General features: G+C 45.4%; 92 protein-coding genes, 6 tRNA genes, 1 rRNA gene and 1 riboswitch (1 of these 100 running past the window's edge). Of the genes, 84 read left to right on the plus strand and 15 right to left on the minus strand.

Annotated elements, in window-relative coordinates; translation table 11 throughout:
- Window positions 1-2 precede the first annotated feature (2 nt).
- From rrf to HQN88_RS29115, 8 genes are all read left to right on the plus strand, one after another.
- Window positions 3-119 (plus strand): 5S ribosomal RNA (gene rrf / locus HQN88_RS29080).
- Between the two features lie 55 nt (window positions 120-174).
- Window positions 175-251, plus strand: a tRNA-Ile gene (locus HQN88_RS29085).
- Window positions 252-296: 45 nt separating this feature from the next.
- A tRNA-Met gene (locus HQN88_RS29090) sits at window positions 297-370 on the plus strand.
- 11 nt (window positions 371-381) lie between these two features.
- Window positions 382-473 (plus strand) — tRNA-Ser (locus HQN88_RS29095).
- A gap of 16 nt (window positions 474-489) precedes the next feature.
- A tRNA-Thr gene (locus tag HQN88_RS29100) sits at window positions 490-565 on the plus strand.
- 78 nt (window positions 566-643) lie between these two features.
- Window positions 644-725, plus strand: a tRNA-Tyr gene (locus HQN88_RS29105).
- A 10-nt stretch (window positions 726-735) separates the two neighbouring features.
- Window positions 736-807 (plus strand) — tRNA-Gln (locus tag HQN88_RS29110).
- 419 nt (window positions 808-1,226) lie between these two features.
- Window positions 1,227-2,114: a cation diffusion facilitator family transporter gene (locus HQN88_RS29115; protein WP_274319107.1), complete on the plus strand. Its 888-nt coding sequence runs from the start codon at window positions 1,227-1,229 to the stop codon at window positions 2,112-2,114.
- A 113-nt stretch (window positions 2,115-2,227) separates the two neighbouring features.
- On the opposite strand, the gene HQN88_RS29120 is transcribed toward HQN88_RS29115, so the two are convergent.
- Window positions 2,228-3,079: an aldo/keto reductase gene (locus tag HQN88_RS29120; protein ID WP_173119095.1), complete on the minus strand. Its 852-nt coding sequence runs from the start codon at window positions 3,077-3,079 to the stop codon at window positions 2,228-2,230.
- 183 nt (window positions 3,080-3,262) lie between these two features.
- On the opposite strand from HQN88_RS29120, the gene HQN88_RS29125 reads away from it, so the two are divergent.
- From HQN88_RS29125 to HQN88_RS29165, 9 genes are all read left to right on the plus strand, one after another.
- The gene (locus tag HQN88_RS29125; protein ID WP_173119096.1) at window positions 3,263-4,198 is read left to right on the plus strand and encodes an AraC family transcriptional regulator; all 936 of its coding nucleotides are present in this window, start codon (window positions 3,263-3,265) and stop codon (window positions 4,196-4,198) included.
- A 122-nt stretch (window positions 4,199-4,320) separates the two neighbouring features.
- Window positions 4,321-4,653, plus strand: coding sequence for a carboxymuconolactone decarboxylase family protein (locus HQN88_RS29130; protein ID WP_173119097.1), 333 nt, complete (start codon window positions 4,321-4,323; stop codon window positions 4,651-4,653).
- A 27-nt stretch (window positions 4,654-4,680) separates the two neighbouring features.
- Window positions 4,681-5,682 (plus strand): aldo/keto reductase, encoded by a 1,002-nt coding sequence (locus tag HQN88_RS29135; RefSeq protein ID WP_173119098.1) that lies wholly within the window; start codon window positions 4,681-4,683, stop codon window positions 5,680-5,682.
- A gap of 101 nt (window positions 5,683-5,783) precedes the next feature.
- On the plus strand, window positions 5,784-6,308 hold the full coding sequence (locus HQN88_RS29140) for a DoxX family membrane protein (protein WP_173119099.1): 525 nt from the start codon (window positions 5,784-5,786) through the stop codon (window positions 6,306-6,308).
- A gap of 166 nt (window positions 6,309-6,474) precedes the next feature.
- Entirely contained in the window at window positions 6,475-7,080 is a 606-nt protein-coding gene (gene mobA / locus HQN88_RS29145; protein WP_173119100.1) for a molybdenum cofactor guanylyltransferase, read from the plus strand.
- 107 nt (window positions 7,081-7,187) lie between these two features.
- Window positions 7,188-7,343, plus strand: a complete 156-nt coding sequence (locus HQN88_RS29150; protein WP_173119101.1) for a cytochrome c oxidase subunit 2A — start codon at window positions 7,188-7,190, stop codon at window positions 7,341-7,343.
- A gap of 13 nt (window positions 7,344-7,356) precedes the next feature.
- Window positions 7,357-7,827, plus strand: a complete 471-nt coding sequence (locus tag HQN88_RS29155; protein ID WP_173119102.1) for a cytochrome c oxidase subunit II — start codon at window positions 7,357-7,359, stop codon at window positions 7,825-7,827.
- 29 nt (window positions 7,828-7,856) lie between these two features.
- Window positions 7,857-9,521 carry a cbb3-type cytochrome c oxidase subunit I gene (locus HQN88_RS29160; protein ID WP_274319103.1) on the plus strand — a complete coding sequence of 555 codons (1,665 nt, stop codon included), beginning with the start codon at window positions 7,857-7,859 and terminating at the stop codon, window positions 9,519-9,521.
- Window positions 9,522-9,566: 45 nt separating this feature from the next.
- The gene (locus HQN88_RS29165) at window positions 9,567-10,109 is read left to right on the plus strand and encodes a hemerythrin domain-containing protein (protein ID WP_173119103.1); all 543 of its coding nucleotides are present in this window, start codon (window positions 9,567-9,569) and stop codon (window positions 10,107-10,109) included.
- A gap of 27 nt (window positions 10,110-10,136) precedes the next feature.
- Here HQN88_RS29165 and HQN88_RS29170 read toward each other — a convergent pair whose 3' ends face one another.
- Window positions 10,137-10,850, minus strand: coding sequence for a Crp/Fnr family transcriptional regulator (locus HQN88_RS29170; RefSeq protein ID WP_173119104.1), 714 nt, complete (start codon window positions 10,848-10,850; stop codon window positions 10,137-10,139).
- A 268-nt stretch (window positions 10,851-11,118) separates the two neighbouring features.
- Between HQN88_RS29170 and HQN88_RS29175 the strand changes: the two genes are divergently transcribed.
- From HQN88_RS29175 to HQN88_RS29220, 10 genes are all read left to right on the plus strand, one after another.
- Window positions 11,119-11,577 carry a GAF domain-containing protein gene (locus tag HQN88_RS29175; protein ID WP_173119105.1) on the plus strand — a complete coding sequence of 153 codons (459 nt, stop codon included), beginning with the start codon at window positions 11,119-11,121 and terminating at the stop codon, window positions 11,575-11,577.
- 61 nt (window positions 11,578-11,638) lie between these two features.
- Window positions 11,639-12,316, plus strand: a complete 678-nt coding sequence (locus HQN88_RS29180; protein ID WP_274319101.1) for a response regulator — start codon at window positions 11,639-11,641, stop codon at window positions 12,314-12,316.
- The gene (locus HQN88_RS29185) at window positions 12,309-13,424 is read left to right on the plus strand and encodes a PAS domain-containing sensor histidine kinase (RefSeq protein ID WP_173119106.1); all 1,116 of its coding nucleotides are present in this window, start codon (window positions 12,309-12,311) and stop codon (window positions 13,422-13,424) included. The genes HQN88_RS29180 and HQN88_RS29185 overlap by 8 nt, the downstream gene beginning before the upstream one ends.
- 289 nt (window positions 13,425-13,713) lie before the next feature.
- Window positions 13,714-15,324 (plus strand): extracellular solute-binding protein, encoded by a 1,611-nt coding sequence (locus tag HQN88_RS29190; protein ID WP_173119107.1) that lies wholly within the window; start codon window positions 13,714-13,716, stop codon window positions 15,322-15,324.
- Window positions 15,325-15,475: 151 nt separating this feature from the next.
- Window positions 15,476-16,330: an ABC transporter permease gene (locus HQN88_RS29195; protein ID WP_173119108.1), complete on the plus strand. Its 855-nt coding sequence runs from the start codon at window positions 15,476-15,478 to the stop codon at window positions 16,328-16,330.
- Between the two features lie 84 nt (window positions 16,331-16,414).
- Window positions 16,415-17,212 (plus strand): carbohydrate ABC transporter permease, encoded by a 798-nt coding sequence (locus tag HQN88_RS29200; RefSeq protein WP_173119197.1) that lies wholly within the window; start codon window positions 16,415-16,417, stop codon window positions 17,210-17,212.
- A gap of 84 nt (window positions 17,213-17,296) precedes the next feature.
- Complete coding sequence (locus HQN88_RS29205) at window positions 17,297-19,090, plus strand: sensor histidine kinase (RefSeq protein WP_173119109.1); 1,794 nt, start codon at window positions 17,297-17,299, stop codon at window positions 19,088-19,090.
- Window positions 19,084-20,121 (plus strand): response regulator transcription factor, encoded by a 1,038-nt coding sequence (locus HQN88_RS29210; RefSeq protein WP_173119110.1) that lies wholly within the window; start codon window positions 19,084-19,086, stop codon window positions 20,119-20,121. Before HQN88_RS29205 ends, HQN88_RS29210 begins: the two co-directional genes overlap by 7 nt.
- A 165-nt stretch (window positions 20,122-20,286) precedes the next feature.
- Window positions 20,287-20,469 carry a hypothetical protein gene (locus HQN88_RS29215; RefSeq protein ID WP_173119111.1) on the plus strand — a complete coding sequence of 61 codons (183 nt, stop codon included), beginning with the start codon at window positions 20,287-20,289 and terminating at the stop codon, window positions 20,467-20,469.
- Window positions 20,466-21,737 (plus strand): methyl-accepting chemotaxis protein, encoded by a 1,272-nt coding sequence (locus tag HQN88_RS29220; RefSeq protein WP_173119112.1) that lies wholly within the window; start codon window positions 20,466-20,468, stop codon window positions 21,735-21,737. Before HQN88_RS29215 ends, HQN88_RS29220 begins: the two co-directional genes overlap by 4 nt.
- A 310-nt stretch (window positions 21,738-22,047) precedes the next feature.
- On the opposite strand, the gene HQN88_RS29225 is transcribed toward HQN88_RS29220, so the two are convergent.
- Window positions 22,048-23,127 (minus strand): stalk domain-containing protein, encoded by a 1,080-nt coding sequence (locus tag HQN88_RS29225; RefSeq protein ID WP_173119113.1) that lies wholly within the window; start codon window positions 23,125-23,127, stop codon window positions 22,048-22,050.
- A gap of 153 nt (window positions 23,128-23,280) precedes the next feature.
- Complete coding sequence (locus tag HQN88_RS29230; protein WP_173119114.1) at window positions 23,281-24,165, minus strand: helix-turn-helix transcriptional regulator; 885 nt, start codon at window positions 24,163-24,165, stop codon at window positions 23,281-23,283.
- A gap of 152 nt (window positions 24,166-24,317) precedes the next feature.
- Between HQN88_RS29230 and bglB the strand changes: the two genes are divergently transcribed.
- The 5 genes from bglB to HQN88_RS29255 all read left to right on the plus strand — a co-directional run bounded on the left by bglB (window position 24,318) and on the right by HQN88_RS29255 (window position 29,591).
- Window positions 24,318-25,382 carry a beta-galactosidase BglB gene (gene bglB, locus HQN88_RS29235; RefSeq protein ID WP_173119115.1) on the plus strand — a complete coding sequence of 355 codons (1,065 nt, stop codon included), beginning with the start codon at window positions 24,318-24,320 and terminating at the stop codon, window positions 25,380-25,382.
- A 127-nt stretch (window positions 25,383-25,509) separates the two neighbouring features.
- A complete protein-coding gene (locus HQN88_RS29240) occupies window positions 25,510-26,391 on the plus strand; it encodes an ROK family protein (protein ID WP_173119116.1) in 882 nt (293 codons plus the stop codon).
- A 410-nt stretch (window positions 26,392-26,801) separates the two neighbouring features.
- A riboswitch (cyclic di-AMP (ydaO/yuaA leader) is annotated at window positions 26,802-26,968 on the plus strand.
- A gap of 114 nt (window positions 26,969-27,082) precedes the next feature.
- A complete protein-coding gene (locus tag HQN88_RS29245; RefSeq protein WP_173119117.1) occupies window positions 27,083-27,967 on the plus strand; it encodes an ABC transporter ATP-binding protein in 885 nt (294 codons plus the stop codon).
- A gap of 6 nt (window positions 27,968-27,973) precedes the next feature.
- A complete protein-coding gene (locus HQN88_RS29250; protein WP_173119118.1) occupies window positions 27,974-28,771 on the plus strand; it encodes an ABC transporter permease subunit in 798 nt (265 codons plus the stop codon).
- 25 nt (window positions 28,772-28,796) lie between these two features.
- Window positions 28,797-29,591, plus strand: a complete 795-nt coding sequence (locus tag HQN88_RS29255) for an ABC transporter permease subunit (protein WP_173119119.1) — start codon at window positions 28,797-28,799, stop codon at window positions 29,589-29,591.
- Window positions 29,592-29,679: 88 nt separating this feature from the next.
- On the opposite strand, the gene HQN88_RS29260 is transcribed toward HQN88_RS29255, so the two are convergent.
- Together HQN88_RS29260 and HQN88_RS29265 are read right to left on the minus strand one after the other, a co-directional pair.
- A complete protein-coding gene (locus HQN88_RS29260) occupies window positions 29,680-31,830 on the minus strand; it encodes a 5'-nucleotidase C-terminal domain-containing protein (protein WP_173119120.1) in 2,151 nt (716 codons plus the stop codon).
- A gap of 361 nt (window positions 31,831-32,191) precedes the next feature.
- Entirely contained in the window at window positions 32,192-33,322 is a 1,131-nt protein-coding gene (locus HQN88_RS29265; protein ID WP_173119121.1) for a glycoside hydrolase family 88/105 protein, read from the minus strand.
- A gap of 151 nt (window positions 33,323-33,473) precedes the next feature.
- Here HQN88_RS29265 and HQN88_RS29270 point away from each other — a divergent pair, with 151 nt between their 5' ends.
- The 7 genes from HQN88_RS29270 (at window position 33,474) to HQN88_RS29300 (ending at window position 40,621) form a co-directional block, all read left to right on the plus strand.
- Window positions 33,474-34,310, plus strand: coding sequence for an AraC family transcriptional regulator (locus tag HQN88_RS29270; RefSeq protein WP_173119122.1), 837 nt, complete (start codon window positions 33,474-33,476; stop codon window positions 34,308-34,310).
- Between the two features lie 209 nt (window positions 34,311-34,519).
- A complete protein-coding gene (locus HQN88_RS29275) occupies window positions 34,520-35,890 on the plus strand; it encodes an ABC transporter substrate-binding protein (protein WP_173119123.1) in 1,371 nt (456 codons plus the stop codon).
- 77 nt (window positions 35,891-35,967) lie between these two features.
- Window positions 35,968-36,846 carry a carbohydrate ABC transporter permease gene (locus HQN88_RS29280; protein WP_173119124.1) on the plus strand — a complete coding sequence of 293 codons (879 nt, stop codon included), beginning with the start codon at window positions 35,968-35,970 and terminating at the stop codon, window positions 36,844-36,846.
- A complete protein-coding gene (locus HQN88_RS29285; RefSeq protein WP_173119125.1) occupies window positions 36,843-37,682 on the plus strand; it encodes a carbohydrate ABC transporter permease in 840 nt (279 codons plus the stop codon). Before HQN88_RS29280 ends, HQN88_RS29285 begins: the two co-directional genes overlap by 4 nt.
- A 44-nt stretch (window positions 37,683-37,726) precedes the next feature.
- On the plus strand, window positions 37,727-38,890 hold the full coding sequence (locus HQN88_RS29290) for a glycosyltransferase WbsX family protein (protein WP_173119126.1): 1,164 nt from the start codon (window positions 37,727-37,729) through the stop codon (window positions 38,888-38,890).
- 33 nt (window positions 38,891-38,923) lie between these two features.
- The gene (locus tag HQN88_RS29295; RefSeq protein ID WP_173119127.1) at window positions 38,924-39,886 is read left to right on the plus strand and encodes an AraC family transcriptional regulator; all 963 of its coding nucleotides are present in this window, start codon (window positions 38,924-38,926) and stop codon (window positions 39,884-39,886) included.
- 555 nt (window positions 39,887-40,441) lie between these two features.
- Complete coding sequence (locus HQN88_RS29300) at window positions 40,442-40,621, plus strand: aspartyl-phosphate phosphatase Spo0E family protein (RefSeq protein WP_173119128.1); 180 nt, start codon at window positions 40,442-40,444, stop codon at window positions 40,619-40,621.
- A gap of 2 nt (window positions 40,622-40,623) precedes the next feature.
- Here the strand turns inward: HQN88_RS29300 and HQN88_RS29305 are convergent, their stop codons facing one another.
- On the minus strand, window positions 40,624-40,938 hold the full coding sequence (locus HQN88_RS29305) for a hypothetical protein (protein ID WP_173119129.1): 315 nt from the start codon (window positions 40,936-40,938) through the stop codon (window positions 40,624-40,626).
- A gap of 279 nt (window positions 40,939-41,217) precedes the next feature.
- Between HQN88_RS29305 and HQN88_RS29310 the strand changes: the two genes are divergently transcribed.
- Window positions 41,218-41,859, plus strand: a complete 642-nt coding sequence (locus HQN88_RS29310; protein WP_173119130.1) for a DUF2306 domain-containing protein — start codon at window positions 41,218-41,220, stop codon at window positions 41,857-41,859.
- A 13-nt stretch (window positions 41,860-41,872) separates the two neighbouring features.
- Complete coding sequence (locus HQN88_RS29315; RefSeq protein WP_173119131.1) at window positions 41,873-42,889, plus strand: DJ-1/PfpI family protein; 1,017 nt, start codon at window positions 41,873-41,875, stop codon at window positions 42,887-42,889.
- Between the two features lie 23 nt (window positions 42,890-42,912).
- On the opposite strand, the gene HQN88_RS29320 is transcribed toward HQN88_RS29315, so the two are convergent.
- Window positions 42,913-43,506 (minus strand): TetR/AcrR family transcriptional regulator, encoded by a 594-nt coding sequence (locus HQN88_RS29320; protein WP_173119132.1) that lies wholly within the window; start codon window positions 43,504-43,506, stop codon window positions 42,913-42,915.
- Between the two features lie 454 nt (window positions 43,507-43,960).
- On the opposite strand from HQN88_RS29320, the gene HQN88_RS29325 reads away from it, so the two are divergent.
- The 12 genes from HQN88_RS29325 to HQN88_RS29380 all read left to right on the plus strand — a co-directional run bounded on the left by HQN88_RS29325 (window position 43,961) and on the right by HQN88_RS29380 (window position 59,921).
- Complete coding sequence (locus HQN88_RS29325; protein ID WP_246320518.1) at window positions 43,961-45,925, plus strand: ABC transporter substrate-binding protein; 1,965 nt, start codon at window positions 43,961-43,963, stop codon at window positions 45,923-45,925.
- Between the two features lie 90 nt (window positions 45,926-46,015).
- On the plus strand, window positions 46,016-47,014 hold the full coding sequence (locus HQN88_RS29330) for an ABC transporter permease (RefSeq protein ID WP_173119133.1): 999 nt from the start codon (window positions 46,016-46,018) through the stop codon (window positions 47,012-47,014).
- 2 nt (window positions 47,015-47,016) lie between these two features.
- The gene (locus tag HQN88_RS29335) at window positions 47,017-48,162 is read left to right on the plus strand and encodes an ABC transporter permease (RefSeq protein ID WP_173119134.1); all 1,146 of its coding nucleotides are present in this window, start codon (window positions 47,017-47,019) and stop codon (window positions 48,160-48,162) included.
- A 23-nt stretch (window positions 48,163-48,185) separates the two neighbouring features.
- Window positions 48,186-49,241 (plus strand): ABC transporter ATP-binding protein, encoded by a 1,056-nt coding sequence (locus HQN88_RS29340; protein ID WP_173119135.1) that lies wholly within the window; start codon window positions 48,186-48,188, stop codon window positions 49,239-49,241.
- Window positions 49,234-50,253, plus strand: coding sequence for an ABC transporter ATP-binding protein (locus HQN88_RS29345; RefSeq protein WP_173119136.1), 1,020 nt, complete (start codon window positions 49,234-49,236; stop codon window positions 50,251-50,253). Before HQN88_RS29340 ends, HQN88_RS29345 begins: the two co-directional genes overlap by 8 nt.
- Entirely contained in the window at window positions 50,246-50,815 is a 570-nt protein-coding gene (locus tag HQN88_RS29350; protein ID WP_246320519.1) for an HAD family hydrolase, read from the plus strand. Before HQN88_RS29345 ends, HQN88_RS29350 begins: the two co-directional genes overlap by 8 nt.
- 34 nt (window positions 50,816-50,849) lie before the next feature.
- The gene (locus HQN88_RS29355; protein WP_173119137.1) at window positions 50,850-51,899 is read left to right on the plus strand and encodes a LacI family DNA-binding transcriptional regulator; all 1,050 of its coding nucleotides are present in this window, start codon (window positions 50,850-50,852) and stop codon (window positions 51,897-51,899) included.
- A 10-nt stretch (window positions 51,900-51,909) separates the two neighbouring features.
- Entirely contained in the window at window positions 51,910-53,007 is a 1,098-nt protein-coding gene (locus HQN88_RS29360; RefSeq protein ID WP_173119138.1) for a Gfo/Idh/MocA family protein, read from the plus strand.
- Window positions 53,004-53,723 (plus strand): ThuA domain-containing protein, encoded by a 720-nt coding sequence (locus tag HQN88_RS29365; RefSeq protein WP_173119139.1) that lies wholly within the window; start codon window positions 53,004-53,006, stop codon window positions 53,721-53,723. Before HQN88_RS29360 ends, HQN88_RS29365 begins: the two co-directional genes overlap by 4 nt.
- A 117-nt stretch (window positions 53,724-53,840) precedes the next feature.
- Window positions 53,841-54,593 carry a glycerophosphodiester phosphodiesterase gene (locus HQN88_RS29370; protein ID WP_173119140.1) on the plus strand — a complete coding sequence of 251 codons (753 nt, stop codon included), beginning with the start codon at window positions 53,841-53,843 and terminating at the stop codon, window positions 54,591-54,593.
- Window positions 54,590-57,316, plus strand: coding sequence for an alpha-mannosidase (locus tag HQN88_RS29375; RefSeq protein ID WP_173119141.1), 2,727 nt, complete (start codon window positions 54,590-54,592; stop codon window positions 57,314-57,316). The genes HQN88_RS29370 and HQN88_RS29375 overlap by 4 nt, the downstream gene beginning before the upstream one ends.
- Before the next feature lie 28 nt (window positions 57,317-57,344).
- On the plus strand, window positions 57,345-59,921 hold the full coding sequence (locus HQN88_RS29380) for a DUF5054 domain-containing protein (RefSeq protein ID WP_173119142.1): 2,577 nt from the start codon (window positions 57,345-57,347) through the stop codon (window positions 59,919-59,921).
- A gap of 285 nt (window positions 59,922-60,206) precedes the next feature.
- Here the strand turns inward: HQN88_RS29380 and HQN88_RS29385 are convergent, their stop codons facing one another.
- Window positions 60,207-61,649 (minus strand): S-layer homology domain-containing protein, encoded by a 1,443-nt coding sequence (locus HQN88_RS29385; RefSeq protein ID WP_173119143.1) that lies wholly within the window; start codon window positions 61,647-61,649, stop codon window positions 60,207-60,209.
- A gap of 327 nt (window positions 61,650-61,976) precedes the next feature.
- Between HQN88_RS29385 and HQN88_RS29390 the strand changes: the two genes are divergently transcribed.
- The 8 genes from HQN88_RS29390 to HQN88_RS29425 all read left to right on the plus strand — a co-directional run bounded on the left by HQN88_RS29390 (window position 61,977) and on the right by HQN88_RS29425 (window position 75,320).
- The gene (locus HQN88_RS29390) at window positions 61,977-64,292 is read left to right on the plus strand and encodes a glycoside hydrolase family 95 protein (RefSeq protein WP_337995182.1); all 2,316 of its coding nucleotides are present in this window, start codon (window positions 61,977-61,979) and stop codon (window positions 64,290-64,292) included.
- Between the two features lie 131 nt (window positions 64,293-64,423).
- Window positions 64,424-66,724 carry a helix-turn-helix domain-containing protein gene (locus tag HQN88_RS29395; protein WP_173119144.1) on the plus strand — a complete coding sequence of 767 codons (2,301 nt, stop codon included), beginning with the start codon at window positions 64,424-64,426 and terminating at the stop codon, window positions 66,722-66,724.
- 679 nt (window positions 66,725-67,403) lie between these two features.
- Window positions 67,404-68,309, plus strand: coding sequence for an ABC transporter permease (locus tag HQN88_RS29400; RefSeq protein ID WP_173119201.1), 906 nt, complete (start codon window positions 67,404-67,406; stop codon window positions 68,307-68,309).
- A gap of 14 nt (window positions 68,310-68,323) precedes the next feature.
- A complete protein-coding gene (locus HQN88_RS29405; RefSeq protein ID WP_173119145.1) occupies window positions 68,324-69,220 on the plus strand; it encodes a carbohydrate ABC transporter permease in 897 nt (298 codons plus the stop codon).
- Window positions 69,221-69,334: 114 nt separating this feature from the next.
- Window positions 69,335-70,990, plus strand: coding sequence for an extracellular solute-binding protein (locus HQN88_RS29410; RefSeq protein WP_420794163.1), 1,656 nt, complete (start codon window positions 69,335-69,337; stop codon window positions 70,988-70,990).
- A 75-nt stretch (window positions 70,991-71,065) separates the two neighbouring features.
- Window positions 71,066-72,211: an SGNH/GDSL hydrolase family protein gene (locus HQN88_RS29415; RefSeq protein ID WP_173119146.1), complete on the plus strand. Its 1,146-nt coding sequence runs from the start codon at window positions 71,066-71,068 to the stop codon at window positions 72,209-72,211.
- A 430-nt stretch (window positions 72,212-72,641) separates the two neighbouring features.
- Window positions 72,642-73,922 (plus strand): MFS transporter, encoded by a 1,281-nt coding sequence (locus HQN88_RS29420; protein WP_173119147.1) that lies wholly within the window; start codon window positions 72,642-72,644, stop codon window positions 73,920-73,922.
- A gap of 171 nt (window positions 73,923-74,093) precedes the next feature.
- Window positions 74,094-75,320, plus strand: a complete 1,227-nt coding sequence (locus HQN88_RS29425; RefSeq protein ID WP_173119148.1) for an MFS transporter — start codon at window positions 74,094-74,096, stop codon at window positions 75,318-75,320.
- 1 nt (window position 75,321) lies between these two features.
- On the opposite strand, the gene HQN88_RS29430 is transcribed toward HQN88_RS29425, so the two are convergent.
- The gene (locus HQN88_RS29430) at window positions 75,322-77,052 is read right to left on the minus strand and encodes a hypothetical protein (RefSeq protein WP_173119149.1); all 1,731 of its coding nucleotides are present in this window, start codon (window positions 77,050-77,052) and stop codon (window positions 75,322-75,324) included.
- A 150-nt stretch (window positions 77,053-77,202) separates the two neighbouring features.
- Here HQN88_RS29430 and HQN88_RS29435 point away from each other — a divergent pair, with 150 nt between their 5' ends.
- Entirely contained in the window at window positions 77,203-77,967 is a 765-nt protein-coding gene (locus tag HQN88_RS29435) for an AraC family transcriptional regulator (RefSeq protein ID WP_173119150.1), read from the plus strand.
- Between the two features lie 45 nt (window positions 77,968-78,012).
- Complete coding sequence (locus HQN88_RS29440; protein WP_173119151.1) at window positions 78,013-78,813, plus strand: serine/threonine protein kinase; 801 nt, start codon at window positions 78,013-78,015, stop codon at window positions 78,811-78,813.
- A 276-nt stretch (window positions 78,814-79,089) separates the two neighbouring features.
- On the opposite strand, the gene HQN88_RS29445 is transcribed toward HQN88_RS29440, so the two are convergent.
- The 3 genes from HQN88_RS29445 to HQN88_RS29455 form a co-directional block, all read right to left on the minus strand.
- Window positions 79,090-79,944, minus strand: a complete 855-nt coding sequence (locus tag HQN88_RS29445) for an EcsC family protein (protein WP_173119152.1) — start codon at window positions 79,942-79,944, stop codon at window positions 79,090-79,092.
- Window positions 79,945-80,069: 125 nt separating this feature from the next.
- A complete protein-coding gene (locus HQN88_RS29450) occupies window positions 80,070-80,948 on the minus strand; it encodes a carbohydrate ABC transporter permease (protein ID WP_173119153.1) in 879 nt (292 codons plus the stop codon).
- A 26-nt stretch (window positions 80,949-80,974) separates the two neighbouring features.
- Window positions 80,975-81,925 (minus strand): ABC transporter permease, encoded by a 951-nt coding sequence (locus tag HQN88_RS29455; RefSeq protein ID WP_173119154.1) that lies wholly within the window; start codon window positions 81,923-81,925, stop codon window positions 80,975-80,977.
- A gap of 114 nt (window positions 81,926-82,039) precedes the next feature.
- Between HQN88_RS29455 and HQN88_RS29460 the strand changes: the two genes are divergently transcribed.
- The 11 genes from HQN88_RS29460 to HQN88_RS29510 all read left to right on the plus strand — a co-directional run bounded on the left by HQN88_RS29460 (window position 82,040) and on the right by HQN88_RS29510 (window position 101,157).
- Entirely contained in the window at window positions 82,040-83,752 is a 1,713-nt protein-coding gene (locus HQN88_RS29460) for a sensor histidine kinase (RefSeq protein ID WP_173119155.1), read from the plus strand.
- Between the two features lie 26 nt (window positions 83,753-83,778).
- Window positions 83,779-85,401, plus strand: coding sequence for a response regulator transcription factor (locus HQN88_RS29465; protein WP_173119156.1), 1,623 nt, complete (start codon window positions 83,779-83,781; stop codon window positions 85,399-85,401).
- Between the two features lie 105 nt (window positions 85,402-85,506).
- Complete coding sequence (locus HQN88_RS29470; RefSeq protein WP_173119157.1) at window positions 85,507-87,204, plus strand: type 2 periplasmic-binding domain-containing protein; 1,698 nt, start codon at window positions 85,507-85,509, stop codon at window positions 87,202-87,204.
- Window positions 87,205-87,705: 501 nt separating this feature from the next.
- On the plus strand, window positions 87,706-88,800 hold the full coding sequence (locus HQN88_RS29475; protein WP_173119158.1) for a peptidylprolyl isomerase: 1,095 nt from the start codon (window positions 87,706-87,708) through the stop codon (window positions 88,798-88,800).
- Window positions 88,801-88,931: 131 nt separating this feature from the next.
- On the plus strand, window positions 88,932-92,903 hold the full coding sequence (locus HQN88_RS29480; protein ID WP_173119159.1) for an Ig-like domain-containing protein: 3,972 nt from the start codon (window positions 88,932-88,934) through the stop codon (window positions 92,901-92,903).
- 217 nt (window positions 92,904-93,120) lie between these two features.
- Window positions 93,121-94,401, plus strand: coding sequence for an ABC transporter substrate-binding protein (locus tag HQN88_RS29485; protein ID WP_173119160.1), 1,281 nt, complete (start codon window positions 93,121-93,123; stop codon window positions 94,399-94,401).
- 80 nt (window positions 94,402-94,481) lie between these two features.
- Window positions 94,482-95,378, plus strand: coding sequence for a carbohydrate ABC transporter permease (locus HQN88_RS29490; RefSeq protein ID WP_216855873.1), 897 nt, complete (start codon window positions 94,482-94,484; stop codon window positions 95,376-95,378).
- A complete protein-coding gene (locus tag HQN88_RS29495) occupies window positions 95,375-96,220 on the plus strand; it encodes a carbohydrate ABC transporter permease (RefSeq protein ID WP_246320520.1) in 846 nt (281 codons plus the stop codon). Before HQN88_RS29490 ends, HQN88_RS29495 begins: the two co-directional genes overlap by 4 nt.
- A gap of 93 nt (window positions 96,221-96,313) precedes the next feature.
- On the plus strand, window positions 96,314-97,141 hold the full coding sequence (locus HQN88_RS29500; protein ID WP_173119161.1) for a response regulator transcription factor: 828 nt from the start codon (window positions 96,314-96,316) through the stop codon (window positions 97,139-97,141).
- On the plus strand, window positions 97,138-98,844 hold the full coding sequence (locus tag HQN88_RS38495; RefSeq protein ID WP_173119162.1) for a cache domain-containing sensor histidine kinase: 1,707 nt from the start codon (window positions 97,138-97,140) through the stop codon (window positions 98,842-98,844). The genes HQN88_RS29500 and HQN88_RS38495 overlap by 4 nt, the downstream gene beginning before the upstream one ends.
- 1,035 nt (window positions 98,845-99,879) lie before the next feature.
- A complete protein-coding gene (locus tag HQN88_RS29510; protein WP_216855874.1) occupies window positions 99,880-101,157 on the plus strand; it encodes a glycoside hydrolase family 16 protein in 1,278 nt (425 codons plus the stop codon).
- A 74-nt stretch (window positions 101,158-101,231) separates the two neighbouring features.
- On the opposite strand, the gene HQN88_RS29515 is transcribed toward HQN88_RS29510, so the two are convergent.
- Entirely contained in the window at window positions 101,232-101,681 is a 450-nt protein-coding gene (locus tag HQN88_RS29515) for a protein-tyrosine phosphatase family protein (RefSeq protein WP_173119163.1), read from the minus strand.
- A 202-nt stretch (window positions 101,682-101,883) separates the two neighbouring features.
- On the opposite strand from HQN88_RS29515, the gene HQN88_RS29520 reads away from it, so the two are divergent.
- From HQN88_RS29520 to HQN88_RS29555, 8 genes are all read left to right on the plus strand, one after another.
- Window positions 101,884-102,693 carry a substrate-binding periplasmic protein gene (locus tag HQN88_RS29520; protein ID WP_173119164.1) on the plus strand — a complete coding sequence of 270 codons (810 nt, stop codon included), beginning with the start codon at window positions 101,884-101,886 and terminating at the stop codon, window positions 102,691-102,693.
- A gap of 302 nt (window positions 102,694-102,995) precedes the next feature.
- Window positions 102,996-103,853: an SIS domain-containing protein gene (locus tag HQN88_RS29525; RefSeq protein ID WP_337995181.1), complete on the plus strand. Its 858-nt coding sequence runs from the start codon at window positions 102,996-102,998 to the stop codon at window positions 103,851-103,853.
- 85 nt (window positions 103,854-103,938) lie between these two features.
- On the plus strand, window positions 103,939-105,243 hold the full coding sequence (locus HQN88_RS29530) for an ABC transporter substrate-binding protein (protein WP_173119166.1): 1,305 nt from the start codon (window positions 103,939-103,941) through the stop codon (window positions 105,241-105,243).
- A 22-nt stretch (window positions 105,244-105,265) separates the two neighbouring features.
- Window positions 105,266-106,195, plus strand: a complete 930-nt coding sequence (locus tag HQN88_RS29535; RefSeq protein WP_068663982.1) for a carbohydrate ABC transporter permease — start codon at window positions 105,266-105,268, stop codon at window positions 106,193-106,195.
- A 15-nt stretch (window positions 106,196-106,210) separates the two neighbouring features.
- Entirely contained in the window at window positions 106,211-107,035 is an 825-nt protein-coding gene (locus HQN88_RS29540) for a carbohydrate ABC transporter permease (protein ID WP_173119167.1), read from the plus strand.
- A 46-nt stretch (window positions 107,036-107,081) separates the two neighbouring features.
- Window positions 107,082-107,996, plus strand: coding sequence for an N-acetylmuramic acid 6-phosphate etherase (gene murQ, locus HQN88_RS29545; RefSeq protein WP_173119168.1), 915 nt, complete (start codon window positions 107,082-107,084; stop codon window positions 107,994-107,996).
- Between the two features lie 212 nt (window positions 107,997-108,208).
- On the plus strand, window positions 108,209-109,480 hold the full coding sequence (locus HQN88_RS29550) for an FAD-binding protein (protein ID WP_173119206.1): 1,272 nt from the start codon (window positions 108,209-108,211) through the stop codon (window positions 109,478-109,480).
- A complete protein-coding gene (locus HQN88_RS29555) occupies window positions 109,480-110,139 on the plus strand; it encodes a hypothetical protein (RefSeq protein WP_173119169.1) in 660 nt (219 codons plus the stop codon). The genes HQN88_RS29550 and HQN88_RS29555 overlap by 1 nt, the downstream gene beginning before the upstream one ends.
- A gap of 422 nt (window positions 110,140-110,561) precedes the next feature.
- On the opposite strand, the gene HQN88_RS29560 is transcribed toward HQN88_RS29555, so the two are convergent.
- On the minus strand, window positions 110,562-112,898 hold the full coding sequence (locus HQN88_RS29560; RefSeq protein ID WP_173119170.1) for a beta-propeller domain-containing protein: 2,337 nt from the start codon (window positions 112,896-112,898) through the stop codon (window positions 110,562-110,564).
- A gap of 383 nt (window positions 112,899-113,281) precedes the next feature.
- Here HQN88_RS29560 and HQN88_RS29565 point away from each other — a divergent pair, with 383 nt between their 5' ends.
- On the plus strand, window positions 113,282-114,859 hold the full coding sequence (locus HQN88_RS29565; RefSeq protein ID WP_173119171.1) for a helix-turn-helix domain-containing protein: 1,578 nt from the start codon (window positions 113,282-113,284) through the stop codon (window positions 114,857-114,859).
- A gap of 112 nt (window positions 114,860-114,971) precedes the next feature.
- A protein-coding gene (locus tag HQN88_RS29570) for an ABC transporter substrate-binding protein (RefSeq protein WP_173119172.1) crosses the window boundary here: on the plus strand, window positions 114,972-115,343 show its 5' end (the start). It continues 588 nt past the right edge of the window; 372 of the gene's 960 nt are visible here — the first part of the coding sequence; it begins with the start codon at window positions 114,972-114,974; the stop codon falls past the right edge of the window.

The raw sequence follows: 115,343 nt of genomic DNA on the forward strand, positions 1-115,343 counted from the left end.
TGTTTGGTGATGATGGCGGAAGGGATCCACGCGTTCCCATCTCGAACACGACCGTTAAGCCTTCCAGCGTCGATGGTACTTGAACCGCAGGGTTCTGGGAGAGTAGAACGTTGCCAAGCAGAATACCCCTAGTGGGTATTTTTTTTGCCGCCTATCGATGAATTAATTGAATAGGGGCCCTTAGCTCAGCTGGTTAGAGCGCACCCCTGATAAGGGTGAGGTCGGTGGTTCGAGTCCACTAGGGCCCACCATATTTCTTTGGTAGAGCACTCGAATGAATATGATTTATATAATTTGGCGGCGTAGCTCAGCTGGCTAGAGCGTACGGTTCATACCCGTAAGGTCGGGGGTTCGAGCCCCTCTGCCGCTACTTATTAATATGGAGAGATACCCAAGTGGCTATAAGGGGACCCTCTGCTAAGGGGTTAGACTGCGTAAGTGGTGCGAGGGTTCGAATCCCTCTCTCTCCGCCATTGCTAAATCAAATAAGCCGTTGTAGCTCAACTGGTAGAGCAACTGACTTGTAATCAGTAGGTTGGGGGTTCAAGTCCTCTCGACGGCACCATAGTACTCAAAAAAGTGGAGTGAAGCTTTTGTAGCAACACGGATTACTTTTTCGGGGCTTGGTAAAGCTTTTTAACGTGGAGGCTTAGTGAAGTGGCTAAACACGGCAGACTGTAAATCTGCTCTCTTCGAGTTCGGTGGTTCGAATCCATCAGCCTCCATCTCTTACATTGGGGATTAGCCAAGCGGTAAGGCAACGGACTTTGACTCCGTCATGCCAAGGTTCAAATCCTTGATCCCCAGTTCCTTTCATGAATGAGTTCACCTAGATAGAGTACCCTTTTGATAAGTTGCGAATAATGAAGCCTTCGTAGAAGGCTTTTTTTTGATTCTTTCATGCAGTAGCCAGCAAACCCTTGCGTTTGCTGGCTTTTTGCACGTATATGATCATGTTAATCAGCGCGTGCGATTTGATTTTACAGCAAATTCAGACGTTTTCTCTGAATCGAGATGCGGAAGGGCATGGTTAAGGGGAAGCGTTCAAACGGGTTTTTAACTAAGATTTTTAAAGTAGAAAACTTGAATCATGCCTATACTTTTCACCTGATGCAAATTAGTTGATGGGAACCTACTATTAAGGACGTGGACAACACTGTTTCTCTAGACCCACACGTGTAGTGTCGAGTATGATTGTGTTCGACATGGATAGCGGGGTGGAAACAATAGAAAATTTATATGATGACATCAAGCAAGGTGAAAAGGGTGCTTGGTTAAGTATAATTGCTTATATATGCTTATCGGCCTTAAAATTAACCATAGGTTACATAACAAATTCCGAGGCGCTTTCCGCGGATGGTTTAAATAACGCTACAGACATTATCGCTTCAATTGCAGTTCTAGTAGGGTTAAAAATATCCCGAAAACCACCGGATAAAGACCACCGATACGGTCACTATCGGGCAGAAACGGTAGCGGCTTTAATCGCTTCTTTTATTATGTTTGCGGTAGGAATTCAAGTTCTCTATCAAGCATTCATTAAGTTTCGGACTCCGAATATCGAGTCTCCCGATATGGTTGCCGCATGGACGGCTGTTTTTTGCGCGATGGTTATGTACTTTGTATATGTATATAATGTTCGTCTTGCAAGGAGAATAAACAGTAAAGCGATGATGGCAGCAGCACAAGATAATCGATCGGATGCCTTTGTCAGTATGGGTGCCTTTGTTGGTATCGTTGGTTCACAATTTGGTTTACCTTGGATTGACACATTAACGGCTTTACTAGTTGGGGGTATTATTTGTAAAACAGCGTGGGATATTTTCCGAGATTCTACGCATGCCCTTACGGATGGGTTTGATGATGCTGAACTTCAAACTATTAAACAAACGATTCGTGCCGTCCCTGGGGTGGAGAAGGTCATTGATATCAAAGCCCGTATCCATGGTAACAATAAACTGGTCGATGTGACCATTGGTGTAGATCATGAGCTTAACGTAAGTGAAAGCCATGATATTACCGAGCATATTGAAAATAGAATGCATGAACTTCATAACATATCGTATGTGCATATTCACATAGAACCTTTCGAAGTATCAGGTAGTCGAAAATAATCTAGGTTTCAGTAGTTACAGATCTAAAGGGCTGCCGGATGGCAGCCCTTTACTATTCCCCGCTCTTTTGCCGTAAACAGAACCTGTCGATGATCTTTTGAAATTATCACATCTTAAATATCAAGTTTACGGTTGCCGATCCATTTCACCATTTCAGGATCGCGATGTGAAAAGAATAGGCTTTGTTTCGTATCTAACGTAGTTATCGACGCCATGTCCTCGTGGCTTAATTCAAAATCAAAAATGCTAAAGTTTTCGATGATTCTTTCTTTACGAACAGATTTGGGAATTACAACGACTTCTCTTTGTGTTAACCAACGTAGAACCACTTGAGCAACGGATTTCTTATGCTTTTCAGCTATGGATACCAAAAGCTCATTCTGGAATAAGTTATTTTTCTTTTCAGCAAAAGGCGCCCAGGATTCGATCTGAACATTATGTTCTTGCATGAATGTTGCATTGTCAATTTGTTGGTGGAAGGGATGCGTTTCAACCTGATTTACAGCAGGAACGATTTCATTATGAAGGATCAAATCAATGAGACGATCCTCATGGAAGTTACTAACGCCAATAGCGCGGACTTTTCCTTCACGATACAATTCCTCCATAGCGCGCCAAGAACCATGCACATCACCGAATGGCTGATGAATTAAATACAAATCCAAATAATCCAATTGCAATCTTTCCAGTGAATTCTTAAATGCTTGAAGTGTGCGCTCATAACCAGCATCTTGAACCCAAAGCTTCGTAGTAATGAATAATTCTTCTCTTGCCACGCCACTCCGCTTGATCGCATTGCCAACTGCTGCTTCATTAAGATAAGAGGCGGCTGTATCAATCAGTCGATAGCCCGCCATAATAGCGTCATAAACGCTTTGTTCACATTCACTTTGATCTGTCATCTGAAATACACCAAAACCGAGTATTGGCATCTCAACACCATTGTTCAAAATTACTTTGTGCATATATATTCCTCCATTTTAAGTGATGTCGTATTTCCCATATTTTCTTACTTATTATGCACCAGATGACAAAGAAACCGTTATCCCATTCATGCCAAATGTTTGCCTAATCCTCTCACAACGACTTATGTTACAGACAATTATGGATTATAATCAAATTATAAAAATAGGGACAAGGAGAATGTAATGTCTGAAACCATCACTAACCAGCAGAAGGAACTCGCCAAAATCATAGAGCACTTTGCACAAAAGGACGGTGTTCACCCCACGGCTATTCCTTCCTTATTTTTCATGCGTGTCTCGCATGCAGCTGGACAAACCCATGGTGTTTACAAGCCATCTTTTTGTATGGTAGTTCAAGGAGAGAAGGAAGTTTGGCTGGCCCAGGAACGGTTTAGGTACAGTCCTGCTGATTACCTTGTTGCATCCGTTCATTTACCCGTTACCGCACAAGTCACTGATGCCACTCCCGATGTTCCATACTTGGGTTTCAAACTTGAATTTACACCGAGTCAAATCTTAGAGCTTCTACATGATACTGAATTTCGTGTTGATCCCAAACAAACTCCGAAGCGAGCTATGTTTGTCAGCCAAATCGAATCATCTTTGTTAGATTCGGTCATTAGGTTGGCTCGTTTGCTGGATAGTCCGAAAGATATTCCGGTACTTGCTCCACTATTTACGAAGGAAATTCTGTATCGGGTGCTGCAAGGTCGGAATGGGATGATTCTAGAGCAGCTTGTCATGGAAGGAAGCTCAACCCATCAAATCAAAGTTGCTATTGAACAAGTCATGAACAACTATGACAACCCCTTACGAATTGAAGAACTTGCCGAAATAGCGAATATGAGTATTTCCTCGTTACATAGACACTTTAAAGAAATTACTGCAATGAGCCCACTTCAATTTCAAAAACAGATCCGATTGCAGGAAGCCAGGCGTCTATTATTAACAGAATTGGTGGATGCTTCTGAGGTTGCCTACCGGGTAGGTTACGAAAGTGCATCTCAATTTAGCCGCGAATATGCTCGCATGTTTGGTTATCCTCCCAAAGCAGACATGAAGCGATTGAAGGAAACCTACGACCAAGAACCCGTTAATACGGAGCAAGTAAATGTATAAGTATTCTTTCGAGTGAGAGAAATAGGCAAACATTTAAGATGATCAGGATATCGGTTTCTTTTTGATTCATTGCATAATTAAATTAAGCATGGTTGAGATCACAAGTGGAAGCAGGGGAATTCATGTCAGATTCTACAAAAGAATTAACGGTTGCACAGAAAAACTTCGGAGATTTTGCACCAAAGATTGTTGAATTAACCGATGATGTTTTATTCGGAGATATATGGAAGCGTGAAGAGCTTTCGCCGCGAGATCGCAGTTTAATAACAATATCTAGTTTAATTACTGGTGGAAATTCGCAACAATTGAAAAATCATTTAAACTTAGCGAAACAAAACGGTCTTACAGAAGAAGAACTAATCGAAGTTATGACTCACCTTGCTTTCTATGCAGGTTGGCCGAAGGCAATGTCCGCCCTGACGGTTGCAAAAGAAGTTTTCTCGATCGAAAAATAACTATAACGTGGGAAAGCGGTGCTTATTGTGGAAATTCGATCTTTAGGAAATTCAGGATTAAAAGTAACGAATCTCTGTCTGGGCACGATGACATTTGGCAATCAGGCAGACAAAAAAACCTCGTTCGAAATACTTGATAAGGCGTTCGACGCTGGAGTGAGTTTTATTGATACGGCAGATGTGTATCCCATTGGGAGGGCTTCTTATGATATCGCTGGTGCAACCGAGTCGATTATTGGGGAATGGCTAGAGCATAAACGAGACAAAGTGGTGTTAGCGTCGAAGTGTTTCGGTGCGATGGGGCCTGGTGCGAATGATCGTGGGTTGAGCAGGAAGCATATTATAACAGCCGTCGAAGAGAGCCTCCGTCGCCTAAAAACAGACTATCTTGACCTCTATCAAGCTCATCAATTTGACCCTAGCGTACCTATGGATGAAATTTTACGTGCGTTCGACGATCTCACCACGCAAGGCAAAGTTCGCTACGTAGGTGTATCCAATTGGCGAGCTTGGCAAGTGGCGAAAGCTAACGGAATTGCTGACAGAAAAAATTATGTACGTCTAGCGAGCATTCAGCCTCGCTACAATCTTTTGTTTCGAATGATTGAGGAAGACTTGGTTCCAATGGCCCTTGATGAGGGGCTTGGCATTATCAGTTACAACCCACTTGCGGGTGGCATGTTGACGGGCCGCTACAGGAATAATGCAAGTGTGGAAGAGGGCTCTCGTTTTGGACTCGGAAACAATGCGGGTTCTTTGTATCAGGAACGGTATTGGCAAGAGGCACAGTTTAGCGCAGTGGAAAAGTACCAGGCCTGGTGCCAAGAACGTAACTTTGATCCAGCAACGACGGCTGTGCGATGGGTTACACAGCAACCAGGAATCACTTCCGCTATCATAGGTGCGAGTCGCGCGGAGCAATTGGACGCGAGCCTGCGTGCTGCTGACATGGATAAGTTAACAGAACAGGAGCTAGCTTGGCTCGACGGGCTATGGTTTGCCTTACCTCGCAGGCGCGAATTTAGTTGAGTATTTATTATAAAGTTATGTGTTCAGAGTGACTTATCTCACATACACGCGATTTCCTTCGATCTATAATGAAATCATAAAGGACGAAGGAGTTGGTTGAAATGATGAAATGGGTAAGGGAAAATAATTACGCTGCAATACTTTTGACAATCATTCGTTTGTATGTTGGTTGGGAATGGATGATAGCTGGATGGCACAAAATCACAGGTGATAAAGCCTTCGACGCTGCAGGTTATCTGAAAGGAGCCATTGCAAAACCAGTTCTAGAAAGTGGTACGACGGATCTGGTTTATGCCAATTATGTGGCTTTCTTGAAAAATGTCGCGCTTCCGCATGTAGGATGGTTTAACGTGCTGGTTCCTTGGGGTGAGCTCTTGGTTGGTGTGGGGTTACTGCTTGGTGCTTTGACAACGGCAGCGATTTTCTTCGGCTTATTGATGAACTTCATGTATATGTTTGCTGGTACGGTTAGCTCGAATCCATGGTTAGTGCTCCTCGGGTTCATTATTATAGCAGCTGGGGCGAATGCAGGAAAATTTGGTGTGGATCATATGATTCTTCCTTACCTGCACAGATGGTTTGATAAGCTTTTAGAGGTATGCCATTTAAAAACGAAACTCAGATGAGGTCTGCCTCCCATGTAAAATTTTGATAAACCTATTCTTTTCTCTGTCGTTGAGAGGAAAATAGGTTTTTTTGTTGTGTATGGCGTGTGACATTTTTCACTTACAGATCATCTTTTTTGGGCTAGAGTGACAGGTACAGGATGTAGAAAAAGGAGAAGTGATGGGTATGCTTTCAGGAGTTATTTTAGCTGGTGGAGCAAACCGTCGAATGAACGGAGAACTGAAGGCATTGCTGCCATTTGGAGGGAAGCCGCTCATTGTCCGGCAGCTAGATTGTATGAGTGACATATGTGATGAATTGATTGTTGTAACCAATGATCCTAAGCCCTATCTAAACAAGGTAGACCGTTCGGTCCGAATTATTACGGATTTTTTCAGGGGACAGGGGTCCCTTGGCGGCATGCATGCCGCATTATCCCTAGCTAAACATGCTTCCGTCTGGGTCGTCGGGTGCGATATGCCCTTCATATCCAGCTCAGCTGCTCAATTGTTATGGCAAAGAAAACGAGATGGATTTGAATCCGTTGTCCCCTTGGTAGCAGGTAGCGTGCATCCCTTGCACGGCATTTATGATCGCGCTTGCGCGCCGCACATCGGACGTCTCTTACAACAAGGGCAAACCTCGGTTTCCGCACTGCTGAACCATGTTTTTTGGAGTGAGTTAGGGGATCATTTTTTGCTTGAAAATGGGATTGACTTGAGGTTTGTGTCTCAGATGAAGACCCCGGAGGACTACCAGATCATGAAGCACTTAGATACGCAGTGGAAGTAACGAATTATTCATGATTCTGATTGCCAATCGTGATAAAAGTCACTGTAAACGCAAGTTGATTTTCTTAAAATAAGTGCAAGACGTTTACATAGTAGGGGGTGATTGGTATGGATAGTCATCACAAGCATGCACAAGTATCTGACGGAACAGATCATAAACCAGAGCCTTCCTTGCTGGGTACGTTCGCCTCGGTGTTGTTAGTAGGACTCTTCTTAGTGATCAGTTGGGTCGCGGTATTTCTTCTATTTATATCTAGACAGTAAAGGGGACTCGCATATGCATATCCATAAACTCGAAAAAATCTGGCTAACCATTGGGATCGTCATGTTGTTTGTATTTCTAGGCGTGCTAGGGGTTTCCGCATTTGCCATAGGAGCCAAGCCGCCAAGTGCGCATCATCATCAGATTGATCCTGCCAAGGTGACAGAAACTGCGCCTTTCGATAAGCCAGGGCTCCATCCAATCGGCAACAATGTCTATGAGGCGGTCATGACGGCATTTACGTTCGGGTATGCACCAGACAAGATGGAGATTCCATTAGGTGCAACGATCAACTTTGTCGTGACAAGTCAAGATGTGGTACATGGCTTTGCTATCCCGGGTACGAACGTGAACATGATGATTGTTCCGGGTGAAGTTAGTCATGTCAGTCACACGTTTACGAAGCCAGGTGAGTATCTGATTCTGTGCAATGAATATTGCGGCGGTGCACACGAGTATATGAAAACAACGATTATTGTGAAGTAGTCTAGGTGTACAGAAAGGTGGAAGACAGCGTGATACGTGAACATAGCGAGAAGTTGGCTCCTAAATTTGATCTTAAAGATGGCAAACTGGTTGTCGCTCATGTCCTTGTGGCATTCATCGCGCTGCTCATCGGCGGTATTGCAGGACTTCTGCAGACCATGGTGAAAAGCGGGACGATTAAATTACCCTATAACATCGGCTATTACGAGCTGCTGACAGCTCACGGGGTGTTGATGGCCATCGTGTTTACAACGTATTTTATCATCGGCTTTATTTATTCTGGCGTCTCCTATACCCTTGGGGGCAAACTGCTTCCGGTGGTTCATCGTATGGGGTGGGCTGGATTTGCCCTCATGACTGCGGGGACCGCACTTGGTGTTGCGATGGTGTTAACGGGGAAGGCGAGCGTTCTATATACGTTCTATGCGCCAATGAAAGCATCCCCCTACTTTTATATCGGATTAGCCTTGCTTGTGGTAGGGAGCTGGATTAGTGGTTGGGGTATTTTCTATCAATATAAATATTGGAAAAGAACGCATGAAGGCAAGCTGTCGCCGCTATTTGCTTTTATGTCTGTCGTGACTTTTCTGATGTGGCAAATTGCCACCATCGGGGTTGCGGCAGAGGTATTGATTCAGTTAATTCCCTGGTCTTTCGGTTGGATAGAAACGATTAATGTGATGCTTAGCCGCACGTTGTTCTGGTACTTCGGTCATCCGTTGGTCTATTTCTGGCTAATGCCGGCGTATATGTGCTGGTATGTCATCATTCCCAAAATCATCGGAGGCAAAATTTACAGCGACGCACTCGCGCGACTTTCCTTCATTCTCTTATTACTATTCTCGATTCCGGTAGGCTTTCACCATCAATTAATGGAGCCAGGCATCAGCTCTTTTTGGAAATACTTGCAGGTCATCCTGACCTTTATGGTGGTTGTTCCATCGCTGATGACGGCATTCTCTTTATTTGCAACCTTTGAACTGAATGGTCGTGCGCTTGGGGCAAAAGGGTTATTTGGCTGGGTGAAAAAGCTGCCTTGGAAGGATGTGCGATTCTTCGCACCTTTTATGGGCATGCTCATTTTCATACCTGCTGGTGCAGGCGGATTAATTAATGCCAGTAATCAAATGAACGCGGTTGTACACAACACACTATGGGTAACCGGGCATTTTCACCTGACGGTGGCGACAAGTGTGGCACTTACGTTCTTCGGGATTACGTATTGGTTACTCCCAGCTGTTACTGGGCGTGTGTTAACGACCCGTATGCATACATTAGGGATCATTCAAACGATCATCTGGTGTGTGGGCATGTTCCTCATGTCAGGTGCTATGCATCTAGTCGGATTGTTCGGCGCACCAAGGCGGACCGCGTTCACGGACTATGAAGGAAGTGCAGCAGCAGCGGGCTGGGTGCCGTATTATGTGTTCATGGCGATTGGTGGAACGGTATTATTTATCGGTGTTCTGCTGATGATTTATAATGTCATAGCCCTGCTGTGTGCGCCAAAAGGGGAAACGGAGTATCCGATTGCCGAAGCGATGGAATCAGCTGAGGCAACACCAGCCTATTTGGATCGTTGGCGGATATGGATCACGGTATCGATTCTTTTAATCTTGTTTGCGTACACGATTCCGCTGATGGATATGATCGTGAATCCAGCTCCCGGTTCGAAAGGGTTTGTTACTTGGTAGGGAATAGGGGGGAGACCATCTCGAGGAGCAAAGGAGGGGATTTGTATGGCGATTAATTCCACAATGCCTATATCAGGGATCGCATCTTCAAATCCAGTGGAGCTTGAATATGCGACAGATCGGTTAGTGGCAGAGCATGAAGAATTGAGGAACAGACTGAGGGTAATAGAAGCGGGGGCGAAGGAAGTCATTCTTGTGGATGACCCCGTAAGGGGAATAGCGTTGGTTCAAGATCTCAGAAAACAGACTTCTTTATTTGTGAAGATGCTGGAGCGACATTCGGAATGGGAAGAGCATGACTTATTTCCGTTCCTGTCAGGCTACTTTCATCGTGAATCCGTGCCCTCTATTCTCCCTTCTTTTTGGGTACTTGAAAAAGATCATGAACTGGGTATGTCCTTTATCCAATCCTTTCAAGAAATGAGTAAGGAAGTAAGACCTGCCGCAGCCCAAAAGCAATTAGCCGAAGCAGCAGGCCATCTCGTGCAGGCATGCCTCATATTAAACGACCATTTGACCATGGAGGAACAGCTTGTTTTTCCTTTAGCTGAGAAAGTGCTGACAGATTTAGAATCCTTTTTTTCATAAAAAGAGGATTGTAGTAACTGAGTGGACTTACATGCGGCAAATTTCTACGGGGCAATTCTCGCAGTGGCAGATATCGCGGAGGTACGTCACATTCTTAATGACAATTTGCCCATGATCAAACTCTACGGCATTTTCCTTTTTCATCTCACTTAACATGCGATTAACGCTTTCCCGTGTTGCGCCGATCATATCAGCCATTTCGGAATTGTTTATTTTATAGTTAATGTGGATATGTTCACCCTCGGGTACACCATACGAATTACTTAACCGTATTAATAATGAACATAGCGCTCCGGGCTTGCCGTACATCATTAAATCGCGAAATTTCGTTTCTGTCATACGGTGCATAAGCCCCATCCATTTCATAAATTCAATAGCGAGGTCTCCATGCTGCCATAACAGGACCTCGAGATCTTTACGCTGAATGACACCAAATTCACAATCCTCGGTCACTTCGGCGCTGAAACTCTGCAAAGAGTTCTGAAACGGATCGATCTGACCGAATAAATCACCCGTTTGATGAAGATACAGAATGAAGCTTTTGCCATTTTCAGATAGCTTGGTAATCCGCACGCCGCCGTGAATAACGTAATACAAGCGATCTGCGAGATCGCCCTCTCTGAATAAGAAATCTCCCTTTGCTGCGTGTCTCCGATACATGATGCTTTGCAGTCTATCGAAATTTTCCTCAGAAAAGAAATTCATGATGCCTGTAGGTGTTCTTGCATCCTTCAAAACCATAGGGACCAACTCCTCGACGTTCGTTATTATCTCTATCATAACGTCTTTGGTTCATGTTGGTTATCGGGGGTTCACCTGATCTTTGAAGGAAATAATCCCTATCTTCTGTGAGGAAAATCACAGCAGGAATCAGGATTCCCCTAGCGATTTAGTAAGGAAATCCTGATAGGGAAATCAGGGTTTTCCCTGACTTACAAGACGGAAACAAACATTTACAATGATAAGCATGGAAATTGTGCACTGCTGCGTCAAAACGGAGGTGGCCCAAATGGCGATAGACGATGCAACTTTGTTAAGAGAGTTAGAACGATTGCGAAGCTTGACGTCATGCGATTTCGTGGCAATTGCGCCTCTTCATGAGCATGCGGCGCGAATCCGTTGGCAATATGTCATCGGCAACAGTAATCATCGTTATCAACAAATGGTAATCAAAAAAGGTCAGGGATTAGCTGGTTCTGCGCTGCGTTTAGGCAGATGTGTTAAGCTCGATGATACCTATCCTCAGCACCATCAAGAAAGACTCCATTGTCCGCTTATGCTTGCCGAGCAGTTGCAGGCTGCGGCTGTCTTTCCGCTCGTTCCTAATGCTAGCTCTCAGATCAAGGGATTGCTCTTCATCGGTAAAAGAGAACAAACCAGATTTGAACACGGCGAGTTGCTAGCGGTTCAAGAGAATATCGACACATTGGTGTCGTATCTTTCCGAGGTTGAGGCGGCTGTGGAGTAAGTCGGATAATTGACTTACGACCTGCGTGAGGTCACCCTTACAGGAACACATATATTTTGTTATGATGGGGGTAAAAGGGGGGAGTACGCTGAGAATTCTTGTAGTGGACGATCATGCTGTAGTTAGATCCGGCTTAATGATGCTGCTCCATGGTAAGCATAATATGGAAGTCATCGGGGAAGCAGCTGACGGTGAAGAGGGGATTGGGGCAGCTCAATTGCTGAAGCCGGATGTGGTCTTGATGGACCTGAACATGCCAGCTGGCATGGATGGGCTAACTGCGACGGCGGAACTGCGGCGATTAATGCCCGACTTGGCTATTCTGATATTAACGATGCATGACGATGATGAATACTTATTTAGAGCCATTCACGTTGGCGCTTCTGGATACATTTTAAAAAGTGCACCGCATGAGGAGTTATTGACAGCCATCCGCTCCGTTGCAGCGGGAAATGCCTATCTCTACCCAACGGCGACGAAGCGGCTTATGAATGAATATATCGAACAGTTGAAGCAAGGCGAGAATGTCGACACTTTCGGATCACTTTCGGAACGTGAACGGGAAGTTCTGGCTTTAATCGCCAAAGGATTCTCCAATAAGGAAATCGCAGAACAATTGATTATTAGCGTTAAAACCGTGGAATCACATAAAAGCAACGTCATGGAGAAGCTAGGCCTAAAGACAAGACCGGAGTTAGTGAAATATGCGGCGAAGAAAGGATTGTTGAACTTTGAGTAAGGATTTGAACCGGGAATACCCGGAAGTCATCGGCGAAAATGTAACTGAATTGTTAAGTCGCCTTGATGAACATATCACGGACTCGTTGTTTCAACAGGATTTAAGACAGTCGCTTAAACAATTATCCAATGTTAAATTTGCTCTCGATGAATCCTCCATCGTAGCGGTTACGGACCATAAAGGAAAAATTCAATATGTGAATGATAAATTTTGCGAAATTTCTAAGTATGCGCGAAGTGAGCTTCTCGGTCTAGACCATCGAATTATTAATTCCGGTCATCATGGAAAAGACTTTATGGCCGACTTATGGCGAACGATTTCCTCGGGGCACGTATGGCGTGGCGAGATGAAAAACAAAGCCAAAGACGGCACCTATTATTGGGTAGACACAACGATCGTGCCCTTTGTGGATAACCAAGGCGAGATCCATCAATATTTGGCGATTAGAAATGAAGTCACGCAACTTAAACGGGTGGAAGAAGAGCTTCAGCTGATGATGTCACAGGTGATGCAAATTCAAGAGGAAGAACGAAGAAAGTTTTCCCGCGAGCTGCATGATGGGATTGGACAAAGCTTATTCTCGTTGTTGATCCAGATGGATCGACTTATTGGAGAAGGGGAAACAGATCAGACGGAACTAACGCGACTTCGGCAACATGTAACTGGAATCATCGAAGAGGTACGAAGTCTGGCTTGGCAAATCCGTCCTTCCGTTTTGGATGATTTAGGCGTCATACCTGCTATCCGTACCTATATAGAAAATTTTACGGATCACCATGGCATACGGGTAGAGTTGAATAGCCATTTGCGCAGACGACTTGGCGCCCTAGAGGAAACCACTATATATCGTGTCATACAAGAAGCGCTTACGAATATTGCTAAATATGCGGGCGTGTCAGAGGCAAGTGTTGTCGTGAAAGAAACGGATGGCTTTGTCGTGGTTGGAATAGCGGATAGAGGTCAAGGCTTTGCCAGAAACAGCAGTGCCAAAGGTGTGGGCCTGTTTAGTATGGAAGAGCGAGCAAAGAGTATTGGCGGCAAAGTCACGATTGACTCTGTCGTTGGAGAAGGGACTACTGTAACGTTGATAGTTCCAATGAAGATATAAAAGGATGTGTCTCCTTGTTTGTAAAGGAGACATGTCCTTTTTTCAAATAGAAGCGTTTATATGTTTAACCTAATAAATAGCTCGAAGCGAAAATGATAGAAGCGGATTCGCACCCTTCCTTTCATTGGATTGGGGCCGTTTTTTTGGTGCTGTGAAAGAATGATGTATTTTGTATAAATACATAATTTTGACTGAAAACACATGTGAAATTATTGTAAATGCTCATATAATGAAATCTATCATGGGCCTATGATAATAAAGAAAGAAAATTTGAGAGGGGCTGCTTCAGTTGAAAGCACTTACGAGTAACTCCCGTTTCTTCCGCAAGCGGAGCGCTGTCACGCTAGTTGGCGCTTTGATGTCGGTGGTCATGATAGCTGGATGCGGCAATTCTGCCAATGAATCGACAGCGACTTCCACAACAAAAACGTCCGCTGCCGATCCTATTCATATTCTGCTGTCCCATTCTGAATTCGCCTATGCCAAGCAAGCCAAAGAAGACGATATCTATAAGAAGGAACTGAACCGGTTATCCGGTTTCAATGTGAAGTATGATTTCTTGGGACATAGCGATTATGCCCAGCAGCTGTCGCTTCGCTTTGCATCCGGCGATCTTGCTGATATGATCCGGACGGACAGCATCGTATCCACCATCCACAGCGGTGCCGTCGATCAAGGTGTATTTCTCGAACTTGGTCCCCTCATTGATAAATACGCGCCTACCCTGAAAAAGAAAATACCCGCAGAATTCTGGAAAAGTCCGCGAATTTCCAAGGACGGTAAAATTTACGGGATACCTGTTACCCGTGGCGTACCGGCGGACCGTTCCATCTTCATTCGCCAGGATTGGCTGGATAAGCTCAAGATGGACGCTCCTAAGACACTCGAGGAGTACTTAGCCTTCTTCGAAGCGGTTAAGAAAGAAGATATGAACGGGAATGGCGATCCGAATGATGAGTATGGCTTAGGGATGTTCAACAATATTATTTGGACGGATATTTTCACCCCTGCCTTCGGTGTTCATACGAACAAATGGAGTCTCAAGAACGGACAGCTCACGCCGGATATCATCGATCCTAGAATGAAGGAAGCAATCGCTTTCTATAAGCAGCTATACGATAAAGGGTATATCAATCCCAATTTGTTCGTGAAAAAAGAAGATGAGCAGAATGCTTCCATTGCCAAAGGGGAAGTTGGGGTTTGGGGTGCTGCTGTTTATCAATACTTAGCCGGTTATGGCAAGGATAACGCCCAGAAAACGTTTCTTAACCAACCAAGCGCGTCTGTCAGCATGATTGCCCCTCCGCAAGGCCCTCGCGGTGATAAAGGAATGGCGCTGCAATCCGATGAGATTTATTACGTATGGGTGATCCCGGCCAAGGCCAAAAATCCGGAGAACATCATCAAATACCTGGAGTGGGCTTACAGCTCTCCGGATGCTGATCAATTCTTCGCATATGGCATCAAAGGCCAAAATTATACGGAAGAAAACGGACAAATCAAATACGATATTAATCAACCGGTCAACGTAGAGAAGAATGCCTTCCAGATGTATCAGGTTTCGCTTAACCCTCGCGAGATCGGATTTGCAGCTCCGCTAGTGCTTAAGGCACTCCCAGAATCCGAAAAAATTGCAAAGGGATATGCTACGTCAAAAGGAAGTTTAATTCCGAACGAAGCGAAATATATGCCTCGCCTGGAATCGCTTGCGAGCCATCCAGAATTAAATATCGGAGCTGCTCAAGGCACACTATTCCTGGACATGTTCGCTAAAGTGCTTACGGGAAAAGAACCGCTAGATTCCGCGTTCGACAATTTTGTTGTTGAATGGAAAAAGCGCGGCGGAGATGCTTCCATTAAAGAAGCGACAGATTGGTATAACAAATTTAATAGTAAATAAATGGACTGAAGCTAAACGTGGGTCGGGTCAGGGTACGACTTGAACTCGTGCTGCCCGATCCACTGAATTTCTTAGCGATGAATATTAAGATAAGGGGGAGAACGCCCTGTTTGCACAGATCCGTCTCAAGGAATCCTGGGTGCTTATTCTTATGGCCATCCCCGGTTTAGCTTACTTTTTTACATTCAAGTATATTCCTCTGTTTGGCAACATCATCGCCTTTCAGAATTACAACTTATTTCAAGGTTTCTTGCATAGTAAATGGGTTGGTTTGGATCATTTTCTTACGCTGTTTCGCTATGATGATTTCTGGATTATTATGCGCAACTCATTAAAGTTAGGGCTTTACTCCCTTATATTTGGTTTCCCGGCACCATTGGTACTGGCCTTGCTGCTGAATGAATTGCGGGTAATGTGGTTGAAACGTCCGCTTCAGACGATGTTATATTTGCCGCATTTCCTTTCCTGGGTCATTGTAGGCGGTATCTTTTCCAATCTTCTTGAGACTAAAGGCTTTATGAACCAACTTTTGTCTAACATCGGTCTCGGTCCCTTTGATTTCTTGGGAAATTCGACAACGTTTCTTGGGACGATTATCTCCATCAGCATTTGGAAAGAGATCGGCTGGGGGACCATCATCTATTTGGCTGCACTAGCCGGAATCAATCCTAGTCTATATGAAGCCGCTACCGTGGATGGTGCAAGCCGATTGCGTCAAATATGGTCGATTACGCTGCCATCGTTGATGCCGGCCATCATTGTTCTGTTGCTTCTTCGAGTAGGCAATTTGCTGGATGCCAATATTGAGCAAATGCTCATGTTCCTCAACCCGCTTGTGCGAGATGTCGGTGAGGTCTTCGACACATTTATTTATAGAGTTGGCTTGTTAGACAGTCAGTACAGTTATTCCACCGCCATCGGTTTGTTTAAATCGGTCATCGGTTTCATTCTGTTGACTTTCGTGAATGCACTGAGCAAAAAAACAACAGGAGAAAGTGTTTATTAGGAGGGGATTGATCTGAGAACCGCTCGTTCCTTTCAATGGTTTTCAACTGTAAATGTCATTGTTTTGGTTGCAGCCAGTTTGAGCATGATCGCACCGATCATTCATTTGCTGGCCGTGTCGCTTAGCCTGCCCGAATACGCGAATGCCAAATTGGTAGGGCTCTGGCCTAAAGGCATGCAGCTTAATGTTTATGCATCTATATTCGCACTAGATGACATTTGGCAGGCGATGGGAGTAAGTATTTATATCACAGTCGTCGGAACGCTCGTGACGCTGCTCCTTTGCTCGCTCCTGGCTTACACGCTCACAAGGCCTATGATGCCAGGGCGGAAAATCATTATGAAACTTATTGTCGTTACGTTTGTTTTTCCTGTACCCTTGATCCCCAGTTACTTATTAGTCAAGCAGCTGGGCATGATTAATTCGCTATGGTCACTTATTATTCCCGGGGCGATGAGCGCCTTCTACGTTCTCATTATTCGGACCTTTTTCCAAGGCGTTCCCGGGGAGTTGTTTGAAGCGGCAAAAATGGACGGCTGCGGGGAAGCGCGCATTTACAGCCGCATCGTATTGCCGCTATCTATGCCGGTCCTGGCTACTATCACCTTATTTCATACCGTCAGCCAATGGAATTCCTATTTCTCCGCTACCATCTACATTCGTTCGCGGGAGTTGTATCCGCTACAGGTTCTTCTGCGTAACCTCATTGTAGACAATGGTGCCAATACCGGAATGAGCGATTTCCAGCTAAGCACGCAGTTTACGCCGGAAATGATGAAGGCGGGCATCGTGTTGGTTGCTACCTTGCCGATTCTAATCGTATATCCCCTCCTTCAGAAGCACTTTGTGAAAGGTGCTATGCTGGGTTCGCTTAAGGAATAGAAGAGGGTTCCCTGATGACGATAAATAGGCTAAGATGATACAAACATCTCAGAAGCACAGAGGGAAGAAGAAAAAGGGGAATGTATGATGCGAATCAAGACGATGACGATCAAGTTAAAGCTGGTTCTGCTCTTTTTCGGCTTCTTCTGTGTGCCTTTTTTAGTCCTCGGTAAGTTCTGGTATGATCGCTCCATGGAAACCATCGAGGATAATGCCATCAATAACAGTCAGCAGCTTATGCGTCAAATGAACTACAATCTTGATGTCTATTTTTCAGATATCAAGAAGGCGACACTCCCTCTACTTACCCAACCTCTCGTACAACAATTTGTTAAAATAAACCCTAGTCAACAATATGATTATTATGATTTAAGCTCCCGAATCCAAGCAGACCTTATACCCAATACGGTATATAATCGAGACGATATTTATGGACTGTCCATTATTTCACTGAAAGGTCCTTATTATAGCAATATCGCTTTTTCAGATCGAGTAGCCATGTACCGTAAAGAATTATCTGAGAACAACAAAGACAATTTCCGAATTCTGGGCATCAGCAAAACGGTGGATGGAACCGAGGTTATTACGGTCTTTCGAAGAATCATAGATAATGTCACATATGTAACGGCGGGATATCTGATCATTGATTTATCCTTGAACCGAACGACCAACATCATTAACCAAGCTCAGCTTGGCAAAACGGGGATCATCTCCATTGTGAACACGGATGACCGGTATCTGTATCACCCGGATTCGGATAGGAGGCAGCAGCTGCTGCCTGAGCTTTATAAGAGCCGTTTCAAAGACATGAACTCCCCTTACTTTACGAATGGATCAGGAGCGGGAAAGACAATTGTTGCGTACAATCGCTCAGCATCGACGGGCCTAACAATTGTGTCGGAAGTTCCGCTGCGCGAATTGATGGAAGATCTGATCTATTTTCGAAATCTCACACTTGGATTTGTTTTACTGCTCATTGCGCTTGCCTTTGTAACGATTCTAAGTTTCTCCCTGTCTATCACACGTGCCCTCTCACACTTAATGAATTTGATGAAAAAGGTGGAGATGGGAGACTTGAGCATACGTGCTCCGCTGCGCAAGGATGAAATCGGAAGTTTAAATAGAGGCTTTAATCTGATGTTGGAGGATTTAAATCGGTTGATCGACATGATTCATATTTCTCATCTGAAGGAAAAAGAAATGGCTATTCATCAACGGGAATCCAAGCTGCAGATGCTGCAGGCGAGAATCAATCCCCATTTTCTATATAATACACTGGGGGTTATCAATGCCTATGGCATTATCGCTAAGGTGAAACCGATAAGTCAAATGACGGTCTGGTTGTCGGATCTATTCCGCTACAGCATCGACAATCCGGAGGACACCGTTTCGCTTGCTGAAGAAATCCAGCATATGTTCAACTATATTCACATCCAGAAGGAACGCTATCAGAGTCTGGAAGTTGACGTTGATTTAGACTTTGACCGGTTGAAGGATATTCATACGCTGCGGCTCACTGTGCAGCCGATTGTTGAGAATGCTTTTATTCACGGCTACGAGAATTATTTGATAAAGCCCGAGTATATTGGTCTCCGAGCCAGTTTCGATGATTCTGGGGTCAAACTTCTGATTATTGACAGAGGCAAGGGGATGCCGCCGGAGCTCGTGGAGACGTATAACCATGCTTTCTCCTTTATGACGGAGGAACAAATGCTGCAGGAGAGTGCGCCATTCGGAGGAATTGGCATGTGGAATGTCCACAGTAGGCTGAGACTTGAGTTTGGCGAACCGTACGGGCTTTCCATTGTGAGTTCAGCAAGCAGCGGAACGGTTGTTGAGATTAGAATGCCTTATCGGAAGGAGCAATCTGTATGCTGACAGTCGTTGTTGCTGAAGATGAACCTATAGTCAGAATGGGGCTAGTTGCTCTCTTGGAGTCAGAAGCAGAGGGCATCAAGGTAGTGGGGGAAGCCGAGGATGGGCTGCAGGCTATGGAATTGGCAAGGCAGCATTTGCCGGACATCATTATTACGGATATTCGTATGCCGCTGATGGACGGATTGACCTTTATGTCGGCCCTTAGGCAGGAGGGCATCGCCTCTTCGGTCATCGTAGTTTCCGGTTATGGGGAGTTTGAATACGCACAGCAAGCAATGCGCGCTGGTGCAGCCGACTACTTATTGAAACCAGTCAACGAAGATAACTTGCTGCCGACGTTAAATGCCTTGCGGGAGAAGATACAGCTGGAGAAAGCGCGCATTGTTCATGATAGCAAAGAACAGTTATGGTCGTTCAAAACGAGTGCAAAGCAACTGGCTAATCATCTATGGAATCTCCGTGAGCTGGAAGTAGAGAAAGAGCTGAACTTTTTGCAGCATGAGCTTATGGCGTACAGTCTCTCTACCTATGATATGGAGAGAAAGCTTACAGGTTATATCGCATTACTAGAGGACGAATTTCGATCGATTGCAGGAAAAGAGTTACCGTTCGCACGAGGTACAGACAAGATCACTCTTGCTACATTCACGGCCTATTTATATGATTCCATGAAAATGATTAGAGGTATAAGGAATTGGGGATATGGCAAAGTCATTCAATCGGCAATAGCCTATGTGGAAAAGCATTTCGGTGACCCTGATCTGACGTTAACGAAAATTGCTCAGGAGCTTGAGGTGAAGCCGCCGAATTTTAGTTATATGTTCAAAACAGAGCTCGGTGTTCCGTTCAGCCAATATTTGATCAGACTTAGAATGGATAAAGCGGCAGAACTGCTCTTTGAATCGGCTAATAAAGTTTATGAAGTAAGTGCTGCTGTTGGCTTTCCGGATTATGTTCATTTCTCCAAAATGTTTAAGCGTCATATGGGATTCACACCTACGGAATATCGGCAGAGGAAAATGAAGACTTAGAAAAATTAAGAATGGTTAATCTATATAAAGGGCAGTCTCGATGAATGGTTTCGGGCTGCCTTTTTTCGCTTTTTCCTGGTTCTAGGATAGGTCTGTGATTTATGTCACAGAGAACATGTGGAAAAAGGAGTACATTTGACATATAGGATAAGGAGTTGAAGATAAATGATCACTTGCGAACAATGCGGTAAGACGAATGGATCAAGAAAGCTAGGCAATAGTTGGATTTGTGGGGACTGCAAGATAGGTGATGTCAAAACAACCCTTATGAACAAAGCGGGCAAAGTTACGATGGTAATTGAGAAGATAGTGGGCTACGAAGACGAAGACGAAGGTGCTCATTCATGAAGCTGAGTTTAGTTAAAAAAATTGTAATTGGTATTGTTATGCTATCGATCGTCACATATGGCTGCAGCGCACTATTTATTTTCTATTTGAAAGATATAATTGCTCCTAGTATGGCCGATTGGCTATATCTCTCTATTATTATGCTGCTCGGCATTTTTTGGACAGGTTTATTGGGATGGTTTGGCGCCACCTGGTTTACAAAACCACTTCTCCGATTGACGGATGCTGCAAACGAAGCTGCTACCGGCAACTTACAAGTGGATATTCCATTTTATCATTCGAATGACGAAATTCGCTTGCTTAGTGTATCTTTTGAGAAAATGATTGGGAATTTGCGGCAAATGATTACGGATATATCGGCGAGTGTTTCGTTTACGGACAGCCATGCAGGCGTATTACGGAATGGTATGGAGCAGGCAGCACAACAGATCGAACTCACTGCCGGCGCTGTAGAAATGATATCGAACGGTGCGTCGGAGCAAGCAACATCTACACAAGGAACGTTAACGGCGGTCGTGCAAATTAAACAAGCTGCGGACGAAATCGGGACCAAAGCAGGCGATTCGCAGACCATTTCGCGAGAAACGTTGAAAACCATTCGGGAGAGCGAGGTTATTGTGCGTTCTCTCGTGCAAGGTCTACTGAATTTGGCTAATTCCAATCTGGAATCCATTGCCGTCGTCAGGCAGTTACACGATAATGCAAAGGAAATTGGACATATAACGCGAGTAGTTGGTGATATTGCCGAGCAAACGCACTTGCTTGCCTTAAATGCTTCCATTGAAGCAGCAAGAGCTGGAGAGCATGGGGCAGGTTTCATGGTCGTGGCTGGGGAGATTCGCAAACTGGCTGAGCAAAGCGCCAAGGCAGTGAAGGATATCAACCAGTTAACCACACGAATTGAATTGGATGTAGCAGGAGTTGTTGAGAAAATAACCGCTCAAGAACAACTCGCAAGCCGTGAAGTTGGCAAGGGTGAGGAAGGAAAGAAGGCACTGAATCAAATCAATAGGGCCGTCTTGGAAACAGCACAAACGATTGAAAACATTGTAGGTTGTGTAACGGATCAGATACAGAAGATTGGAAGTGCCTTAATCAAAACGAACGAAGTGGCGGAGATTGCAACTCAGATTTCAAAAGAGACGAAACATGTCTCATTGTCTGTACAAGAACAAATGGCAGTGATGGAGGAACTATCTGCATCTTCGGAAATGTTGCGATGCCAGGCGGATCAACTGAAATCCAAAATTAATATTTTCCAAATATAAGGGATTATTCATCCTAATTTGCTGCTAATTTGCTGAAACGGACTCGAAAGGGATCGTAGATGCCTTATTTGGCTGAAATCGGATGAAATGAGACCCAAGGGGAACGTAAAGGCACTATGGAGTCAATTTTCGTGAGTTATGACGTTTTTCTAAGAAATAAGATACTGTAGTTCCTCTTAGATGACGATTTCACCTATTTTGCCGCAAATAGAGTATCCTCGTTCCCTCATCCTTGAAGGACTGCCAAAAATCATATGAAAAAGCCATGAAATCCAACCTAGGTTGAAGTTCATGGTTTTTTAGTAATTGTTTATTTTCTAATATTGAAGCCGATAAAAGCTTTGGTGTTGAAATCGAACACAACGGTCAACGGTCCAAGCAACTCATCTTGGTCTGTATTGTAAGTAACGGTCAGGACATTGCCTTTCGCAGCTTGAACGTCTGCTAGCAATTTCTTCTGCTCGTCTGTGGAAGGCAATACGCCTACTTCGTTAGAAGAAACGATTTGAACGATTGCTTCATCTTGCTTCGTCGTAATATGGGATGCTTGCTCTTTCACTTGCGCCCATGCCAAGTTACGGTATTCCTGTGCTGCCTCTGGGGACATTTTCGGCGTACCGATTACAGGTGATTGAACAACGAGAAGGAACACAGGACTTTGTGGAGGCAGGCTTTTCGTCTCAATTGGACCGTAGTAAGCTGTCACTTTCGTGCCTGCTTTCAGGTCTTCCCATTTCACGGATTCACCTTGCGACGTCATGACGCGAGTTTCTTTACCGCCGTTAAGTACCAAATTGTCTAATTGAACTTGCCAGCCATCATCGGTATGTTTCACTTCTTTGATTGTATCTTCTTTAACTAAGCGGTCCGCGTGAACGTTGATGTTTACAGCATGCGCTTGGCCCGGATAGCTCATCGCCATAGCAGGTCCGAATCCAGCGTCAATTTCAGTGCCGGCTTTCAGATCAGCTGCTGTTAGTGTTTTGCCGTCAAGACTCTTGATGACAGTCGATTTATCTACGTTTAAGATGACCCATGTGCTGCCGAGCAGCTCGATGCGGGTATTGCCGTCATCCTTCGTCTGTACGCTTACGATTGATCCGGTTGCACGCATGAGGTCAGCAACTTCTGCTTCGTCCAGCTCGATCTCTTTGTTCGCTTCATCGTAATTTACCGTGTACCCAAGTTGAGTCGCAGCGTCACGTACGGGCAGGTATGCTTTGCCATCAATATAGACAGGCGTTAGCTTGCTGTCTTGTCCGTTCACTACAATCTTTACGTCCTTTTGTAAGTAACCTGTAACCTTTTCTACGAAATCCTCAGCCCCGACTGCAGCTGTTGTGCCAAGTATCCCAACCAAACTTAATATGACAGTTATTTTTTTCTTCATCTGATAAATCTCCTTCCGATATTTGAAATGTAGCGTCAATCATGTTGACAAACCATCAGACGGAGGTTGGTACGAATAGGTTGCAGTTGTCCAAAAAATTGTTGCTGTAAGGTTTATATTAGGGAGCTGGAAGGCAGTACATCACCATTGTTTTTACTTCGCTCCATGCAGGAATTTGCTAACGGAAGCTTGCTTGGCGTATTTGCCCGGCGGCATGCCGACCAGCGTGCGAAAGGTGCGGATAAAGTGGGAGTAGTCGTTAAATCCGCACGCATAGCATGCCTGAGTGGTAGATATATCCCCCTTCTCGAGGAGCTCCTTGGCTTTGATAATACGCAACTGCACCACATATTGATGGAAGGAGAGCCCTGTCACATCACGGAATAATTCGTTAAGCCGATGGCGGTTGATATAAAAATGCTCGGTGATCATGTCTGTCGTGATGACTTCTGCGTAATGGGTGTCTATGTAAGTCATAATTGGCGTGATCAGTGGGGATGTGGCATTTGAAATTCCACTTTTTTCTGGCCCGGTATGTTCGTCTCGTGTCATTGCTTCCAGTTGAATTAGAATGTGGGCTACATGCAATTTAACTTTCACATCGGCGGCAAAGTCGGTTTGTTCCTGCAAGAACTTCAACTCATGGAACAAATCAACCAGTTTATCAGCATCGCTGCTGCACAAACGAATTCGATAGAGATTGGAGGCGCTTCTACGAGCAAAGCACGTCAGTAGATTAGTGCTGGCAGTATTCATAACACTCATATAAAAGGGGTTGAAATAAAGAATATAGCGTTCGAAATGTTCCCTGTCATGAATAATGGAGCGGTGCATGTCGCTGGTGGTGAGTAAAAGTAGATCGTTTGGAGCCAGCAGGTATTGCTGATCTCCCACCCAGAACTCCGCTCCTTCCGTTACGGCGAGATAGATCTCATAAACATTATGAAAGTGATAATAGTCCATATGCCAGTCGGCTCCGAAGTTATGCTCTAACCGCACATTCTCGGTATAGGCGTTTTTAACCTTTTTATATACCATCGTATCGGTCCCTGCTCCTTGTAAGTCCGCATCTTAGTTACCTTGTTTAAGAATATCACAAAAATGCATGTAATCCGTCCAATAATGCAAGAATGGCGATTCTTTCTTTTCTTATAATGGGCTTGAAAGATCAGAAGGAAGGATGATTTCATATGGATAAAGCCGCCGTTAGCGCGCTAATTAACAAAGTAGCCTACAGGATGAAGCACTTGGGCAACGAAACAGGACTTGTGGAGGAATGCCCGATCAGTATTATCGCGATGGATACGTGGGAATGGGCCCAAGGCGTAGGTTTGTATGGCCTGTACAAGTACTACCGGGAAACAGGGGATGCCGATGTACGGGATTTCCTTGTGGCGTGGTTTGAGCATAATATTAGCAGGGGATTGCCGGAAAAGAATGTGAATACGCTCTGTCCCATGTTGACATTAAGCTTTCTTGCCGAGGAAACAGGCCGTGAAGACTTCTTGGACCTTTGCCGGGAGTGGGCGAAATGGATCATGGAGGAGATGCCTCGCACAGAGGAAAATGGGTTGCAACACATCGTTTCCGGGAACGTCAACGAAGGTCAACTGTGGGATGATACCTTGTTCATGACGGTGCTCTTCTTAGCTAGAGCAGGCAAGCTATTTGGACGAGAGGACTATTTGGCAGAATCGGTACGGCAATTCCTCGTTCATATCAAATATTTAACAGACCGCAAAACCGGACTCTGGTATCACGGCTGGAGCTTTGAGGGTCGTCACCATTTTGCTGAAGCGCTCTGGGCTCGGGGAAATTGCTGGTATACAGCGGGTGTAGTGGATTATCTGGATATTGTAGACGACCTTGATCCGGGTGTGGAACGCTTCCTTTTAGATGCCTTGCAAGCGCAGGTGGCTGCACTAGAAAAGCTGCAGCACCAAGACGGCATGTGGCACACCCTGCTGGATGATCCCTCATCGTATGTGGAAACATCTGCGACGGCAGGTTTCTCCTATGGGATTCTAAAGGCCGTGCGTTTGGGCTATCTGGACGCTCGTTACCTCCATATGGGGCGCAAAGCTGCCGAAGCGGTAATCTCTCAAATTTCCGAAGATGGAACCGTACAAGGTGTATCTTATGGAACAGGAATGGGAGAGACCCTGGACGCATACCGCAGGATTGAAATTTGTCCCATGACCTACGGTCAAGCGCTGCCAATCCTGATGCTGACAGAGGTCATGAGGCTTTCATAAGTTTCATAGTTGAATTCGCAGGAAACGGAGCCAATGGGAGTGAGACAGTTGGAAAATTCGACTATCTCTAGGCGAAACGGTTGTGATAAAATCGACTTCATAGAAACTTTCTAGGAGGAATGACATCGTGCGTTATGGAGCCATCGAAGCAGGGGGAACCAAGTTCGTTTGTGGTATCGGAAATGAAGAAGGTATCATTGAAGATCGGATTAGTTTTCCAACGGAACATCCCGAGCAGACATTGCAGAAGGTAATCGATTATTTTACTGATAAAAATGTGGCAGCGATTGGCATCGGATCATTTGGGCCTATAAATGTCGATCCAACCAGCTCATCTTATGGCTATATCACAACGACGCCTAAGCCAGGGTGGGCCAACTATGATGTATTGGGGAAATTGAGAGAATCCTTCGATGTCCCTTACGGATGGGACACGGATGTCAACGCCGCCGCTTTCGGGGAAGCCAAGTGGGGAGCTGCTCAAGGTCTTGATAGTTGTGTTTACTATACGGTCGGCACTGGAATTGGCGTTGGTGTGTATATGGAGGGCCGCTTAGTTCATGGCCTTGTTCATCCTGAAGGTGGTCATGTGATGATCAGACCCCATTCGGGGGATAGCTTTCAGGGGACATGCCCCTATCATGGTGATTGCTTAGAGGGAATGGCCGCGGGTCCAGCCATCGAACAGCGTTGGGGAGTGAAAGGCAGTGAGTTGCCCGTCGACCACCCAGCTTGGGATTTGGAAGCTTACTACTTAGCACAATCCATTAGTTCCACGATATTAATGATGTCGCCGAAGAAGATTATTCTAGGTGGCGGCGTGATGCAGCAAGCACATTTATTTCCATTGATTCATGCTCATGTTCAAAAAATCTTAAATGGTTACATCCGAACTGAATCCTTATTGGAGAATATTCATACGTACATTGTGCCTCCTGGTTTAGGAACGAATTCAGGTTTGAGAGGATCTCTTGCTCTTGGCGTAGAGGCCAAACGCAATCAGCAGTAGAGTGTGGCGTGTTCTCTAGCGATCCTCCAAGCTTGTTTTCACCGAAGTTTGATGCCCTTTTGGTACTAGGGAAACAACCTTCCCAGTATTGTCCAGATTTCATAGCGATGTGAATTTGGATCTAGAAGATAGTGGGCTCTGTTACACATCAGGAACCCTTCAAATTATTGAAGGGTTCTTCGATTTTTCATGAGTCTAATTGATGTAATTATCTGAGATCGCGACGCCACAGGACTGTATTTTCTAAAGAGTACTAATAGGTAGCAAAGTATGGGATAATCAACGTCACCCCTAAATGTATACGCTTTCATCAACTGTTAAAGTCAAATCTGCATTAATTAAAGGCGAATTTACGTTTTACATTCGTTGGAGAACGGCGTAAGATTCATTACGACAAGTTGATTTTTTGTGAAAAGAAACCACTTAATTCCCAGTAGGGGAAACGGGGGAACCAATCGAAGCCGTTCAAGCAATACTTGGCTTCATGGGGTGAATCCTAATGCTCGCCAGCATTAGGTAGGACGCTCTCAAGTCCGAATCCGACAGCTAACCTCGTAGGTGCATTGAGAGAGAACCGCACACTCGCCTTCTTATGTGAAGAAGCCCGAGCGTAGAGATTCTCTATGCTTAGGGCTTTTTTTGCTTGTCTTTCGTCTAAAAAATTACATATATACCATAAGGAGGATGCGCGATGCATGCCATTGAAATCAACAATCTGACCAAAACCTATGGGAACGCAAGAGGGATTACCGATGTTAGTTTTACAATCGAAGAAGGGGAAATCTTTGGGTTTATTGGACCGAATGGGGCTGGGAAATCAACAACGATTCGAACGCTGCTATCTCTGATTTTTCCAACAAGCGGCAGCGCCAAAATTTTTGGGAAGGATTGCATCCAGTTTGCGCCAGAAATTAAGAAAGAGATCGGCTATTTACCGTCAGAGGTATTCTATTATGACAACATGAAGGTGATCGACCTTCTCAAGTATTCGGCTAGCTTTTACAAGAAAGATTGTACCAAAAGAATCAAAGAGCTTGCTGAAATCATGGATTTGGATGTTACGAAGAAAATTGATGATCTGTCCCTGGGGAATAAAAAGAAGGTGGGCATCGTTCAAGGTCTGCTGCATGATCCTAAGCTTATAATTCTGGATGAACCGACAAGTGGACTCGATCCGCTCATGCAGCAGAAATTTTTCGAATTGCTCGAACAACAGAACAAAAGGGGAGCTACGATTCTTTTTTCCTCTCATATATTGAGTGAAGTACAGAGACTTTGTGATCGAGTCGCGATTATTAAGGAAGGTAGAATTGTAACCGTTGAGAAGATTAGCACGTTAAAAGAAAACAATTTTAAGCGATTTAAAATTGACACTGCCGAAGCGCTCGACCCTAATTTCTTCAGGATGACAGGAGTCAACAACATTGATGTCCAAGGCCAGATAACCAGCTTTTTATTTAAAGGGAACATCAATCAAGTTATGCAAAAAATTGCCCAAATTGAAATCGATAATCTATGGATCGAAGAGCCTGATTTAGAGGAGATCTTTATGCACTACTATGAGAAGGAGGCTTAAAGCGGAATGAATATTTTCCTTCATGAATTGCGAGCTTATCGAAAATCCACGATCACGTGGACGTGCTCCCTAATTGCGGTCATCGTCTTATTCTTATCCCTTTTCCCTTCGGTTTCTAAGGATTTTGCTGAGTTCTCTAAGGTATTAGAAGGGTATCCCGAAGGTGTTAGGAAAGCGCTTGGTATTCAAATCGAAACGTTCGGTACGCTACTCGGATTCTATGTGTATATCTTTATGTACATTACACTTTGCGGAGCCATTCAAGCCATGGTGTTGGGAACGTCCATACTCTCGAAGGAAGTTCGTGAGAAAACAGCAGACTTTCTGCTTACGAAGCCCGTAACGCGGACGAAAATTGTGACTTCCAAGTTATTAGCGGCTGTTGCTTCCTTAGTGATCACGTGTATCATTTATATGGGGGCAGCCTATCTAATGGCGCTTCAAGTCAAAACGGTCGATTTCGATGTGAGCACTTTTCTATTGATCTCATTCACGCTTCTGTTCATCCAGCTCATGTTTCTTGCTATTGGATTCATCATTTCCGTCGTGTTTTCTAAAATCAAAGCGGTCTTATCCATTAGTTTGGGTACGGTGTTTGCTTTTTTCGTTATCGGAATGATCGTTGCCGTAGATGGGGAGGGGGCTAAGCGGTATTTCTCGCCATTCAAATACTTTAGCGGGACGTACATGCTTACACATGCGAGTTATGAAGTCCCCTATGTCATTGCAGCTATCGTGATTATTGTCGTGTCGATTGTGGCGAGCTATTTCATTTACACGAAGAAAGACGTTCATGCCGTATAAAGCGGGTGAGAGGAGGGAATAGTCATTGAATATTTTTTGGCGAGAACTGAAAACGTATCGGAAATCGATGATTTTTTGGAGTCTAGGGCTCATTTTTCTAATTGCAAGTGGCATGAACAAGTATCAAGCAACGGCAGCGAACGGACAGATTAATGATCTTATGGCAGAAATGCCGAAATCCCTCCAAGTGATCATGGGTGGTGGCGCGTTAGATTTATCGAAGGCTAGCGGTTATTTTGGCATCCTAGTCCTATATTTCTTGTTGATGGCAACGATTCACGCGGCGATGCTGGGCGCCAATATCATCGCGAAGGAAGAGCGGGATAAGACGGCAGAATTTCTATTCGTGAAGCCATTGTCTAGAAATCAAATTATAACCTGGAAGCTGCTAAGTGCTATCGTAAACATTGTTATTTTTAACCTCGTCTCATGGATTTCGAGTATCTTGATTGTTGGCGCTTATAGCAAAGGTGAGGCGGTCAACGGTGATATCGCCATCGTCATGCTGGGGATGTTTATTTTGCAGATGCTCTTTCTAGCCATTGGAACATCGATTGCGGCTGTTTATCGAAATGCCAAAAAAGCCGCCTCATTGGCCACAGGCATCATGCTCATCACTTTTATCTTATCCATTGCTATTGATTTCAACGATAAATTGGCATTCTTGAAATATGTAACCCCGTTTAAATTTTATGAGGCGAAGAATATCATGTATGGCGGTGGATTCGATGCCGCTTATGTTAGTATTTCCATCGTCGTCATTGTCGGCCTAACGGTTGTCACGTATGTATCCTTTAATAAACGAGATTTGCACGCATAGAGACAAGAAAGACCTTTTACCCAATCCATAGCTGGATGCGGACAAAAGGTCTTTTCTCATTTAATGGGATTAATAATATAATAATGGCTTATTTCTTCAAATCCAAACGCACATCGCGACCATCGTCTTGGACCGATAGCTCTTTACCCGCAGCCTTCAGGGAATTGACGTGATTGACCCAGGCATCCAGCATGATGGCGCCATCTTTCCAATCCTTTACTTCACCAAATACCGTAAAGCCATCGCCAGTGCCAGTAGCCATGAAATCATTGGTTGTTACTTTGAACGTACGGTCGGTATTGAACTTGCCATCGACATAGATCGGAGTGCCATCTGCCAAAGTGATTTTGGCATATTTCTCACCAAGTGGCTTCTTATTATCCCATTCAACCTTCAAACCTGAGAATTGAATAGCTGGCAGGTTTGTATACTTGTCCGTAACTTCTAGTGCTTTTTTGATTTGAGCAGCAGTCATTGTACCCGTTACGTTGTAATTGCCAAAAGGAAGTACTTCGAACATTTCGCTGTAAGTTAGCTCACCTTTGTCAATATCGGTTCGAATACCGCCAATATTCGTGAAAGCAATATCGGATTTCTCAGAAGCACGCATAGCATCAGTGATGCTGTTCCCTAACTGTGTTGCTCCGTCGCGATCCGCCCCGCCATTCGCTTCAAAGCGGAAAGATTTACGATTTAGCGGCTCTGCAACTACGACTTCTACTTCACCGGATTTGTCAGAAATTTTGGCTTTATAGTCTTCAACGGTTTGGTGAATTTTCGCGTCAGCCGTCGTTAAGTTGGTGTATGTTTCTAGCAAGCTTGCATTGGAGGATACGACTTGCTTGGTGGATTTGTCTACAAAGAGTTGAATGTGCCCAACCGCATATAGCCAGCTTTGAGCCTCAACCACTGGAATGCCATTTACGATTCCGGCTACACGCATGTGGGAGTGACCACCAACAATCGCATCTAATGTGCCATTTCCCGTGCCTTTTGCAAGATCAGCAAGATCACTGATGATTTCAGCGGATTTCTGGTTTTGCTCACCTGGGAGGTGGGAAGTAACCATGATGATATCGACGCCTTTCGCGCGAAGCTCGGCTGATAATTCTTTGGCCAAAGGAACTGGATTTACAAAAGAAAGGCCTTCGATGTTCGTTGATTTTGTAGTTGTCGTCGTTTGTGGCGTTGCGAAGCCGATAATACCGATTTTCAGACCATCTTTTTCAACAATGACATAGGGCTGTGTCCAGTCAACGCGTTTACCTGTCTGAGCATCCATAATATTAGCGCCAAGGATAGGAAATTTAGCCCTCTTAATATTATCGATCAGAACGTCACGACCGAAGTCGAATTCATGATTTCCGATGGCCGCAGCATCATATTGCACTTGCGCCATCGTATCCATCACGGATTGACCATTCGTTGTATTGGAAATCAGCGTACCCTGCCAAGCGTCTCCACCGTCAACGACAACGGTTCCTTTGGGATTCACAGCACGGAAATCGGATACAATGCCACCGAAAGTTTCGATACCGCCTTGACCTTGATTGCGCTTTTTATCGAAGCCGACTTCGATTTTACCGTGAATATCGTTCGTTGTTAAAATATCAACCACTTTAAATAAAATAGGCTTAAGCGCCTTAGCGACTTCATCACGTGTGACTTCAGCGGTAGGGTTGAAGTTACCGTCGAGCGTAGGTGTGAAGATTCCGCTAATGACAGCATAAGCGACATAGGGACGGGAGTCTTTGGCGATTGATGCGGAGTCTTTGAAGTAGTTCAACACATTTTCATTTACTTGTGGCAGTTGGCCGCCAGTTACGACTTTCACAATTAACTCAGCAAGCTCTTGACGAGTCACGGCAGCATTCGGATGAAAAGTACCATCAGCAAAGCCGCTAATCAGTTTAGCTGCAACGGCATTCGCAACTGCTTGTTTTTGCCAAGTCGCAAGGTCCGTGAACGTAACCGTACTAGGATCAGCACTTTGAAGCTTGGCAGCGCGGTTAATCATCGTTACCACTTCAGCGCGAGTAGCGGCATTGGTACCACGATAGTCTGTATCGCCGTAACCCTCGACAACGCCGTTATCAATGGCAAGACGCATATCGGATTTCATTGAGATAGGTGAAGTTGGTGCGGCTGTTTCGGCAAATGCTAGAGAGCTAGCGAAGGAGCCAGTGAGAACGGTTACAAGAGCCATAGCAGTAAGGCGGGTCGTAAATGTTTTTTTCATGTGTTAAAAATTCCTCCTACTAATTAATAGAACAATGGTTAATAAATCTGTCTTTTAGTATAAAGGAAATGCTAGATTTTGAGAAGTGAAGAAATTATTAACTATTTAGTCTCTGAATTCCTTCGGTATAAGCGGTGCTGAAATCGTGGGAAACTGATTCTTAAAGGTTGTTTGGGGCGATTTAGTTGGGTTATTTCGGACTAACTAAGAATAAATGGCGCGGAAAGTGAGATTAATTCGGCAATTTCGAACTATGGGTGCATGGGAGTAGTCCAACTATCCCCCCATGCCTCTGGAGGAGACCAAAAGCAAAGGAGCTAAGCGCTATTTAAGCCGCTTAGCTCCTCTTTTTACTGCGAGATTACTCCTGCGCCGCTAAGCTCATTTCCACGCACATCAGGATAAATGCGCCAGCGCCATGCAAATCGTTCTCGCTTGTAGGACGCGCGATGTAGTGGGCGTAGTCACCGATTCCTGTACCGATGCAGATCTGGCCAATGATCACATGACCGTTCTCATCGAACTTCAGCGTATCAATAACCCCTTGATAGCCTTTCCACGCATAGGTCAAATACTTGGCATCCAAATAGCCGAATCTCACGGCTTTGGCAATGGCGTGTACATACAAAGCTGTGCAGGAGTTTTCCAGCCAATTATCTGCCACTTCTCCTTTGTCCACAACCTGATACCATAAGCCTGTGGCAGCATCTTGATAGGGAATTAGAGCGATGAGCAGGTCTTGAAGGATGCTCGTTAACTCAGCTTTATCTTTATGGTCCGCAGGAAGGTACTCGAACATTTCCAGCAAAGCAACGGGATACCAGCCGATCGCACGGCCCCAGAATTCCGGTGCTAAGCCTGTTACGGGATCAGCCCAAGCAGCAGCTTTAGTTTCATCCCAACCGTGGTAAAGCAGGCCAGTGTTAGGGTCCTTGGTATGCTTCTCCATGAGAATAGCTTGATAGGTCATCATGTCGAAGTACTCAGCTTCGTCGAAGGTTTTACCGAACTGCGCGGCAATCGGTCCTGCCATATATAAGCCGTCCAGCCACATTTGATTCGGATAACGCTCCTTATGCCAGAAACCACCGGACGGATTGGTTTTCCATGATTTTAAAAGGGGAACCAGCGTGTGCAAGGCTTTCTTATAGCGTTCATCGCCAGTTTGTTCATATAGATTAAAGAGCAGTACGCCAGGTTGAATATCATCTAATTCTTCCGGGTTATATTTTTTGATGCTGCCATCGGCAAGAATCTGACTGTCTACCCATCGTTTGATATACGTATAGTATTTATCATCATTGGTTTCCCTCCAGCACTTTTCCATACCGGAAAGAAAGACACCCTGATGATAGTGGAAACGGTCTGGGGGAAGCTGTTCGGGTTCAAATTTGGTCATTAGCGCCTCACACGCTGCCTCCGCCCATTGAATAGGAGATTTTACATAGGGATTGGTGGTGGTGTCTTGGATATTACGTTCAGAAGCTTGCATTCGGGCTCATTCCTCCTTCGTGTACTTAAGCTTATTTTAGCAGAGGAAAATGTACATTTATTGCGGGAATACGTAATTTCTTCTTATATCTTGCAGGATATGTTGAGAGGCGTATAATAAATGGCAAACGGAGTGAAGGGCGGAGTAGAACATGGAAGATTTTCAATTCGATAACGGACAAGGTTCCTTCTCCGTATCTTATCGCAAAGCGTTAAGTCACAATATGCCGGTTAACCATTTTCACAGTACCTACGAAATCTTCTATTTGATGTCCGGCAAACGGACGTTTTTTATAAAGGACCGGACGATGATCATCGAAGAAGGGGATGTCGTCATCATCTCTCCGAATATCCTCCATCGGACTACCAATACCGAAATGCCGAAGCATGAGCGGCTCATCGTGAATATTCATGAGAGCCAGATGGCCTCGATGAATGATGCCTACGGGGACATCTTTCAGCCCCTTTTTGAGCAAGCCTACTTCATCATAAAATGTCCGCTGCAAGACAAGCTTGCGATCGAGTCGGTAGCTCAAAGTATCATGCAGGAAATGCAGGAAAAGAAGCCTGGCTTCGAGATGTTTGCGCAGACATTGGTGCTGCAGCTGCTCATTATTTGCTGTCGGCATGTCAAACAAAATGCGCTGGAACCGCTGGAAACTCCTAGTCCCATGCACGAGAGGATTTTGGAAGTTGTCCGTTATATGAACAACCATTACATGCAGGATCTGCCGCTGCATCTGTTGGCGGAGAAATTTTATGTAAGCCCTTATTATTTAAGCCGTTTTTTTAAAGAAGCAACAGGGTTTACGTTTGTGGAATATTTAAATAGTGTCAGGATTAAGGAAGCGAAAAAGCTGCTGGAACAAACCTCCATGAAAGTCAGTCTGATTGCCAAGAAGGTTGGCTTCGGCAGTGTAACCCATTTTGGCAGAGTGTTTAAATTGGTAACGGGACATGCCCCGTTGTATTACAGGAAGATCAAGTGACGACTCTTTTCCATTTTCGAGTGGAAGGAGCTAGTGGGAGGAGCTGTTAAGGGGTAGAAGAATTTCTCGAAGTTTATTGTGGAGGGAGCGAATGAATGAAATAGATCTGAAAAAAGAACAAAAACTGAAGAGAATCGAGCAAAGACAGTGTAATAAGAAAACGTTTACAATAAGCTTGTAAAACAAATTTATGAGCGGGGGTATTAGAAATGAAAAAGAATTTCGTCGTTAGTATATCGGCATTAATGGCCATGTCCTTGACGTTAGCAGCTTGCGGAAACAGCACAGCCAGTCCATCGCCGAACATAGCTTCCACGGGCGAGAAGCAATCCGCAGCTCCAACGACTGCGAGCAGTGAAGCTCCAAAGAATGCGAATAACGATTCTTACACGTTGCGGGTATCCAGCTGGTTCTTGGATGATACGACGCAATCGACGAATTTCAAACAAGCAGCAGAAAAGAAGTTTCGTGAAAAATACCCGAATGTGAAGGTGCAATGGGATACGTTAATTGGGGAGAAATACATGGATAAATTGAAGGCGGATCTTACCGCAGGCAGTGCGGCGGATGTCATCTTCAGTCAGAACGTCGCGCAGTTCGGGAAAGCCGGATATTTGGCTGATTTGTCTAACGAGCCATGGGCGGCGAATGTCCTGGATGCAACCAAGCCGTTAGAGTCCTTCGATGGCAAGCTGTACGGCGCAGCAGCAACGGTCTCGGTGAACGGTGTATTTTATAATAAGAAAATATTTAGCGATGCCAGCTTGCAGCCACCCAAAACGTGGGATGACTTCATCGCCATTAACGAAAAGCTGAAAGCCAAAAAAGTGACACCAATTATCGCCGGATTCAAAGATGCGTGGACGATTGGATTGACACTTGGCGTGATCGCCGACTCCATGATCGAGGTGGCTAACCCGAACTATCTATTCGATATCTATAATGGCAAGGCTAAGCTTACCGGCCCAGAAATGACAGCTACGACAGATGCGTTCCTGCAATTGGCTAAGGGCGGTTACTTCAATAAGGATGCCCTATCCTTGGATTGGCCGGGCAGCTTGGCTGCTTTTGAGCAAGGTAAAGCGGCCATGATTATTCAAGGCAACTGGGTACCGGGGATGATGGACGGGGACGTGAAGGACAAAGGCATGCCGAAGCAAGAAGTTGGTTTCTTCGCAATGCCGAATAAAGAGGGGAAATCAGCGCTTTCAGCGGGACCTGACCACAGCATTTCGGTCAATGCCAAATCACAGCATATGCAAGCGGCGAAAGATTTTGTGGCCATGGTTTTAAGCCAGGACGTTCTATCCGTGCACATCAAAGATGTTGCTTTCCCGGGTATCAAAAATATTAAAGGAGATTTCGCCAATCCAGCCATGACGGACGTGATGAATGCAATGAACACCAGCGCTTCCGTAATCGGCGTGAACAGCAGCAATTTCCTAGCTAGCTCAGCTTGGACGGGGATTCAAAACGGGGTGCTGAAAGTCATCGGCGGTGGCGATTTCGGTGATACACTCGCAGTTGCTCAGCAGAACTATGATAAAGACAAAGGAACAATCGTTATTCCTAAGCAATAAGAACACTAAGTAAAAACTCTAAGGATAGCCGGTTGCGGCCACAGCTACAGCTGGCTGTCTAATCAGGGGAGAATCGTATGAACAATGAACGCAAACTGTTTCGCTTTGGGTTGTTGTTAACGCTGCCAGCGACCGTCATATTTCTACTTTTTAATTATTATCCGTTTGTTAGCTCTCTGTACTATTCCTTTACACAATGGGACGGGATTAACAAACCTATTTTCATCGGTCTGAAAAATTATACCGACTTATTTCACGATCAGGCGATGCTCCATGGTGGGCTTCATACGCTGTACATCGTGATCTTCGGGATCATCATCTCTAATCCGCTTTCTTTGCTTCTGGCTTTGATATTAGACAAACCGTTTCGGACGAAATCGATCCTGCGAACCGCCTTTTATTTGCCCGTTATTATTAGCTTGGTCGTCGTGTCGATTGTGTGGAACTTCTTATTGAAATACGACGGTGTCATGAATGCCGTGCAGACGGGGCTTGGATTGGGTGCGTATACGCAAGATTGGCTGGGGAGTATTCATTATGCGCTTGGAATGATCATTATGATTTCCGTATGGCAGGGTACCGGTTTTGGAGCTGTTATTTACTTAGCGGGGCTGCAGTCCATTCCCAAGGAAATTTTGGAAGCCTCGCAGATCGATGGTGCCAGCGGCTGGCGTAAGGTCATCTATATCATTATCCCGCTGATCATGCCAGTGATCACGATTTGTACATTTTTCGGTCTTGTTGGTTCTTTAAAAATGTTCGATCTACCGTTTGTACTGACAAACGGGGGGCCAGGGGATGCGACGCTGACGATCGCTCAAGCGATTTATAATTTTGCTTTCGTCAATCAAACGTATGGCTATTCGACGGCAGCAGGTATTGTCTTCATGATCATTTGCCTGATCGTGACAACGTTACAATTGAGAATTACCCGGAAAATGGAGGTAGAACTATGACGCAATCCTCCCTTACAGCGAAGCGCAAGCCTGGGTTTATTGTGCTAGAAGTAATTCTGCTAGTCATGGCTCTGCTCTATCTTTTTCCGGTTATCTACCTATTCGCAGCGAGTATGAAGAAGAGTGCGGAGTTCTACGAACCGCTTAAACTCCCGCATTGGTATTTCGGCAATTACGCCAAAGTATTCGAGCAGACCCATCTGTTTCAGGCTCTGGGAAACACTCTCTATATTTGTTTGGTGACGCTCGCTATCAATATTCTCGTCTCGTCGATGGCGGGTTATATTATTGGAAGAAACCAACATCGATATTTTCAATTGTTGTTCTATGTGTTCCTGTCCGGCATGATTATTCCGGTTCAGACGAGCATGGTTCCTTTATTTAAATTACAGCAAATTCTTCATATGCAAAGCTCGCTCACGTACTTGTGCCTGCTGTATGTTGCGGGCGGAATCCCTTATGGGACGATGGTTTATACTGGATTTATCAAATCAGTTCCGAGGGAACTGGAAGAGTCGGCTTCGATCGACGGGGCAGGACGATTCCGCACCTTTTGGTTGATTATTTTTCCACTGTTGCTGCCGGCAACGGGCACGATACTCGTAACGACCGTATTTTGGTATTGGAATGATTTCATTAGTCCATTGTTATACTTGGATATTAACCATACACCAACTTTGATTACGCTGATCTTTAAATTTAAAGTCGACCGTGGCGTGGATTGGGGACCGATTTTCTCCATTTGCGTGTTGGCGACGTTACCCTTAATCGTATTGTTCTTGTTTACACAGAAATATCTCATTAAAGGCTTTGTTGCAGGTGCCGTGAAAGGGTAAACCGACGAAGCCTCCTACATTCATATCGGAGAAGGAGAATTATCATGAAACAAACCGAGGTAGCTGTTTACTATTTTCCCAATTATCACCCCGATTCGCTCAATGAACAATGGCATGGTCAAGGTTGGACGGAGTGGGAATTGGTTAAAGCGGCAAGACCCCGATTCCAAGGGCACGATCAACCCAAAATTCCAATGTGGGGTTATGAGGATGAGTCGGATCCAGCGATTATGGCCAAAAAAATTCAAGCGGCTGCCGATCATGGCATCTCTTCGTTTATATTCGACTGGTACTGGTATGAGAATGGTCCATTCCTACACGGTGCGTTGGAGCGCGGGTTCCTAAATGCAGTGAATAGCCAGGAATTGAAATTTTCACTGATGTGGGCAAACCATGATTGGTATGATATTCAGCCTGCGCCGCGCAATTTCCGCAATAATTTGGCGGCAAGCGGGAAAGTGACGGAAGAGCAGTTCATCGCGGCAACCAATTACATGATTACGCATTATTTTCATCAACCGAATTATTGGCGGGTGGATGGCGGGTTGTATTTTTCCATCTATGAGTTAATGAATTTAATTGAAGGATTGGGCGGAAGTTACGAGGAGACGAAGCGTATTTTAGTGGATTTCCGTACTCGTGTACGTAATGCTGGGCTTGGTGAACTGCATCTGAATGCGATCGTCTGGGGTGTACAGAACCTGCCTGGCGAGAAAGCCATTGAAGATGTGAACAAAGTGTTGGAGGATCTTGGTTTTGACAGCATCACCTCGTATGTCTGGATTCATCACAACCCTATTCCACACTTTCCGATGTCGGACTATTCCTTGTATCGCGAATTATCGGTGAAAGATTTTGAACGGTTTACGAATGAATATGAGCTTCCGTACTTTCCAAACGTTTCGATGGGGTGGGATTCCAGCCCGCGTACGGTTCAGACAGATGTGTTCGATTGTGTTGGTTATCCTTACACACCTATCTTGGTGGGCAATACACCGCAGCAGTTCCAGAAGGCACTTTGGGAAGCGAAAACCTTCTTGGATAAAGGTGTTACCGAGCCTAGCATTTTAACGATTAATTCATGGAATGAATGGACAGAGGGGAGCTATCTGGAACCAGACACCCGTTATGGGATGAAATATTTGGAAGCAATTCGCGATGTATTTGGTATTAAGCGCAAGCAGGAATCTCAGGCAGAGGTTGGATAAAATCATCCTATTCCTCGCTAGGAGGGAGAACCTATGAGTAACATACGGCAAGTCGATTTCCTGAATTTGGCCCCCTATGTCAGGTACGTGCATGAGTTTGAGCATAAGGAGCTTTCTGCCGTCAAGGTACCTCCACGCATTATTTATGATTACGAAATGATCTTCATGATTGGAGGCTCAGGGAACTACCGAATTAACGATCGTTCCTTTGTATTGAGTGCGGGGGATCTATGCATCATCCCCCCTTTCGTGCAAAATTCTTTCTTTGTACCGCAAGGACAATACTGCAATTATATCGCTGTGCATTTTGATCTCGTCTATATGGGGCACAATTATGATTTTTCGCCTGAGGATGTCTATGTGAATCTAGATTATCAGAATATGGATAGCATTCCTTGGGAAGAAGAGTTAACCCACCGGCCTCATGTTGTGCTCAATGAAATTTCATTCCCTGATCATATGCAGCCAAGCGATCCTATCTTCATAGCCAATACGTTAAAAGATTTGCATGCCGCCTTCGTATCGAAGGAGTATGGCTATCACTTAAGGCTGCGGATCCTGCTGCTGCAACTGCTGGAGGCCGTAGTGAAGGATATTGCGACGAACGACGGGGTCGGCAAACGGCATAAGTATCGCGAGACGATCGCAGGGGCCATTCAGATTATGAAAAATCACTACAAGGATCCGCCGGATTATCGGCAGATGGCCACTGATTTCGGTTTATCGCTGAATTATTTCCGGACGCTTTTTAAAGAGGCGACAGGTAAAGCTCCATTGGAATATTTGATTCAAATTCGCATGGATAAAGCGAAGGAACTGTTAACAACGACCAACTATTCAGTTGGAGAAATCAGTGTCATGGTTGGGTATGACAACATTCATCATTTTAGCAAATTATTTAAAAAGATCGAGGGCATTTCACCAAAGCATTACTTGGAGTCCTTGACGGGACGCAAAGGAGTATCAACTACGCGGAATTCAACGAATTCGACGTAGAGGTGATGGACATGAAAGTTACCTGCTGAAGATGTTTCTAATACGCTCGCGCAAGTCGAAAAAATCGACTTACGTGACTCCTTGATGCCACTCCCTATGAAATTTAGGGATAAATGGAAAAAATCCATCTATTTTTCGTGATTTCCGCGATTTGAAGCGATGAGATGGATTTTCTACAGCTAATATCTTGTGTTTGGAGCGAATATAGGGAAATGTCCCGAATTAGATACATTTTTTCCATTTGTTTTAAATATTTCTTCAAATAACTGAGAAATAGATGGAGGTTTTCCAGCTAATCATGAGTTTAACGAATAGCCCATCTAATCAAAGTAGACGAACGTAAGAGTCGCAGTCGCAAGAGAGGAGACCAACCTCAAGTAGTGACAAACTACTTAGGGTTGGTCTCTTCGCTTTGGAACATGCTGAATGCTGTTTATCACCATACGAAACTAATACTCTCACAAACAATTTCTAATATTAATCTAATAGTCTTCATTTACTATACAGATATAGGCAAAGTAACTATTCTATATAACTAGAACGGAGATGGATACGATGGAATCCAAACTTCAGCAGAAAATTGACAGCTTGCGATTCGAAATGATTAATCAAGCGGTGATTCATGGTAGCCTGACACATGAAAAAGTCGTATCCGTTAGTCAGTTGTTAGATAGATACATTGTGCTATACCAGAAACTTATTATCAAAAAAGCAAAGCTGAAGCTCATTAGTTAAAGCTAATTTTGCTCATCAGGTGCAGTTGCTTCTTCGGCTGCCGCGACTTCATTATTCGTTTCTTCATTTACTTCTTCATTCGCGACTTCAGCCGCTTCTTCGGCTGCTTCTGTAGTCACTTCTTCACTAACTTCTACCACTGCGCTCTCACTTTCAGTATCGGTCGAAGCTGAAGTGCCTCCTGCAAGTTGTTGAAGTGCCGCTAGTCTGATGTTCAAGCTCTTGATTCTTTCATCAGCTTGATTGCTAGTGCCAGATAGTTGCTGCGCATGCCGAAGCAAGGTTTGTACCCTTTGAATTTCTGCTGTATGTGCCATCGTTATGTTGCCTCCCCATAGTCTGTATTTGTTTTGGTACCGTACGAAATAAAATGATCAGTCATAGAAAAGTGTATACTTTTCCATGGTGTAGTACAAGGGAAATTAGTATTCAAATCGTAGAATATAGATAGCGTGGAAGCAAACCAATTCATGGCTTGCTTCTTTCCTATTTTTGTAACAATTCAATAGCTGAAAAGCTATGCTATGTATTATAATAAAAAAGACCGTACGGTTCGGTTTTTTAATCAAAAGCTCCTCGATAGGAAGGATGAAGGTATGTCCACCAGTAAAAAAGCTTACTTATTGATGTTATCCATTACAGTTGTATTTATCGTGTACGTCTTATACACCAACTTTGTTCATGATCCACAAGCAACCACTTTTCTAGGCCATAAAGAAACGCTTAAACGAGCATTGCATACGGAAGTCTGGCTGAAAGTGATGAATGTGCACGTCATTTTCGCATGCATGGCTATGCTATCGGGGGCTGCTAATTTCTCTACAGTTATCTTGAAAAAGCATCGTAAATTCCATCGTATGAACGGGTATTTCTACTTGATTTCCGTGGTCATTGTTGACGTCACGTCCGGGTACATGGCGCCATATGCGACAGGTGGGAAAGCTAGCTCCATGGGGTTTAATTTGATGAATATTGTGTGGCTGGTTATGACGATCATCGCAATCGTAAAGATCAAGAAAAAACAGGTCAACCAACATCGCAAGTGGATGACGAGGAGTTATGCTTTTGTTTTTACGAATCTCACGATTCATACCCTAACTGCGCTGCTCCATGATGGGGGCGGCCTTGCGTATACAACCAGCTACACCATAGCCGTGTATGGATCGATCATCTGTCTCATGGTAGCTGCTGAGATCGTTATTCGAACTGTTTTTAGAAAACCTAGCACAATGATCTGAAGGAGGCACTTTTATGCATGTTCAAGTGGTATTATTCGATGGATTCGATCTTATGGACGCTTTGGCCCCGTATGAAGTTTTCGCTGCAGCGGCGATGTATGCCGGTGGAGCCATCACGGTGGAATTAGTGTCCGCAGAGGGGAAACGCTTGGTACCGAGCGGCATGAATGGACCTGCGATCGAAGCACAAGCTGCATTGGATCCGAGTCGATCAGGTATTATTCTTGTTCCGGGAGGTTCAGGCAAGCCAGAGGGAGATTCCGAAGATGCTGTTCCTTACATTCTAAGGTTAGCTATGGAGTCGGATTTAACATCATTGATGAAACAAGCTTTGGATCATGAGCATATCACGGTTGCAACGGTGTGCGGTGGTTCATTAGTGCTTGCCATGGGGGGCTTGTTGGAGGGGCGGTATGCGGTTACGAATCATTTGGGGATGTCTGCCTTAGGTGCCACGGGTACAATTCCGATTGAAGCCAGAGTCGTTGAGGATGGACATCGGTTGGTAAGTGGGGGTGGTGTGACATCAGGACTAGATGTAGCCCTGTACTTGGTGGAGCGTGAAGTAGGGCCTCAAATCGCATCTGCTGTCGAGAAATTATTTGAGTATGAACGACGAGGGACGGTGTGGCGTGCACAAGGTATCGTGCCGATTAACTTCGCAGCGAGTTGTGATACAACTGCCGAAGATCTATTAATCCCTGTAGTTGCTGAGACTCCCGATGGCGATTCCGCGATAGAAGGCACGTGGCAAACGACGATCGCAACGCCTATTGGTAAAATGTCCGTCACGCTGCACATTTCCTTGAAGGATGGATCCATACGGGGGACGGCAACGCAAGGCGATGAGGTTGATGAACTCATTAACCCTATATGGGATGGCAGACGATTGACATGGACGCAGAAGGTGAAGAAGCCGATGAGACTAAATTTGAAGTTCGAGGTAACCGTGCAAGGTGACTTCATGAGTGGAACTGCCAAAGCAGGGATGTTGCCGTCATCGAAGGTAACAGGCAGGCGATTGAACTGAGCAAGGTCAGAGAAAAACGGCTGCTAATGAGCCTTATAGGTCATGAGCAGCCGTTCAATATGTTGCATGGCATATGCGACATGACGGTTATCCCGCGTTAGTCTACTGGCCATGATGGCACCTTCAATGGTTGAAAAAATAAAAGAAGCCACAGATTCTAACTCTATCTCCGGTTGAAATTCTCCAGTGCTCACGCCTTGAGCTAGTAGGGATTGAATGAATCCCAACATTTGCGTGTAAGCCAGGGTAGCATGATCTCGAAGAACGGGAAAGGAGTGGTCGCTTTCGACCGCCGTATTTAAGAATGGACATCCGCCTTGAATCGGAGGGTTATGGACGGTGTCACGGTATACATCGCACATGGCTAGAATTTTGCCCATCGCCGTGTCCTGAAGTTCAATGGCTGCGGAGAAATGCTGCCATAAGACTCCTCCAGCATATTGGAACGCTTCAATTGCAATATCGTCTTTGCTGGTGAAAGTGCGATAGATCGCTCCTTTGGTTAAACCAGTCGCGTCCATAATATCTTGCATCGTCGTGCCTGTGTACCCTTTATCATTAAATAGAACAGCCGATTTCTCAATGATGCGGAGTTTCGTTTGTTCACCTTTGCGCATGGGGATAGTTCCTCTCTAACCAATCTGACAATGTTAGCTCAATTATAACACATTGGAACTCACCTGATTACCCTTACGCCATTCCATAAGGATGTAGCTTTCAAGGAATAAGGAATGCCTTAAATCGCGACTCCACATTCTTCCAAAAAAATGATTGCAAACGTTTAAAATCCGATGTAAGATACAATTATAAAAAGCAAACGCTTACAATAAGTGTTATTAAACCGGTTTAACACAACGAATTGGAAAGTTAACATCGGAATAAGAGTTCTTGCATACTCTAATTTAAAGCGCTTACATTATATTAAAACGGTTTAACTACATACATTTAATTTTTTTTATATCTTATTAAACCGGTTTAAGGATATTCTGCCTTGGAGGTGAAAGGGTCCGATTTCCAACTACGCGACAGGGATTAGTGAAGAACAAGTTTAAAATTATGGAGGGGATTGGCTTGAAAAGAAGCAGTTTGTTAGTTGGTATGATGATGTTAATTTTTGCAGTTGTTTTTGCAGCATGTGAGAGTGAAAGTGAACCAAAAGCAAGTTCAGCAGTGAAAGAAACAACAGGTCCAGTTGCATCAGCGGCTACAAAGATAAGCGGATTTAAAGAAGCCCCGATGTTAGCTAAGCTTGTGACTGCAGGAACCCTTAAGCCTGTAACGGATCGGATGCCAGTTAAGGAAGATATTATGGTCGAGAAAGTAACGGATGAGATCGGCAAATACGGCGGCGACTGGAAAATGCCTTGGGCTGGTCCGAATGATCGCTGGACGGTGGGTGCACCGACCGAGGAATCGCTGTTCCGTTTTAATAAGGATGGAAGTACAGTTGAGCCCAACGTTGCCAAAAGCTTTGAAGTGAATAAAGACTCAACGGAATTCACGATTCATTTGAGAAAAGGGATGAAATGGTCAGATGGTATGCCATTTACAGCCGATGATGTCCTGTTCTATTGGGAACATATGCTTACGAAAGAAACGTTCGGCAAAAAGGTCTATGATGCCTATTACTCCATCGATCCTGTATCTGGTGAAAAGGCACTAGCACAAGTGACTAAGGTTGATGATTATACGTTCAAAATCACCCATAAATATCCTAGCGTACTATTTTTGGAGCGTGTGGCCATTGATAATAAATGGTTCTTCGCACCAGCACATTTCCAAAAAACAATTTTGCCTGAGTTTGTAGGAGAGGCGAAAGCACTAGAAATTGCGAAGCAATGGGGCTTTGCAGACGTGAAATCTTTCTTGGTAGCAACGGGATATTACGATTGGATTAACCCGCAGATCCCCAATTTAAGACCTTGGGTAGCTAAGAACGATCCGAATAGTGATCAATTCATTATGGAGCGTAATCCTTACTATTGGAAAGTGGATAGCGAAGGAAATCAACTGCCTTATATGGACCGTCTCGTAGCTACTAAAGTACAGGATCCCGCACAACGAGTTCTTGGCGCATTAGCTGGCGATTATAATTTGCTTGATTTTGATTTTAAAGATTTCACAGTATTAAAAGAAAATGAAAAGAAAGCAGCGTTCACTGTCACACCTTGGACGCAAGCAGCATGGTCAAGTGCAGGACTTCAATTCAATCAAACGATTGGCGATCCTAATCTGCGTAAGCTTTTCCAAGACATTAAATTTAGAGAAGCTGTTTCGGTTGCGGTTGACCGTAAAGAGATTTCTGAAATTGTGACAAACGGCTTAGGGGCTCCTCAACAAGCTTCTGTTCCAGAAGGTTTGGTTGGCTTCCAAAAAGGCTGGGCAGATCAATGGAGCAAGTTTGATCAAGCACGTGCGAATCAGCTTCTGGATGAACTTGGTTTGACAAAACGCGATAAAAACAATTTCCGTTTAAATGCTGACGGTTCTGATCTCACGATTACGGTTATTGAGAACACGACGAATACAGCAACTTTCTTGGAATTAGTCAAAAAATATTATGAAAAAGTCGGCATCAAGGTAGATATCAAAGTTGTGGACGCCGGTACCCATAATGATTTGAAATACGCCAATAAGATTCCTGTAACGACAGAAAATATATCGCTTGTCAATGTGGCTTTTAGACCGGATACACTTGTACCACTCCGTGTACTTACACCATGGCTTGGGAATTATGGCTTGTACACGTCATCCAATGGGAAAGATGGCGTTAAACCGGAAGGCGATATCGCGTTAATCTTGGACTATTGGAATAAAGTTAAATCTTCGACAACCAAAGAAGATATCACAAAATGGAGCAATGAAATCATTAAACTCAATCAAAAGAATCAATGGCTGATTGGTTATGCAGGCCCAACGCCTAAGCTAATTGTGGCATCTAACAAGATCGGCAACGTGCCTAAGAGTTTAATTTATGCGGATGAATTCCGCAGCTTGGGTCATGGTCATCCTTCTCAGTTCTTTATCAAGCAATAGGCGGATGGTAACTGGATACTGGGGAAAGACAATTTCCCCAGTATCACTATCAAGAGGATCATCGAATTAACCGGAGAGGACAGGATCTAGATGCTCCAATATATTTTAAGAAGAATCATTATGGTCATACCCGTCGTTTTTGTGATATCCGTTATTGTCTTCTATATCATTCAGTTACCTCCTGGTGACTATGTGTCATCGTATGCGGCGAAAATGTCCGCGGCTGGTGAGGTCATGACACAAGCAGATATTGCTGAAATGAGATCAGCCTTAAAGCTGGATCAACATTGGTTCATTCAATATTTGGATTGGATGAAAAACATTTTTACCGATTTTAATTTCGGATATTCGTTTAGCTATAACAAGCCTGTTTTGAGCGTAATAAACCAATTTATGGCGTTAACGCTTATCGTTTCTCTGGCAACTATGGTATTTACGTACGCTGTGGCCATTCCGATCGGGATCTACTGTGCAGTAAAGCAATATTCCATTGGTGATTATATTTTCTCGGCTTTCGGTTTTCTTGGTATGGCTACTCCTCACTTTTTAATGGCGATCATTCTCATGTATCTGTCCTATGTGTATTTTGGTGATCCTTTACTAGGGTTATTTTCGAGTGATTACGCAAGTGCGGCTTGGTCGATGGGGAAGGTTCTCGACTTGCTGAAGCATATGATCATCCCTATTATCGTTATTGGTTTGGCGAACACCGCAGAGCTCATTCGCGTCATGAGAGGGCAAATGCTGGACGAATTGAATAAGCCGAATGTGGTGACGGCACGCTCCAAAGGCTTATCTGAAACGAAAATATTACTAAAATACCCGACACGGGCTGCACTCAACCCCATCGTAAGTACCCTTGGATGGTCATTAACGTCCATTTTTACAGGTTCGACGATTACGGCAATTGTTCTGAATTTGCCTATTCAAGGCCCAGTTATGTATAACGCATTATTAGCCCAAGATATGTATTTGGCAGGTACGTGGTTATTGTTTATGGCCGTGCTGACGGTTGTGGGTACATTGATTTCGGATATTTTGCTGGCATGGCTCGATCCAAAAATTCGCACTGCATTCAGAGGTGTGTAACTATGAAACCAATTACAACAATGGGCAAACAACTTGTAACCACCTTCAAGCGTCCGAAAAATAACGATGTCTATTACAGCTCGCAGTGGCGACTTATATACCGCAGGTTGAAGAAACATAAATTAGCTCGTGTCAGTTTAATTATTCTAGCTGCGTTCTACCTTGTAGCTCTCTTTGCTCAGTTCATAGCTCCTTATAGTTTGGAAAGCTACGACAGCAAATATGTCAATGCCCCGCCTACGAAATTGAGTTTCAAGGATGCTGAAGGTAGCTTTCATTTTAGACCCTTTGTCAACGAGCTGAAATCAGGCAGAGATCCTGTTACATTGCGGAAGATTTTTGTGCAGGACGAGAATGTTCGCCATCCGCTGCGTTTTTTTGTGAAAGGCGAAAGCTACAAATTCCTGGGTTTGATCCCAACAAGTACACACCTTTTTGGCGTAGATGAGCCTGGCCGTATTTTCCTTTTCGGTACGGACGGAATGGGGAGAGATCTACTATCTCGTGTTGCGCTAGGTAGTCAAATTTCACTAAGTATCCCGCTTATCGGTGTGGGGATCAGCTTTGTCCTTGGTTTATTTATCGGTGGGATATCCGGCTATTTCGGAGGATGGATTGATTCTGTTATTCAGCGGTTTATTGAAATTATTCGGTCCTTTCCAACGCTGCCGCTCTGGATGGCCTTATCCGCTGCTATACCAGCCCGCGTTCCCGTAGTGACCATGTATTTGTATATCGTCATCATCTTTGCATTCATCGGTTGGACAGATTTAGCTAGGGTTGCGAGAGGCAAGTTCATCTCGTTAAAGAATGAAGAATATGTGCTTGCAGCCAAAATAGCCGGAGTTAGCGACGCGAAAATTATTATCAAGCATCTCTTGCCTGGATTTATCTCCTACTTGGTAGTGGCAACAACACTAGCCATCCCGGGTATGATTCTGGGGGAGACAGCGATGAGCTTTCTAGGGCTCGGGATTCGTTCTCCTGCGACTAGCTGGGGCGTACTCCTTCAGGAGGCTCAGCAAATAGAGAATATTGCTTTGTATCCATGGAAACTAATCCCACTCGGATTTGTCATTGTTACCGTATTAACGTTTAACTTTCTAGGCGACGGTTTGCGTGATGCAGCCGATCCATACAAGAAATAAACTAAGGTAAGGCGGGGAATGTCATGACATCAGAAGCTGTTATTGATTCACAATCCGAACTACCCCTACTGTCTGTTCAAGACCTCAAGATTCGTATTCAGATGGATAATGGGGAAATGAGGGCGGTAGATGGCGTCGATTTTGATATAAAAAAAGGGAAAACACTTGGACTTGTGGGGGAGTCTGGCTGTGGGAAAAGTTTAACCAGCAGAGCCATTATCTCCATTAATCCCAAAGAGTGCGAAACTTCCGGCAAGATTGTGTATCACTCGACCTCGGAGAAGGCGCTCAACAAGCTGGATTTGTTATCGCTAGATACGCGAGGCAAACAGATTCGATCCATTCGCGGACGCAAGATTGCGATGATCTTTCAAGAGCCGATGACGGCATTTTCACCGATGTATACGATTGGCAATCAAATCATGGAATCGATCCTCATCCACCGGACTAAAGATAAAAAAGAAGCGAAAAAGATTGCGCTTGAAATGTTAAGTAAAGTGGGCATTTCGGATGAAGCGAAAAGATTTGACCAGTACCCGCATGAATTCTCGGGTGGTATGCGTCAGCGGGCGATGATCTCCATGGCCTTATCCTGTAATCCGGAATTGTTAATTGCCGACGAACCCACGACTGCGCTTGATGTAACGATTCAAGCCCAAGTGATGGAGCTGATGAAGGGACTTCAGAAAGAGTTTGGCATGGCGATCTTGCTTGTCACGCATGATCTAGGCATCATTGCTGAGATGTGCGATGAAGTAGCTGTCATGTACTTAGGGAAGATTGTGGAGCAGTCGACCGTAGGCGAAATTTTTAAAAATCCCAAACATCCCTATACCAAAGGTTTGCTCAATTCGATGCCTAAGTTAACTGGGAATAGAAATAAACGATTAGAATCGATCGAGGGTACCGTTCCGATGCCAGTTGATATGCCTCCGATGTGCGGTTTCTATGACCGATGCAAGGATCGGATTGAAGGGGTATGCAACAAACAAGCGGTTCCCAAAACGCGCATATCCGATAACCATATGGTTAGATGTTTCCTTTACGCAAATGAAGGTGAGGAGAAAACATATGTCTAAACCGATTTTGAAAGTAAACCATCTAATCAAAAACTTTGAAGTCAAAGACAAGAATAAGTTGTTTGCCAGGCCTTCATCCGTTCGTGTATTGAACGACGTTTCTTTCGAACTTATGGAGGGAGAGACGCTGAGTATTGTCGGTGAATCCGGCTGCGGGAAAACAACGCTAGGCCGATGTATCGTGAGGGGAATGAATGCTTCTTCCGGGGAAGTGATTTACCATACGGAAGGCGATGAGCAAGTTGATTTTTTAGGCCTTCGCGGGAAAGAATTCAAGAAATTCAGAAAAGATATTCAGATGATTTTTCAAGATCCGTATTCCTCACTAAGTCCGAGAATGAGTGTTTATGATATTATTTCGGAGCCGCTGCTCGCTAACTTTAAGCTAACCAAAGCAGAGCTGGATGAGAAAGTGACCTTAATCGCTGAGAAAACAGGATTAAATGTCAGTTACCTCAAGCGTTATCCACATGCCTTCTCTGGGGGCCAGAGACAACGTATCGCGATTGCCCGTGCACTTATTTCCAACCCTCGACTCATCGTCTGCGATGAAGCCGTGTCGGCCTTGGACGTTTCAATTAAAGCGCAAATTATTAATCTGTTGAAGGATCTGCAGAAGCAGCTTCAGATAACGTATATTTTCATCTCACACGATTTGTCTATTGTCCAAAACATTTCCGACCGTGTGGCGGTTATGCACTTGGGGCGAATTGTTGAGTTAGCACCTGTGGATTCGCTTTTTCAATCGCCTAAGCATCCTTATACAGAGGCACTCCTGTCGGCCGTACCTGAGCCTGATCCTGATTATAAAAAGGAACGCATCATCCTCGAAGGTGAGGTACCGAATCCAGCCAATCCTCCGAGCGGGTGTCATTTCCATCCCCGGTGTATGTACAAGACTGACAAATGCGTGAAGGAAGAACCAAAGCTGCAGGATTTAGGAAACAACCATTACGCAGCTTGTCATTATGCTGACCAATTAAACTTAAGAGGTGTCGCTGCTCATGTATAAACCAACAACGAAAGATCATATGCCGATTGATCCCAATGCGAAGAAGTTAATTGTTTTCCTGGACTGTGGAGATACCATCATTGATGAAGGAACCGAAATTAGAGATGACCATGATATTGTGATTAAAGCGGATCTGATTCCTGGGGCTGATGTGATGGTGAGGACACTTGCCGAACGTGGCTATATCCTGGCTCTTGTAGCTGATGGGAGAGCGCAATCGTTCAAAAATATGCTAACGGATCATGGCTTATATGATTATTTTACCACGATGATTTATTCAGAATCGATTAAGGACGCGAAACCAAGTCCTCGTATGTTTAAAGCTGCGATGGGTGCGTTAGAACTCACGGAGCAGGACTGCTCAAGAATCGTCATGGTTGGCAACAACCTAAGCCGAGATGTGAAAGGCGCTAATCAAATGGGGATCACGAGCATCTTCTTAAGCTGGACATCTAGGTATCCGAAGGTGCATGAAGATGAAAGTCAAAAGCCTGCCTATACCATTAGCAATCCGGTAGATTTAATTGACTTGGTCGAGAAGCTTAATGCACAATTGGAATAAACGGACATTGTAACGAAGGGATGTTTACCCGAACATGGCAAAAATTGATGATGTTGCAAGGCTAGCGAAAGTCTCTAAAGGGACAGTTTCTAATGTCTTTAGCCAAAAAAGACCGACAAGCAACGAAGTCAGAGAGCGTGTGATGAGTGTTTCTAGACAATTAAATTATGTCCCTAATCATACTGCGCGAAGCTTGGTTACCAAGAAAACGATGGCCATTGGCTTAACCATACCGCACGGCAGCTTCTTCTTTAGCGCATTTCATACGCAGTTTATCAACGGGGTCATTCTGGAAGCAGCTTATTATGGGTATAGGGTCCTGTTAGATATCATTCCTGTCCATGAGGTGAAAACGCCATTTTTGACGAGTTATCCGATTGATGGTGCTGTTGTGATGAGGCCTACAGCCAATGATGAACGGATCAACCTCATGCATATGGGGCAGATTCCTTTTGTAACGGTAGGTCATGTGATGAATGAAAACATAGAGCATTCCACGAGCGTAGATAACGATAATGTACAGATGATGTCCAATATTTGTGAGTATTTAGTTGGCAAAGGCCATAAAGATATTATGTTTTTGAATGCCAATGAGCATATGACCGTCTCTATTGATCGGAAGGCTAGCTTCATTCAGGCCATGAAGGTTCGTGGGCTAGACGTAGAGGAGCACATGATTCATCATAAGCCTCCTGAGCTGAACTCGAGTGAATACATGGATTATGGCTATGAAGAGACGGTCAATATTATTGGGAAGATGAATAAAAAAGTAACCGCGATTATTGCTGATGATGATCGTACCGCATTCAGTGTTCTTAATGCCATTAAGGACCTTAATCTTACTGTACCTGGCGATGTCTCTCTATTTGTGATATGCGGAGATAACTCGATGATGGTGCAATCGAACCCGTCTTTGACGAGCATGGATTTGCAGCCATCCGAATTAGGTGCCCAATCGGTCCGATTGTTAATGCATCAACTAGGCGTGCTACAAGGGGAATACGAGGAAAATATCATTGTTGAAGGCAAAATTATAGAGCGAAATTCAGTCTCGACGATTGATCACGAGGAAGATCGCAAATAAGGGAGCGAACATGATGAGCAATAAACATTGGCATGTAGGCATTATTGGCCTTGGCGGTATCGGCGATTATCATATGAACAATCTTGCCAAAATTACCAATACAAGCGTTGCCGCCATCTGTGATGTGAATGCGAATGCGGTGGAACAGGTCGGGGAACGTCTGCAATTGCCTGCTGAGAAGCGATACACGGATTATCGAGCGATCATTGCCGATCCTGACATCGACTTCATCATTTCCGGTGTTTCCAATAAATTTCATTGTGATATCCTCAAAACAGCGATTGCATGTGGCAAACCAATCTTCTCGGAGAAGCCTTTTACTCGAACGATGGAGGAGGCGGATGACTTACTTCGGTTATATGAGGCAAATCCGATACCTTGCATGATCGGCTTCTCGTATCGGTATAGACCTTGCTTCCAATATGTGAAGCAGCTCGTTACGGACGGTGCTTTAGGCCGAATCCGGCATATCGCTGCGCACTATTTGCAAGAGGAAAACGCGCCAATGTTTAATAAGGAATACACGTGGAGATTCAATAAAGAGATGGCAGGATCCGGCATATTAGCGGATATTGGCTCGCATATGGTGGATGCGGCACGCTTTTTTGTAGGCGAATTTACGCAGGTGTCAGGCATGATGACCACGTTCACGGATCGCCGATTGGATAAGCGAACAGGGGAATACGCCGAAGTTGATGTGGATGATTTTACTGGCTTCCAGTGTGTATTAGAAGGCGGCGTGATGGGATCGTTTTATACCCATAAGAATGCAATTGGCACAGGGAATCAATTCAATGTTACCTTGTTTGGTGACTTGGGTACGGTCCGAATGTCAGTCGAAAAGCCCAATGAGGTTCATTTGACGCTAAGATCAGGCGAGAATCTACAACTGACTGAGTCTGTCATTCACTTGGATGAGAAGTCAGTGAAGCCGATGCTGCAGGACTTTGTAGATTATTTGGAGCAAAAGAACTCTACTTCGCTCCCGACCATTATCGATGGATACCGTAACCAACAAGTGCTGCAAGCCATTATCGATTCAGCGCAAGACGGTGTAACAAGAAGCTTATCACACGTATCAAATGTGAAAAGGGAGGAGCTTGTATGATCCGAGTAACGATTTGGAATGAATTCCTTCAGGAGCAAAGAAAAGAAGAAGTAGCTCGGATCTATCCCAAAGGTATGCATGGAGCCATTGCTGACGGTATTCGTCAGGATGGATTTGAAATAAGCTGTGCAACGTTCGATGAGCCTGAACATGGGTTAACCCAAGAAAAGCTGGATCAGACGGATGTCCTTATTTATTGGGGACACGTTGAGCATAAGGGCTTCCAAGATAACGTCGTTGATCGCATATGCAAACGTGTACATGAGGGAATGGGGCTAATCGTACTTCACTCTGGTCATCATTCCAAATTGTTTCGCAAACTGATGGGCACTTCCTGCGATCTGCTATGGCGGGAAGCGGATGAGAAAGAGCGACTATGGGTCATGGATCCATCCCATCCCATCGTAGCGGGAATTGGACCTTATATTGATTTGGAAGAGGAAGAAATGTACGGAGAGCATTTCGATATTCCTACACCAGAGGAATTAATCCTTGTCAGTTGGTTTCAAGGGGGAGAAGTGTTTCGAAGCGGATGCACGTATCGTCGTGGCCAAGGGAAAATCTTTTATTTCCGTCCAGGTCACGAGACGTATCCTACCTACCACAATAAAGATGTGCAGCGCGTCATAGCCAATGCGGTGAAATGGACAGCCCCGATTCTAAGGGAGAAGACGTTTTACGGGCATCACATGCCGCTTGAGGAGATCAAGAAGTAGTGAGCTCATTGCAGATAACAGCTTCTTTCATGGTGAAAGAAGCTGTTTGGCTTACGAATTCAATCACGTACAAGGCATGGCTTTCGCAACTATGATTCTTAATTGAGGTGAGATTGATTGAAGACATATCCATTACTAACTGCACATACGGGGTGTATGGGCACACCTGATAATAGTTTGCTTTCTATAAAAACAGCGGTCCATAGCGGAGCCGATATTGTGGAAGAAGATATCCTGATAACTTCGGATGGGGTCCTTGTGCTTTCTCATGACGATCATGTTTACACCGCAGATGGAACGGAATTTAAGATTTCCCAGATAAGCTATGCAGAACTGAGTCTGTTGGACATCAAAGCTCATAACGGGGCACCTGGTGAGACGATTCGGATCTTATCCCTGGAATCGGTGATGCCGATCTTGCGAGCATCAGGCAAGATCATGAATCTGGATTTGAAATCAGATGCTTGTGTGGAGCCAGTTTCTCGATTCGTTGAGGAAAACGGACTGCTAGAGATGGTCATTCTAAGCGGATGTGAGACCAGACGTGCCCATGATGTGAACAGAACGGATCCGCGCTTGCGCAAGCTGCTGAACGTGGATACGTCCTTATTTCTAACGCTAAATGAGAGGGAAGCTGTTCGCATTAGCTGCGAGGACGCCTTGAGCGCGAAGTGCTTTGGTCTCAACGTGAATTATCGGATTGTTGGGCCGGAACTCATTCAAGCAGCAGCCCGTCACGAGCTGGATGTCTACATCTGGACGGTCCATTCAGAAGATGAGATGAAGCACTTTATGGAGATGGGTGTCAGGTCGATTACGTCTCGCAATATTTCGGCTTTGGTGCAAGTACGGGAGGGAGCTAAAAGATGAATTCGAAGCGAACAGCTCATATCATTTCCCATACACATTGGGATCGAGAATGGTATTTACCTTATGAGAAACATCATGTGCGTCTCGTCAAACTCGTGGATGAACTGCTGAATAAACTGGATCAAGATCCGAATTATCGCAGTTTTTTCTTGGACGGACAAACGATTATTCTTGAGGACTATTTGCAGGTTAGACCCGATCAGCAAGACCGATTATCCCGTTTGATTCGGGACGGGCGGATTTTGATTGGTCCCTGGTATATCCTGCAGGATGCCTTCTTAACTAGCGGCGAGGCCAACGTAAGAAATATGCAGATTGGTCACCAAGATGCGATGAAATATGGGTCTGTTTCGAAAATCGGCTACTTTCCCGATACCTTTGGTCTAGTGGGTCAGACGCCGCAACTGATGCGGCAGTTCGGGATTACGAATGTGTTTTTTGGGCGAGGCGTTAAGCCAACAGGTTTTAACAACACCGTGTCAGATGGTGATTACGAGTCGTCGTTTTCGGAACTGACGTGGGAGGGCCCGGATGGTTCACAGGTACTCGGCATTTTGTTTGCCAACTGGTATAACAACGGATGGGAAATTCCTCTTGATCGCGAAGAAGCGAGGATCTACTGGGACCAGAAGCTGGCTGATGCAGAGAAATACGCGTCGATGGGTGAATGGCTCTTCATGAATGGCTGTGACCATCAACCGATTCAATTGGATTTGCCGGAAGCACTTCAAGTTGCGCGCGAGCTTTATCCAGATACAACCTTTATCCATTCCAATTTTGTTGATTATCTGCAAGATGTTGAGCGTTCCCTGAACCGTGAGCTTTCCATAATAAAAGGCGAACTTCGCAGCCAACGTACAGACGGTTGGAATACGCTTGTGAACACCGCCTCTGCCCGTGTTTATTTGAAACAAATGAACCAGGCAGGGCAAGCGATGTTGGAAAAAGTGGCGGAGCCTTTGGCCGCTTTGGCACATGTCCTTGGAACGCAGGAGAAATATCCGCATCATCTATTTACCTATGCGTGGAAAACACTGATGCAAAACCATCCGCATGACAGCATATGCGGATGTTCCGTAGACGAAGTACACCGTGAAATGGTGACGCGGTTTGAGAAAAGCCGGCATGTGGCAGAAGCCATCATCGACGAAAGCAAACGAGCTATTGCCCGCATGATCGATACATCGGGCTTTGCCAACATGGGCGAACATGCGCTGCCCTTCATCGTTATGAATACCTCCGGTTGGGAACGCAGCGGTGTTGTACATATTGAGCTTGACGCCTTGCGTTTGTACTTCCGTGACGGTTACACACCTGACGAAGCGAGTAAGGCCATCCAAGCTATGGATCTCTCGGGTATGACCCTGATGGATGAAAACGCGAACGTCATGGCATGCACGGTGCAGGATCTTGGACTGCAATTTGGATATGATTTGCCGGAAGATAAGTTCCGTCAACCCTATATGTGCCGCAAAGTGAGGCTTACCTTTGAAGCGGAGCATGTACCTGCGTTAGGGCTGAAAGCTTATGCCTGGGTGAAACGTGAAGCAGAAATGCCTGCTTCCTCGCTACTAGTGGGAGATCGCGTGCTGGAAAATGAGATGCTCAAAGTCGAGGTCAACGCGAACGGTTCATTCAACGTAACTGACAAGACGAATGGCCGTGTTTATCGGGATTTAGGCATCTATGAGAATAGTGGGGATATCGGCAATGAATACATGTACAAACAGCCGGATAGTGAAACTCCGCGAACGACTTATGAGCTGGCTGCGCAAATTCGAGTAGTAGAAGATACGGCGTACCAAGCATCTATTGTAATTGTACATGATTGGGAATTACCTGCATCTGCAAACGAAGTGCTCGAGGAAGAGCAACGGAAATTGAGCTACTTCGGGACGCGAAAAGCACAGCGCTCAACCCGCATGGTACCCATGCAGATCCGCACGGTTATCAGCTTAAGCCGCAGGGGGCAAGGGGTAGCCATTACAGCTACCTTTAACAACCAAGCGAAGGACCATCGGTTACGGATGCTTTTCCCAACAGATTTGAACACACGGATTCATTGTGTCGACACGATGTTTGAAGTCCCGCAGCGCGGCAATGAGCCGGCGGCAGAATGGCAGAACCCCAGCAATACACAGCATCAGCAGGCTTTCGTTGATCTCAGTGAAGCCGGGGCAGGCTTGGTTGTCGCCAATGTAGGCCTGAACGAATACGAGGTATTGCGTGACGTCCGCAATACGGTTGCGATAACACTGCTCCGAGCTGTTGGTGAGCTTGGCGATTGGGGCTTGTTCCCGACGCCAGAAGCACAATGTCTGGGTGAACACACCGTACGGATGTTGGTCATTCCACATAACGGGGATGGTATTCTGTCGGGCGCTTATGCGGAGGCTTATCAGTTCCAAATTCCATGGACATCTTGCCAGACAGATTCCCATCTTGGAAGGATTTCACCTTCGTTTGCCCCTTTCCAGTGGGAAGGTCGTGAGTTGGCATTTTCCTCTATGAAAATGAAAGAAGGAACGGAGGAGCTCTTGCTGCGTTGGTACAATATGAGCGACCAAAAGGTTAGCTTGCAGGTAAACTCTCATATTTCGTATAACAAGTTCTACAGGAGTTCAATCAGAGAAGAGCAGGGATCGCGCATCGAAGCTGAGTCTAATGATCAAATTCAATTGTCAGTTAGCCCATGTGAAATTGTGACGATCGGGATTCATTGATAATTTATAGATATCGGAGGAGAGAACAGTGAGGCAACTAGAGAAGATATATGTTGTTTTTAAAACTCATGTAGACTTGGGTTTCACGGACTTGGCCAGCAACGTCATCTCCCAATATAGAGAAGAAATGATGAATGATGTTCTAGCTGTCTGTGAAGACACGATGAAGGATGGACCAGACCATCACTATGTGTGGACACTGCCTGCATGGATGCTGAAAGAATGTTTGGATACGCCGGATGTGGGTAGAAAGGAAAGAATGGAAGCCTTGATTAGGAACGGACAACTGCGTTGGCATGGGCTTCCGTTTACGACACATACGGAGTTTTGCGGCACCGAGGAGTATATTAGAGGGCTCTACATCTCAGAAAAGCTTCGCGAATCATATGGACACACAGCGATTGCCGCCAAAATGACAGATGTCCCCGGTCATACCTGGATGCTGCCCACCTTATTGAAAAACGCAGGCATTGAATTTTTGCATCTGGGCGTAAATGCGTGTTCTTCACCGGTTGATTTGCCACGGTTATTTCACTGGGAAGGACCGGATGGCAGCAGGGTCTTAACCTATTATTCCAAGGGGGCCTATGGCACAGACCTGACGCCGCCTGATGATTGGCCTTATCCGATTTGGATAGCGCTGCTGCAAACACAAGACAACTATGGTCCACAGGATGGCTCCGTGGTGCAAGACTTGTTGGATGAGATTGCGAGTAAGTATCCCGATACCGAGGTGAAAATCGGGACCATGGACGACTTTGCACGTGATTTTGTCGCCAGAGAGTATTCAGATATCCCAGTAATTCGCAAGGATTTGGCCGATACCTGGATTCATGGAATTGGCACTTATCCAGAAGAAGTGTCCCGTGTACGGCGGATGCGCTCGGATATTGCAACACGCGAAAGCTTGTCCACGCTTGAGCAGCTGCAAGGGATGCGTGAAGAAGATCACGCGGCTGCCATAGCGGAGGCGTATGAACACACGCTGTTATTCGGCGAACATACGTGGGGGATCGATATCAAATCGAATTTACTGCCTGGACGCAACAGCCAGCGTGCTTTTGGAAAGGCCGCGATTGAGAAAGACAGAGCGATGTTTCCAGACTCCTATCTTAAGACGGAGGCTTCTTGGGCTGAACAAAGAAATTACATAGATCAAGCAGAGAAAGCGTTAAGCGAAGTTCAACCTTTTACAGCCATAGATTCGAATATTATTGGCGTGTATAACCCGCTTGCTTGGGAACGACAGCATGTGAAGATCACCCTTGAGCAGCGGAAGCACGGTACACTGACAGATAGAGAAACGAAGGAATCCTATTTCGTGAATGAAACGGGCGAGGCCAACGTTGGAGAGTTAGCACCGATGGGGTATCGAACTTTTGAGTATGCGCAAAGCATGGTTGACGCTCATTCAGATATCATCGCAGTGAAAGACGCAGAGAACGCGATATTAGAAAACGATGCGATACGCATCGTGGTCAGCGCGCAGTCAGGCTGTATAACTAGCTTTTATGACAAGCAGAATCAGAAGGAATGGGCGATTAACGGAAGGTTCGCGCAATACGAATACGATGTTTACGGGAAAGAAGATATCCTGAATTTTGTGAAAACATACAGCTATGATCTCATGGATTGGTATGTGAACGATTTTGGTAAACCAGGTTACCCTAGAATTGATCATAAGGGATATGGGCTGCATCTTGCAGATGTTAAAATTTCAAATGGCGTAGGCTGGGGCAGCATTGAAACAGTCTTCACGACGCCAACTGAAAGCTATGAGGAGTTTGGAAACGGGGAAGAGATCCGCGTAGTAATGCGTTTGGAAGCTGACCAACCATTTGCTGATATGCAGTTGGCCGTTGATCGTAAAGCCTCTACTGCGTATGCCGAGAGTGGGCACTTTACGTTTGCTCTGAACGCAGATCATCCGGCGTATCGATTCCAAAAATTAGGCAGTGTTGTTAATCCGGTTGCCGATATTGAGAAAGGTGCGAATACACGCCTTCACTGCGCTAGCCAATGGGTAGATGTACAGGATGAACAAGTGGGACTGGCGATTATCCCCTTCGATACACCGTTATTTTCCATTGGTGAGAAGGGAATTTACCAGTATGCCAAAGAAGTGTACGTACCCGAACAACCAATCCTTCATTTCAACTTATTTAACAATCAATGGGGGACGAACTTCCCGCAATGGATCAGCGGCAGTTTCCAGTATGCCTTCCGACTAGTTCCTCATACGGGGGATTGGAAGGCAGGACACGTTCAGCAGCTAGCGGCCGAAGCCTGTATGCCGGCTCAGGTGATAGCAGGTTGGAAGCCTTCAGGACCCTCAAGCTATCAATTTCTGACAGAAGGTGTAGAGGGGATCCATGTCTTATCCTTCAAAAAAGCGGAGCAAGGCGATGCCTACATCTTACGCTTCCAAAACCTGCTCGATACATGCTCAGCGGTAAAGCTTCCATTCACGGAGTCTATAGCAGATGTGAAGGAATGTGATCTGGTCGAGCGGACGAAGGAAACGAAAATAGAGTTTGGCAGAGATCACTTTGCCGTGACGATGAATCCTTTTGAAATTAAAACGATGAAGCTTTGGTTTGTTTGAAATTGAAGCAGGAGCTAGGCGGTTTATAGGCGCTTAGCTCCTTTTTTTTGACGATCATCGCCCAAAGCTGCGTTAGTCCGATTTCTCCGAACTAAATCGGGGTTTTGTTGCCAAAAAGGTATATAGTCAGATTCTACCGAATTATTTCCCCATTTTTTACGAGGAAAGGCCGTTTGGGTCGATATAGTTGGGATTTTTCGGACTAATTGCGGCTTTAGGGTGCTGGGAGGCAAATTAGTTAGGTTTTTTCGGACTAATTCGTTTCGAGTGGCGCGCTGGGAATATCTAATGCAGTACGGCTGTTGCCAAGTACGTGCGCAGCGAGAGAAGGATCGCCTGCTCACGAGTGGTATTCCCATGCGGATCGAGCTTGTTGCCAGCAACGCCGTTCATGATGCCGTAGTTCACAACAAAGTTCATCGCATCCTGCGCCCAGCTGGAGATGGAGCTGGAATCACTGAAAGTCATCTTCGTCGTTGTATCCAGTGCTACACCTGACTTGGCCAGTCTTACCGTTCGCAGCAGCATAACGCTCATCTCCTGGCGGGTGATGGGGTTTTTAGGACCAAACGTATCATTCGTCAAGCCGTTCACGATCCCCAGCCGATACGCCTGGTTCACTTGCACATTATTCGTATCTTTGAACACGGGATTGTAGTCAGGTGCTACCGTTTTCCCCGTCAGCTTCTCATAGAGCCGAATGGCAAGCCCAGCAAAATCTTCTCTCGTAATCGCCTCTGTATACTTGCTCATGGTTTCACTGGTCGTCAATCCGAGACCAAACGCTTGCTTTAACTCTGGCAGTGCCCATGAACTGGCACCAGCAAAGATGTCGGGTACGTTCGTTATAACACCGTCTACTTTCGATATGAGATCAGATGAAACCGTGATTCGAGCAATATCATCGAGAATGTTTAATGTAGTTTTACCTGGCTTCAGAATCGGTTGTATGCCTGATCCCTTCAAGAGAGGCGCATCGATTTGAATATCTTTAATTTGTCCGAGTGGAGGTGTAGACTCCACAATCGTGACGGCCTCTCCGGGGACCAAATACTCGGGAATGGCATATTGGTCAATGATGGGCTTAATTTGGTACACGTACCATGTATTATTGGTTTTACTTGTTTGCGTATCTACATAGGAGACTTGGCCAATCGAATCGGTTTTACCTGAAAAGGTGAATGTCTTCTTGCCATCAGGTCCTGATCGCGTAATGTCGTAACGGGATTCCATATTCGAATTGTCCAGCCAAGTTAGTGTCACGGATCCGTTGGAATTGGCTGTGGCTTTCACATCGGTCGGAGCGCCAGGCTGCTTCACGGAGTATGGTGCAGACACATAATCGTCCTCACTATTGCTGCCCACGAGGGGATCGAACCAAGCGTGTATGCGAAACCGAACAGAGGTGAGGCTGGCATCGATCGGGAGTGTTAGTGCGCCGCCTTGCCCGCGCGTGAGTGGAATCCAGCTTACCCCATTATCTCGCGAATAGAACAAGGTATCGGTTGAAGTTGTAGACACAACCTTGGTTGTATCGTACATAATGACGAAGGGAACTTCTGCGGTTACGTATTGAAGCCTATGTTCATAGTCTCCCCCTATTGGACGCAGGCTCATGCTTCTAATATCTGCCTCTGCGTCAGCCCTAGATCCCCCAACGGCTACACCAGTCAATAACAGTGCACTAGCCGTCAAGAGCAGATAAGTTTTTTTCCACAATGGATACATGCCTAGCCTCCCTTATACCGTGAATCTGTATTTTGAGGCTAGCATAACAGTCAACTTGTTCGTTGTCATGAGTGAAATGGGCTAATTTTCTATTCAATTGCATGCGGAAAACCACTATTTATAGCGAATTTTAACGTGGCTTACCTGTTCACGGCCCAAGCAGTGCTGCCTTCACAATGAAGAAGGGATAATTGGATGCTCAAATGTGAGATGTACCCTGGCTATTGAGGCAATTGTACGTGGGATACCGCAATTGTACCTAGCTATAGCGGGGAAATATCCCCTACAATAGCATAAAGAAAGCGTAATCATTATGGGGGAATTGCAATGATGAATGAAATGAAGCTATGGTATACGCGTCCTGCATCGAATTGGTCACAGGGACTGCCTATCGGAAATGGACGATTGGGGGCTATGATCTGTGGCGGCGTGAAGCATGAAACATGGAGCCTTACAGAAGTGACGTATTGGTCAGGGAAAGCAGAACCGATTCTTGGTCACTCCAACCGTAGAGCAGATTTGGATCAAATGAGAGAGCATTTTTTTGGAGGCGATTATAGACGGGGTGATGAGCTGGCGAAGCAGTCGCTGCAACCCGAAAAAGGGAACTTCGGTACGAACTTATCGATGTGTGATGTTCAACTAACGTTTGACGATCATGGTGATCAGTTGGTTCGAGAGCTGGATCTTCAGAGTGCTTGCACGCGGACAGCGTACATCTCCGAAGGGCATAGACGAACAAGAGAGGTTTATGCGTCGCATCCGGATGGCGTCGTCGCCTCACGATTAACTAGCGATCAGTCTGGCAGTATTTCACTTACGCTGCGTATTCTCGGAAGAACAGATAGGTTCGCTGCAACTTTAAGCGGTAACGATACGTTAGTTTTTGAAGGGCAAGCGGTAGAAAGCATGCATAGCAATGGAGAGTGCGGTGTACGCTGCCAAGGTGTACTGAAAGTTATTGCCAACGGCGGTAGTGTGTCCGCAGTCGGTGATCAAATTCGGATCAATAACGCAGACGACGTGGTGATCTATTTGGCAGCAAACACCGATTACGGTAGTAGCGATGACGAGTGGATCTCTAAGTCAGCACGTCAAGTTGAAGATGCAATAGCCAAAGGCTATGAGCGACTGAGAGAAGACCACGTGGCGGATTATCAGAGTTTGTATGACAGAGTACACCTAGATCTAGGTGTAACGGATCACTCGCATCTACCCACAGACGAAAGAATACAGCTCTTTCTGAAGGGGCAGGATGATGATCCGCACTTATTTGCCTTATTTTATCAATATGGTCGCTATCTGACGATTGCCGGAGCAAGGGCGGATTCTCCGCTGCCACTCAATTTGCAAGGAATTTGGAATGACGGCGAAGCCAATCGGATGCAATGGAGCTGCGACTATCATCTGGATATCAACACCCAAATGAATTATTTCCCGACGGAAGTGAGCAATTTGGCGGAATGTCATCTACCCTTAATGCGATTCATTGAGCAGTTAGCGGGGAGTGGAAGAGCGGCAGCGCAGCATTTCTATGGCTGTGAGGGATGGGTTGCCCACGTATTTACCAACGCTTGGGGATTCGCGTCACCGGGGTGGGAAACGTCATGGGGGCTGAACGTAACGGGTGGCTTGTGGATTGCCACGCATCTTCGTGAGCACTATGAATTCGGGCTCGATCAGGCGTTTCTGGCAGAGACGGCGTATCCTGTACTGAAAGAAGCTGCTGCCTTTTTCCTCGACTATATGACGGTTCATCCGAAGTATGGCTGGTTGGTGACTGGCCCGTCGAATTCACCGGAGAACAGTTTCTATGTAAATGATCCGCAGCGAAGCGAATATCAGTTGTCCATGGGATCTACGCTGGACCAGGTGCTGGTACGCGATTTGTTCGTATTTTGCCTAGAAGCGTCAGAGCATTTGCAAGTGGATGTAGAGCTGCAACGGAAGCTGAAACAAGCCATCGGTATGTTGCCGCCATTGATGATTGGACGAAGAGGACAATTGCAGGAGTGGCTGGAGGATTATGAAGAGGCGCAGCCAGACCATCGCCATTTTGCTCATCTATTCAGCTTATACCCCGGTAATCAGGTGACACCTGAAGGGACGCCAGAACTCAGCGCTGCGGCAAGGGTAACTTTGGTGAATCGCATGGAACGTGAAGCGTTAGAGGACGTTGAGTTTACGTTAGCCGCGTTTGCGGCGAATTTTGCCAGATTGCAAGATGGCGAGAATGCCTATAAGCATCTCACGCATTTAATCGGTAAATTGTGTTTTGACAATTTATTGACCTTCTCGAAGGCAGGGATCGCCGGGGCTGAAACGAATATATGTGTGATCGACGGCAATTACGGCGGAACGGCGGCTATTGCAGAAATGCTGCTGCAAAGTCACGTAGGAGGCATTCACCTGCTACCAGCACTTCCGGCCAAGTGGCACTCGGGGATGGTCACAGGCTTGCGAGCAAAAGGGAACGCAGAGGTGGATGTGACTTGGGCGAACGGCCAATTGGTTGAGGCGGTCATAAGAGCATTTTCGCCAAGTCGTTTGCTCCTTCATTATCATGATCACAAGGTCGAGCTTGTTCTGGAGCCCAACTGTACGTACTACCTCGATGGTAGTTTGCAAATAAAATTCATCTAAATACCAAGTAGACCAAGGCAGCTACAGTCGGAATAAGCGTAGTTGCCTTTCCTTTGTTTATCTAGAAAACGATATGGTATAATAAAATACACTTTAGATAGCGCTTACATAAATAGGGGGGGATAAGGTTCATGCCGAAGTTTTCACGGTTATTCCGTAAATTTCTGATCTCCTATATTGTGATCCTGGTTATTCCGAGCATTGCCGGATATATGTCATATCGTACGGCGATTGCGGTGACGCAATCCGTATCCATTGAGAATAACGTGACACAACTTCGGAAGAGTCAAGATATTTTGGAGCGGAGGATGGCTGAGGTAGAAGGATTCACTAGGCAATTGGCTCTGAATCAAGAGTTGAGCGTTCTTATGAATGAGAAGGGAATGGATGAAAAGGTCAATCTGTATGGCATTTGGAAAGTCAATAATGATATTAAAGCATTTAGCCAGACGAATGATTTCTTACAGCAATTTTTTATCTATTTAAATAATTATAACGTGCTCTTAACGCCCGCATCTTCCTATTTCCAGCCGGAACGTTATTATCAGTCTTCCCACTATAAAGATCTGCCCGCAGAAGAATGGAAACGAACGTTATTAGAGCAGACGCACAATAGGGAAATCATACCGCTGAAACCCTTTATTACGAATGGTGTGGAAACCTCTGTGATTACTTATATACAGTCGCTCCCGTTAGACAGCTTTAGTGGTACAGCACGAGCAACAGTCGTTGTTCTCATTGATGAGAAAGTTATCTCCAGTGTCTTATCGGATCTGAAGGATCAATACGGCGGGTGGTCTCACATTAGTGATGCTCAAGGACATACCATAAGCTTACTTGGCATAAATGAATCGGACGCTGCGAAGCTAGCTACAGACACTAGCTTTGATCAATCCAAAGCAAATCAGTTCTATAACGATGATTTGGTCATTACGATTCGATCCAAGACGACAGGATGGGTATATAGAGCGGGAATCCCAAGACATGTATTAATGGAAAACGCGAATAAAATCAAATATATTACGTGGTCAGTGACAAGCGCAGCACTTGTGGTGGGATTGTTGGTGGGTCTATGGCAAGCTTACCGAAATAGTTCTCCCCTGCATCGATTGCTGAATGTGATGAAGGAGCAGTTCGGCAAAGATGCCGCAGTAGGACGCAACGAGTATGACTTTCTGCAGGGTAATATCTCGAACATGATTTCTAATAATAAGCGTCTCGAAAATGAATTAAACCGTCAGCTCCCATTAATTCGAGATGCTTTCTTGAAAAGGCTTATCGCAGGCGAATTCCGATCACTGGAAGAGATTGCAGCAGCTGCCGAACAGGCCAATACAGGGTTACAAGCGGATACGGGTTACACAGGTATTTTGCAAATCAAAGGGTACTCCGGTATGGATAATGTCGACATTCTGAACGAGTTAAGTGCGGCTCGACTGATTATGAAACAGACCTTGAACGATCTAGGGTGGCTGGTGCATATGACGGATTTGGGTGCGGATCGGGTTGTGGTTATTTTTGAAGGGATTGCTTCTGGTGAAGACACGGCGACAGTGAATAAAGAGGTTGAGCGAATTCTGAATGAGCTTGCCGAGTTTTTATTTATGGAATATAAAATTACGATCATTGCAGCGTTGGGTAATCCTTTTAGTACGATGATGGAGGTCCGACATACGTATGAGCAAGCTACTCAGGCGTTAGAATATGCGCTGCACATGAATCGCAAAGGCGTATTATGGTTCTCTGATGCCAGATTGGAAAGTGACACCTATTATTATCCGCTAGATATTGAACTGCGTTTGATCAGTACGATAAGAGCGGGGGATCTGGACGAAGCGAACAGGATTCTGGACGCGATTATAGCCCAAAACATTGAAAATCGTGAACTATCCCTCGAGATGAAGCATCAGCTTGTCGGGGAGCTGAAGGGCACATTCCTGAAATTGCTTTATCAGAAAACATTCCAGGAATCCGACATTTTCGAGCTAGTCAAACATCGCGTTGCTAACATTCAAGCGAATGAAGAAATTGACGTAATTCGGCAAGATATCGCTGATATTATGGCATCCTTATGCGGGTTAATTGCCAACAAAAAGAACGATCATCATAATCAAACCGTAGAGCAGGTGATGAAGTATATCGCTGAGATGTATAGTGATCCTGATCTGAATTTATACCGTGTGGCAGAAAAGGTGGAGCGCCCCGAGAAATATATTTCCAACCTGTTCAAAGAGGTAACGGGGAAGAATTTGTCGGATCATTTGGAGCAGGTAAGGATGGATCAAGCCGCCAATTTGTTAAAAAGGGATACGTACACGGTAGATGAAATTGCTGCTCGTGTCGGATACAATAGCTCGCATTCTTTTCGCAGAGCGTTTAAGCGAGTGCTGGGTGTTTCGCCTAGTTCGTATAGGCAATCTACGACGGAATGATCATAAAGAAGCTAAGCGCTTTGTTGCGCTTAGCTTCTTTTGGCTTTGGATCGGTGGAGGTGAGGTTGCGCGGAGCGATCACACACTCTCCCCAACTCTCAAAAATGCAAAAATACAACCTTTTTCACTGATTTATGGTTGCTATTGGTAAATACGTGCAAATACGCAACCTTTTTAACGTTTTTCCTCAAAATCGCCTGGAATCACTCCAAATTGATGCCTTTTTGCATCAATTTTCGATAATGGAGTGGGAGCTCATTCGAAAAGTGCTCTTGTGCACTTTTGACTGGAGTAGTTTGAACGGGAGAGTTTTAGAAAAATAATAGCGTTACTCCAGCCACCAAGCTACCCCAGCTACCCTAGCTACCCCAACTATTGCAGCCATACTAGCCATGTTAGCTAGCCACCCAAGCCAAACTAGTTACTTCAGCTACTCCAGCCACACGAGCCACTCCATCCAACGAAGTTGGATGATCGTTAGACAGATGTACCCTCCATTTACCGCAAATTGTACGTGAAATAACGCAAGTGTACCTATCTAATATGGGCAATGATCCTCTAGAATAAGGCTCAAGAAAGCGCAATCATTTGTGAGACAGAAGATCTAGGGGGTTTTGTTTTGGATAAAGGACTAGTCACCAATCAGAGTTCGCTGGTCAAAAGCAGTCGACTTGGCATCATGGAGGCAGCAACCAGAAGTTTCAAGAAACACTGGCAGCTGTATCTACTCATCATTCCACCCGCGTTGTATTTCCTTATATTTAAGTATTACCCGATATTGAACGCGGTGCTTGCTTTTAAGGACTACAATGTCACGAAAGGCATCTGGGGAAGCCCTTGGGTCGGGTTTAAGAACTTTCAATTATTTTTTGAAAATCCGCTGTTCTGGACACTAATGAAGAACACAATATTTATCAGTGGATACCTGTTAATTGTTGGATTCCCGATTCCTATTTTGTTGGCGTTGGCAATCAATGAAGTGCGCAATCAGCGCTTCAAGAAGCTGGTCCAACTCGTTTCTTTTGCACCCTATTTCATATCTACTGTTGTAATGGTGTCCATTATTATGCTCTTTCTGGCGCCTCGTCTAGGCTTCGTCAATGTGGTGATGAATCATTTCGGTATGGATTCGATTAATTTTCTGGGAGAGCCCGGCATGTTTCGTTCGATCTATGTGTGGTCGGACATTTGGCAGACGGCTGGTTATTACTCGGTCATTTTCTTGGCTGCTTTAGCCGGTGTGGACCCTTCCCTGTATGAGGCGGCCAAAGTAGATGGCGCTTCACGGATGCAGAAAATTATCCATGTTGATTTACCTGGCATTTTGCCCACCATTGTCGTCGTCCTTATCTTGAATGTAGGTAATGTGATGGCGATTGGCTTTGAGAAAGTCTATTTATTGCAAAATCCACTGAATACGGTGAATTCCGAAATTATCGCGACCTATGTGTACAAAGTGGGGCTGCTGAATGCGAATTACAGTTTCGCCACAGCCGTCGGGTTATTTAATTCGGTGATTAATTTAATCCTCCTCATTGTTGTGAATAGATTGGCTAGAAAATTTTCGAATCATAGTATTTGGTAAAAAGGAGTGCAGCTATGTCTACGATCAAAGCAAGGGTGAAAGATTCACTAGGAGATAGAATTTTCTTGATTGCCGTTTACGTACTTCTGAGTCTCCTACTCATTGTTGTACTATATCCGCTTATTTACGTGATCAGCAGTTCGTTTAGCAGTCCTGCGGCTGTCACTTCCGGCAGAGTATGGCTGTGGCCGGTTGAGTTATCGCTGAAAGGGTACAATACCTTGATTCATAATCAGAAAGTCGTGATTGGTTATGGGAATTCACTTTTTTATACATGTGTAGGAACCATCATTAGTGTTGTGCTTACCATTATGATTGCGTACCCGCTTTCTCGTAAAACGTTCTTCGGCAAAAATGTGCTGATGATGCTAATCACGTTTACTCTGCTGTTCAGCGGCGGGTTAATTCCGACGTACTTGGTCGTCAAGCAGATGGGACTGATTGATACGAGATGGGCGCTGCTCATTCCGAACGCGATTTGGGTGTGGCAGGTCATCATCACGAGATCTTTCTTTCAATCCGCGATTCCAGATGAACTGTTTGATGCAAGTGAAATCGACGGCTGCAGTGACTTCAGGTTTCTGAGAAGCGTAGTCGTGCCGTTATCGAAACCGATTATCGCTGTTCTTGTCCTCATTTATGCTGTAGGCCAATGGAACGCATACTTTGATGCTTTGATTTATCTCAAATCCGCTAGTTTGTTCCCACTGCAGTTGATTTTGCGCAGTATTATCATTCTCAACAACAGCTCGAATGCAACAGATGCACTGAAACAAGTCGAAAGACAGCAGCTTGCAGAAGCGTTGAAATATTCCCTCATTGTCGTAACAACGCTGCCTGTGTTGATTATTTATCCGTTCGTCCAGCGATTCTTCGTGCAAGGCATGTTAGTGGGTTCTGTGAAAGGTTAAGACACGGCCTAACACCGTGAATTCCATCGAAAGGGGTGATTCATTTCAGGTAATGCTGGTAGTGGATCTAAGATCGGGGTTATACTAAATGCATGAAAAAAGGGAGCGATACATGTGAAAAAGGGTCTTGTAAGCGCACTAATGGTCATTATGACGGCTAGTTTATTTCTTGCCGCATGCTCGAAGGATGATGCAGCATCGGTGTCTCCAGCGGCAACGGGAGGTACAAAGAGTGGTCCTGTTGCAATCAGCATGTTTGCTCAACAAGATACGGCAATCGACTTGAAAACGAACAAATTCACGAAATTCATGGAAGAAAAGTTTAATGCGAAGTTTAATTTTGAAATTATCCCGTTTGATGGTGCCAAAGAGAAGAGACAGATTTCACTGGCAAGCGGTGATTATCCGGATTCCTATATGTTGACGGCCTGGATCGACCAGTTTTCACAAGCTGATATTTTGAAATACGGGAAGCAAGGCATTTTAGTTCCTTTAAATGATTTAATTGATCAGTATGCACCGAATATTAAAGCGGCTATGGCTAAGGACGCAACATTGAAGAGCTTTAGTACTGCGCCGGATGGCAAGATTTATGGTTTAGGTTCGTATACGCAATGCTTCCACTGCTCGTATCCGAACAAAATGTGGATCAACACCAAATGGCTATCCAAAATGAATCTCGAGATGCCAAAAACGACAGAAGACTTCAAGAAAGTGCTGCAAGCTTTCAAGAAGGGTGATCCTAATGGGAACGGCAAAGCCGACGAAGTTCCGTTAAGTGGATCGACAGAAGATTTTGGCGTGCATATCATTCCGTTCCTCATGAATGGTTTCATTTATGATGATGACCGTAATTACCTGACGATGGCGAATGGCAAAGTCGATACAGCAGCTAATAAGCCTCAGTGGAAAGAAGGCCTCGCGTATATTAAGTCTTTGTATGACGAAGGGTTAATCGATCCAGGTGCATTTACGCAAAATGCCGAAGCGTTCAAGAAAATTGGCGAGAACGCAGGGACGCAAATTCTCGGTGTAGGCGCAGGCATGCATCCCGCTATTTTCGTGAACATTGATAAAGGCAACAAAAACTCGGCCGATTACAATCCGGTACCTCCACTTACGGGGCCAAACGGTTCCCTAGCTACGCATGATGGTGGCGGACTGGCGCCAGGAGCGAAATTTGTCATTACGAATAAAGCTACTAAAGAAGAGCAAATTACGTTGATTAAAATGGTTGATTATATGTTTACGTTTGAAGGTCAAACGAATGCAGCGTCAGGCATGGAAGGGATCGACTGGAGAAAGCCGAAAGAAGGCGAGGTCGCTCTGGGTAAAGGTGTAAAACCGCTCATGGCATCTATTCCAGCCGTAGAAGGAGAAGCACCTCATAATGCAGGCTGGAGCGGAATGGGCCACTTCTACCAACCAAGTGAGTATAGAGACAGCATTGTTCAAGGAACAGATGTGTATGATTCAGCAAACTACGAACGTAGACTGTATAATGCAACACTCTTGTACCAAGGTCACGAGCCTAAGGAGATTTACCCTGCTTGGGCGGTATGGGTTGATCCTGCTCAAACCGACGAAGCAAGTATTCTCCAAACGAATCTCAAAAATTATATCGATCAAAACGCGTTGCAATTCATTACTGGCAATAAAGATTTGACGAAGGATTGGGATGCTTATGTAAAAGGACTGGATAATTTGAAAGTTGGACGTTATCTGGAAATTTTGCAAAAAGCGTATGACACTTCTTCCTATAAAAAATAAGATAGTTAAAAATCGAGTGCTTTATGTTCACACATAGAGCACTTGATTTTTTTATTCGTAAAGGAGACGTAGAATATGACGAGTACATGGGCCAATTATTGGCTGAATCATCGTGGAGGGCTACCTCACATACAGGAGAAATTAAATCGTCATGAGCCGATCACCGTCGCTTTTATTGGCGGTTCAATTACCGAAGGTGCAGGGGCATCGGATTTGACGACAACGAGTTGGCGAGCCTTAACCGAGCACTACTTGAAGCAACGCTATACAGCAGACAAGGTGATGTGCATCAATGCGGGTGTTGGGGGAACGACGTCTACGTTCGGTGCTCACCGACTGCAGGCGCACGTATTGTCTCACGGTGAGATCGATTTGCTATTTGTTGAGTTTAGTGTAAACGATGGTGAGGATCGCGACGAATCCATCAGGGGAATGGAAGGAATCGTACGCCAATGCAGACGGCAATCGCCCCATACGGATATCTGTTTTATCTACACAGCAGCGGATAAAAATTTGACCGTTCACATGCCATTCAACATAGCTGTACATGAAGAAGTTGCATCTTATTATGGCATTCCTTCCGTTAACTTTGCGGCTAGAGTATTTACGCAGATACAGTTGAAGCAAGTGACTTGGGATGCACTCGCATCTGATCGGGTACATCCAAATGATGAGGGGCATGCGCTGTATGCTGCGTTCGTGCGGGAGTATCTAGATGTAGCCTTAGATGTGAGGGCGGTTGAGGAAACCGATAGGGCAGGCGTTAACCGACAGGATGCTTTACCACTACCCCCACCTCTGGAGCCCAACAATTACGAACATGCTGCCATGTTGGAGGTGGATATGGCTGATCGTATGGAAAGTTTTGAATGGAGGGAGTTGTCATCAGAGCCGCTTATGAATTGGCGATATGACACACGACATCTGTACACGGATACCCGTGATGCATCTCTTTCATTCACTGTGCACGGGCAGCGTGCTGGCGTTTTACTGTTATGCGGGCCTGATTCGGGGATTTTCGAATATGGGATAGACGGAGGGCCGTTTCTGCCCATGTCTTTGTTTGATGATTGGTGTTTGAAGGCATATCGCCCGATTATGGCGATGTTTCCTATGCGTTCGGAGCGGCAGAGCAGGCGAATCACTATTCGTCATACTGGGAAGAAAGATGAACGCAGTACGGGCACGAGTCTTCGTATTTTGAAATTGTTTAGCAATTAGAGCAGCAAGTTTAAGTGAGGTAAGAGTAGCTGACGGGAGTAGTAGGAGTAGCAGCAATAGAGTAGAAAGAGTTTAAGTAGCTAAAATGTGTGCCTGAAGTGAGCCCTCACAAGTCAATCGACTTGCGGGGCTTTTCTAGTTTAAAGTAATAAATGGAAAACCTACATCTATTTTGAACTGATTTAGCTGATTCGAGTAAATAAATGGAAAACCTCCTGCTATTTTCAGCCAATTGTACGCTATTCGCAGGAATGGTGGGAATTAACTGTAGTTTTTCCATCCAATTGAGGCCTGCACGGATACCAGCACTGCCGCCAGTGCTGATGCCTATCCTGTGAGCTGTGAAGAAATCGGGCAGAAGAGAAGGAGCAAAGTGCCCCTATTTCCTTGCTCCTGATGCCCTCGCCATGTAAGATAGAGCCATAACAACATGAAGAAAGGTGCATCTATGTGGACGTATACCTTAAATTTAGTTCGTGATTTATCGCCTAACGTGAAGCGGTTCATTGCGACGGAAAGCTTGTTTGGCATCGGAGTCGGGATCTCTAGCCTCATCCTTAACTTACATTTATTAGACCTCGGTTTCTCCAAAGGAGATATCGGCAAGATAACATCACTTGGGGCATTGACCATTGGCTTGGCCAGCTTGCCGGCAGGCTTCATCGTGAAGCTGATTGGGCGCAAAACGATGCTCGTCATCGGAATGCTCTTGGCATTCCTTGCACTTGTGCTCTTTGGTATCGGGACCAGTATTGGCGCGGTAACCGTCGCACAACTTGTGTATTCGCTTGGTATTACAGCGATCGTAAACTCAGAAATTCAATTGATTTTCCAATATTGCCGCACGAAAAAAGAAGAAACAAGTGCTTACTCGCTATTGTTCGCGATATTTACGTTATTTACCGGACTCGGCACGTGGCTCGGTGGTTATCTGCCCGAATGGATGCCCGGGCATACAACAATGTATCAATATGCCTTCTTCGTTGCTGGTGGATGCTTAGGCCTATCAGGCATATTGCGGGGACTGCTGCTGCCGTCTAACTATACCAAGGCACAAGCCAACGGCAGCGCAACTCATGAAGACAATAGCGTCCAAGCACCGAAGCCTGCCAATCAGCCGAAGAAAAGGCAAGCGATGTATTTCCTGCTGCTGCTCTCTCTGCTGATTTTCAACTCTGGCTTTACGTTTGGGCTGCTTAGTCCATTCTTGAACGTCATCCTGAAATTCAGATTCCAGATGGATGACAGTAACATTTCCGGCGTGCTGGCGTTATCCGGATTTTTCTTCTTTATCGGCTCAATCGTTATGCCATACGTTGTGGAGAGATGGGGGAGTCGCAGGACGTTCGTGTTCCTGTTTCTGTATAACATCGTTGTCGTAGCGCTGATGGCGCTCGTCATGCCGACCACGGTATTCGCTATTCTGCTGCTTATTCGCGGGACGGGCTTCACAATGTTGAACAACTTGATGGACAGCGAATGCATGTCAGCCGTGGCGGAGGAAGATCGAAACCTATTCGCAGGCATGCGGACGGTGTCACGGAGCATCGGGAATACGATTGCCTCCTACTGGGCGGGCTACATACTGGCAGGCAATCATTATTCAATGCCGTTCTTGCTTACCGCGGTGGCTTTACTAGCGGGGTTTGCCATGTATGCTTGGTTCGTCCAAGGGAAGCTGGACCGGAGACTGCAAAGCCAGACATGTTAGCGCTGTGAATGTAAACATAAAGAGCTCAACCATTTCATTTTGGAGAGCTCTTTGGTATGTCCGCAAATGCCAGCTTTGCGGTCATTTTTTTTGAGAGAAACGAACAGGAAAACCTGCTATCATGAAGGTAATAGCGAACTTAGAATGAGAAGTATGAGGGGAAGTAAAGCCATGCTGGCAAACAGAGTGTTTCAAAAACTAGGCTTACAGATGAGCCCGGCAACTAAGCATAACTTGTATAGTGATTTTGGTGCAGCCTGTTTATTTAGTCTCTTTAATGTGGTCTTTAATCAGTTTTACATCGCACTAGCTATTAGACAAGGGGCTACGAATCTGGAAGTCGGGATTTTGGCGGCAGCTCCGGCGATTGGACTGCTGTTCTCGCCGATTTGGGCAGGGAGAATCGAACAATCGAGTCCCAAACCCTTTGTCATCATCCCCAATATAATTGGCAGAGCGCTATTGTTGCTTCCGGCATTTTTTGGTGCTCCCAGCGTCTATGTTGTGACGGCAATCGTTTTTTACCTTTTAATGGGCATACAAGCACCTGCTTATCCTGCACTAATTACTCGTATGTATCAGCCTGAATTGCGCGGCCGACTCATGGGCTACGTTCGAGTTGCCATGGGAGCAATTATGATCCCACTTGCTTACATAGTCGGTTCGTGGACGGATCAGTCAGGACCGAGTGGACCGCTGATTACTGCGGCTATAACAGGTGTTATATCGATACTTTTCCTAGCCCGCGTTAAAGAGATTGCTTTACCAACGAAGGTATCGGCAAGCAAATCTTCCTTTAAGGAACAGCTCAAGCTTGTGAGAAATCACCGGGAGCTGGTTGTATTTTTTGCAGCAACGACATTGACGGGCTTTGGTAACATCTTGGCGAGTCCCCTATATCAGATTATCCAAGTCAGAGAGTTACAGTTAAACAACAGTGAAATTGCGATTGCGCGTATTTCCTACTATGTGTGTTTATTAGTGGCCTATTTCGTTGTTGGTTGGGTCATTGATCGATTTTCTGCGAAGCAAACGTTGGTCTATGGATTGGCGGCGTTCGCAATTGTGCCTTTACTTTATGGGATATTCGGGAATTATCCTGCTGTAATTATTGGCAGCGGAATCCAGGGAATAGGCGATGCCATCTGGGATATCGGTATTCTTGCCTATATTTTTCGTGTTGTACCTGGCAGAGAGGCAGTTGTGTTCGGCTTGCACTTAATGCTGTTTGGTATTCGCGGCTCTATCGCTCCATTAATCAGCACCGGTCTATCCGATTACATACCGATTTCAGGGTTGTTAATTGCGGCTGCCATTTGCGGGTGCATAGGAACCATTATTTTCTTACTGCAAAAAGATAACAAAGAATTGACTGCACCAGAGCCCCGTTACGGATGATTCAGCGCAATCGCAGTTGCAGCACTGCACGTGATGCATCTGCTCGGATGACAGCGAGTTGATATTCCCCATTGCGGTTACCGTATAAGTCTGGCTTGATATCCAATTCACCGTCGTAATCAATCGTATAGGTATGCCCATCTAGTGCGACTTCGACGGAGTGTTCAGTCGATGTAATCGACGTAATGTCCTTGCCATTCGTATGAAGCAGCGGTACGCGTAGAAAGAGTTCATCAGATATCGCACCGACGAGCTCAAACGTTAGTGCAACACCTTCGGCATTGACCAGGTAATGCTCTATCACCTTTTGAACGTCATGCAAGTTGCCGCTATAGGTCACAGTGAACTGAACGCTTTCTGGTGTTTCCCGGGTAATCGACAGTTCGCCTTGAATGCTCTCGTCACCGTACTCGGATAAATACTGAATGCTTCCGTCTTCCCGTTTCCATCCAGGACCGATGGCTATACAACTTCGATGTATGCCCTCCCGTAACTCAAACGAGTCACCCGCTGAGAAGGGAACAGATAGCCCAAGTTCCGTAGGAACGCCAGAGCGATGGATTCGGCCTAGTCCAGTTGCATCGTAATGGGAATCAGCGCAAGTGTCGATTTGGACGGAATAGCCTGCTGCATTCGCGATTACTTTGTGAAAAGATGGGGAGGTGGCCACGACATATCCCCCGACTTCTGCAGGGCACGGAGCTTCTGCAATGGTATCGTCCATAAACAGATAAGCGATGCTTAAGAACGCCCCCATCGTAATCATGTATTTATCATAGAATCCATAAGATTCGGTGCCATACTGGCTGTCGATTGGATATAAATTCTTAATATGTCGTGCAGGTGTTTGAATAAGCCACCTCTGAATCGATGCGATGGCCAGCCGTGCACTTCGCTTGAATGCCCCAGCTTGTTCTAAATCGCCTAATCGAGCATACCGGACGGCTTCATATTCCGCATTCGCGGCAATGAGAACTTCATTGAATAGGAATTGATTGCTTCTCCCCCCGAAAGGGTGCTCAAAAGCAGCGGATTGCAGTTGAAGTGTCCAGAGTCCGGACTTTCGAAGTTGTTCATCCAACGCTGAGGCGAACTCCCCTTGATAACCAAGTCCCAGCAGCAGTTGAATTTGAACTCTTGTCGTCAAATCGTACAAGAGTGGATTGCCAGGATCGCGGTACATTCCATTCTCATCGAATCGAACCAATTGCGTGGGCCAATGCTCGTGGAAATAAGCCTGCGTATCCGTCACGCCTGCCTTCTCCCGTAGGAATTCCCCTGCCATATTATAAATGTTGATGTTATGCAGATGACGCTTGCTTTCTTCATCCCGAATGACAAACTTGTAATGCGTGTAGGGATCGATCTCACTCAAAAGGGAAAGCCACTGAGACTTAGCATCTTCGGTATATCGTGGTCCCATAAAATGCAGGGCAAGCATGATTTCTTTTATGGAGAAGTCCGCGATAGGGTCCTGCTTCAACGTCGATAGCTCGCGACAGCTCTCTGTCATCATGTGCTCCCACAAAGGTTGCAGATCCTGCAGTCGCCCAGCAGATATTAAGCATCCAAGCACAGTCAAAATGCGAGAGTAGGATTGCAAATCGAGTCGAGTCTTCCCATCTTGGCACACACGGTGTTCGATCTGATGCCGTGTATAGCAATTGAAAGCTAGTTCCATCGTATCCAAAAGACTATCTTTTGTATGAACGGTTGAAAGGTCAACGGTCATGTCGTCGCTCCTCATCTTACTGTTTTTACTTATTGTAATTGACCAATAAGCAATAGACCATGGACATTACTGAGTAGACCTTAACAAAATTACGATAAGTACCTATAATAAAATAGAAAGCTAACCAATCACTCAGAGGATGTCCGATACATGAAAATAACCCAAGTGATGTACTACAAAGCGGGACCGTCATGGCATCATGACCAATTCGTACAAGATTATGACCTGTTGCTGCTCATCACGGACGGCAAGCTTAGATATGTAATTAACGGATTAGAGATTAGCCTGGAAAAAGGCGATATCCTGTATTTGCCGACTGGCACGGTACGTATTGGTCTGCCGACGAAAGAACAATCCCACAGTAAATATGGTATTCGGTTCATTCCTGATGCGGGCGATGAGGAATTCAGTATGCTGCAAGCCGGCAAGCCGGTAAAGCTCGCTTCGAAGAGACTGCCATTCTTGGAGGAGAGAGTCGCGACGTTGATGCAGCACTGGAGAACGAAGGACATGTATTATCTTCCGATGTGCCGAGGAATCTTACTAGAAGTTTTGTCCCACGTAAGCCGTGAGCTTCACAAGGGAGTAAACGGAAGAGATCCCCACTTCGTTTATCTAGTTCGCGATTATATTTATGAACATTACCGTTCTCCACTTACGGTTAAGGAACTTGCTGAACAGGCAGGCAAGACACCTTCCTATCTCATTACGTGCTTTACACAGGCGTTCGGCAGTTCGCCGCTACAATTCATGCATAAGCTAAGACTTGCCAAAGCAGAAGAGCTGCTCCTTTCGACAGACCGAAGCATCGAAGAGATCTCGCTTGAACTCGGATACTGTGACTCGACGTACTTCTATCGTATGTTTCGGAAACATCATGGTACAGGGCCGTTAGCATTTCGACTGCACGTGTAGAGACGGATTCGGTTGTGAGCCATCAAGGAAGGGGGAGATTGAACCGTGATAGCTTATCTAAAACGGGCTTATGAAGCATGGATCGATTATCCTCGAAGAGAGGGAGAGGTCATTCGGGGACAATACCAGATTGAACGTTTCCTAGGAATGGGAAGCTATGGGTTAACCTACTTATGCCTAGACAGGCATTCCGGTCAAGAGGTCGTTGTGAAGCAAGCGAAACCGAGCAAAGGGCAACTGGGCCTAGACCTATTGCACCGTGAAATGGCGATCATGAGTCAGTTAGAACATTCTTCGATTCCCAAATGCTACACATCTTTCGAAGAATCGAAACGATTGTATATGATAACCGAGTATATCCAAGGTCGGACCGTCGAGGATTTAATTTTTGAACGGGGAGCCCGCTTTGAGGAAAAGGACGCTTTACGCTTCATCCAGCAATTATTGAACATCGTACAATTTATTCATGAAAAGGGCATCGTTCACTTAGATATCCGCATTCCCAATGTCATCGTAGACGGAGATCACATGAGTCTGATTGATTTTGGTTTAGCTGCTCGCCTAGGAGAACCAGCCCGGTTAACGAATGATTCCGATGAAGAGCTAATCCGGAGAAGAACTGTAGATGTCATTTCAGATCTCTACGCGATCGGCCACTTTTTACTGTATATGCTGTATTCCACCTATGAATCAAGCTTTGATCAGGAAGAGGCCATAAGGGGATGGGAAGAGGAACTATCCATTTCCACGCAGACGAAGCTAATGATTCGGAAATTATTGCAAATCGATCCGCCATATGCGAGTGTACAAGATTGTATGAAGGAATTAGACGCCGTACTCGTTTAAAAAGAAAAAGCCACTTTCGCGGCCGTAGATTAACTGGAGCTGCCTCCTCTATTCTTATAATAACGCTGTCCATGCGAATGTCCGTATCCGCGATGGTCACTGGAAGAGTAGCGTCGTGTAACATGAACTCTATAATTAGAACTGCTATGTCGGTAGCGTCGACCCCGTCGGGAATGAAGAAGAGATCCTAATAGTTTACGTAGTAAATATTTAATCACCTTGCATACCTCCTTTGCTGTTTCTTCTATATACGAAAAGGGGTACTGGTGGTTTCAGCTAGCCATCCACTTGGGCATTCAATCGTTCGAGAATTCGCCGTTTGCGATATAGCATTTTCGCAGCTTCGCCGACATCCTTCAGCGTACCGCGATTGATCCAAGCGCCAAAGAGAATACCCGCGATCGGAATGAGCTGGAACAGCTTCTTCCATCCCCAGTTATCGCGGTACGTAGCGAATACCTCGCGCCAGCCTTGAAGCTGCGAGATCATCTGAACCTTCTCTTTATCCGCAGAAGCGTAGTTCCCAAGCTCTTCGAGAATGGCTTTTTTGCCCACGATGTCGGATGATGAGAATTGCAAAACCTTGATCGTGAAGATTCGCTCCTGCTTGTCCTTGGGATCATAGCCATAGCAGATGGCCACTTCTTGAATGGTTTTCAAGGACAGGCCTAGGATCGCTGGAATATCGATGGCGAGTGTTAGGATGCCGCCAATACCCGTCGTTGCACCCTGCAATGTTGCGATTTTCGAACGATTCAGGACAATCTCATCGGCGGTTTGATCCAGCACTTTCAGCGGTAATGTGCCCACGGATGCAATTGTAATCCCCTCAGCAAGATCATAATGCTCAATCCGCTTATACACGTCCTCAACATGCCGCAAGGTCCCCTTCTCAGAAATCAGATACCGCCCGCCTGCTTGCAAATAATTGCCAAGCTCGTCCAAGGCTTCCCCTATTTTTTTATTCAAAAACTTCGGCGTTAAGCGGTCCAGCACTTGAAAAGGAAGGCGCCCGAGCTTTTCCCAGAACCAAAGGTCTTTCTGATCAGCTTCCCAGGCTTCGATCTCACGAAGGGCTTGCCGCAGTTCATTCGAAGTATCCGGATGGTGATGATGTTCAAGATCAGTCATGCTGTGCACAACTCCTTTCTACATCGTATACGTATGGAATCGCATTTGGATGCAGGCCTATACGTAATAAGTACCCACTAACAGGACACTTGAAGAAAGTGTTCAGTCAGTAGGTACTTGTAGGGTTACTCTTTTACGGCGCCAATAACCATGCCTTTGACAAAAAAGCGCTGTAGGAACGGGTAGACGACCAGAATCGGAATCATCGCGATGAAGATTTGCGCTGCTTTTACGCTTCGATTGGACAGAAGTTCTAAATCCTCAAAATCAATACCGGTTTTACTAAGGTCGCGTGCGACGACGATGGTCTGCAGAAGCGTGGCCAGCGGCCACTGTTCGGGAGATCTCATATATAACATGCCATCAAACCAGTTGTTCCAATGTCCTACCAGTGTAAATAAGGAGAGAGTGGCAAGGGCAGGCATGGATATCGGTAAGTAAACCGAGAAGAAAATTCGGAAGGATGTGGCCCCATCCATTGTTGCTGCCTCATCCAGTTCTTTCGGTATCGCACGGAAAAAATTCATCATGAGAATGATATTCCAGACATTGAGCAGATGCGGCAGAATGTAAACCCAGAACGAGCCAACCAATCCGATCTTTTGTATCAGCAGGTAGTGGGGGATAAGTCCGGCATCGAAAATCATAATGATCAGGAAGAACCATACGTAAAAGTTGCGTGGCTTGAACTCGATGTTGCTTCTGGACAAAGGAAAGGCAGCGAGAACGGTTACCATCATGGCCATCACCGTGCCGACCAAGCTGCGCAATACCGAGATTTGGATAGCATGTAGGAAGTTATCATTTTGAAAAGTTTTCACATAGCTGTCCAGATTAAAATCGATCGGGAACAGCGTGACCAGATTGGATTCGGCGGCTGTTTTTCCACTGAGAGAGACGGCAAAGATATGCAGCATAGGCAATATACAAAGAATAGAGACAAGGATTAGAAGCGTTACATTCAAATAATAAAATACTTTATAGGATGGATTTTTATAATACATAGCCTGTTCCTCCACTGTTCGTCATTTTAAAATACACGGTAATTCGTCCATTTGTGCGAAATGTAGTATCCGGCGCTGATTAGAATAAACCCTACAGCTGATTTGAATAAGCCAACCGTGGCAGCTAAGCTGTATTGCCCTCCCTGGAAGTTACGGAATACAAAGGTATCGATAATGTCTCCTTTTTGAAGGACAAGAGGATTAATGAGGTTGTAGATTTGATCAAAGTTGGCATTCAACATGTTCCCGAGGGACAGTGTGAAGACGACAACCATGATGGGCAGCAGGGAAGGCAGCGTAATATGGATGGTCTGCTGCCATCTACCGGCACCATCGATTTCGGCAGCTTCATACAGATCCGGATTGATACCGGACAATGCAGCAAGGAAGACGATCGCGGAGAAGCCGAACTCCTTCCATAAATCACTCACAATAACGGTAAAACGGAACCAATTCGATTCACCCAAAAACATGATGGGCTGTATATGAAAAGCTGCAACTAACCGGTTTAGAACACCGTCTAGTGAAAGCACGTCCAATAAGATACCACCCAATATGACCCATGACATGAAATGTGGCAGGTACACCATGGTTTGAAGCGACCGCTTCAACTTCATATTTCGGATTTCGTTGATCAGTAAGGCAAAGGTGACGGGTACAGCCAATCCAAATAGTATTTTCAAAACAGAGATAATTAACGTGTTCCATATGACTTGTACGGAGCCTTTCATCGTAAAAATAAGTTGGAAATTATCCAAACCGACCCATCTAGATCCAGAAATACCAAGCCATGGCTTAAAGTCCTGGAACGCCATAATGATCCCCGGCATGGGGGCATATTTAAAGATGAGAGCAACTAATACTGCGGGCAGCAGCATGAGATGAAGCCTCCATGTTCTGCGAAGCGGATGATTTCGTTTCTCTCTTACTCTTGCCGTTACGGGTGGCGATGATGTTATAATGACGGTATCTTTCATACATTATTTTCCTCCTCGACTTGCGTCTTCTGTAACTTCATCTTAGGATGGAAGCGTTTTTTTGTATAGAATACATATTAAAGGTGACTGTCAATATCTTAAGGAGGTTGTGCAATGAAGCGGCACTGGCCTATATTCCTGAAAATCAACGGTGTCATCCTCATTCTATTAATTCCCATTGTCATTCTATTTGCGTATTTCAGCAGGACCAGCTTTCAGGTTATTGATTCACAGATTACGGCGTACAACGAAAGTCAGCTGCAGTTTCTGAAAAACCAGATTGAAGTAGGTGCCGAGCGCTTGTCCCTTTCCTCCAGTGTTTTGGCGCGTGACTCCTCCATTTTGAAGCTTCAGACGAGCATTCTAACGAAGGATTACTACGGAATGATTGACTTTCAAACACAAGTAAAAGAAAAACTCTTTCTACAGAGCTTCTCCAGCAATTGGACCAATGATTTATCCATCTATTTACCCGATACCCAAAGAAGAATATCGACAAATCCGAATGATCGCTACGATCAGAGTGTTCTTGAAACGGCTGATAACGGGAAGTGGCACTTCCACCCGGGTGGCTCTAACGAAACACCGTACTATCAACTGTTTATCTGGGATCCGTACTTTTCTAAAAGCAGTCCACAGACGGTAAGTGCGATTTATGAGGTGCGTTTTGGACTAGATAATATTAGAAAAATGCTGCGCTCATACAAACGAGATAGCCCGGGTTACTCCTTCTTATTAACAAGCACGGGCGAGGCGTTCTCGGTTTCTGATTCACGGGAGGCCGACTTAGAAAAATTGGGAGAAAGACTTCTTAAGGAGGGCTTAAACGAAGGCGGGCATCGGAGCATACAGCTCGAAGCACAGAAGGCCTATTTGAGTTATACGCATTTGCCAAGTATCGATGCATATTTGATTGATTATGTCCCTTTAAACACGTTTCACGCTCCGATTATCAAGAGTAGAAATTTGTTTTATATCAGCATGTTCGTGCTGGTTCTGCTTGGATTTGCGACCTCGTATCTCTTGTATCTTCATGTGCAGAAGCCGATTTCCTTTATCATGAAAGGACTCAAACATATGGAGATGGGCGACTATTCGTTCCGAATTAATAAGCGGTTTCATAACGAGTTTGATTACATGATGCTGCGATTTAATGATATGGGGGATGAGATTCAACATTTGATCACCAATGTCTACGAGGAACAAAATCGTTCCCGCCTGGCAACGTTAAAACAGCTGCAATCCCAGATCAATCCCCATTTCTTGTACAATTGTCTGTCTTTCATCGCTGGTTGTGCCAAAGCAGGTTATACCGACACTATTAAACAAATGACGTATCATTTAGGCGATTATTATCGCTATACCACAAGAGTTGAGAATCAGATGCCATTATTAAAAGAGGAAGTTGATTTGGTTAATCACTACTTGAACATTTATTCGTTACGGCTGGAACGTCTTGATTATCAGATTGATATTCCTGCGGATATGCTGAATGAACCTGTGATGAGGCTTATTCTCCAACCGGTTGTAGAAAATGCGATTGTACATGGCATAGAACCCAAACCAGGACGAGGGACCATCATGGTCTCGGGTCGTCGCGAGTCCGATTGGAATGTGCTCGTTGTTGAAGATAGCGGTGTGGGGATGACGGATCAGGAGATAGATGACTATGTACAGAGTCTGGAGCGCCCTATGGATGAACATACAGGCTGCGGATTATGGAACGTCAATCAACGATTAGTACAACGATTCGGTCCAGATGCAGGTGTTATGATTACAGCTTCGAATCAGTTGTCAGGTCTCCGTGTAGCACTTCGATGGAAATGAGAATAAGGTAGGGAGGCTTGGTACCCATGATTCAACTTTTGCTGGTGGATGATGAACCCATGCTATTAAAGAGTATGGTTGAAAATGATTGGAGAAGTATCGGTGTGGAATACGTTTTTCAAGCGGCCTCGGGGCTGGAAGCCGTTGAGGTGCTAAAGAAAACGCCAATCGATATTGTCGTTACGGATATCCGCATGCCGGGCATGAATGGGCTGCAATTATGCAAACATATACAGGATCACTTTCCCCGTACCAAATGCATTTTACTTTCAGGCTATGGTGAATTCGAGTATGCGCGTCAGGCCATCATGTACGGCACAGTGAATTATTTGTTGAAGCCAATTAAGGACGAAGAGTTGATGGATGAGGTGTCTCGTGTGAAGACGCTCTTCCAGCAGGAATGGGAACATGTGGGTTCCTTGGAACGAGCCCGTCAGACACTTTATGTTCACCTGCCATTATTAAGATCCAATTTATTAAATAACTTGTTAACGGGAAGTGCCATGTCATCACACGCATTAGCTGAACGAATGAGGGAGTACCAGCTTCCGTTTGAACCTGGAATGAACTGTTCGTTTATCCTAGTCAGAATGGATGGCGGGTTTGGAGATAGGGTGGAGGATGACTATTTGTTATTCGAATACGCCGTCCATAATATCGCATGTGAAATTTTAGAGCCAGATTACAACGTCTGGTACTGTAGGGATACATTCGGGTATTTATGCTTTTTGGTGCAGGACAAAGGAAAAGGTGGATCGTTCGAACCCATAGGCGATAGAGGTTTAGAGAAATTGGCGTATGAGCTGCAGTTGAAAGTCTCAGCCTTTTTGAAGGGGCAAGTATCCGTCTTGATAAGTGATGAAGGGATATTTCCAGATGAACTCGCCCTGCATTATCGGAAATCATTGAATGAATTTCGCAAGGTTCCTCGAAGCGATAGGGAAATCATGATCATGTCCGGGAAGCCTCGGGTGCAATCGAGGTCTCTGCAATCCTTATACAGTCCACCAAGCATCCAACAACTATTAGAGGCTGGGCGGTGGGGGGATGTCCGTAACAAATTGAGTGAAGTTTTTGAAGAGATGAGCTCTAAAAAAATGGATACCGAAGAAAACATGATGGAAGTTATTTATACCTTGATGAATGCATTTCTGTATATTGCGCACCTGCAAGGCAAAACCTTGATGGAAGTATCAGGGTTAGAGACGGACATGTCGTCAGATCCACGATCTTTTAAGAGAGCGGACCAAGTCATGGAGTGGGCAGCAGGGGTACTGGAAAGCATGGAATCTGGCAGCATCCGTGAATTCAAGGACGGCAAAAACCAGCTTATTTCCAAAATTCATCGTTTTATCGAAACGCATATTGCACAAGATGTTTCCCTGCAAACGATCGCAGATCATGTGACCCTCCACCCAGTATATTTATCAACCATGTACAAGCAGGAAATGAAAGAAAATATCAGTGATTTCATCATGCGGTACAGGATGGAAAAGGCAGCCGTTATGCTGGGTTCAACAGATATCAAAATCTATGAGCTAGCAAGCCAGATGGGCTTCCAAAACCCGCCTTATTTTAGCAAACTATTTAAAAATTATTACGGGGTCACGCCACAAGAATACAGGGATCGGCATATCACTCAATCTTAACAATTTCATACACCATCTTAAAACTTTATCACTTACCCCGCTGAAAGCGCTGTATTAATATAAAGGTGCAACGTAATACAGCTTAAGGGAGGATCTTGATAGAAAATGGGTAAACAACGATATCTGCTTGCTCTTGCAGTGATTATGACGTTCTCTTTCGTAACCGCTTGTTCTCAAAGCACAAGTTCTGGCGAAAAGGGAGCAGAGAATTCGCCGACATCCGCTGCACAGAAGGGTGCTTCTGCTGAAGCCATTCAAAAGGGAACATACAAATTTGAAACACCAGTGACCATCACGACAGTTAAAGCCACTGATGCCACCATGAAGTTCAAGAACGGTGAGACGATGGAAAACAATGTGCACACGAAGTGGGCACATGATCAATTAGGTGTCGATTTGAAAGTTTTGTGGCAAGTACCCGGCGAACAATTCAACACGAAACTGAGACTGATGCTGACAGCAAACGAATCCTTGCCTGATGTGCTGACCACACAGGATATGACGTTGTTAGACGAATTGATTCAATCTGGCAAGTACCGAGATATCACAGCAGATTTCGAGAAATATGCTTCTCCCAAAATGAAACAAATCTACAACTCGAACCCATTGAATTGGAGCCAAGTCACCTACGGTGGTAAAAAAATGGCCATTCCGAACTTTGCTACCGCTGGGAATGACAACCCCGTCATGTGGATCAGACAGGATTGGCTAGATAAACTTGGTATGAAGGCGCCTAAGACATTTGAAGAGCTGGAAGCTGTCATGCAAGCGTTCTTGGAGAAAAAACCTGGTGGATCTGACAATGTGATTCCGCTTGGAGCAAGTTTAGGCTCTGGTGGATCTTCTCCGAATCCGTTTACTAGCTGGCTTGGGGAGACTTCGTGGGTATTTGGTGCTTTAGGCACGGTACCTTATCAGTGGTTGGTGAAGGATGGGAAATTGGTCCATGGATCGACGCTTCCGGCGATGAAAGACGGCTTGGCTAAGCTAAGAGATTGGTATAACAAAGGTTATCTATCAAAAGAAGCCGGCCTACATGACGAGAATAAATTAGCTGAATTGATTGCTCAAGGTCGCGTAGGTATTGTAGTGGCGCCTTCATGGATGTCGGGCTGGCCGAATACGGATATGCAGAAGAATGTGGCGGGATCCATCATGAAGCCGTATCCGCTGCCAACGCTGAATGGCAAAATAGAAGCCCGTGACACGACTTATTTAAGAGGCGGCCTATTAGTTAAAAAGGATTTCGAACATGTTGATGCGCTATTCCTATACTTGAATCGGATATTTGGTGCTGTAAACCCTGAAGAGGGCAGCGAGTTTGTGAATGGGTGGGCCAAAGATTACGATTATACAATCAAAGCAGATGGAACCTATTCTGTGACCGAAGCGGATATTCCGGGAGGCAAAGTTAGCCCGGCTAAATATTTGTTAATCGAACCGAAAGATCCATTTATCGGAATGAAGCTGAGAGCAGATGTAAGTAGAGGAAAAGCACCAGTAACGCCGAGTGAGAAGAAAATCGCAGTTAGCGGTCAGGATGGTCTCAAGGCAGCTGAGATTGTCGATGATGGCTGGAAAGCCGGTATCTATATTCCTCAAGCGTACACGGGTGCGAATACACCAGCGATGCAATCCAAAGGCGGAATTCTCGTCAAATTAGAGGGGGATACATTTATCAATATTATTTATGGTAAAAAACCGGTTACCGAATTCGATAACTTCGTGAAAGAGTGGAAGAGCCTCGGTGGCGATGATATGACCAAAGAAGTCAATGATTGGTACTCGAAAATGAAGAAATAGGATGATGGGGCCCGCTGGAAATCAGCGGGCTTTTTGACGCCAGAATGGATATGTTTTGGGTTTTAGCCGAGCTAAATAACTGGATTATTTGAAGCTAATTCAAGCGAAATCACGTCATTTCCCAAACTAACTGGATTTCCTCCCGTTATTTCAGGCCATTTTCGCCAAACGGGACATTTCGTGCAAAATTAGATGTAGGAAATCCAGTTAAACTCCCCAAAGGCTAGTTTTTTTTCGGAAATACATGTAGGAAATCCAGTTAAACTCCCCAAAGGCTAGTTTTTTTTCGGAAATACATGTAGGAAATCCAGTTAAACTCCGAATGCGCCACAATAGCTCCCCAATAGCGCCACCGCCTGGGAACCGTACGAGCAGAATTAGAAAGAAGGACGGCGTCGACGTTCATTTTATGAAAACCTTAACAAATTCCTAGGTCATCTTAAAACTTTATCTCTACCTCGAATGTAAGCGCTGTAATAAGATGAAGTAGGGGTGATCCTAGTGAAGTTTACGAAGAGGAAAGTCGTTGCAGCGACCGTTCTAGTTCTCTCGATTGTCGGAGCCATCGTCTTGTATGCGTCAGTGGGGGCTGATTCGGGTCAGACTTCGATTGCGATGGTGAATGGCAGTGTGATCACAACGCAAGAATTCAAGAGTGAGTTAGAGAAGCAAATAACTTCGGTCATAGACTACTTTTATCAGTCAAAAGGTGTGGCATATGGGAAGAATTTCTGGGAAACGGATTATAATGGCGAGAATCCGGAAGAGACAGCAAAGAAGAGAGCCTTAGATGAAATTATCAGACTCAAGATTGAACTGGAGCTTGCCGAACAGCATGGTCTGATACAAGGGACCTCCTATGAGGATTTGCTCCATGAGATGGATAAAGAAAATAAGCGAAGGTTGGCCTCCATAAAAGCTCGTGAGCCCATCTACGGCCCCGTTCAATTGGATGAAAGTACTTTTATGAACGAATACATTAGCAAACTGCGGACGCAATTGAAGGAAACGCTATCCGAGGATGAACTGAACGTGAGCGAAGAGGAATTAAAGCGGCATTATGAGCTTCTTAAGGATAGTTTGTTTACGATGGAGGACAGGATCAGATTTCAAAAAATCTCCGTTTCTTATAGGGAAGATCTACAGAGCAACACGAATAATTCAAAGAAGCAATCCATCAAGAAACGAATGGATGCTATCAAACTTCTTTTGGATCAAGGAAAAGAGATGGATCAAGCAATAAGTGAACTGCAAGCCGAGAACGATGCATTCATGCTCCGATTTACCGAGGAGAATTTGAATAAGGATACCGCTGGCACCTATTTCAAGTCTCAGGCAGTTCTTTATTCCGTACTTGCAAATAACTTGGGAGTTAATCAGGTCAGCTCTGTATTGGATGAGACGATGCAGGGGGAGTATGTTCTTGTAAAGGTCGTGGATCGAGAAAAAAGTGGCTATAAGAGCTATGACGAGAGTAAACGTAATGTGTGGAAAAATTATGTGGACACCGCATACGGTGACTATTTGGATAAGCTCATTCGGGAAGCTAAAGTTAATATCGATGAAAGCACTTATAAAAAGATTCATGTTCATTAAACGTTTTTAACATTATTCTTGGAAGCGGTTACTTGACCTCGAGGGGGAGTCACCGTTTTTTAAGATAAACATTAACCGTACTATTCTCATGTGATTAGAATGGTTAAACAAGACTACAAGGAGGATAAGTGATGAAGAAAACGAAAGGGTCCAGGCTATTAAGTTTGCTTCTGGGAATCGTTGTCTTGGTAACAGGCTTCCTACCAATGGCCGCACCATCAACGGTTTATGCAACAGGTTCTGTCTATTATGTGGATTCGATAGGCGGCGATGATGCGAACGCTGGAACAGCTTCCGGATCAGCTTGGCAATCGCTGAGTAAAGTCAACAGTACCGTCTTTGAGCCTGGCGACGCCATTATGTTCAAGGCAGACGGTGTATGGACGGGTACGCTTTCTCCCCAAGGCTCAGGGACTGAGGGAAATCCTATTACCATTGACATGTATGGTACCGGCCGTAAGCCATTGATCGCCGGGGCTGGCGCTGCAGCAGCAGTCTATTTTAACAATCAAGAGCAGTGGGAAGTCCGAAATCTGGAAATAACCAATGATGCGGCAACGAAGGCAGTACGCAGAGGCATACATGTGGATGGCACCAGTGGCGGCTACAGTAATCCTAGAGTTTTTAAGCATTTTCTTTTTGAAAATCTAGAGATCCATAACGTGAAGGGAGATACCGCTACCGATTATGCCCATAACGGCGGAATTATCGTCTGGGGAACGAACTGGGATTATCATGTATCCGATGTTGTGGTGAATAACAGCAAGATATATTCCGTAGATAGCGTCGGCATTTACATTTACGGTGCGCAGAAGAGATATGCTGCTGACTCTAAAGTAACCAACAACGTCATTTACGATGTGGGTGCAGATGGCGCGTTCATCTTGGATACGACGAATGCGCTGATCGAAAACAACATCGTGCATGACACGCATGTAAGAGCCAACGGATATCATGTTCCGCTTTGGGTCTTTTCAGCGAAGGACGCGTTGATTCAGAACAATGAAGTTTACAATACAGCGCCGGGCGGAGACGCGATGGCTTATGATGCGGATTACAAGAGCGACGGGACCATTATTCAATATAACTACAGCCATAATAATGCTGGCGGCGCCTTCTTGGTTGTCAATGATGGTACGGTTGCGAGTAACGCCAATACCAATACGACAATTCGCTATAACATTAGTCAGAATGACAGCGGTGCTGTGTTCAATTTCAGTGGAACGCCAGATACTACTCACATCTATAACAACACGGTATATCTGCCTAGATATTCGAACACGAAAGTGGTGGATTATTTAAACTGGGGCGGTTACGCCAAAAACACGTACTTCACGAACAATATCATTACGAATCTCGGAACCGGCGGCTACAATTTTGCCGGCAGTACAAATAATGTGTTTGATCACAATCTGTTCTATGGCAACCATCCCGCCAATGAACCGACGGATGCGAATAAGATTACGGCGGATCCGCTGCTTGCCTCTCCAGGTTCTGGCGGTATAGGTAAAGATACGGTTGTCGGATATCAGCTTCTTTCTACATCCCCGGCTATTGGAGCGGGTAAACTGATGACGAACAACGGAGGCAAGGACTACTTCGGCAATCCGGTGTCGGCCGTGCAAGTGCCGAATATGGGCGCTTACCAAGGTTCAGGACTGGATCCTAACAATCTCCCTCCGCTTCCACCACCGCCGGTGGAGGAAAATCTATTGAAAAATCCAGGATTTGAAACGGGTGATTTCACTAATTGGCCCACTCATTACAATGGGGCTACCATTGAGAGCAACAATGCCCTTACCGGCACTTATGCAGCTAAGCTTACAGGGAATACTGCGGGCGTTGAGCAGACCATCAGTGGATTGTATCCAAATACGATCTACAAATTGTATGGAAATGGCAAGAGCGTAGGCGGTGGCGATGCCGTCTTTGGCGTCAAAAATTATGGCGGCAGCTCCAAAGATGTGCATATGAGCACTACCAGTTATGCGAGGAAAGAGCTTACGTTCACGACGGGCAGTACCAATACTAGTGCAACGATATATTTATATAAAAGCGGAGGCAGCGGTGACGTTTACTTCGACGACTTGGAATTAATCCAGTACAGCGCATCGCCGGGTGGACCTCTTGAACCTGATCCGGTATATACAGAAGGTACTGATGATGAGTTCAATGATGCTGACGTCCATACACAATGGCACTGGACCCGAGAGAACCCAGTGAAATGGTCGCTGAGCACGAACCCGGGGTATATGAGAATTGTTAGTGAAAACGGAGATATCGCGGGCGGAAGTGCCGACGCCAAGAACATCCTTCTCACGGGTGCGCCTGAAGGAAACTGGGCTATTGATACGAAGCTGGAAGGCAAGCCGAATTCACAGTGGTCGCAAGGCGGATTGGTCGTGTATGTCAATGACGATACCTATATCCGGATGACCCGATTGTATGGTAGCGGCAATCAGTTACAGTTTGACGTTAAGGTTGGTGGTGTACGTACGCATATGGAGGTACCGGATACGATTGGGTCGATGGTATCTTATCTGCGAATTGTTAAGTATGGAGATAAGTATGCTGGCTATTATTCAATAGACGGTGTCACTTATACCCAGATAGGCAACACAGTAATTACTAGCCTTGATGATCCCAAAATCGGTCTCATTGTGTGTGGGGGAACGGGGCTTACCGCGGATTTTGACTATTTCCATATACAAACGAGTGGTATTACGGAACCGCCACCACCACCGCCGCCTGTCCCTGTCGCAGTGTCTGGTGTCACGCTGAATAAATCCGCAATGAGTCTGAAAGTCGGAGGGACAGCCACATTGTCAGCAGTTGTATCTCCTTCTAATGCTGCTAATAAAGCGGTGACATGGAGCTCGAATAATGCCGCCGTAGCGCAGGTGGATGCGAGTGGAATCATTACTCCTGTTAGTGAAGGGACAGCTTTGGTTACTGTAACCACTGTAGACGGTAACAAAACGGCTGTTTGTTTCGTAGAGGTTGTGTCTGCGAGCAATTTGCTGAACAACCCTGGATTTGAGACAGGGAATTTTACCAACTGGCCATCCAATTTTAACCAGGCAGCCGTTGTAAATACGAACACACATACAGGAACGTACGCTGCCAAGTTGGCAACCGCATATGGGGGGATCGAACAAATCGTAACGGGACTTACACCAAATACGACGTATACGCTCTCTGCATGGGCTATGGGTATTAATGGTGAATTCGGCGTAAGGGATTTTGGAAGTTACAAACGCCAAGTCTATATCAACTCGACGGCTTATACGAGAAATGAGATTACGTTTACCACAGGCAGTACAAACACGAGCGCGACCATTCTCATGTACAAACGTGCTGCGGCAGGCGAAGCTTACTTTGACGACTTTGAACTTATTCAGCAAAGCGTACCTACTACGCCGCCACCTGTCTCGGTAACCGGAGTTTCGCTGGATCATACTGGATTGAGTCTAACAATTGGCGCAACGGCTGCCTTGTTAGCCACTGTTGCACCATCCAATGCCGCTAACAAAGCGGTGAGCTGGAGCTCAAATAATCCCTCCGTGGCGACTGTGGATGCGAATGGCATCGTAACTGCCGTTAGTGTGGGGAGCGCTTCGGTAACCGTGACGACAGTTGACGGAACCAAAACGGCCGTTTGCGTTGTGGAGGTTGTACCTGCAATTCCTACAATTAATTTGCTGAACAACCCGGGATTTGAGACAGGAGATTTCACGAACTGGCCATCCCATTTTAACCAATCCGCCATCGTGAATACGAACACTCGTACAGGGACGTACGCAGCCAAATTGGCAACTGCCTACGGGGGAATCGAGCAAATTGTAACGGGACTAACGCCAAACACAACGTATACGATCTCTGCATGGGCCAAGGCGGTAGGTGGCGGGGCCGCACAGTTCGGAGTGAGGAATTTCGGTAGTTACCAACGTCAGGTGTATGTAAATTCTACGGAATATACAAGGAAAGATTACACATTCACTACAGGAAGTACGAACACCAGTGCGACAATATTTATGTATAAACATGTCGTGGATGGCGAAGTCTACTTCGATGACTTGGAGCTTGTTCAGGTCAACCCTTAATCTGCTTCATGTCATAGATGAAATAAGTAAGTAAGCCAAAGAGGTTGGTTCTTGTACATTCTTATGTACGAGTAACCAGCTTCTTTTTTCATGTCAAAGTTATTTTCTCATAGCATTCCAAAAAATCTTAGATTTTGTGCATGCCAACTATCCGATATACTGAGAATCAGAACCGGTTCGAACGATCAGAATGAACATATCACGGGAGGGTCATCCGATGAAAAAAATATCGAATTTGTTTATATCTGTAAGTTTGGCGGCTTCCATGGCGCTCACAGGTTGTGCAAGCCAAAATGCAAGCGATACCAAAGCGACAGTGGCGCCAGTTGCCAAGCAAGAGAAAGTGAAAGTAAGAATGGCTTACTGGAACAAAGAAGACAGCGTGAAATCGCTGCTAGATCTGATTAAGCAAAAGCTTCCGAATATTGAACTTGAGTACCAATTTATCGATAATAAGCAGTTTGACAATATTGTCGCTACTCAGTTAGCTGCACAATCGGGTCCAGATATCATTTCGGTGAGCCCACCGACCAGCGCCAAGTATGCGAAATTGGGGTATTTGGCCGATCTGACTTCACTTGCGGATCGCTACAATGAGGCAGGCAAGAACGTGTATACCACAGACGGCAAATTATATGCGCTGCCCGGGATTAGTTGGTTTGAAGGGATTTTTTATAACAAAGAGATTTTTGATAAATTAGGTTTGAAGCCGCCTACCACGTTTGATGAAGAGTTGAAATTGCACGAGTTATTGAAGAAAAGTGGTGTGAAGCCACAAGCTATGGGTGCGAAGTCCTGGGAGCCGATGATGAAGTCTTCGATGGGATTTGTCATGAATGACTTCTTGTCCAAACCAGAGAACAAAACGTTCGATGTGCAATACGGCTTAGGTCAAAAAACACTCGAAGGCAATTGGAACAGTGCACTGGAGAAATGGACGGAGCTAATCAAGCAAGGCTACATCACACAGGATATGCTTGGTGTCGACTATGATCAAGCGCTGGATGAATTCGCGACAGGCAAGGCTGCAATGTGGGAGTCTGGACCGTGGGCGATGGAAGCTATTAAGAAAAAGAATCCGAATATCAAAGTTGATATGTTCCCGTTCTATGGCTCCACACCAGGAGCAGGCTGGCTAATTGGAGGTCCAGGTGCAGGCTTTGCTGCTAACAGTAAATCGAAGAACGCGGATGCTGTGAAGCAGGTACTGGATTTGATCTCCACACCAGAAGGACAGAAAGCTTTCTGGAACGATAACAAGGGTGGCAGCAGCTACTTGAAGGGTGTCGAATTTGAGATGCCTAGCGAATACGAGAGTGTGAAAGCGACCTTCAAAGCGGGGAACGTCTATGCGCCGTGGAACAATTGGGGCGAAAATGCGCAGTCCATTATCGAGGATTACGGGAAGCACTTCCAAGAATTACTTGGTGGAAAAAGTGATATCAGTCAGTCTCTCAAAGCGACGGATAAGAAGACTGCTGAACTGGTAAAGAAATAATAGGAAGGTAATTTCATACTGAACCTACGGCGGTCCTTTGGCAACACCAAGCGGCTGCCGTACGTTTTCTAGAGAGGTTGATGGCTGTGCGAATGAAGCTGCTGCGTAGAGAGCTGAACTATGGCTTGTTGATCTTGCCTGCGCTTGTGTTCTATCTCGTGTTCGCCGTGTATCCGTTCCTATCGATGTTCTATTATAGTGTGACGGATTACTCGATTTCGAAAATGACCAAATTGAGCTTTGTAGGCTTCAAAAATTACGAGAGTATTTTCAATAATGATTTGCTGCTTGCTGGCTTTAAAAATTCACTCATTTATGCCCTTTTAATGACGGTATTTCAAACGGTCTTCGGTCTTGTGTTGGCCATTTTTCTAGATCGTAAGCTGTTCACGCGTAATGTGCTGCGATCCGTATTTTTCCTGCCTGCTGTATTTAGCCCGCTGATCATTGGATTCCTGTGGAATTATTTGATGTCAACGTCCGATTTTGGCCTGATCAACAAAGGCTTAACTTCATTAGGATTAGCTAAAATTAATTTCCTCGGCGATGCCGATCTAGCGCTGTATTCCGTTGTACTCACACAGTTGTGGCAATGGACGGGGTGGGCTATGGTTATTTTTTTGGCGAATTTGCAAAGTATTCCGAAGGATTTATATGAAGCTGCCGATATTGACGGTGCCTCATCGTGGATGCAGTTCTGGAAGGTGACGCTGCCGCTTATGCAGCCTTCGGTCAATGTTGTTGCCGTAACCGCCATGATTGGCGGACTCAAAGTATTTGATATCATCCTTGCCCTCACAGATGGAGGACCAGGGAATGCGACACAGACGATTATGACAGCCTATATCAAGACGTCTTTTAATGAAGGCTTTTATAGTAAGGGAGCAGCATCAGGTGTTGTATTTTTCCTTGTTGTTATGTTGATTACGACAGCCATGATGCACGTACTTGGGAAATGGGGGAAGCGAATTCAATGAACATGAAGCTTTCCTCACGTGAGAGAGCGGTTAATGGAGCTTTCGAAGTACTGTTAATCGCGATTGCTGTCTTATTCTTTATCCCTGTGTATTATCTGATCGTCACGACCTTCAAAACACCAGACGAAGCAACATTCAGTCCGTTGTCTTTGCCCAATCATTTTAACGTGGATAATTATATACTGGCATGGAAAACGATGAGATTCCCGCGCGTATTTCTTAATACGATCATTGTGACTGGTGTATCCGTTATCGGTATTATTGTGCTTTCTTCAATGGCGGCTTATGCTTTAGCACGGAGAGCGCATGCTCTGAACAAGTTTATTTTCTACTTATTTTTAGCGGGTATGATGGTTCCGTTTCAAATGGGACTAGTTAGTTTGTATAAGCTCATTAACAGCCTAGGGCTGATGGATAACCTCTTAGCGGTCATAGTAGTAAATATTGGTAATGGTTGTGTGATCGCGATATTTCTGTTTCACAGCTTTATCAGCACCTCTGTACCACTTGAGTTAGAGGAGGCCGCTTTTATCGATGGATGCTCGGTACAGGCGACGTTTTGGCGAATTGCTTTCCCGCTGCTAACACCGGTAATTGCGACTGTGGCGATTGTCACGACACTGAATGTGTGGAACGATTTTATGAATCCGCTGCTATTCCTGCAGTCACGTGACAACAACGTTATTTTGCTGGAAGTGTTTCGGAATATCGGGCAGTTTTCAGTTGATTGGACCAGCTTGTTTCCGATGCTGCTATTAGGTGTAGCGCCACTGCTTCTGTTTTATTTACTGATGCAGAAGTACATGATTAAAGGTGTAGCGGCTGGAGCGCTCAAAGGATAGGGCTTCATGATGACCTTCCGTGTAATCCGCGGTCAAAATTGTTTTGTACGCATAGGATCCCGTTTGATAAAATGGAAGCAGGGGGGATTTCACATGTTCCGCATACTAATCGCAGATGATGACAAAATTGAGCGGGAAGGGATCAAGTTCCTGATGGCCAAGTACGAGTTCCCTTTTGAAATGTTGGAGGCGAAACACGGCAGGGCTGCCTTGGAATTACTTCAAGCAAATGATGTGGACGTGCTTCTCACGGATATCAAAATGCCCTTCATGGACGGGCTTCAACTGGCGCGGGAAGCTAGAGCGCTGAAGCCACAGCTCAACATTCTGATTCTCAGCGGGCATGGGGAATTTGACTATGCGAAAACAGCAATCTCCCTGCAGGTGTCGAACTATTTGCTCAAGCCTATTGAGCCAGAAGAATTTCATACAGTCATTGCATCTGTCGTACAGCAGCTGAACGAGGAGCAATTGGCCAAGCAGAAGCAGCAGGACTGGCAGAAGGTTTACGAAGCGGGACTCGTCTATCAGCAAGAGCAGCGGCTGCGTAATTTGATCCAAGACAGCGCTGATGATGATCCGGAAGCAGACTCCCGTAAACGAGCGATAGAAGATGTGCTGCGCATTATTGAGAAGGAATACGAGAAGGATTTGAGCTTGGATTATTTGTCCAAAAGCGTTCATTTATCCGCCAGCTATCTCAGCCATACGTTCAAAAAAGCGACAGGCGTTAGTGTCGTTAAATATATTACGCAATATCGCATGGAGAAAGCCAAGTATTTGCTTGATCAAAGCAATTATAAGATTAATGACGTTTATAAAATGGTTGGGTTCTCCGATATGTCCTATTTCGGCCTGACGTTCAAACAGAGCTTCGGCGTCACGCCGAAACAATATAGGGAAAAGGTGCGTCTGCCGTGAAGCATCTTCTTGCCTATTTTCGCAACAGTACGGTCAGGAAGAAGCTCATTATTACGTATCTCGTCGTGATTATTATCCCCATTCTCGCTTTGGGAATCTATGCGTATCAATCGTCCAAAGGTTATCTGAAAAAACAGCTTATGATTGGCATGAACCACACGGTTAGCCAGACTGCTCTTAATTTGGACCAGAAGATGGAGAAGTCAGGTAATTTCATTTCTTTCATGGTGTTTAACCCTATTGTGAAAAAGGTGACGGGCTCCGAGCTGCCGGATATTCTCAGCTATACCAAAGAGCTTAACGACAACATCGAGCCGACGATTTGGTATTATATTAACATTAATCGAGAGATGAAAGACGTTCTCTTTTACTCGGATTACACGGGCAGACAGATCGGCAACTTCATCTATCCTAGCGAGGCTGTCCGGCATACGGCATGGTATGAAGATGCTAAGAAAGCGAGTAAGACACAATGGTACTACGATCAGCAGCAACAGGTGCTTTTTGCTACACATAACATTCAGAAGAGTGACAATAGCACGTTTGCTGGCGTTTTGTACGTGAAGATCGATTACGATAAAATGTTTGAGAAGCTCGATCAGGTCTATGATGGGGAGTACGGTATTCTAATTACGGACAGCAACCAGCAGGTAATTTATGCGGGAGAGGAAGCTTCCACATTAAGCGAGAAGGCAAAGGGAGACATCGCTGCGCAAGCGGAGGGGCAGTTCCGTATGCAGGGCAAAGAATATTTAATGACGCGAAGCTCCTTGAGTAATTCGGGTTGGACTTTCACGTATTTTATGCCGACGACGAGCATGATTGTGGATACGAAGGATATTTTGAAAGCAACGGCATCCATCATCCTAATTTGTATATTGGTACTATTATGCGTCATTTGGTTGTTCTCACGAACTTTGGTACGGCCGATTCATGCGTTGAAAAAGAAGATCAGTATCGTGGAGAATGGCAATTTCGATGTGCCGATTGTCGCTAATGCGACAGACGAAATTGGGCAATTGACCCAGAGCTTCGCCGACATGGTGAAGAAGGTTCAAGACTCAATTCAGGAGACTGTTCAAGCACGCATGCTGGAAAAAGAGGCAGAGCTGAAGGCGCTCCAGGCACAGATTTCTCCGCATTTTTTGTACAATACCTTGTCCATCATTAACTGGAAGGCCGTTCAACGGGATGCCATGGACATCAGTGTAGTAGCCAATGCGTTGTCTAAATTTTATCGGACGAGCTTGAACAAAGGCAATCACCTCATTCGCATTCGGGATGAAATCGGCAATATTCAAGCCTATCTGGCGATCCAGCTCATTATGCATGACGATGAATTCGAAGTCGTCTATGACATCGCTGAAGCTGCCTATGACTGCGAGACGGTCAATTTTATTTTGCAGCCCATTGTCGAGAATGCGATCATTCATGGATTGGATGAGAAAGAAGAGGGAAGCAAGATTCTTCGAATTGTGGTCGAATTTGCAGGTGATGAGATCCATTTTACCGTGCACGATAATGGAAAAGGCATGGAAGCCGCAGTGCAGGATCGTTTGCTCCATGGGGAAGGCGGCGGGTATGGGCTGCGTAATGTGCAGGAGCGTATTCGGCTTTACTTTGGCGCAGCTTATGGTCTTACCGTAGAGAGTGAGCTCGGTCTCGGGACGACAGTACGAGTCGTGATTCCGATGAAGCGATAGTGAAAACTAGAGAGACAGCAGGAGGGGATGTGGCCTTCCTGCTGTTTTTTATGCTTCCGCGGAGGACGTAGGGGAGATAGTCGGAATAATCGACTATCTCGAGGAAGTAGCGCATCGAGCGGCCATCGCGCTCTAGCGCCCAAAAAAAGTGCGCAAGGAAAGCCGCCGAGCCGGCCAAAGCCCGCTAGCGCACAAAAAATGTGCGCAAGGAAGCCGCCGAGCCGGCCAACGCCCGCTAGCGCACAAAAAATGTGCGCAAGGAAAGCCGCCGAGCCGGCCATGGCACGCTAGCGCACAAAAAATGTGCGCAAGGAAGCCGCCGAGCCGGCCATGGCACGCTAGCGCACAAAAAATGTGCGCAAGATAAGCCGCTGTGCCGGCCATGGCACGCTAGCGCACAAAAAATGTGCGCAAGGAAGCCGCCGAGCCGGCCATCGCGCTCTAGCGCACAAAAAATGTGCGCAAGGAAGGCCGCCGAGCCGGCGATCGCGCTCTAGCGCACAAAAAATGTGCGCAAGATAAGCCGCCGAGCCGGCCATCACCCGCTAGCGCACAAAAAATGTGCGCAAGGAAGCCGCCGAGCCGGCCATCGCGCTCTAGCGCACAAAAAATGTGCGCAAGGAAAGCCGCCGAGCCGGCCATGGCACGCTAGCGCACAAAAAATGTGCGCAAGATAAGCCGCCGAGCCGGCCAACGCCCGCTAGCGCACAAAAAATGTGCGCAAGATAAGCCGCCGAGCCGGCCAACGCCCGCTAGCGCACAAAAAATGTGCGCAAGGAAGCCGCCGAGCCGGCCATCGCGCTCTAGCGCACAAAAAATGTGCGCAAGGAAGCCGCCGAGCCGGCCATCGCACGCTGCCTTTTATAACCCAAAAAGACCGAATTATCGTAGAAATCCAAAGAATCTTAGATATTTTGGATGAAAGGAATCGCTATATAATGATGCTGTAAGCGTTTGCTAGAAATGAATAAGGAGGGCATTTTGTAAGGGGAATCTTGTATTTTAGTAAATCCGAGTGAGAAAGGAAATGTGAAAATGATGAAAACCAAAGTGATTAGCCTTTGTATGATGCTTGTTGTTCTGCTCTTCACGTCTCTACTGCCAATTCATGTATCTGCTGCCGATTATCCTGCTAACCCCATTACCAAAACAGGTTACACCCTTGATTTCCAGGAAGAGTTCAATGGAACGACGTTGGATACGAATAAATGGCTTCCCTACTATCTTCCCCACTGGACAACGCCAACGAATCGGGAATTAGGGGCTAAGGCGCGATTTACCATTTCCAATGGGGCGTTGCAAGAGCGCATCGATGCGGATACACCGGCATGGAACCCGACTTACGATTCTACGGTCAAAATATCAAGTATACAGACGTATGAGAAGGATAATTGGCATAAATTCAACGGATCTATGCCGAATGATCATCATGAAGCTGATTTTAACGGATACAGCACGATGTATGGCTATTTTGAAATGAGAGCCAAAAATGCAAATGTTGGCGGAGGCGGACATCAGGCCTGGTGGATGGTTGGTACGGAGGATACTAGCAGCGCTTCGGCCAATCCCGAAATTGATATTGTGGAGACCTTCGTTTCGAAACCCAACACGTGGCGAATCGCAGGCTATGGCTGGGGGGATCCTAATTTTCTGAGTAACTGGACGTTATATGAAGATCCGGTTCCGAGCGGCGATCAATCCTCCGAGTATCATATCTATGGGATGGAGTGGACGCCTACTCAGCTTAATTTCTACTACGATAACCAGCTGTACAAAACGATAAATGATGCGCCTAACATGCCGATGGGGATGATACTGGGGATTTATACCGATGCGGGTTCAGGTGTGCATAATAACGTGTGGCCCAAAACTTGGAGTGTTGATTATGTCCGCGTTTGGAAGAAGAATGGCGGCTATCCGACGCCGTATTATCGCATCAAAAATCATCAAACGGGACTTTATATGCATACGAACGCGCTCACGGGGAACGTAGAGTACGGCAATGTACCTGCGACAGATTATAGCTCCCAATGGTCCAAAGAAACGACGGAGGGCTATACCCGATATAAGAACAGATCAACAGGCCAATATATGCATCTGGAGAATCAGAACGGAAGTATTCAGTATGGCACTGTGCCAACTACGTATTGGAGTTCCCAATGGACGGAGGAAGCTGTGTCGGGCTTTACACGAATTAAGAATCGCTGGAAAGGAACCTATATGCACACTGAAGATAATACGGGTTTGGTGCAGTATGGAAGTGTTCCCACCACATATTGGACGAGTCAATGGACCTTTGAACCTGCCAGTTAATAAGGGTAATCAATGCTTCTAAATTGTAAAACCAGCTAACCCACTGCAAGGGTTTGGCTGGTTTTTTGTATTCTTTATGTGTTAAATAATTTCTCAATCGCCTCACGTTGCGCGGGTTTAATATTGACTCTGGCGCGAATGCTTTTGGCTAGTGCTTCAGCTTCTTCAATGGTTTGGCTTTTGCCTAATGTAATCAAAGTACCCACCGCGACAGCACCCGTTCTGCCGCCGCCACCAGCACAGTGAAATCCAACTTTTTTACCGTTGTGATAGGCTTGGGCGACGTGATCAATAGCTTGTTGAAATAATTGGTCTTGGGGTCCTGTCGTATTGTCTCCTAGCGGGACTTGAATCCATTGGACATCATCATCGGGATAAGCGCTTTGTGTAGCTTCGCCTCGCAAATCCACGATGACTTCAATGCCTTCATTTTTAACCATATCCTCAACATCCGAAGCTCCGCCAAAATAAATCCGATCCTCGACTAATGCTTGATAGTTTTTATGTGTATTGACCTCATCCATGCGGGACATCTCCTTAAGCGTAATTAATGCAGCTTCTGTGGGAAGCGAAGTGATGAAATAGATCTTGTCATTATATACCCATTCACATAGAGGTTGAAAGTATAGGAATTGAAAACGCTAAAGCCGAGTAAAGAAGCTGTATAACTGTCTGCATATTTACAAATAATACCTATGTTTACCTAATGAGGAGGGTATGGATGCAATGAATGAAGGCTATAGAAGCAAACGAGGAATGGTCCTCTCGATCACCCTGTTAATAGCCCTGATCGCTTCAGGATGCACGCAGAATAAAACGGTCAAAGTTGGTATCGAGGAAAATTTCCGCCCCTATACGTTTATAGATGGAGGCGAGAAGAAGGGCTTTGAGGTGGATTTATGGCAAGCGATCGCCGAAAAGTCGAAATTGAAATATGAGTTAGTTCCCATGGAAATGGGGGAATTGAATAAAGGATTGAAATCTGGTGATATTGATTTGGCCATTGCGGGGAAGACAATTACGGATGCACGCAGCAATGATCTTGAGTATTCGGATCCTTATTTTCAAACAAACTTAGTGATTCTTACTGCTTCAGAAAACTCAGCTATCAAAGGGAAAGATGACTTGGTCCAAAAAGCGATAGCGACTGAAAATGGATCACCTGGGTTCTACTTTGCGAGTGAAATTCAAGGGGCGAAAATCCACGGCTTTTCAAAAATCTCCGATGCCTATGCAGAGTTAAAAAGTCATACAGCAGACGCTGTTATTGTGGAGGAACGCAATGCCCAGGATTTTATTAAGAACACAGCCCAAGGGTCCGTGAAAATAGTAGGAGAGCCGTTCAATAAAGATAGTCTTGCTATTCTTGCCAAAAAGAAAAACAAGTACCTCGGAAGAATTAACGAAGCGCTCCAATCCGTATCCAAAGATGGCACTTACGAAGACCTGTATACGAAGTGGTTCACAAGCAAACCTAAAATGATGCCGAATAAAATCAAAAAAGAAGTGGAACACGACTTGCAACATGAAGCATAATCATACGTGGAAATAGCTTGCCGAGAAATCGGTAAGCTATTTTTTATGTGATGGTATGTTGAAATAGGTAGGCAAGTTGATGAATCATGTGTATATTACCTGACATCATTATTGGTATTTGAGGAGGATGAATGAGGAAAAGAAACCATTGTAAGGGTTTTTATGATAGGTTTAATGACAAAATGAAATAAAATTTCAAAAAACTATTTACAAAATGAAATAAAACTCATTATAATGAGGTCCATACGTTAGGTAAACTAACATAAATGAATTGTCATAAAAAACGATAGAGGATGTTGCCCATGTTAAAAGGTGGATTAATGAGCATAGAAGCTGCTATGGCAAGTTTGAAGCCGAGTGAGCGCAAAGTTGCACAATACATTTTGGAACATCCGCAAGAAGTGATCAGCCTTTCTGTACAGAAGCTTGCCGAGTTTGCCAGTGTTAGTGAAGCGACAATCATACGGCTTTCACGTTCTCTCCACTTTAAAGGATATCTGGAACTTAAGATGCGAATTGCTGGTGATTTGTCACAGTCGTTATTGCCGACAGATACCTATCAGGAAATTAATGCGAACAGTTCCATTGGGGAGATCATCAAATCAGTCACGAATAACAATATCGTTTCCATTCAAGATACACTAACTGTCCTCTCACCAGAAAGTGTGGAGAAAGCCATACAAACATTAAGCCGCGCAAGAAAAATTGGCGTGTTCGGCGTTGGTGCTTCGGGGATCATCGCAGAGGATTTCAAGCAAAAGCTTACACGGATTAATCGGTGGTGTGAGATTGGTACAGGGTTTGATGCCCAAGCTACCATTGCCGCTAACCTGCTTCCTGGTGATGTAGTCTTTGGAATTTCTTATACGGGTCAAACGGAAGATATGATTCGTTCGCTGGAAGTAGCGAAGAATAATGGCGCAGCGGTCATTACGTTGACCCGATTCGGATCTAATCCAGTTGCGGACCTTGCAGATATTCAGCTATTTACTAGTACGTTGGAGAAAAGCATCCGCAGCGGGGCGATGTCATCAAGAATTGCCCAACTGAATGTGATCGATATTCTATATGTTGGCATTGCTGGCTGCCACTACGAGGCAAGTGTGACCTCGTTGGAAATGACTCGACAGGCAGTTAGGGTTGGCAAACGCAATGGGTAACCGCTAGTAAGCTAATGAAACGGTTTGGTCCTCTAGTCAGGCTGGAGGTTAACATACAAGCAAAAATTAAAGGGAGGCTTTTTATATGAAACGTTTATTCAGTGGAGCATTATTAACTTTGGTCGGAGCTTCTTCCATGCTTGCAGCATGCAGCACGAACAGCACAACGCCTAGTGCAGCCCCTAGTACAGCAAGTGCTGCACCAACTACAGCAGCGACACAGGATAAAGTGAAGCTGACGATAGGTAGCTGGCGTACAGAAGATACAGAAGCTTACACAAAAATCATTGCTGAGTTCAAAAAGAAAAATCCCAATATTGATATTGAGTTTAAACCAACCAAGAATACGGAGTACAACACAGCTCTGAACACAAGTCTGCAAAGTGGAAATGGTCCAGATATTATTCATCTCCGCCCTTATGCAGCTGGTGCAGCTTTGGCAGATGCTGGCTACCTGGAGCCCTTGACGAATGTGAAAGGAATGGATGTATTCTCGAAAGATACATTGCTGGCTGCTACGGGTTCTGACGGTAAAGTATACGGCGTTCCAACCGTCTTCAGCTCGACGCAAGTATTTTATAACAAGAAAATCTTTCAGAAATACAATCTTCAAGAACCTAAAACGTGGGATGAACTCCTTAAAACAGCGGATACATTGAAGAAAAATAAAGTAACACCTTTCGCTTTCGGCTCTAAAGAAGGATGGATTCTATCGCTGACAGAAGGGACGCTTGGACCGGCTGTTTATGGGACGGATTTCATGAAGAAAATTGTTAGCGGGGATGCGAACTTCAAAAGCCCTGAGTATGTAAGTTCGATTAAAATGCTGAAAGATCTAACGCCCTTTTTCCCGGATAATTACGTAGGTATCGGCATGGATGACATGCGAAATATGTTTGTTACGGAGCAGGCGGCGATGATGGTGATGGGAGATTGGGAGTATGCGGTCATGAAGAAAACGAACCCAGATCTTCAAATGGATGTATTCCCAGTTCCGCCAATGAAAGCAGATGGCAAACAAACGGTAACCACTTGGGTAGATGGTTCATTTTCCGTGAATGCCAAATCGGCTCATAAACAGGAAGCGCTGAAATTCATGGAATTTTTAACAACAAAAGAATTTGGGGCTCTTGCCGTGAATGCCTTGCAAAAACCAAGTACGATCCCGGGTGTAGCGGCAAACGATCCTTTGGTAGCTAAGATCGCCAAAAATGCCGATACGATCTCCACGCCTTACGCTGCCGTCGTTTATTTCAATGCCGGTAATCCGACTACGAAAGCTACATTAGAAAATTCAATCCAAGGTATGTATTTAAATAAATTGACACCGGAGCAAGTGACAGAAGAAGTTCAAAAGATGACAGATACTTGGTTTAAACCTAAGAAATAAGTAAAGAGAAGGTGTGAGGGGCATGAATGACTTGGCCAAATCGTCCGGGTGGAAAAAGGGAGCAGTTCATCTGTTCCCGGTCCCTGCCCTCGCAGTTTACATTATGTTCGTGATTTACCCGATTCTTTCCGCGTTTGGTTACAGCTTTTATGATTGGAAGGGCCTCATCCGTGGGGAATTCGTTGGGTTCGGCAATTTTGTAAGCTTGTTTACGAAGGAACCGTTTAATCATTTGTTTTGGAATGCGTTTGGTCACAACCTGTATTATTTCGCCGTTGAGATGGCTGTGCAAAACGTGATTGCCTTTGGGCTTGCTTATCTTGTTTATAGCAAACTTAAAGGTTCGAATTTTTTGAAGATGGCCTACTTTTTACCTAGGCTGCTTTCAGTCATCGTAGTAGGCTTCTTATGGAAGCTCATGTTGAACCCGAATAATGGCGTTGTGAATGTCATGCTCAAAAAGATAGGTCTTGTTTCATGGGCCAAACCTTGGCTAGGAGACCCAGCTACGGCGTTAACTTCGATTACGATCGTTAACAGTTGGTTTGGTGTTGGTTTCTCCATGTTAATTTTCCTTGCGGGTTTACAAGCAATTTCCTCTGAAGTTGTAGAAGCAGCACGGTTGGATGGGGTCAAAGGATTCCGTTTGATTCGCTCCATCATCTTACCAATGATGAGTCAGTCCCTGATTATCATTACGGTGTTTACGTTCATTCATGCTTTTGAAGCTTTCGAGTTGATTTATGCGATGGAAGGGTCACAGGGTGAGCCATATAACTCGACTGACACATTGGCTGTCTTCTTTTATCGAATCGCTTTTGGCGGCTCGTCTGGCGGCGATTCGGTCGCACTTGGACTTGGTTCGGCATTAGCTGTTGTTCTATTTTTCATTATTGCAACGATATCGGCGTTGTTCCTGTACTTCACTAGGAACCAATCGGCGCAGCATTAAGACAGGAGGCAGACCATGAAAACCAACAAATCCGTTCGGGGACTCCAATACGCTGCGGCGTATTTGGGGGCGCTGGTCAGTTTGTATCCGATTTTTCTGATGCTGACCTCTTCCTTGAAGACGAACATCCAAATCTTAAAAAATCCGATGTCATTGCCAACGACCCTATCGTTTGCGGCGTATAGCAAGCTAATACATCAAATTCCCTTCTTCACTTATTTTTGGAACAGTCTTGTGGTTAGCGTTGTATCCGTAGTTCTAATTTTGCTATTTGGCGTTATGGCCTCCTTCTATATTGCGAGATATCCGTTCCGCTGGAATGGAGCATTATTCTTTTTCTTTCTCTTGGGCATGATGATTCCCATTAAGCTCGGGATCGTACCTTTATTCCTTTTGATGAAGAAACTCTCGATGTTGAATAATATTTGGTCGTTGGTTAGTGTATACACGGCGATCGGATTGCCGCTTGCGATTCTCATCTTAACAGGTTTCTTCAGAACACTTCCGAAGGAGCTGGAAGAAGCGGCACGCATAGATGGTTCTTCTGACTTTGGTGTTATGTGGCATGTTTTACTGCCGCTCATGCGGCCAGCGCTTGGAACTGTGATGATTATGAATTTTATCACCGCATGGAATGATTTCTTTTTCCCGCTTATTTTTATTCAAGATGATGCGAAGAAGACAATTCCGGTGGGCATGCTCTCCTTGTTCGGACAGTACTCGACAGACTTAAGTATGCTGTTCGCAGGGTTAACGTTGGCTTCTGTGCCCATGATGATTATATTTTTCCTAGCTTCTAAACAATTCATGGAAGGCATGACTGCAGGGGCTGTGAAGTAATGAAGGCAAGAAAGGCAAGAAATACTCAAGAATAGGAGGTATCATATTGGCTCAACAAAAGAAAAATGAACTTGTTACTGAGCAGAGAAATAAAAAGTCGTTGCACCTTGACCAACTGAGTATTGAAGAAATCGTAACTTTAATGAATGAGGAAGACCAAACGGTTGCCCTTTCGATCCAAGGCGCAATTCCTCAGATTTCTGCTGCTATTGCGGCCATTTCTGGAGCGTTGATCGCCGGTGGTCGACTCTTCTACATCGGAGCTGGAACAAGCGGACGTCTTGGGATTTTAGATGCTTCCGAATGTCCTCCGACATTCGGGGTAGAGGAGGATTTGGTAAACGGTCTCATTGCTGGCGGTGAAAAAGCGATTCGAGAATCCATCGAAAATGCGGAAGATGATGAGCATGCAGGGTTGCTCGCTATTTCTGAAGTTGTCAGATCAGGGGATGTTGTTGTTGGGATTACAGCCAGTGGAACGGCCCGTTATGTGATTGGCGCCATCCGTGAAGCGAATCGACTTGGTTTAACGACGGTTGGCATTAGTTGCAATCAGGATACCCAGCTGAGTACCCTTGTAACATATCCGATTGAAGTCCCTGTCGGGCCGGAAATAATTACGGGATCGACACGCTTAAAAGCGGGGACGGCACAAAAAATGGTGCTGAATATGATCTCTTCCACGACGATGATTCGAATGGGTAAGGTCTACGGCAATCTCATGGTTAATGTTCAGGCTACCAATCACAAGTTAAGAGAACGTACGGTTAGAATTATACAAGAAGCAACGGGCACTGATGAAGAAAGGGCACGTCAAACTGTAATTGATGCGAAAGGCGATGCAAGAGTGGCTATTTTGATGGAGATGTTTAGCGTTAGCCAGCAGAAAGCCTTGGATGTACTCCTACAAGTACGAAATCATTTCGGTGATGCCGTGAAGCTGCTTCAACAAAGTCAATGAAAATAGATCTTAAACTCGAATAAAAAGGCTGAGCCCCGAAGCAATTCTTTCTTCGGAATGCTCAGCCTTTTTTCTAATCCTATCAGCTCATTATTGTTCTGTGTAAGTGGAAGGGCTGTTGTCTTTAACGGTTCATCATGGAATGGAAATAGGCTTGTCAGGGTGACTATGTTAAAATGTTAATAAATTTATGAAGATGCTGGAGGATAATGATGATGAATGAACGCAACTGGGCTGGTAATTATACGTACAGCGCCTCGGAAATTCATGTTCCCGCGAACATAGAAGAGGTACAAGCATTAGTGGCTAGCAGTCAACAAATCAAGGTGCTGGGCACGCGCCATTCGTTCAATGGCATCGCGGACTGTACGGAAAGCTTGATCTCGCTTCAGAAGCTGAATCGTGTGATCTCGCTTGATCGAACGAACCATAGAGTAACCATAGAGGCCGGTATTCGCTATGGTGAATTAGGCGAGTATCTTCATGCGAATGGGTATGCGCTGCACAATCTCGCATCTTTACCTCATATTACAGTCGCAGGCGCATGCGCCACGGCTACACATGGTTCTGGTGATCGGCATGGCAACTTGGCGACCGCTGTTTATGCGATGGAAGTGGTCATTGCGGATGGGAGTATCGCACTGTTCTCACGTGAGCATGAAGATGGTCGTCTTGCCGGTGCAGCCGTTGGACTAGGCGGATTAGGTGTCGTTACGAAAATCACCTTGGATGTAGTCCCATCCTTTCAGATGTATCAACATGTGTACGACAATGTGCCATTAGCGCAGCTTGAAGCGCACTTCGACGATATTTTCTCCAGTGGCTATAGTGTCAGCCTATTCACAAAATGGCAGGCATCTGCATTTAATCAACTGTGGAAGAAACAGGTAATCAAGGATTCCGCCGACGCCGCTGTGCAGGTGGAACCGGAATTGTACGGAGCCAAGCTCGCAGACGCACATCGTCATCCCGTGCCAGGCCACACCTCCGAGAATTGCAGTGAACAGATGGGAATACCAGGGCCTTGGCATGAACGGATGCCGCACTTCCGGATGGATTTCACGCCTAGTGCAGGAGAAGAATTGCAGAGCGAATACTACGTGCCCCGACAACATGCGTATGCGGCACTATGTGCACTCGACAGTATGAAAGAGCTCATCTCGCCACTGCTTTATGTTTCTGAGGTACGTACAATTGCGGCAGATGATTTGTGGATGAGTCCCTGCTATAAGCAGGAGATGGTAGCTTTTCATTTTACATGGAAGCCGAATTGGGAAGCTGTTAAACAAGTCCTGCCTATCATTGAAGGGCATCTCGAACCTTTTCAAGTTCGACCGCATTGGGGGAAGCTGTTCACGATGTCACCGGACCGCGTGCAGTCGCAGTATGAGAAGCTGCCTGAGTTTCAACAACTGCTTCGTCAGTGTGATCCGCATGGCAAGTTCCGCAATGACTTCTTGAAAACGTACATCTTAGGAGACTAATGATGCTAAGAATCGGATGCTTCCATGCCCATCATTCCAATATTGAACATATTGACAATGCCCTGCGCAGTTTGAATGTGGAGCTCATTCATTATGTAGATCCTGGCCTGGATCGGATCAAGCTGGATGCGGATTTCACGACCGAAATGGCTCAAAAGAAAGTACTCGACACACTGAATTGGATAGCCAACAGCCATGTAGATGCAATTTTAATAACTTGCACTTTTTTTACAGCCATTTATAAGGAAGACGTTCATCGCTTTCCGATCCCGATTATCCCAATCGATGATCCGCTGTTCGGAGAGATCTGTCAGCTCAATCAGCCTACGATTGTTGCTTTCACCAATCCGAGCACCGTACAAGGAACGATGAACCAGTTATCTCTTTACGCCGCTAAAAAGGGGATTCCGATAGAAGCATCGCCCGTCCTTCTGGCGAATACCTTTGAGCTCATCATGCAGGGGAAAAAGAGTGAATACATCGAAGCTGTCACAGATGGGTTGATCCAAGTGATCGAGGCGAATCCAACGAAGCGCGTGGTTGCCGCGCAGCTTTCGATGGTGCCAGCTGCCCAGCTTGCGGAGAGGCAAACGAAGCGTGTTGTTGGAAACCAACTCGTTTCATTAGCTGCGTATCTGAAAGAGGTTTTAGCTGTATAAGTTGTCCTGAGTTAAATGAAAAGAGGGTGTCCCAAAAGACAAACCTGAGAAAAGGAAACGAGGATACGGGGTAGGATTGTAGCTGGTTGGATGGTGGTTTGTGGCTTGCGAACGTAAGGTGACTGCCGATTCGTGTTTAGATGTATACACTACAGCTAATTTGCTCGAATCTGATGTATTTTCGCGATTAGATGGAAAAAGTACATTTAATTGGTATCTCATTTGAAAAATCGAGCAAATTGAAGGAATATAACTACAGGAAATACAGTTGTTCTTTCAAATTCGAGAAATCAGCTTCAAATAGATGGAGAAAATCCAGTAATATTGCACGAGGCAGATTTATTAACTCATCCGTTATTAACAAAAAGAGGCTGTTTCAAAAAGTCTGAATGGACTTTGAGACAGCCTCTTTTTTGAATTGCTTACGGGATGACTACCGTATGCTTTTCTTGCAGTGTAGTAAGATCATTCGCTTTAATGAATCCGTTCGACACGGTATACAGGGTGTCGCCGATATAAAGAACGCGCTGCACCTGTTTATCACCGGCATAGAAATGCTGACCCGCCTTACTCAGATCTTCCTGCGAGAGATGGGTGATGCCGCCGCGGAACTGGAACCCTTTTTCCAAATCAAGGTTGTAAACGTACGCCCCCTGGAAAGCAAAGCTGCCATATGCGCTAGCTGAATTCTTCGAATTGGCGGCCGCTGGGTCAAGTTTCATCACCGTAACTGGGAAGGAAAGTAGGTTTTTCTCCTTGGAAAAGAGCAGGGCACGGTGATTATTCAGCAACTCCGAGTCGGTTCCACGATCCCCAATCAACTGAGTAAATTTCTCCTTCGGATTATTCACATCAGAGACATCGAACAGGGCTACTTTCATGCCTTGATAATAGGCGATCGATTGTGAGCCTGCCGCATTTTTGTTGTCAACCTCAACCGTATCCTTGCCGAAGCCAATAATGTGGTTTTCGTCGTAGGGATGCAGATAGTTGCTGTAACCAGGGATCTTTAATGCCCCTAACAATTTCGGCTGATCGGGTTGTTTAAGGTCTAAGACGAATAGCGGGTCCGTATTTTTAAAAGTAACCATATAAGCGCGGTCGCCCATGAAACGGGTAGAATAGATGCGCTCGCCTGGCGCGATGTTTAAGATCTTGCCTACTTCTTTCATGTTCGCGTCAAGGATGTAGACGTGGTTTTTCGATGTGCCTTCGTCTGTGCGCCAGACTTCTCCTGTGGTCGTAGCAAGACGGAAGTGTCCGTTATGCTCATCCATCGAGAATTGATTAAGCAGATGACCAGGCACTTTGCCGGTGTTTTTATATACAGCTTTTCCAGTGTTCAGCCCGAATTGATAAAGAATTGTCTCCTGCTTCTGATCCTCGTAGGTTGTGGCAGCGACGTAGAGGTTTTCTTCGGACGCGTAGACATTCTGACCCGACCCGAGGTACGAGGTAACATTCATCGTCTGTGTCAGATCGTTCAGGTTAAGACTTCCGACGAGCACATAGTTAGGTTCAAGAGCTTTGGGCAAATAGTAGATTTGATCTAACGGAATTGAAGTGAATGAATCTCCTGCCGAGGAATCTCGGTAAGCTGGGGCTAGTTCTTTTTTGGCATCATCCGTATTCGTCTTTTCACGGTAGTAATAGTAATTGACATATTTATTAGCTATAAAATAAAGCGATGTCCCGATTTTACGAGAAGAAATATAGTTGCCTTCAAGCTCAACTTCTTTAAGTAACTTCAGGTTACTTCGATCGTTGAGATCGTAAACCATAACCTTCGTCGTTGCCTGGGAGCGGATAGGTGAAATCATTCTCTTGTCTACAATGCTGATACTACTGCTACTGCTGCTCGCGGCCTCATTATATGGCACAGGTCTGAGGTTTTGATAGGATTGCCCAACAACGATTAGATGCGAATCGTCAACGTAGATTTCACTGGGTTGGAACTGCGTGCTTGCGGTGTTTGCGGTTTTGGGGAAATCAAGTATACTCAGCACTTTCATCTCATCTGCGGGATACGCTTGAGTGACGACAATCCGCTGCTTATTTACGGTATAGATGTACGTTCCATCTGACTTGACGACATCCGATTCATCCACCCCTTGCACTTGTACATTCGTTCCTGAGTACTCGGGTGACACGGATTTGGCCGAGTCTTGGACCGCAACACTAGCACTGCCGGGGGGAGCTGGCGCTGAGGAAGTAGTGAGAGATTGCTTCGTCATGACAACATTTGCGTGTGATCCGCTGCTTTCATTCTGCGTTAACAGTGTAACCAAGTGGTCATAAGTACCGACAACCGGTAAGCTATCCGTTTGCCTGGTGATGTTTACGGAACTGGTTGCTGAATCCCAGCGAACAACATGATTAACGCTTTCCATAAAGAAACGCAGCGGGACGTAGAGAGAGTCACTTACGATTTGCGTGGTACCGTTCATGGTTGTTGCTTGGCCGTTAACATAGGCATGGTCGGATTGTATCGGCAGCTTCAGCTCGTACCCATCGCGTGTAACAACAGCAGCTCGTTCAGCTTCATTCCAGGTTACTTCCATGTCCAAAGCGGTTGCAAGATCGCGAACAGGTGCCATTAGAATGCCATCCATCATGCGAGGCTGCTGAGAGAAAGCGATGGGTTGGCCTTCCAGCTTGACGAGCGTATTTTGACCAGCATTCGTAGAGACAGGCGTAAAAGCGGATGTTAAGAGGATCGCGGTCGTTAGGAGGCCTATGTCCAAAACCTTTTTCTTCATCTAGCTCATCCTTTGCTAAGTTATTGTAGGTTTCCATTATTTTTATCTGTATCCACTAAACGGATGGTATTGAAGATTTGTTGCATGAAATTGGAAATATTTCTCTGAAAGAGGTTGGAGGCTATTATCGTGCTGATCGGCTTTTGCAATCTTGCTTTCTAGTAGAGACTCCCTTACAAGGCCAGCTAGGTTTGGATATACTGTGTGTATAAGAGAGGCTGCTAAAGATGGAGCCAGCGCTGCGTTTGGTGTGAGCTGCGAAACGATGTTTATGGATAAGAACACATGTCCAGTCGTTTTGTGCTACGCTAAAGCAAGAGACAGAAGGAAATGAGGGATCGGCGATAGATGATACCCTAGAAAGGTGGCTGCCGCTAGATAAAGTGGCGCTTAGGCTGCTTCAGATTCATTATCATCGTTTGGACACGGATGGATTCATCAAGCTGCAGATTCCGCATGCCTATAGAATGCTTCTTATCCTAGGCGGAGAAGGCAAATGTATGGTGGATGGCGAGTGGATTCCTCTTCAACGGGGGAGCTGCTGCCTACTGCGTCCAGGGACATATACGGCTGCCAGCGTGAGCACAGGAGAAGGATTGGCCTGGTACGATTTCACCTTCGAGGCTTTTCCTTACGACCAGAAGCCGGTAGGCAGTTCAGGAGATGCGGGCCAAGGAGACAAAGTGTGGTGCGGCGTTATCCCAGAGCATTCGCTGGCTCAAGCAGTAGATCTCGCCAAGCGACTGTATATGGAGCGCGATAACCAAGAGCGCGTTGAACGGTTCCGTTTAAATGTAGTTTTTCAAGAGCTCCTTTACTGGGTGATGAAGGATTTGGGCAACGAAGCTGTCGGACAAGCGAAGGAGCGAATTACCCGAATAATCGACTATATGGAGCGTCATTTCCAGGATAATCTTACACGCGACATGCTTGCGCAAATGGCTGGTATGAGCCCTGAATATTTCTCCCGTATATTCAGGAAAGAGACTGGCAGGACGCTAGGCGAGTATTTGACGAACATTCGCATCAATCATGCCAAACGCGAGTTGATTCGAGGTCAAGCGTCGATTGGTTGGATCGCAGAATATGCCGGTTATGGCGAGCAGTACTATTTTAGCCGCAAATTCAAGCAAGAGGTTGGCATGTCGCCTACAGTCTATATGGAGAAACAAAGAAACCATGTGGCATGCCTGTTCCCGCCGTATGTAGACCATATGCTAGCATTGGGGGTTACCCCTTACGCTACTATGATGGATAGAGTACACCCCTTGTCGTCCCAAGTGCAACGATCCATTCATTTAGGAGAGCAGGAAGCTGAGCTAGGCGAACGTAATCTGAGCCAACTGCTGCAGATTGAGCCGGATTTGATTCTTTGCAGCCAATACATTGATCCGAAGCTGGAAGCCAGGCTGAATCGAATCGCACCGACGTTTACGATCTCGTATAAACAGGAGTGGAGGCGCGTTTTGGGTGAAATTGCTGCTTTGCTGGGCAAATCGGAAGAGCTGGAAGAGGCGCTTTCCCGTTATGAACGCAAATGTCATGAAACATCGACACAGATCAAGTCAGCTATCGGTGAGCAAACGGTCGCCTTGCTGCGAATCCATGCAGATCAAATTCGCTTGTATGGCGGGTCCAGGCATTCGTATACGGCACCTGTGCTGTATGGGGATTTGGGACTGAAGGCGCCAGATCTTGTGCGCCGACTGGCTTGGGACGATTACTGGGCAAGCGTATCGATCTCGCATCTTGCACAGCTCGATGCGGACCAACTGCTGCTTGTCGTCGATCCAGGTTGCGAGGAGCAGCTGCAGACGTTGATGGACAGCCGAAACTGGCATGACATACCAGCTGTGAAGCGAGGGAATATCTATCGCGCAGATTACTATACATGGATGAGCAGCGGCATTTTGATGAATACCATGAAGATGGAGGAAGCATTGCGATTCCTGGGACCATAGATGTCACAATTGTCCATCTCCATGAACGGTTTTGTCCTTGGCAGTCGAAGAGGATCACGATACAATTGATAACGATTCTCAGTATAGTAAGGCACAAGGAGTGGTAATCGACATGAAGAAAACTCGTTTATGGATGATGGGGGCACTAGCTGTCACATTGGGAGTATCGCTTACAGGTTGTGGGTCAAAGAATACGAATGCAGCGAACACTGCAACCGCGACGGTCAGCCCAAGTACTGTGAAGGAAACGGCGTCGGCCAAGCCTGCGGCTCAAGAGAAGACCGTTAAGGATGAGATCGGTCATGAAGTGAAGATTCCCGCTGATCCGAAGCGGATTCTCGGAATTTATTTGGAAGACGAACTGCTGTCGTTGGGCATTCAGCCGTTCAAGCAATCGAAGATCGGAACATGGAGCGGACAGGATTATCTGGGTCTTTCGATACCGGCCATCGATGTGAGTGGAAGTGTAGAAGCCGTATTGGAA

Source organism: Paenibacillus qinlingensis, assembly GCF_013204845.1.
Lineage (GTDB): Bacteria > Bacillota > Bacilli > Paenibacillales > NBRC-103111 > Paenibacillus_E > Paenibacillus_E qinlingensis.

What these genes read in the sequence shown, in the direction of transcription:
- HQN88_RS29335 (WP_173119134.1), top strand. Translation starts at nt 47,017, where the DNA reads ATGAAACCAATTACAACAATGGGCAAACAACTTGTAACCACCTTCAAG.
- HQN88_RS29305 (WP_173119129.1), bottom strand. Translation starts at nt 40,938, where the DNA reads ATGGCACATACAGCAGAAATTCAAAGGGTACAAACCTTGCTTCGGCAT.
- HQN88_RS29470 (WP_173119157.1), top strand. Translation starts at nt 85,507, where the DNA reads ATGGGTAAACAACGATATCTGCTTGCTCTTGCAGTGATTATGACGTTC.
- HQN88_RS29535 (WP_068663982.1), top strand. Translation starts at nt 105,266, where the DNA reads ATGAATGACTTGGCCAAATCGTCCGGGTGGAAAAAGGGAGCAGTTCAT.
- HQN88_RS29130 (WP_173119097.1), top strand. Translation starts at nt 4,321, where the DNA reads ATGTCAGATTCTACAAAAGAATTAACGGTTGCACAGAAAAACTTCGGA.
- HQN88_RS29445 (WP_173119152.1), bottom strand. Translation starts at nt 79,944, where the DNA reads ATGACTGATCTTGAACATCATCACCATCCGGATACTTCGAATGAACTG.
- HQN88_RS29395 (WP_173119144.1), top strand. Translation starts at nt 64,424, where the DNA reads ATGCCGAAGTTTTCACGGTTATTCCGTAAATTTCTGATCTCCTATATT.
- HQN88_RS29460 (WP_173119155.1), top strand. Translation starts at nt 82,040, where the DNA reads ATGAAGCGGCACTGGCCTATATTCCTGAAAATCAACGGTGTCATCCTC.
- HQN88_RS29300 (WP_173119128.1), top strand. Translation starts at nt 40,442, where the DNA reads ATGGAATCCAAACTTCAGCAGAAAATTGACAGCTTGCGATTCGAAATG.
- HQN88_RS29285 (WP_173119125.1), top strand. Translation starts at nt 36,843, where the DNA reads ATGACGCAATCCTCCCTTACAGCGAAGCGCAAGCCTGGGTTTATTGTG.
- HQN88_RS29490 (WP_216855873.1), top strand. Translation starts at nt 94,482, where the DNA reads ATGGCTGTGCGAATGAAGCTGCTGCGTAGAGAGCTGAACTATGGCTTG.
- HQN88_RS29345 (WP_173119136.1), top strand. Translation starts at nt 49,234, where the DNA reads ATGTCTAAACCGATTTTGAAAGTAAACCATCTAATCAAAAACTTTGAA.
- HQN88_RS29495 (WP_246320520.1), top strand. Translation starts at nt 95,375, where the DNA reads ATGAACATGAAGCTTTCCTCACGTGAGAGAGCGGTTAATGGAGCTTTC.
- HQN88_RS29155 (WP_173119102.1), top strand. Translation starts at nt 7,357, where the DNA reads ATGCATATCCATAAACTCGAAAAAATCTGGCTAACCATTGGGATCGTC.
- HQN88_RS29220 (WP_173119112.1), top strand. Translation starts at nt 20,466, where the DNA reads ATGAAGCTGAGTTTAGTTAAAAAAATTGTAATTGGTATTGTTATGCTA.
- HQN88_RS29205 (WP_173119109.1), top strand. Translation starts at nt 17,297, where the DNA reads ATGATGCGAATCAAGACGATGACGATCAAGTTAAAGCTGGTTCTGCTC.
- HQN88_RS29375 (WP_173119141.1), top strand. Translation starts at nt 54,590, where the DNA reads ATGAATTCGAAGCGAACAGCTCATATCATTTCCCATACACATTGGGAT.
- HQN88_RS29405 (WP_173119145.1), top strand. Translation starts at nt 68,324, where the DNA reads ATGTCTACGATCAAAGCAAGGGTGAAAGATTCACTAGGAGATAGAATT.
- HQN88_RS29290 (WP_173119126.1), top strand. Translation starts at nt 37,727, where the DNA reads ATGAAACAAACCGAGGTAGCTGTTTACTATTTTCCCAATTATCACCCC.
- HQN88_RS29125 (WP_173119096.1), top strand. Translation starts at nt 3,263, where the DNA reads ATGTCTGAAACCATCACTAACCAGCAGAAGGAACTCGCCAAAATCATA.
- HQN88_RS29180 (WP_274319101.1), top strand. Translation starts at nt 11,639, where the DNA reads ATGATGGGGGTAAAAGGGGGGAGTACGCTGAGAATTCTTGTAGTGGAC.
- HQN88_RS29270 (WP_173119122.1), top strand. Translation starts at nt 33,474, where the DNA reads ATGGAAGATTTTCAATTCGATAACGGACAAGGTTCCTTCTCCGTATCT.
- HQN88_RS29435 (WP_173119150.1), top strand. Translation starts at nt 77,203, where the DNA reads ATGAAAATAACCCAAGTGATGTACTACAAAGCGGGACCGTCATGGCAT.
- HQN88_RS29175 (WP_173119105.1), top strand. Translation starts at nt 11,119, where the DNA reads ATGGCGATAGACGATGCAACTTTGTTAAGAGAGTTAGAACGATTGCGA.
- HQN88_RS29315 (WP_173119131.1), top strand. Translation starts at nt 41,873, where the DNA reads ATGCATGTTCAAGTGGTATTATTCGATGGATTCGATCTTATGGACGCT.
- HQN88_RS29550 (WP_173119206.1), top strand. Translation starts at nt 108,209, where the DNA reads ATGATGAATGAACGCAACTGGGCTGGTAATTATACGTACAGCGCCTCG.
- HQN88_RS29225 (WP_173119113.1), bottom strand. Translation starts at nt 23,127, where the DNA reads ATGAAGAAAAAAATAACTGTCATATTAAGTTTGGTTGGGATACTTGGC.
- HQN88_RS29120 (WP_173119095.1), bottom strand. Translation starts at nt 3,079, where the DNA reads ATGCACAAAGTAATTTTGAACAATGGTGTTGAGATGCCAATACTCGGT.
- HQN88_RS29265 (WP_173119121.1), bottom strand. Translation starts at nt 33,322, where the DNA reads ATGCAAGCTTCTGAACGTAATATCCAAGACACCACCACCAATCCCTAT.
- HQN88_RS29385 (WP_173119143.1), bottom strand. Translation starts at nt 61,649, where the DNA reads ATGTATCCATTGTGGAAAAAAACTTATCTGCTCTTGACGGCTAGTGCA.
- HQN88_RS29165 (WP_173119103.1), top strand. Translation starts at nt 9,567, where the DNA reads ATGGCGATTAATTCCACAATGCCTATATCAGGGATCGCATCTTCAAAT.
- HQN88_RS29500 (WP_173119161.1), top strand. Translation starts at nt 96,314, where the DNA reads ATGTTCCGCATACTAATCGCAGATGATGACAAAATTGAGCGGGAAGGG.
- HQN88_RS29150 (WP_173119101.1), top strand. Translation starts at nt 7,188, where the DNA reads ATGGATAGTCATCACAAGCATGCACAAGTATCTGACGGAACAGATCAT.
- HQN88_RS29455 (WP_173119154.1), bottom strand. Translation starts at nt 81,925, where the DNA reads ATGAAAGATACCGTCATTATAACATCATCGCCACCCGTAACGGCAAGA.
- HQN88_RS29515 (WP_173119163.1), bottom strand. Translation starts at nt 101,681, where the DNA reads ATGGATGAGGTCAATACACATAAAAACTATCAAGCATTAGTCGAGGAT.
- HQN88_RS29200 (WP_173119197.1), top strand. Translation starts at nt 16,415, where the DNA reads ATGATCGCACCGATCATTCATTTGCTGGCCGTGTCGCTTAGCCTGCCC.
- HQN88_RS29400 (WP_173119201.1), top strand. Translation starts at nt 67,404, where the DNA reads ATGGAGGCAGCAACCAGAAGTTTCAAGAAACACTGGCAGCTGTATCTA.
- HQN88_RS29210 (WP_173119110.1), top strand. Translation starts at nt 19,084, where the DNA reads ATGCTGACAGTCGTTGTTGCTGAAGATGAACCTATAGTCAGAATGGGG.
- HQN88_RS29510 (WP_216855874.1), top strand. Translation starts at nt 99,880, where the DNA reads ATGATGAAAACCAAAGTGATTAGCCTTTGTATGATGCTTGTTGTTCTG.
- HQN88_RS29215 (WP_173119111.1), top strand. Translation starts at nt 20,287, where the DNA reads ATGATCACTTGCGAACAATGCGGTAAGACGAATGGATCAAGAAAGCTA.
- HQN88_RS29480 (WP_173119159.1), top strand. Translation starts at nt 88,932, where the DNA reads ATGAAGAAAACGAAAGGGTCCAGGCTATTAAGTTTGCTTCTGGGAATC.
- HQN88_RS29295 (WP_173119127.1), top strand. Translation starts at nt 38,924, where the DNA reads ATGAGTAACATACGGCAAGTCGATTTCCTGAATTTGGCCCCCTATGTC.
- HQN88_RS29250 (WP_173119118.1), top strand. Translation starts at nt 27,974, where the DNA reads ATGAATATTTTCCTTCATGAATTGCGAGCTTATCGAAAATCCACGATC.
- HQN88_RS29530 (WP_173119166.1), top strand. Translation starts at nt 103,939, where the DNA reads ATGAAACGTTTATTCAGTGGAGCATTATTAACTTTGGTCGGAGCTTCT.
- HQN88_RS29260 (WP_173119120.1), bottom strand. Translation starts at nt 31,830, where the DNA reads ATGAAAAAAACATTTACGACCCGCCTTACTGCTATGGCTCTTGTAACC.
- HQN88_RS29340 (WP_173119135.1), top strand. Translation starts at nt 48,186, where the DNA reads ATGACATCAGAAGCTGTTATTGATTCACAATCCGAACTACCCCTACTG.
- HQN88_RS29310 (WP_173119130.1), top strand. Translation starts at nt 41,218, where the DNA reads ATGTCCACCAGTAAAAAAGCTTACTTATTGATGTTATCCATTACAGTT.
- HQN88_RS29465 (WP_173119156.1), top strand. Translation starts at nt 83,779, where the DNA reads ATGATTCAACTTTTGCTGGTGGATGATGAACCCATGCTATTAAAGAGT.
- HQN88_RS29230 (WP_173119114.1), bottom strand. Translation starts at nt 24,165, where the DNA reads ATGGTATATAAAAAGGTTAAAAACGCCTATACCGAGAATGTGCGGTTA.
- HQN88_RS29280 (WP_173119124.1), top strand. Translation starts at nt 35,968, where the DNA reads ATGAACAATGAACGCAAACTGTTTCGCTTTGGGTTGTTGTTAACGCTG.
- HQN88_RS29320 (WP_173119132.1), bottom strand. Translation starts at nt 43,506, where the DNA reads ATGCGCAAAGGTGAACAAACGAAACTCCGCATCATTGAGAAATCGGCT.
- HQN88_RS29350 (WP_246320519.1), top strand. Translation starts at nt 50,246, where the DNA reads ATGTATAAACCAACAACGAAAGATCATATGCCGATTGATCCCAATGCG.
- HQN88_RS29390 (WP_337995182.1), top strand. Translation starts at nt 61,977, where the DNA reads ATGATGAATGAAATGAAGCTATGGTATACGCGTCCTGCATCGAATTGG.
- HQN88_RS29540 (WP_173119167.1), top strand. Translation starts at nt 106,211, where the DNA reads ATGAAAACCAACAAATCCGTTCGGGGACTCCAATACGCTGCGGCGTAT.
- HQN88_RS29330 (WP_173119133.1), top strand. Translation starts at nt 46,016, where the DNA reads ATGCTCCAATATATTTTAAGAAGAATCATTATGGTCATACCCGTCGTT.
- HQN88_RS29170 (WP_173119104.1), bottom strand. Translation starts at nt 10,850, where the DNA reads ATGGTTTTGAAGGATGCAAGAACACCTACAGGCATCATGAATTTCTTT.
- HQN88_RS29365 (WP_173119139.1), top strand. Translation starts at nt 53,004, where the DNA reads ATGATCCGAGTAACGATTTGGAATGAATTCCTTCAGGAGCAAAGAAAA.
- bglB (WP_173119115.1), top strand. Translation starts at nt 24,318, where the DNA reads ATGGATAAAGCCGCCGTTAGCGCGCTAATTAACAAAGTAGCCTACAGG.
- HQN88_RS29560 (WP_173119170.1), bottom strand. Translation starts at nt 112,898, where the DNA reads ATGAAGAAAAAGGTTTTGGACATAGGCCTCCTAACGACCGCGATCCTC.
- HQN88_RS29555 (WP_173119169.1), top strand. Translation starts at nt 109,480, where the DNA reads ATGATGCTAAGAATCGGATGCTTCCATGCCCATCATTCCAATATTGAA.
- HQN88_RS29355 (WP_173119137.1), top strand. Translation starts at nt 50,850, where the DNA reads ATGGCAAAAATTGATGATGTTGCAAGGCTAGCGAAAGTCTCTAAAGGG.
- HQN88_RS29415 (WP_173119146.1), top strand. Translation starts at nt 71,066, where the DNA reads ATGACGAGTACATGGGCCAATTATTGGCTGAATCATCGTGGAGGGCTA.
- HQN88_RS29430 (WP_173119149.1), bottom strand. Translation starts at nt 77,052, where the DNA reads ATGACCGTTGACCTTTCAACCGTTCATACAAAAGATAGTCTTTTGGAT.
- HQN88_RS29425 (WP_173119148.1), top strand. Translation starts at nt 74,094, where the DNA reads ATGCTGGCAAACAGAGTGTTTCAAAAACTAGGCTTACAGATGAGCCCG.
- HQN88_RS29485 (WP_173119160.1), top strand. Translation starts at nt 93,121, where the DNA reads ATGAAAAAAATATCGAATTTGTTTATATCTGTAAGTTTGGCGGCTTCC.
- HQN88_RS29420 (WP_173119147.1), top strand. Translation starts at nt 72,642, where the DNA reads ATGAAGAAAGGTGCATCTATGTGGACGTATACCTTAAATTTAGTTCGT.
- HQN88_RS29140 (WP_173119099.1), top strand. Translation starts at nt 5,784, where the DNA reads ATGATGAAATGGGTAAGGGAAAATAATTACGCTGCAATACTTTTGACA.
- HQN88_RS29245 (WP_173119117.1), top strand. Translation starts at nt 27,083, where the DNA reads ATGCATGCCATTGAAATCAACAATCTGACCAAAACCTATGGGAACGCA.
- HQN88_RS29525 (WP_337995181.1), top strand. Translation starts at nt 102,996, where the DNA reads ATGTTAAAAGGTGGATTAATGAGCATAGAAGCTGCTATGGCAAGTTTG.
- HQN88_RS29195 (WP_173119108.1), top strand. Translation starts at nt 15,476, where the DNA reads ATGGCCATCCCCGGTTTAGCTTACTTTTTTACATTCAAGTATATTCCT.
- HQN88_RS29275 (WP_173119123.1), top strand. Translation starts at nt 34,520, where the DNA reads ATGAAAAAGAATTTCGTCGTTAGTATATCGGCATTAATGGCCATGTCC.
- HQN88_RS29360 (WP_173119138.1), top strand. Translation starts at nt 51,910, where the DNA reads ATGATGAGCAATAAACATTGGCATGTAGGCATTATTGGCCTTGGCGGT.
- HQN88_RS29450 (WP_173119153.1), bottom strand. Translation starts at nt 80,948, where the DNA reads ATGTATTATAAAAATCCATCCTATAAAGTATTTTATTATTTGAATGTA.
- HQN88_RS29520 (WP_173119164.1), top strand. Translation starts at nt 101,884, where the DNA reads ATGAATGAAGGCTATAGAAGCAAACGAGGAATGGTCCTCTCGATCACC.
- mobA (WP_173119100.1), top strand. Translation starts at nt 6,475, where the DNA reads ATGCTTTCAGGAGTTATTTTAGCTGGTGGAGCAAACCGTCGAATGAAC.